Origin of the sequence: Oceanitalea stevensii (genome assembly GCF_014837105.1) — a bacterium.
Taxonomy (GTDB): domain Bacteria; phylum Actinomycetota; class Actinomycetes; order Actinomycetales; family Actinomycetaceae; genus Oceanitalea; species Oceanitalea stevensii.
Window position 1 is genome coordinate 1 of the sequence record NZ_JACSPO010000010.1, and the last position, 105,374, is coordinate 105,374.

Annotated in this window: 101 protein-coding genes; 48 read left to right on the top strand and 53 right to left on the bottom strand. The window is 72.1% G+C overall.

Annotated features, from left to right (window positions below; genetic code table 11):
* Positions 1 to 191 precede the first annotated feature (191 nt).
* Entirely contained in the window at positions 192 to 2,654 is a 2,463-nt protein-coding gene (locus H9624_RS13525) for an alpha/beta hydrolase-fold protein (RefSeq protein WP_251840424.1), read from the top strand.
* Between the two features lie 98 nt (positions 2,655 to 2,752).
* On the opposite strand, the gene H9624_RS13530 is transcribed toward H9624_RS13525, so the two are convergent.
* The 4 genes from H9624_RS13530 to H9624_RS13545 form a co-directional block, all read right to left on the bottom strand.
* On the bottom strand, positions 2,753 to 3,352 hold the full coding sequence (locus H9624_RS13530; protein WP_251840425.1) for a transcriptional regulator: 600 nt from the start codon (positions 3,350 to 3,352) through the stop codon (positions 2,753 to 2,755).
* Positions 3,349 to 4,413 carry a PEP/pyruvate-binding domain-containing protein gene (locus H9624_RS13535; protein WP_251840426.1) on the bottom strand — a complete coding sequence of 355 codons (1,065 nt, stop codon included), beginning with the start codon at positions 4,411 to 4,413 and terminating at the stop codon, positions 3,349 to 3,351. The genes H9624_RS13530 and H9624_RS13535 overlap by 4 nt, the downstream gene beginning before the upstream one ends.
* Positions 4,410 to 4,781 (bottom strand): hypothetical protein, encoded by a 372-nt coding sequence (locus H9624_RS13540; RefSeq protein ID WP_251840427.1) that lies wholly within the window; start codon positions 4,779 to 4,781, stop codon positions 4,410 to 4,412. Before H9624_RS13540 ends, H9624_RS13535 begins: the two co-directional genes overlap by 4 nt.
* A 563-nt stretch (positions 4,782 to 5,344) precedes the next feature.
* Complete coding sequence (locus tag H9624_RS13545) at positions 5,345 to 6,790, bottom strand: MFS transporter (protein WP_372435152.1); 1,446 nt, start codon at positions 6,788 to 6,790, stop codon at positions 5,345 to 5,347.
* A 175-nt stretch (positions 6,791 to 6,965) separates the two neighbouring features.
* Here H9624_RS13545 and H9624_RS13550 point away from each other — a divergent pair, with 175 nt between their 5' ends.
* The gene (locus tag H9624_RS13550; protein WP_251840428.1) at positions 6,966 to 7,514 is read left to right on the top strand and encodes a TetR/AcrR family transcriptional regulator; all 549 of its coding nucleotides are present in this window, start codon (positions 6,966 to 6,968) and stop codon (positions 7,512 to 7,514) included.
* Positions 7,515 to 7,669: 155 nt separating this feature from the next.
* On the opposite strand, the gene H9624_RS13555 is transcribed toward H9624_RS13550, so the two are convergent.
* Together H9624_RS13555 and H9624_RS13560 are read right to left on the bottom strand one after the other, a co-directional pair.
* Positions 7,670 to 8,332: a hypothetical protein gene (locus tag H9624_RS13555; protein ID WP_251840429.1), complete on the bottom strand. Its 663-nt coding sequence runs from the start codon at positions 8,330 to 8,332 to the stop codon at positions 7,670 to 7,672.
* 7 nt (positions 8,333 to 8,339) lie between these two features.
* Positions 8,340 to 9,080, bottom strand: coding sequence for a MerR family transcriptional regulator (locus H9624_RS13560; protein ID WP_251840430.1), 741 nt, complete (start codon positions 9,078 to 9,080; stop codon positions 8,340 to 8,342).
* A 47-nt stretch (positions 9,081 to 9,127) separates the two neighbouring features.
* Between H9624_RS13560 and H9624_RS13565 the strand changes: the two genes are divergently transcribed.
* Positions 9,128 to 9,586, top strand: a complete 459-nt coding sequence (locus H9624_RS13565) for a DUF6194 family protein (protein WP_504740262.1) — start codon at positions 9,128 to 9,130, stop codon at positions 9,584 to 9,586.
* Positions 9,587 to 9,605: 19 nt separating this feature from the next.
* Here the strand turns inward: H9624_RS13565 and H9624_RS13570 are convergent, their stop codons facing one another.
* Together H9624_RS13570 and H9624_RS13575 are read right to left on the bottom strand one after the other, a co-directional pair.
* On the bottom strand, positions 9,606 to 9,986 hold the full coding sequence (locus H9624_RS13570) for a YybH family protein (protein ID WP_251840432.1): 381 nt from the start codon (positions 9,984 to 9,986) through the stop codon (positions 9,606 to 9,608).
* A 183-nt stretch (positions 9,987 to 10,169) separates the two neighbouring features.
* Entirely contained in the window at positions 10,170 to 11,450 is a 1,281-nt protein-coding gene (locus H9624_RS13575) for a glutamyl-tRNA reductase (protein WP_251840433.1), read from the bottom strand.
* A 49-nt stretch (positions 11,451 to 11,499) separates the two neighbouring features.
* On the opposite strand from H9624_RS13575, the gene hemE reads away from it, so the two are divergent.
* The 6 genes from hemE (at position 11,500) to hemL (ending at position 18,449) form a co-directional block, all read left to right on the top strand.
* Complete coding sequence (gene hemE, locus H9624_RS13580) at positions 11,500 to 12,552, top strand: uroporphyrinogen decarboxylase (RefSeq protein WP_372435151.1); 1,053 nt, start codon at positions 11,500 to 11,502, stop codon at positions 12,550 to 12,552.
* The gene (locus tag H9624_RS13585) at positions 12,552 to 13,967 is read left to right on the top strand and encodes a protoporphyrinogen/coproporphyrinogen oxidase (protein ID WP_251840435.1); all 1,416 of its coding nucleotides are present in this window, start codon (positions 12,552 to 12,554) and stop codon (positions 13,965 to 13,967) included. Before hemE ends, H9624_RS13585 begins: the two co-directional genes overlap by 1 nt.
* A 334-nt stretch (positions 13,968 to 14,301) precedes the next feature.
* Complete coding sequence (hemC, locus tag H9624_RS13590) at positions 14,302 to 15,258, top strand: hydroxymethylbilane synthase (RefSeq protein WP_251840436.1); 957 nt, start codon at positions 14,302 to 14,304, stop codon at positions 15,256 to 15,258.
* An 82-nt stretch (positions 15,259 to 15,340) separates the two neighbouring features.
* Positions 15,341 to 16,102 carry a uroporphyrinogen-III synthase gene (locus H9624_RS13595; RefSeq protein WP_251840437.1) on the top strand — a complete coding sequence of 254 codons (762 nt, stop codon included), beginning with the start codon at positions 15,341 to 15,343 and terminating at the stop codon, positions 16,100 to 16,102.
* A complete protein-coding gene (gene hemB / locus H9624_RS13600; protein WP_251840438.1) occupies positions 16,099 to 17,079 on the top strand; it encodes a porphobilinogen synthase in 981 nt (326 codons plus the stop codon). The genes H9624_RS13595 and hemB overlap by 4 nt, the downstream gene beginning before the upstream one ends.
* Positions 17,080 to 17,105: 26 nt before the next feature.
* Entirely contained in the window at positions 17,106 to 18,449 is a 1,344-nt protein-coding gene (gene hemL, locus H9624_RS13605; protein ID WP_251840439.1) for a glutamate-1-semialdehyde 2,1-aminomutase, read from the top strand.
* A gap of 141 nt (positions 18,450 to 18,590) precedes the next feature.
* On the opposite strand, the gene H9624_RS13610 is transcribed toward hemL, so the two are convergent.
* From H9624_RS13610 to H9624_RS13635, 6 genes are all read right to left on the bottom strand, one after another.
* Complete coding sequence (locus tag H9624_RS13610) at positions 18,591 to 20,534, bottom strand: DUF4127 family protein (protein ID WP_251840440.1); 1,944 nt, start codon at positions 20,532 to 20,534, stop codon at positions 18,591 to 18,593.
* 163 nt (positions 20,535 to 20,697) lie between these two features.
* Entirely contained in the window at positions 20,698 to 21,492 is a 795-nt protein-coding gene (locus H9624_RS13615; protein WP_504740263.1) for a carbohydrate ABC transporter permease, read from the bottom strand.
* Between the two features lie 109 nt (positions 21,493 to 21,601).
* On the bottom strand, positions 21,602 to 22,522 hold the full coding sequence (locus H9624_RS13620; protein ID WP_251840442.1) for a carbohydrate ABC transporter permease: 921 nt from the start codon (positions 22,520 to 22,522) through the stop codon (positions 21,602 to 21,604).
* Positions 22,522 to 23,811, bottom strand: a complete 1,290-nt coding sequence (locus H9624_RS13625; protein ID WP_251840443.1) for an ABC transporter substrate-binding protein — start codon at positions 23,809 to 23,811, stop codon at positions 22,522 to 22,524. Before H9624_RS13625 ends, H9624_RS13620 begins: the two co-directional genes overlap by 1 nt.
* Positions 23,812 to 23,878: 67 nt before the next feature.
* Entirely contained in the window at positions 23,879 to 25,495 is a 1,617-nt protein-coding gene (locus H9624_RS13630) for an FAD-dependent oxidoreductase (RefSeq protein ID WP_251840521.1), read from the bottom strand.
* A gap of 29 nt (positions 25,496 to 25,524) precedes the next feature.
* Positions 25,525 to 26,562, bottom strand: coding sequence for a LacI family DNA-binding transcriptional regulator (locus tag H9624_RS13635; RefSeq protein WP_251840444.1), 1,038 nt, complete (start codon positions 26,560 to 26,562; stop codon positions 25,525 to 25,527).
* Positions 26,563 to 26,789: 227 nt separating this feature from the next.
* Between H9624_RS13635 and H9624_RS13640 the strand changes: the two genes are divergently transcribed.
* Positions 26,790 to 29,117, top strand: a complete 2,328-nt coding sequence (locus H9624_RS13640) for a beta-xylosidase family glycoside hydrolase (RefSeq protein WP_251840445.1) — start codon at positions 26,790 to 26,792, stop codon at positions 29,115 to 29,117.
* Between the two features lie 125 nt (positions 29,118 to 29,242).
* On the opposite strand, the gene H9624_RS13645 is transcribed toward H9624_RS13640, so the two are convergent.
* Positions 29,243 to 30,505 carry an AGE family epimerase/isomerase gene (locus tag H9624_RS13645; protein ID WP_251840446.1) on the bottom strand — a complete coding sequence of 421 codons (1,263 nt, stop codon included), beginning with the start codon at positions 30,503 to 30,505 and terminating at the stop codon, positions 29,243 to 29,245.
* A 175-nt stretch (positions 30,506 to 30,680) separates the two neighbouring features.
* Between H9624_RS13645 and H9624_RS13650 the strand changes: the two genes are divergently transcribed.
* From H9624_RS13650 to H9624_RS13660, 3 genes are all read left to right on the top strand, one after another.
* The gene (locus H9624_RS13650) at positions 30,681 to 33,695 is read left to right on the top strand and encodes an amidase (RefSeq protein WP_251840447.1); all 3,015 of its coding nucleotides are present in this window, start codon (positions 30,681 to 30,683) and stop codon (positions 33,693 to 33,695) included.
* A 142-nt stretch (positions 33,696 to 33,837) separates the two neighbouring features.
* Positions 33,838 to 34,533: an Atu4866 domain-containing protein gene (locus tag H9624_RS13655; protein ID WP_251840448.1), complete on the top strand. Its 696-nt coding sequence runs from the start codon at positions 33,838 to 33,840 to the stop codon at positions 34,531 to 34,533.
* Positions 34,534 to 34,535: 2 nt separating this feature from the next.
* The gene (locus H9624_RS13660; RefSeq protein ID WP_251840449.1) at positions 34,536 to 35,378 is read left to right on the top strand and encodes a helix-turn-helix domain-containing protein; all 843 of its coding nucleotides are present in this window, start codon (positions 34,536 to 34,538) and stop codon (positions 35,376 to 35,378) included.
* An 83-nt stretch (positions 35,379 to 35,461) separates the two neighbouring features.
* Here H9624_RS13660 and H9624_RS13665 read toward each other — a convergent pair whose 3' ends face one another.
* From H9624_RS13665 to H9624_RS13685, 5 genes are all read right to left on the bottom strand, one after another.
* A complete protein-coding gene (locus tag H9624_RS13665) occupies positions 35,462 to 36,595 on the bottom strand; it encodes a DUF916 domain-containing protein (protein WP_251840450.1) in 1,134 nt (377 codons plus the stop codon).
* A 75-nt stretch (positions 36,596 to 36,670) separates the two neighbouring features.
* A complete protein-coding gene (locus H9624_RS13670) occupies positions 36,671 to 38,569 on the bottom strand; it encodes an alkaline phosphatase (RefSeq protein WP_251840451.1) in 1,899 nt (632 codons plus the stop codon).
* Positions 38,570 to 38,927: 358 nt separating this feature from the next.
* Positions 38,928 to 40,454 (bottom strand): glutamate--tRNA ligase, encoded by a 1,527-nt coding sequence (gene gltX / locus H9624_RS13675; protein ID WP_251840452.1) that lies wholly within the window; start codon positions 40,452 to 40,454, stop codon positions 38,928 to 38,930.
* A 12-nt stretch (positions 40,455 to 40,466) separates the two neighbouring features.
* The gene (locus tag H9624_RS13680) at positions 40,467 to 41,039 is read right to left on the bottom strand and encodes a DinB family protein (RefSeq protein WP_251840453.1); all 573 of its coding nucleotides are present in this window, start codon (positions 41,037 to 41,039) and stop codon (positions 40,467 to 40,469) included.
* On the bottom strand, positions 41,036 to 41,413 hold the full coding sequence (locus H9624_RS13685; RefSeq protein ID WP_251840454.1) for a VOC family protein: 378 nt from the start codon (positions 41,411 to 41,413) through the stop codon (positions 41,036 to 41,038). Before H9624_RS13685 ends, H9624_RS13680 begins: the two co-directional genes overlap by 4 nt.
* A gap of 108 nt (positions 41,414 to 41,521) precedes the next feature.
* On the opposite strand from H9624_RS13685, the gene H9624_RS13690 reads away from it, so the two are divergent.
* From H9624_RS13690 to H9624_RS16660, 4 genes are all read left to right on the top strand, one after another.
* On the top strand, positions 41,522 to 42,892 hold the full coding sequence (locus H9624_RS13690) for a TrkH family potassium uptake protein (protein ID WP_251840455.1): 1,371 nt from the start codon (positions 41,522 to 41,524) through the stop codon (positions 42,890 to 42,892).
* Positions 42,885 to 43,583 (top strand): potassium channel family protein, encoded by a 699-nt coding sequence (locus H9624_RS13695; RefSeq protein WP_251840456.1) that lies wholly within the window; start codon positions 42,885 to 42,887, stop codon positions 43,581 to 43,583. The genes H9624_RS13690 and H9624_RS13695 overlap by 8 nt, the downstream gene beginning before the upstream one ends.
* A 232-nt stretch (positions 43,584 to 43,815) precedes the next feature.
* Positions 43,816 to 44,616 (top strand): carbon-nitrogen hydrolase family protein, encoded by an 801-nt coding sequence (locus H9624_RS13700; RefSeq protein ID WP_251840457.1) that lies wholly within the window; start codon positions 43,816 to 43,818, stop codon positions 44,614 to 44,616.
* 104 nt (positions 44,617 to 44,720) lie between these two features.
* Positions 44,721 to 45,548 carry an early set domain-containing protein gene (locus H9624_RS16660; RefSeq protein WP_286011241.1) on the top strand — a complete coding sequence of 276 codons (828 nt, stop codon included), beginning with the start codon at positions 44,721 to 44,723 and terminating at the stop codon, positions 45,546 to 45,548.
* A gap of 150 nt (positions 45,549 to 45,698) precedes the next feature.
* Here H9624_RS16660 and H9624_RS13710 read toward each other — a convergent pair whose 3' ends face one another.
* Positions 45,699 to 46,118, bottom strand: coding sequence for a MarR family winged helix-turn-helix transcriptional regulator (locus H9624_RS13710; protein WP_251840458.1), 420 nt, complete (start codon positions 46,116 to 46,118; stop codon positions 45,699 to 45,701).
* 72 nt (positions 46,119 to 46,190) lie between these two features.
* Between H9624_RS13710 and H9624_RS13715 the strand changes: the two genes are divergently transcribed.
* A complete protein-coding gene (locus H9624_RS13715) occupies positions 46,191 to 47,282 on the top strand; it encodes a methyltransferase (RefSeq protein ID WP_251840459.1) in 1,092 nt (363 codons plus the stop codon).
* On the top strand, positions 47,279 to 47,677 hold the full coding sequence (locus H9624_RS13720; protein ID WP_251840460.1) for a DUF1304 family protein: 399 nt from the start codon (positions 47,279 to 47,281) through the stop codon (positions 47,675 to 47,677). Before H9624_RS13715 ends, H9624_RS13720 begins: the two co-directional genes overlap by 4 nt.
* A 131-nt stretch (positions 47,678 to 47,808) precedes the next feature.
* On the opposite strand, the gene H9624_RS13725 is transcribed toward H9624_RS13720, so the two are convergent.
* From H9624_RS13725 to H9624_RS13735, 3 genes are read right to left on the bottom strand one after another with little or no spacing between them, the layout of a single operon-like run.
* On the bottom strand, positions 47,809 to 48,618 hold the full coding sequence (locus H9624_RS13725) for a MetQ/NlpA family ABC transporter substrate-binding protein (RefSeq protein WP_251840461.1): 810 nt from the start codon (positions 48,616 to 48,618) through the stop codon (positions 47,809 to 47,811).
* 11 nt (positions 48,619 to 48,629) lie between these two features.
* Positions 48,630 to 49,331 carry a methionine ABC transporter permease gene (locus H9624_RS13730; protein ID WP_251840462.1) on the bottom strand — a complete coding sequence of 234 codons (702 nt, stop codon included), beginning with the start codon at positions 49,329 to 49,331 and terminating at the stop codon, positions 48,630 to 48,632.
* On the bottom strand, positions 49,328 to 50,317 hold the full coding sequence (locus tag H9624_RS13735; RefSeq protein WP_251840463.1) for a methionine ABC transporter ATP-binding protein: 990 nt from the start codon (positions 50,315 to 50,317) through the stop codon (positions 49,328 to 49,330). The genes H9624_RS13730 and H9624_RS13735 overlap by 4 nt, the downstream gene beginning before the upstream one ends.
* A gap of 249 nt (positions 50,318 to 50,566) precedes the next feature.
* Here H9624_RS13735 and H9624_RS13740 point away from each other — a divergent pair, with 249 nt between their 5' ends.
* Positions 50,567 to 51,160 carry a GNAT family N-acetyltransferase gene (locus tag H9624_RS13740; RefSeq protein ID WP_251840464.1) on the top strand — a complete coding sequence of 198 codons (594 nt, stop codon included), beginning with the start codon at positions 50,567 to 50,569 and terminating at the stop codon, positions 51,158 to 51,160.
* A gap of 7 nt (positions 51,161 to 51,167) precedes the next feature.
* Here the strand turns inward: H9624_RS13740 and H9624_RS13745 are convergent, their stop codons facing one another.
* The 3 genes from H9624_RS13745 to H9624_RS13755 all read right to left on the bottom strand — a co-directional run bounded on the left by H9624_RS13745 (position 51,168) and on the right by H9624_RS13755 (position 53,792).
* Entirely contained in the window at positions 51,168 to 51,896 is a 729-nt protein-coding gene (locus tag H9624_RS13745) for an ABC transporter ATP-binding protein (protein WP_251840465.1), read from the bottom strand.
* Complete coding sequence (locus H9624_RS13750; protein WP_251840466.1) at positions 51,893 to 53,053, bottom strand: ABC transporter permease; 1,161 nt, start codon at positions 53,051 to 53,053, stop codon at positions 51,893 to 51,895. Before H9624_RS13750 ends, H9624_RS13745 begins: the two co-directional genes overlap by 4 nt.
* Before the next feature lie 142 nt (positions 53,054 to 53,195).
* Positions 53,196 to 53,792: a TetR/AcrR family transcriptional regulator gene (locus tag H9624_RS13755; protein ID WP_251840467.1), complete on the bottom strand. Its 597-nt coding sequence runs from the start codon at positions 53,790 to 53,792 to the stop codon at positions 53,196 to 53,198.
* 167 nt (positions 53,793 to 53,959) lie between these two features.
* On the opposite strand from H9624_RS13755, the gene H9624_RS13760 reads away from it, so the two are divergent.
* Positions 53,960 to 56,314 (top strand): hypothetical protein, encoded by a 2,355-nt coding sequence (locus H9624_RS13760; RefSeq protein ID WP_251840468.1) that lies wholly within the window; start codon positions 53,960 to 53,962, stop codon positions 56,312 to 56,314.
* Between the two features lie 103 nt (positions 56,315 to 56,417).
* Here the strand turns inward: H9624_RS13760 and H9624_RS13765 are convergent, their stop codons facing one another.
* Positions 56,418 to 57,638 (bottom strand): aminotransferase class I/II-fold pyridoxal phosphate-dependent enzyme, encoded by a 1,221-nt coding sequence (locus tag H9624_RS13765; protein WP_251840469.1) that lies wholly within the window; start codon positions 57,636 to 57,638, stop codon positions 56,418 to 56,420.
* 198 nt (positions 57,639 to 57,836) lie between these two features.
* Here H9624_RS13765 and H9624_RS13770 point away from each other — a divergent pair, with 198 nt between their 5' ends.
* Positions 57,837 to 59,102, top strand: a complete 1,266-nt coding sequence (locus tag H9624_RS13770) for an MFS transporter (protein ID WP_251840470.1) — start codon at positions 57,837 to 57,839, stop codon at positions 59,100 to 59,102.
* Between the two features lie 399 nt (positions 59,103 to 59,501).
* On the top strand, positions 59,502 to 60,257 hold the full coding sequence (locus H9624_RS13775; protein ID WP_251840471.1) for a ZIP family metal transporter: 756 nt from the start codon (positions 59,502 to 59,504) through the stop codon (positions 60,255 to 60,257).
* A 31-nt stretch (positions 60,258 to 60,288) separates the two neighbouring features.
* On the opposite strand, the gene H9624_RS13780 is transcribed toward H9624_RS13775, so the two are convergent.
* The 3 genes from H9624_RS13780 to H9624_RS13790 form a co-directional block, all read right to left on the bottom strand.
* Positions 60,289 to 60,435 carry a hypothetical protein gene (locus tag H9624_RS13780; protein WP_251840472.1) on the bottom strand — a complete coding sequence of 49 codons (147 nt, stop codon included), beginning with the start codon at positions 60,433 to 60,435 and terminating at the stop codon, positions 60,289 to 60,291.
* A gap of 140 nt (positions 60,436 to 60,575) precedes the next feature.
* A complete protein-coding gene (locus tag H9624_RS13785) occupies positions 60,576 to 60,935 on the bottom strand; it encodes a VOC family protein (protein WP_251840473.1) in 360 nt (119 codons plus the stop codon).
* 201 nt (positions 60,936 to 61,136) lie between these two features.
* Positions 61,137 to 62,153: a zinc-dependent alcohol dehydrogenase family protein gene (locus H9624_RS13790; RefSeq protein ID WP_251840474.1), complete on the bottom strand. Its 1,017-nt coding sequence runs from the start codon at positions 62,151 to 62,153 to the stop codon at positions 61,137 to 61,139.
* Positions 62,154 to 62,362: 209 nt separating this feature from the next.
* Here H9624_RS13790 and H9624_RS13795 point away from each other — a divergent pair, with 209 nt between their 5' ends.
* Positions 62,363 to 62,947: a DUF8817 family protein gene (locus H9624_RS13795; RefSeq protein WP_251840475.1), complete on the top strand. Its 585-nt coding sequence runs from the start codon at positions 62,363 to 62,365 to the stop codon at positions 62,945 to 62,947.
* 97 nt (positions 62,948 to 63,044) lie between these two features.
* Here H9624_RS13795 and H9624_RS13800 read toward each other — a convergent pair whose 3' ends face one another.
* Positions 63,045 to 63,398, bottom strand: coding sequence for a VOC family protein (locus H9624_RS13800; protein WP_251840476.1), 354 nt, complete (start codon positions 63,396 to 63,398; stop codon positions 63,045 to 63,047).
* Between the two features lie 10 nt (positions 63,399 to 63,408).
* On the bottom strand, positions 63,409 to 63,543 hold the full coding sequence (locus H9624_RS16665; RefSeq protein WP_286011242.1) for a hypothetical protein: 135 nt from the start codon (positions 63,541 to 63,543) through the stop codon (positions 63,409 to 63,411).
* A 212-nt stretch (positions 63,544 to 63,755) separates the two neighbouring features.
* On the opposite strand from H9624_RS16665, the gene H9624_RS13805 reads away from it, so the two are divergent.
* Both H9624_RS13805 and H9624_RS13810 read left to right on the top strand, forming a co-directional pair.
* The gene (locus tag H9624_RS13805; RefSeq protein WP_251840477.1) at positions 63,756 to 64,286 is read left to right on the top strand and encodes a DUF4854 domain-containing protein; all 531 of its coding nucleotides are present in this window, start codon (positions 63,756 to 63,758) and stop codon (positions 64,284 to 64,286) included.
* Positions 64,287 to 64,448: 162 nt separating this feature from the next.
* A complete protein-coding gene (locus tag H9624_RS13810) occupies positions 64,449 to 65,330 on the top strand; it encodes an HAD family hydrolase (protein ID WP_251840478.1) in 882 nt (293 codons plus the stop codon).
* A gap of 41 nt (positions 65,331 to 65,371) precedes the next feature.
* Here H9624_RS13810 and H9624_RS13815 read toward each other — a convergent pair whose 3' ends face one another.
* From H9624_RS13815 to H9624_RS13830, 4 genes are all read right to left on the bottom strand, one after another.
* Positions 65,372 to 66,733, bottom strand: a complete 1,362-nt coding sequence (locus tag H9624_RS13815; protein WP_251840479.1) for a GntP family permease — start codon at positions 66,731 to 66,733, stop codon at positions 65,372 to 65,374.
* 27 nt (positions 66,734 to 66,760) lie between these two features.
* A complete protein-coding gene (locus H9624_RS13820) occupies positions 66,761 to 67,918 on the bottom strand; it encodes a glycerate kinase (protein ID WP_251840480.1) in 1,158 nt (385 codons plus the stop codon).
* Between the two features lie 71 nt (positions 67,919 to 67,989).
* Positions 67,990 to 68,136 (bottom strand): hypothetical protein, encoded by a 147-nt coding sequence (locus H9624_RS13825; protein WP_251840481.1) that lies wholly within the window; start codon positions 68,134 to 68,136, stop codon positions 67,990 to 67,992.
* Positions 68,137 to 68,227: 91 nt separating this feature from the next.
* A complete protein-coding gene (locus H9624_RS13830) occupies positions 68,228 to 68,845 on the bottom strand; it encodes a dihydrofolate reductase family protein (protein ID WP_251840482.1) in 618 nt (205 codons plus the stop codon).
* Positions 68,846 to 68,912: 67 nt separating this feature from the next.
* Between H9624_RS13830 and H9624_RS13835 the strand changes: the two genes are divergently transcribed.
* Positions 68,913 to 69,194: a hypothetical protein gene (locus H9624_RS13835; protein WP_251840483.1), complete on the top strand. Its 282-nt coding sequence runs from the start codon at positions 68,913 to 68,915 to the stop codon at positions 69,192 to 69,194.
* A gap of 30 nt (positions 69,195 to 69,224) precedes the next feature.
* Here the strand turns inward: H9624_RS13835 and H9624_RS13840 are convergent, their stop codons facing one another.
* Entirely contained in the window at positions 69,225 to 69,368 is a 144-nt protein-coding gene (locus tag H9624_RS13840; RefSeq protein WP_251840484.1) for a hypothetical protein, read from the bottom strand.
* Positions 69,369 to 69,561: 193 nt separating this feature from the next.
* Here H9624_RS13840 and H9624_RS13845 point away from each other — a divergent pair, with 193 nt between their 5' ends.
* The 13 genes from H9624_RS13845 (at position 69,562) to H9624_RS13905 (ending at position 84,879) form a co-directional block, all read left to right on the top strand.
* Positions 69,562 to 70,722 carry a MalY/PatB family protein gene (locus H9624_RS13845; protein ID WP_251840485.1) on the top strand — a complete coding sequence of 387 codons (1,161 nt, stop codon included), beginning with the start codon at positions 69,562 to 69,564 and terminating at the stop codon, positions 70,720 to 70,722.
* Between the two features lie 288 nt (positions 70,723 to 71,010).
* Positions 71,011 to 72,744 carry a polysaccharide biosynthesis protein gene (locus tag H9624_RS13850; protein ID WP_251840486.1) on the top strand — a complete coding sequence of 578 codons (1,734 nt, stop codon included), beginning with the start codon at positions 71,011 to 71,013 and terminating at the stop codon, positions 72,742 to 72,744.
* Positions 72,741 to 73,958 carry a DegT/DnrJ/EryC1/StrS family aminotransferase gene (locus H9624_RS13855; protein WP_251840487.1) on the top strand — a complete coding sequence of 406 codons (1,218 nt, stop codon included), beginning with the start codon at positions 72,741 to 72,743 and terminating at the stop codon, positions 73,956 to 73,958. Before H9624_RS13850 ends, H9624_RS13855 begins: the two co-directional genes overlap by 4 nt.
* Positions 73,955 to 74,947, top strand: a complete 993-nt coding sequence (locus H9624_RS13860; protein ID WP_251840488.1) for an ATP-grasp domain-containing protein — start codon at positions 73,955 to 73,957, stop codon at positions 74,945 to 74,947. The genes H9624_RS13855 and H9624_RS13860 overlap by 4 nt, the downstream gene beginning before the upstream one ends.
* A complete protein-coding gene (locus H9624_RS13865) occupies positions 74,944 to 75,645 on the top strand; it encodes an HAD family hydrolase (protein WP_251840489.1) in 702 nt (233 codons plus the stop codon). Before H9624_RS13860 ends, H9624_RS13865 begins: the two co-directional genes overlap by 4 nt.
* The gene (locus H9624_RS13870; protein ID WP_251840490.1) at positions 75,642 to 76,871 is read left to right on the top strand and encodes a polysaccharide pyruvyl transferase family protein; all 1,230 of its coding nucleotides are present in this window, start codon (positions 75,642 to 75,644) and stop codon (positions 76,869 to 76,871) included. Before H9624_RS13865 ends, H9624_RS13870 begins: the two co-directional genes overlap by 4 nt.
* 3 nt (positions 76,872 to 76,874) lie before the next feature.
* On the top strand, positions 76,875 to 77,510 hold the full coding sequence (locus tag H9624_RS13875; RefSeq protein WP_251840491.1) for a sugar transferase: 636 nt from the start codon (positions 76,875 to 76,877) through the stop codon (positions 77,508 to 77,510).
* Positions 77,507 to 78,742, top strand: coding sequence for a glycosyltransferase (locus tag H9624_RS13880; RefSeq protein WP_251840492.1), 1,236 nt, complete (start codon positions 77,507 to 77,509; stop codon positions 78,740 to 78,742). The genes H9624_RS13875 and H9624_RS13880 overlap by 4 nt, the downstream gene beginning before the upstream one ends.
* Before the next feature lie 53 nt (positions 78,743 to 78,795).
* A complete protein-coding gene (locus H9624_RS13885; protein ID WP_251840493.1) occupies positions 78,796 to 79,851 on the top strand; it encodes a polysaccharide pyruvyl transferase family protein in 1,056 nt (351 codons plus the stop codon).
* A gap of 1 nt (position 79,852) precedes the next feature.
* On the top strand, positions 79,853 to 80,656 hold the full coding sequence (locus H9624_RS13890) for a glycosyltransferase family 2 protein (RefSeq protein WP_251840494.1): 804 nt from the start codon (positions 79,853 to 79,855) through the stop codon (positions 80,654 to 80,656).
* Positions 80,657 to 80,841: 185 nt separating this feature from the next.
* On the top strand, positions 80,842 to 81,867 hold the full coding sequence (locus H9624_RS13895; protein WP_251840495.1) for a lipopolysaccharide biosynthesis protein: 1,026 nt from the start codon (positions 80,842 to 80,844) through the stop codon (positions 81,865 to 81,867).
* A gap of 105 nt (positions 81,868 to 81,972) precedes the next feature.
* On the top strand, positions 81,973 to 83,049 hold the full coding sequence (locus H9624_RS13900; RefSeq protein WP_251840496.1) for an EpsG family protein: 1,077 nt from the start codon (positions 81,973 to 81,975) through the stop codon (positions 83,047 to 83,049).
* 357 nt (positions 83,050 to 83,406) lie between these two features.
* Positions 83,407 to 84,879: a tyrosine-protein kinase domain-containing protein gene (locus H9624_RS13905; protein ID WP_251840497.1), complete on the top strand. Its 1,473-nt coding sequence runs from the start codon at positions 83,407 to 83,409 to the stop codon at positions 84,877 to 84,879.
* Between the two features lie 211 nt (positions 84,880 to 85,090).
* Here the strand turns inward: H9624_RS13905 and H9624_RS13910 are convergent, their stop codons facing one another.
* From H9624_RS13910 to H9624_RS13930, 5 genes are all read right to left on the bottom strand, one after another.
* Positions 85,091 to 86,014: a hypothetical protein gene (locus tag H9624_RS13910; RefSeq protein WP_251840498.1), complete on the bottom strand. Its 924-nt coding sequence runs from the start codon at positions 86,012 to 86,014 to the stop codon at positions 85,091 to 85,093.
* A 67-nt stretch (positions 86,015 to 86,081) separates the two neighbouring features.
* Positions 86,082 to 86,597 carry a CAP domain-containing protein gene (locus H9624_RS13915; protein WP_251840499.1) on the bottom strand — a complete coding sequence of 172 codons (516 nt, stop codon included), beginning with the start codon at positions 86,595 to 86,597 and terminating at the stop codon, positions 86,082 to 86,084.
* Between the two features lie 81 nt (positions 86,598 to 86,678).
* Positions 86,679 to 87,212 (bottom strand): LPXTG cell wall anchor domain-containing protein, encoded by a 534-nt coding sequence (locus H9624_RS13920; RefSeq protein WP_251840500.1) that lies wholly within the window; start codon positions 87,210 to 87,212, stop codon positions 86,679 to 86,681.
* A 62-nt stretch (positions 87,213 to 87,274) separates the two neighbouring features.
* Positions 87,275 to 89,215 carry a DUF4012 domain-containing protein gene (locus tag H9624_RS16985; protein WP_251840501.1) on the bottom strand — a complete coding sequence of 647 codons (1,941 nt, stop codon included), beginning with the start codon at positions 89,213 to 89,215 and terminating at the stop codon, positions 87,275 to 87,277.
* Positions 89,216 to 89,263: 48 nt separating this feature from the next.
* Positions 89,264 to 89,740 carry a DUF6098 family protein gene (locus tag H9624_RS13930; protein ID WP_251840502.1) on the bottom strand — a complete coding sequence of 159 codons (477 nt, stop codon included), beginning with the start codon at positions 89,738 to 89,740 and terminating at the stop codon, positions 89,264 to 89,266.
* Positions 89,741 to 89,888: 148 nt separating this feature from the next.
* On the opposite strand from H9624_RS13930, the gene H9624_RS13935 reads away from it, so the two are divergent.
* Complete coding sequence (locus tag H9624_RS13935) at positions 89,889 to 90,491, top strand: arsenate reductase/protein-tyrosine-phosphatase family protein (protein WP_251840503.1); 603 nt, start codon at positions 89,889 to 89,891, stop codon at positions 90,489 to 90,491.
* Positions 90,492 to 90,525: 34 nt separating this feature from the next.
* Here H9624_RS13935 and H9624_RS13940 read toward each other — a convergent pair whose 3' ends face one another.
* Complete coding sequence (locus tag H9624_RS13940; RefSeq protein WP_251840504.1) at positions 90,526 to 91,239, bottom strand: TetR/AcrR family transcriptional regulator C-terminal domain-containing protein; 714 nt, start codon at positions 91,237 to 91,239, stop codon at positions 90,526 to 90,528.
* Positions 91,240 to 91,484: 245 nt separating this feature from the next.
* Here H9624_RS13940 and H9624_RS13945 point away from each other — a divergent pair, with 245 nt between their 5' ends.
* Positions 91,485 to 91,886: an STAS domain-containing protein gene (locus H9624_RS13945; protein WP_251840505.1), complete on the top strand. Its 402-nt coding sequence runs from the start codon at positions 91,485 to 91,487 to the stop codon at positions 91,884 to 91,886.
* 77 nt (positions 91,887 to 91,963) lie between these two features.
* Here H9624_RS13945 and H9624_RS13950 read toward each other — a convergent pair whose 3' ends face one another.
* Positions 91,964 to 92,302: an ArsR/SmtB family transcription factor gene (locus H9624_RS13950; RefSeq protein WP_251840506.1), complete on the bottom strand. Its 339-nt coding sequence runs from the start codon at positions 92,300 to 92,302 to the stop codon at positions 91,964 to 91,966.
* An 85-nt stretch (positions 92,303 to 92,387) separates the two neighbouring features.
* On the opposite strand from H9624_RS13950, the gene arsM reads away from it, so the two are divergent.
* Positions 92,388 to 93,167 carry an arsenite methyltransferase gene (arsM, locus tag H9624_RS13955; RefSeq protein WP_251840507.1) on the top strand — a complete coding sequence of 260 codons (780 nt, stop codon included), beginning with the start codon at positions 92,388 to 92,390 and terminating at the stop codon, positions 93,165 to 93,167.
* 15 nt (positions 93,168 to 93,182) lie between these two features.
* Positions 93,183 to 93,590 (top strand): arsenate reductase ArsC, encoded by a 408-nt coding sequence (locus H9624_RS13960; RefSeq protein WP_251840508.1) that lies wholly within the window; start codon positions 93,183 to 93,185, stop codon positions 93,588 to 93,590.
* Between the two features lie 4 nt (positions 93,591 to 93,594).
* On the opposite strand, the gene H9624_RS13965 is transcribed toward H9624_RS13960, so the two are convergent.
* The 5 genes from H9624_RS13965 to H9624_RS13985 all read right to left on the bottom strand — a co-directional run bounded on the left by H9624_RS13965 (position 93,595) and on the right by H9624_RS13985 (position 99,099).
* Positions 93,595 to 95,421 (bottom strand): right-handed parallel beta-helix repeat-containing protein, encoded by a 1,827-nt coding sequence (locus tag H9624_RS13965; protein WP_251840509.1) that lies wholly within the window; start codon positions 95,419 to 95,421, stop codon positions 93,595 to 93,597.
* Positions 95,422 to 95,598: 177 nt separating this feature from the next.
* A complete protein-coding gene (locus tag H9624_RS13970) occupies positions 95,599 to 96,609 on the bottom strand; it encodes a right-handed parallel beta-helix repeat-containing protein (protein ID WP_251840510.1) in 1,011 nt (336 codons plus the stop codon).
* A gap of 126 nt (positions 96,610 to 96,735) precedes the next feature.
* Complete coding sequence (locus H9624_RS13975; RefSeq protein WP_251840511.1) at positions 96,736 to 97,857, bottom strand: hypothetical protein; 1,122 nt, start codon at positions 97,855 to 97,857, stop codon at positions 96,736 to 96,738.
* Positions 97,858 to 97,944: 87 nt separating this feature from the next.
* Complete coding sequence (locus H9624_RS13980) at positions 97,945 to 98,586, bottom strand: dihydrofolate reductase family protein (protein WP_251840512.1); 642 nt, start codon at positions 98,584 to 98,586, stop codon at positions 97,945 to 97,947.
* Positions 98,587 to 98,649: 63 nt separating this feature from the next.
* Positions 98,650 to 99,099: a DUF6069 family protein gene (locus H9624_RS13985; protein WP_251840513.1), complete on the bottom strand. Its 450-nt coding sequence runs from the start codon at positions 99,097 to 99,099 to the stop codon at positions 98,650 to 98,652.
* Positions 99,100 to 99,245: 146 nt separating this feature from the next.
* Here H9624_RS13985 and H9624_RS13990 point away from each other — a divergent pair, with 146 nt between their 5' ends.
* The 3 genes from H9624_RS13990 (at position 99,246) to H9624_RS14000 (ending at position 101,710) form a co-directional block, all read left to right on the top strand.
* Positions 99,246 to 100,403 (top strand): sensor histidine kinase, encoded by a 1,158-nt coding sequence (locus H9624_RS13990; protein ID WP_251840514.1) that lies wholly within the window; start codon positions 99,246 to 99,248, stop codon positions 100,401 to 100,403.
* Positions 100,391 to 101,047 carry a response regulator transcription factor gene (locus H9624_RS13995; protein ID WP_251840522.1) on the top strand — a complete coding sequence of 219 codons (657 nt, stop codon included), beginning with the start codon at positions 100,391 to 100,393 and terminating at the stop codon, positions 101,045 to 101,047. The genes H9624_RS13990 and H9624_RS13995 overlap by 13 nt, the downstream gene beginning before the upstream one ends.
* Before the next feature lie 114 nt (positions 101,048 to 101,161).
* Positions 101,162 to 101,710 carry a hypothetical protein gene (locus tag H9624_RS14000; RefSeq protein WP_251840515.1) on the top strand — a complete coding sequence of 183 codons (549 nt, stop codon included), beginning with the start codon at positions 101,162 to 101,164 and terminating at the stop codon, positions 101,708 to 101,710.
* A 68-nt stretch (positions 101,711 to 101,778) separates the two neighbouring features.
* On the opposite strand, the gene H9624_RS14005 is transcribed toward H9624_RS14000, so the two are convergent.
* The 3 genes from H9624_RS14005 to H9624_RS14015 all read right to left on the bottom strand — a co-directional run bounded on the left by H9624_RS14005 (position 101,779) and on the right by H9624_RS14015 (position 104,176).
* A complete protein-coding gene (locus H9624_RS14005) occupies positions 101,779 to 102,558 on the bottom strand; it encodes an SDR family NAD(P)-dependent oxidoreductase (protein ID WP_251840516.1) in 780 nt (259 codons plus the stop codon).
* Between the two features lie 344 nt (positions 102,559 to 102,902).
* Complete coding sequence (locus H9624_RS14010; RefSeq protein ID WP_251840517.1) at positions 102,903 to 103,478, bottom strand: hemerythrin domain-containing protein; 576 nt, start codon at positions 103,476 to 103,478, stop codon at positions 102,903 to 102,905.
* An 80-nt stretch (positions 103,479 to 103,558) separates the two neighbouring features.
* Positions 103,559 to 104,176 carry a dihydrofolate reductase family protein gene (locus tag H9624_RS14015; RefSeq protein ID WP_251840518.1) on the bottom strand — a complete coding sequence of 206 codons (618 nt, stop codon included), beginning with the start codon at positions 104,174 to 104,176 and terminating at the stop codon, positions 103,559 to 103,561.
* 297 nt (positions 104,177 to 104,473) lie between these two features.
* Here H9624_RS14015 and H9624_RS14020 point away from each other — a divergent pair, with 297 nt between their 5' ends.
* Positions 104,474 to 105,136 carry a hypothetical protein gene (locus H9624_RS14020; RefSeq protein WP_251840519.1) on the top strand — a complete coding sequence of 221 codons (663 nt, stop codon included), beginning with the start codon at positions 104,474 to 104,476 and terminating at the stop codon, positions 105,134 to 105,136.
* Positions 105,137 to 105,374: the final 238 nt, after the last annotated feature.

A 105,374-nucleotide genomic window follows, 5' to 3' on the forward strand; every position in this document is an offset into this window, starting at 1 on the left:
GCGCACCACCCCTCCCGCCGACAGCCGGATTCCGCCCGACCGCCGTCCAGCACCCCCCTCCCGCCCACAGCCGGCCCCGTCCCGACACCGCCGTCCCCCGCACCACCCCGCCGCCGCACCGCCGCCGCGGCCCACCGACCACTCACCCCCAGCCCGGGGGCGAGTCCCTCCCTCCCCCGAAGGAGCCCCTCATGACCTCAGCCCGCCTCACGCGGCGCCTGGCGGTGACGGCAGCCGTCGCCGTCGTCGCCGGTGCGTCGCTCACCCTCCCCGCGCTCGCCGCCGAGCAGGGGACGCTCGTGTCCGCCGAGGCCACCGGCACCGCCGCCGGCACGGTCGACTACACCGTCTACCTCCCGCCCGGCTACGACGACAGCACCGAGCGCTACCCCACCGTCTACCTCCTCCACGGCCGCGGGGACACGCAGGCCGCCTGGCAGCGGGTCGCCACCGACCTCGACGAGCTCATCACCTCCGGCGAGCTCCAGCCGGTCGTCGCCGTCATGCCCGACGCTCCCTGGAACGACCGCGGCAGCTGGTACACCGACTCCCTCTACACCGGCGACGCCGCCTCCGGACCGGGCCTGCCCGTGGAGACCGCCCTCGCCGAGGACCTCGTCGAGCACGTCGACGCCACCTACCGCACCGTCGCGCACCGCGAGGCCCGCGCCGTCGGCGGCTACTCCATGGGTGGTGCCGGCGCGCTGCGCCTGGCCCTCGCCCACCAGGAGGACTTCTCCGCCGGGATCGTCCTCAGCCCCGCCGCGTACGTGCCCCAGCCCCCGGCCGACTCCTCGGTCCGGGACTACGGCGCCTACGGCGTCGGCGACGCGCTCTTCGACGCCGACCGCTACACCGAGCTCTCCTACCCGACGGCGCTCGAGTCCCTCGACCCCGCACTGCCGGTCCACCTGTTCGTCGCCGTCGGCGACGACGAGTGGCCCAACCCCGACCCGGCCGACGCGCAGCACGACATCGACTTCGAGTCCGCCCAGCTCTACAACACCGCACGGCGCGTGCCGGGCGTGACGGCCGAGCTGCGCATCCTCGACGGCGGGCACGACTGGGACGTGTGGCAGCCGGCCTTCCGCGAGGCGATCGTCGACGTCGGCCAGCGGCTGCGCACCGAGCCGGCCGCGACCTGGGACGCCGAGCTCCTCGGCTCGGCTGCCGACGACCGCGCGGGCGGCGTCGTCGAGACGGCCGACGGCGGGAGCGTCGTCGCGCTCAACCTCGCGGGTGCGTGGGACGGCTACGAGCCGGCCGGCGGGATGGACACCCTCCTCGTGCGCCGCGCGGCGGACGGCACGGAGACCTGGCGCCACGCGATCGCGACGGGCGCGAACGACCGCGTCTACGGGGTCGTCAACGGGGCCGACGACGGCGTGGTCGTGGGCGGCTACACGCGCGGCACCCTCGCCACGGGCGAGGCGGACACGCAGGACGACGCCGTCGTCGCGGCGGTCGACGCCGACGGCGAGCGCACGTGGACCCTCGAGCTCGGTGACCCGGCCGCGGCCGACCGCTTCTACGCGGTGGCCCCCGACGGCGACGGCGGCGCGTACGTTGCCGGGTACACGAGCGGCAGCTTCGCCGGCACCCCGAGCGCCGGCGACAAGGACGCCGTGCTCGCGCGCGTCTCGGCCTCCGGCGAGCTCCTGTGGAGCGCCCAGCTGGGCGGCTCCGGTGAGGACAAGGCCATGGCCGTCGCGCTGACGAGCGACGGGGACGTCGTCGTCGGTGGCGTGAGCGGCGCCGGGCTGCCCGGTGCCGCGCACCTCGGCTCCGGCGACGGCTGGGTCGCGCGGTACGACGCCGGCGGCGAGCAGCAGTGGGTCAGCCCCGTCGCCACCGCGGAGAACGACATGGTGAGCGGCCTCGTGCCGCTGGCCGACGGCGCGGTGCTGGCCGTCGGGCAGACCAAGGGCGTGCTCGGCGAGGCGGCGCTCGGCGACAACGACATCGTCGTCCGGGCGCTGACGGTCGACGGCGAGGAGTCGTGGACGCTGCAGACCGGCACGTCGACCGACGACCGCGGCGTCACCGGTGTCGCGACCGCCGACGGCGGGGCGCTCGTCCTCGCGACGACCTACGGCGCGATGGGTGAGCCGCTGGGCGGGGTCGACGTCGTCGCGCTGCCCGTGTCGGCCGACGGTGTGGCCGGCGAGCCGCTGCAGCTCGGCTCGCGCGAGCGTGACGGCGCGGACGAGTGGGACGAGGCGAACCTCTACGCGGCTGCCGGCACCGACGGCACGTGGCTGAGCGGTCTCACCTTCGGGGCGCCGGACGGCGCGGTCAACGCCGGGGCGGGCGACGTCTTCGTCATGCAGCTGGCCGACGTGCCCGGGGAGGAGCCGACCGAGGAGCCGACGACGGCGGAGCCCACCGAGCCCGAGCCGACCGTGACGCCCGGGGAGCCGACCAGTCCGGAGCCGACCGTCGCACCGACGGACGGCCCCGCCCCCACGGACGGGCCCGGCAGCGAGTCACCCGAGCCGAGCGCCACCCCGGTCCCGCCGGTGGCGGACTCCGGTTCCGGCGCGGGCGGCCTGCCCTCCACCGGTGCCGCCGTGCTCGGTGCGGCCGTGCTCGCGCTGCTGCTCGCTGCGGCCGGCGCGGTACTCGTCGCCCGCCGCCGCGCAGCCGCCGCCTGATCAGCTCCACCGCACTGTGCGCCCTGTGTGCCACTGTGCGCCCGGTAGGCCGGGGCGCACAGTGGACGCACGGGGCGGACAGCTGTTCTGCAGGTGCTTCAGCGCGGTCGGCCGAGGGTGGCGAGCAGGTCCTCGTGGAGCTCGAACCACACCCGGTGGGCCGAGTCGCGGTCGGTGCCACTGATCCAGGACGGCTCGTGGCGTGCCTCGTCCACGGCGTCCGTGAAGCGCGCGTGGTAGCCGGTGAACCGGGCGAGTCCCGCCGTCAGCCGCGACTCGATCCCCGCCAGGCCGACGGCGGCGCGCACGAGGTCGGCGAGCACGGACTCCAGCGAGGCGGGTGGTCGGGCGATGCCCAGCTCGGTGAGCTGCCACCGGGTGCACGCGCCGGCCACCAGGTCGTTCAGCGGTCCGAACCCGTCCAGCTCCTGCTGCACCCGGGCACGGGCGCCCGAGCGGTCCAGCTCGTCCGCCAGCAGCCGCTCACCGTGGGCTTTGCCTGCCTCGGTGAGCGACCAGCCGCCCTCGTCGGCGAATCGGCTCCACGTGACCCACCCGGCAGCCTGCGCATCCAGGAGCAGCTCCTCGGCCACGGCCTCCTCGAGCCCGGCGCGGGAGCCGACGTTCGCGGTGGTCGCGTATCCGAGCACGCGCACCGCGTGCAGCGCGAGCAGGTCGGGCGGGCTGGTAGCGCTCATGACTCCTCCAGGAGGGTGATCGTCCCGGCGGTGCCGTCCACCGTGACGAGCGCGCCGTCGGGCAGCCTCGTCGCCGCGGGAACGTCGGTGACGGCGGGGATCCCGAGCTCACGGGCGACGATCGCCGCGTGCGCGAGGATCCCGCCGACCTCCGTGACCACCGCGGCAGCGCGCGACAGTACCGGGACCCAGGCGGGGGCGGTGCTGCGGCAGACCAGCACGTCGCCGGCGCGGAAGCGGGCGAAGTCGTCCAGGCCTGCAAGCCCCCGGAGCGGCCCCGTGGCCGTGCCTGGGCCGGCCGCCGTCCCCGAGACCAGGGGGCGAGCGGAACGGGCGGCGGTCTCGTCGAGCGCAGGCGCGTCGGTGGTGACGGGACGGGCCTGCAGCACCCACACGACGCCGTCGGCGTCCAGCGCCCACTCGACGTCCTGCGCTCCCCCGAGCATCTTCTCGACCTGCTCGGCGCGCTCGACGACCGCCTCCGCGTGCGCCTCGGTGAGCACGTCGGGGGTCCCCGAGGCCACCAGGCCACCCGTGGATCCGCGCTGCCACCGCTGCGGGGCCGCCCTGCCGGACACGAGCGGCTCGCCGAGCCCGCGGACGGCCTCGACCACGGTGGCTCGCGCACCGGTGACCGGGTGGCGGGTGAAGGCCACTCCCGCCGCCACCGGCCTCAGCATGGGCTGGACCAGCACGGCGACGTCCTCGCCGAGGCTCCGCCCGGTGGCCTCCGTGTAGGCGGCTGCGCCCGCAACACTGGCGGCCACGTCCCGCACGGCCTCGGCGACGCGCGTCGTGGGCACGTCGAGACGCGTGAGGAGCTGGCCCGCGAACGACGCCTGCGCCGCGTCCTCCCCCAGGGCGGAGGACCGCACGGCGAACCGGTCCCCGCCCAGCTCCCTCAGCGCGGAGCGCAGCTCCGGCTCCCACCCGTCGGCCGCCGCCTCGCGCACCACGATGCCGCCCGGCACGGCGACCCCGGCGCGAGCCAGCCGGCTCAGCGTCGCGGCCTTCGTCCCGCTGGACGCCTCGGCGTCCTCGAGCGGAACCACCCGCCTCATGCCCGCTCCGTGCGGGAGAGCACCCGGGCCAGGCGCTGCTGGGCGGCCTGCCCCGACCCCAGACCGAGCGCGCCGGCGATCTGCTGGAAGGTCATCCCGGCGCCTCGGGCTGCGAAGAGGAGCCCCGCCTCGACCTGGTCGAGCTCGGCCCGAGCCGATGCCAGCAGCCCCAGCCCCGCCGCCACCACCTCCTCCTCGACCTGGGGGTCCGCGGCCCTCCACGCGGCCAGCCGCACGAGGTCACCGTCAGCGGGCGGCTGACCGGCGTGCTGCCACGGTCTGGCGGCCAGCGCCGCACCGCCGGCCCGTGCGAGCACCCGGCGGTGGGAGTCGAGGACGGCGGCTCGGGCCTGGTCGTCAGCGGTCATGCTCGCCAGTCGACATCATCAACATGCCGTTGTCAACATATTGTTGACGTCTCCCGTGCACCCCTTGCGCGACGTGCGCCCGGTCAACCGAGCGCACCGTGAACGCGAGGGCCGTCGCCATCATCATGTGCACCCCGCGGGGCACCTAGGGTCACGACGCCCGCCCGCTCCTCCCCGGCCGCACGCAGCCCTCCCCGCTGTCGGCCGGGCGCGACGCGACGGGCGGGAGGGGACTTGTCCGGAGACGTTAGATTGCTCCACCAGGCGGAGCAATCTAACGTCCCGCGCAGACGTCATTCCCTGGCCTGTCCGGTCCGCCCGATGCATGGCACCGGGTGCGCCAGACTGGTGCCATCCGCAGCGTGAGCAGGTCACCGACATCGCCACTGACCACGGCAGGGACCGGTGCGGTCCGCCGAGTGGGACGGGCTGCGCTTCGTCGACATGGTCGCCGGCGGCGTCCTCACCCTGCGGGCTGACGGCATGGAGGACCGGTTCGACGTCGGCCCGTCGCCGCGATGGACTGCCCACGCGCCAGCACAGTCGCCGGAGGAGCCGCCGGGCTACTCCGCACTGCGCAGCGCGCGCAGCGCGATGACCGCGGCCACGACCATGAGGACGACACCGATCGCCGAGGTGATGACCACCCCGGAGTCGAAGGCGTGCCGCGCGGACTCGAGGAGCGTCTGCGCCACGGAGTCCGGCAGCCCGCTCGCCACCTCGGTCGCACCGCCGAGGGTCTCCCCCGCCGCCCGCGCGTCGTCGCCCGTCACTGCGTCCGGGACGACGACGTTCGTCCGGTACACCGCGGTGAGGATGCTGCCGAGCACCGCCGTGCCGAGGACCGCGCCGAGCTCGTACGCCGTCTCCGACACCGCCGACGCGGCGCCGGCCTTGGCCGCGGGGACGCTGGAGAGGATGAGGTCGTTGGAGATCGTCTCCGCCGCCCCCACCCCCGCGCCGAGGATCATGAAGGCGACGAGGAGCCCGACGTCGGAGCCCGCCGAGCCGCTCACCAGCACCAGGCCGTAGCCGACGGCGTTGAGGAGCAGTCCGCCCGCGACGACTCGTGCGGGGCGCACGTGCTGGACGACGCGCACGACGGCGAGGCCCGCGACCACGGTGACGACGAGTCCCGGCACGAGGACGAGACCCGCCTCCATGGGCGTGCGCCCGCTGACGAGCTGGAGGTGCTGGGAGACGAAGAAGAGGAAGCCGACCATCGAGAAGACGCTGAGGAGGTTCGCCGCGACCGAGCCGCTGAACACCGGGTTGGCGAAGAGACGCACGTCGAGCAGCGGCACGGGCCGGCGCAGCTGGCGACGCACGAAGCCGTAGCCGAGAGCGAGCCCGAGGACGATCGCGAGCAGCGCCGTCGTCGTCGGCCCGTCCTCCGCGATGCGCTTGATGCCGTAGACGAGCGGGACCATGGCGCCGAGCGAGAGGGCGATGCTCACGGGGTCGACCGGCCCGGGCTCGGGGTCGCGCGACTCGGGCACGAGGACCGGGCCGAGGACGAGGAGCGGCACGAGGACGGGGACGGCGAGGAGGAAGACCGAGCCCCACCAGTAGTGCTCGAGCAGGAAGCCGCCGAGGATCGGCCCGAGCGCCGCGCCGCCGGAGAAGCCGGCCGCCCAGATCGCGATCGCCTTCCGCCGCTGGACGGGGTCGGTGAAGATGTTGCGGATGAGCGAGAGCGTCGCGGGCATGAGCATGGCGCCGAAGAAGCCGAGGGCGGCGCGTGCGGCGATGAGGAGCGAGGCGCTCGGCGCGAAGGCCGCGACGGCGGAGACGACGGCGAAGCCCGTGGCGCCGATGAGGAGGAGCCGGCGGCGGCCCACCCGGTCCCCGAGGCTCCCCATCGGCACGAGCAGGCCGGCGAGCACGAGCGGGTAGGCGTCGACGATCCAGAGCAGCTCGGTGCCGCCGGGGCGCAGCGACTCGGAGATCGACGGGACCGCGAAGGCGAGGACGGTGTTGTCGACCGCGACGAGGAGCACGGGCAGCATGAGCACGACCAGCGCCGCCCAGGGGCGGGCGGCCGGCGAGCTCGGCGTGACGGGTCGCGAGGAGGTGGTCGAGGCCAAGGTGGTGCTCCGGTGACGGCGGTGACGGGCGCGGACTGCGCCGTCGAGAACTGTACCGTCTGGACGGTTTACCGTCACTGTGGGTAGCGTCTCCCCCATGTCGGCACGAGACAAGGTCCTGGACGCCTTCGAGGAGCTCCTCGTCGTCGAGGGCGCGCGGGCGACGACGCTCGACGCCGTCGCCGCGCGGGCGGAGGTGTCCAAGGGCGGGCTGCTCTACCACTTCCGGAGCAAGGAGGCGCTGGTCGAGGGCCTCCTCGAGCGCCTCACCGCCCTCGCCGCCGCCGACACGGAGGCGATGGCGGCCGACCCCCGCGGCCCGTCCGCCTACTACGTCGACACCTCGGTCGCCGACGGGTCCCCTCTCGACCGCACGCTCGTCGCCGCCGCCGGTCTCGCCCAGGACGCGAACGTGCGGGCACGCGAGACGCTGCACGAGGTCCACCGCGGCTGGTTCCGGCTCATCCTCGAGGAGGTGGGAGACCGCGCCGTCGCGCGCGCGATCGTCCTGCTCGGCGACGGGCTCTACTACAACGCCGTCCTCGCCGGGTCCATCGCCTCCGACGACGTCGCCGGCACCGAGCCGCAGGACCGCGCCGAGCTCCTCGAGGTGGTCGCGCTCCTCAAGCAGCAGGCCCGCCGCTGAGGCGTCCCAGCGCCTCGGTCAGCACTCCACGGCGCCCGTCGGGCATCTCACCAACCGCGGTCCGCCCGAAACCGCGGTCAGGCGGGCTGCCCAGAACACAGCGTGGCTCTCGGGTTTCCAGAGAGCTCTAATGCCACACGATCGTGAAGCCAGGCTCAGCGCGGGTGGAGGACCTCGACCTCACCGGTGACCGGGTCGCTCAGCGTGACACGCGCGTCACTGCCCAGGTCGATCGCCACCGGCTCGCCCCACACGAGCACGTGGATCGTCGACCCCGGCGCGGCCTCGGCGAGGCGGCGGCGCAGCAGCACGACGTCGAGGTCCGTGCCCTCACGCACCTCCCACGAGTGCGAGCCGACGGCGAGGACCCAGCGCCGCGCCGTCGTCGTCTCCCGGGGCGTGGTGCCGGGCAGATGGATCCCGAAGATCGTCGTGGGCGGCGCGGCGAGCTCGTCGGCGGGCGGCTCCCCGACCGGCTCCCCCTCCCCGACCCACATCCGCCGCTGCCCGCCGAGCTCGACGACCGAGCCCGGCGCCACGAGCGTCCCCTTCCCGGCGGCTGCGAGCTGATCGCGCAGCGGGGCGGCGCGGTCGGGCGGCACGAAGCCGACGATGACGTTGCGCCACACGACGACGACGCGCCCCTCGGCCCCCGGGGAGAGCTCGAGTCGGGCAGGCACGGCGCCGGAGCGGGCGCGCTCGGCGCCGGCGAGGGCGGTGACGATCGCGCGCTGCATGGCGGCGGCCTCGGCCGCCCAGAAGCCGGCACCGACGTCGGCGGGCACCTCGGCGGAGCGCCAGCGGTCGAAGAGTCTCACGGGGCCATCATTCCCGACGGCGAGCACGGGGCTGGTCACCGATGACCTCGGCGAGCACGGCACCCGCTCGCAGCAGCGCGAGCCCCCGCCGTCCGATCGACTCGACACGCGCGTCGAGGGCCTCGAGGGGCCGCTCGACCTCGCGGTAGCGGCGCAGCGCCTCGATCGCCTCCCGCACCTCGGGCACGCGGTAGCCGGCAGCGCGCAGCGCCGCGGTGATGCGGGCCTCGCGGACCGCCGGGGCCGGGTAGAGCCGGGCGCTGCCGGAGGGCGTCGGCACCCGCTCGGGCGCGACCAGCCCGCAGCTCTCCCAGAAGCGGAGGGTCGAGGCACGCACCGCGAGCGCCTTGGCGAGCTCGCGGATCGTCATCGCGTCCTCCGGAGTGGTCCCCTCGCCCCGCCCCTCCGCCTCGATGACCCGCAGGGCGCGGCGAGCGGCGAGCGCCTCAGCACGCTCCCGCTCGAGACGGACGTGGAGGGCGCCGACGAGGGCGACGGCCTCGCTCACCGTGCCGGCCCGCACCTCCCGCATGACCCGGCGGGCCTCGACCGGCCCGACGGCCGTGGCGAGGTCGCGGTAGGCCGCGAGCTCGACGACGTGCCGCTGGGTGAAGTGCCGGTACCCCGCCGGCGAGCGCAGCGCCTGGCTGATGACGCCGCTCGACTCGAGGTCGCGCACCTGCTGGGAGGAGTAGCCCGACGCCGCCGCCACGGCGGAGGTAGCGAGCCCGGAACGGTCCAGGTCCATGGCACAACTCCCCACTAGCACTTCAACCTCACACTTGACCCATGAGTATGGACGACCTCCTCTCGACGGTGCGCGCCTTCGACGGCGTGCTGGAGCTGGCCCCCACCGCCGGCGGGGACGCCCCTCCCCTGGCGTGGGGCGACCACTTCTTCTACTACGCCCCCGACGGCGTCCTCCCACCCGGGCAGCCCTACGCCACGGTCGTGACGAAGGACTACCCCGGCGACGTGTCCTCCCGGCTCGACGCTCCCGGACGGTGGCGCGTCAACGTCCACGTCGGGCGCGGGCGCTTCACCGACCTGCTCGGCTACGAGCCCCGCGCCGTTCCCGAGGGCCCCGACCACGCGCAGCCCGACGTCCTCCTCCCCCATCCCGTCTACGCCGGGCTCGGCTGGGTCGCCGTCGTCACCCCGGGGGCGGCCACGCTGCCGACCGTGCTCGGGCTGCTCCGGGAGGCGCACGAGCAGGCGCGGGCCAGGTGGAGCCGCAGGGTCGAGCCGCACTGACCCCTGCGGCGGACGTCGCCTACCCGGCTGCCCGCGGGGTCAAGGTCGTCACGACGCACCGCCAGCCGCCGTCGGCGTCCCGGGTGAAGACGTCGGTCGTGTACTCGTCCTCGTGGAAGGGCCGGCCCTCCCAGTGGCCGGAGTTCGTGCCGTGCGCGACGACGACGACGGCGTCGCCCCGGTCGCGCACGTCGAGCACCTCGAAGCCCATCTCCTCGTGCGTCAGCCGCCCGGTGCGGACGAGGTCGAGGAACCGTTCGCGAGCGACGATGCCGCCCGTCCCGACGAGCACCCAGTCCTCCGCGGCGAAGGCCCCGATCCGGTCGGCGTCGTTGGCGACGATCGCCTGCGCCCAGGCGTCGAGGAGGGCGCGCATCTCGTCCCGCAGGTCCCTGCCCATCCTCCGATGGTCCTCCGCCAGGCGTCCACCGTCGAGGGGCAGCTGCGCGGCGAGGGCAGGCGGGCGGGATCCAGCTGTCGGCGAAGGAGGGGCAGGATCCAGCTGTCGACGGAAGGGGGGGCCGGTGCCGGCGGGCTGGGCGGGATCCGACTGTCGGCGGAAGGGGCGGCGAGCAGGCGGGGGTCAGTTGACCGTGACGGCGGGGACGGTGAGGCCGAGGACCTGCTCGAGGGCGCGCACGTGCTCCTCGGCGCGGCCGTCGCGGGCGGCCGTGCGGGCGTGCACCGTGGGCGTGTGGAGCAGACGCGCGGCGAGGCGGCGCAGCGCGCGGGCGGCGTCGTCGGAGGACACCTGACCGCCGGCGGGCAGGCGCGAGAGCTCGTCGGCCACCGCGTCCTCCACCCGGCGGCGCAGCGCGACGACGGCCTCGTCCACGGCGCGGCTGGCGAGGTCGTCCCCCAGCCGCTCGACGCCCCGCGCGACGAGCTCGCGCGCACGGTCGACCTCGAGGGCCGTCGTCGTCGGCAGCTGGTTGCGCACCGTCTCGAGGTCGACGAGCCGCACGCCCGGCAGCTCCCCCACCGCGGGGTCCACGTCGCGGCCCAGCGCGAGGTCGACGACGACGAGCTCGTCTATGCCCGCCCGCGAGCGCAGCGCCGCGGTGACGGTGGTGACGTCGAGCACCACCGTGCCGGTCCCCCGGCAGGTGACGACGACGTCGGCCCGGGCGAGGGCCGCGGCGAGGTCGGTGACGGCGAGGACGTCGTGGCTCTCCGCGAAGCTCGCGGCACGCCCGGAGGCGGACCACACCGCGACGTCCTCCACGCCGCGGGAGCGCAGCGCCGCGAGCGCCACCCCGGCGTACGCGCCGGTGCCGACGAGCAGCGCCCGGTCCCCGGCCAGCGAGCGGCCGGCGAGGTCGAGCGCGACGGACGCGACCGACGCGCCGGCACGGGCGAGGTCGGTCGTCACGGCCACCTCGCGGGAGGTGCGGGACGCGTGCTGGAAGGTCCGCTCGAGGAGCGGCGTCGTCAGCCCCACCTCGCGTGCCGCGTCCAGGGACCGGCGCACCTGCCCGACGATCTCCCGCTCTCCGACGACCATGGAGTCCAGCCCGCTCGCCACCTCGAACAGGTGCCGGGTGGCGGCGTCGCCGGAGAGGGCGATGGTGTGCTCGGACACCTCCGAGGGGCACAGCCCGCTCGCGCGCGCGACGGCGTGGCGGGCGTGCTCGGCGGCGGCCACCGGGTCGTCGGCGTCGAGGTAGACCTCGAGGCGGTTGCACGTGGACAGGACGACGGCACCGCCGATCCCGCAGTCCGCGGCGGGGTCGAGGGACCCGGCACCGGGCGCGGCGTGGTCGGCCAGGACGGCGAGGAGCCGGTCGGCTCCGGCCGCGCTGAGCCGGTCGACGTGCGCCAGCCCCGCGTGGCGGTGGTTGGCCGAGATCACTGCAAGGGTCACGAGTCTCCCCCTGGGAACCGCTGGTCGGCGAGGCAGGCACAATGGCTTCATGACTGCTCCAGGCCCACACGTTAATACATCAGACGAAGTGCGCGGCCCCCTGCTGACCGCGTACTCCGGCCGGCGGCCCGAGCGCCTGCCCGTCTGGTTCATGCGCCAGGCCGGGCGTTCCCTGCCCGAGTACCACGAGGTGCGTCGCGGCGTCGGCATGCTCGAGGCCTGCCTCAGGCCCGAGCTCGCGACGGAGATCACCCTCCAGCCGGTGCGCCGGCACGGCGTGGACGCGGCGATCTTCTTCTCCGACATCGTCGTGCCGCTGCGGCTGGCCGGGGTGGACGTCGAGATCGTCTCCGGGGTCGGCCCCGTCATCGGCGAGCCGGTGCGCAGCGTCGCCGACGCCGAGCGCCTGGCCGCCCACGCACCCGGGGACCACAGCGCCGTCCAGGAGGCCGTCCGCCTCACCGTCGCCGAGCTCGGCGAGACCCCGCTCATCGGCTTCGGCGGTGCCCCCTTCACCCTCGCGGCCTACCTCGTCGAGGGCCGCCCCTCGCGCGACCACCTCGCCGCCCGCGGGCTCATGCACTCCGACCCCGCCACCTGGGACCGGGTGATGACGTGGGCCGCGGACCTCACCGGCGCCTTCCTACGCGCGCAGGTCGAGGCCGGCGCCCGCGCCGTCCAGCTCTTCGACTCCTGGGCCGGCGGCCTCTCGCTGGCGGACTACACCGCGTACGCCGCCCCCTACAGCGCCCGCGCCCTGTCCCACGTCAAGGACCTGGGCGTCCCGATCGTCCACTTCGGCACCGGGACGAGCGAGCTGCTCGGCGCGATGAAGGACGCCGGCGCGGACGTCGTCGGCGTCGACTACCGCCTGCCTTTGGACGAGGCGAGCCGCCGCCTCGGCGGGACCACGCCGCTCCAGGGCAACATCGACCCGGCCCTCCTCACCGCCCCGTGGGAGGTCCTCGAGGCGCACGTGCGCGACGTCGTCGACCGCGGCCGCCAGGCCCCCGCCCACGTGCTCAACCTCGGCCACGGCGTCCCGCCCACCACCGACCCCGGCGTGCTCACCCGGATCGTCGAGCTCGCCCACAGCCTGTGATGCGTGACGCCGTCGTCGTCGGCGCGGGCATGGGGGGCCTCACCGCCGCCCACGCCCTCGCCGCCGCCGGCCTGCGCCCCCTCGTCCTCGAGGCGGGCGACCGGGTGGGCGGCCTGGTCCAGCACGCGCGCGTGGGCGGGATCGACGTCGACGCCGGGGCGGAGTCCTTCGCGCTGCGGCGGCCCGAGGTGGCCGACCTCGTCGCGCGGCTGGGTCTTGCGGACGCGACCCCGGCGACGGCGTCGACCATCTGGACGGGCGACCGGGCGCTGACGACCCCCGCCCGCTCCCTCCTCGGGATCCCGGCCGACCCGCTCGCCGACGACGTCGTCGCCGTCGTCGGTCCGGAGGCCGCCACCCGCGCGGCCGCCGACCTCTCCCTCGATCCCGCTGCCGGCGGCGACGCCACCACCCTCGCCGAGCTCGTCACCGTCCGCATGGGCGCCGGCCTGCTCGAGCGGCTCGTCCGACCGGTGGCGCGCGGCATCCACGGCGCCGACCCGGAGAACCTCGCCGTCGACGCCGTCGCACCCGGGCTGCGGGCCGCGCTCGTCACCCACGGCTCGCTGGCCGCCGCCGTGGCCGCCACGGTGCCGGACGGGCCGGCCGTGGGCTGCGTCGTCGGCGGGATGTGGCGGCTGCCCGAAGCCCTGGCCGCGAGCGCCGAGGTCCGCACGGGCACGCGCGTGACGGCGGTGACCCGCGAGGCGGACGGCACGTGGCTCGTCCACGCCGACGACGGCGCACCCCCGGTCCGCACGCGCCGGCTCGTCCTCGCCGTCCCCGGCCCCGGCCCCGAGACGGTGGAGCTGCTCTCCGGCGTGGTGCCCGGCGAGCTGCCGGAGCTGCGCCCCGGGCACCCGATCGTCCAGGTGACGCTCGTCCTCGACGCGTCGGAGCTGGACGCCGCGCCGCTCGGCTCGGGGGTGCTCGTCGGCCCGGATGCGGGCGTGCGGACCAAGGCCCTCACCCACGCCACCGCGAAGTGGGGGTGGCTGCGGAGCACTGTGCCGCAGGGCGTCCACGTCCTGCGGCTGTCCTACGGGCGCGCCGGCGACGACCCCGCCGCGATCGACGCCGTCGACGCCGAGGTCGCCCTGGCCGATGCGCAGGCGCTGCTCGGTGTGCCGCTCGACCGCGCGCAGGTGCTCGACAGCCTCCGGGTCCGCCGCCCGCTCGGCCTGCCGCCGTCGGCGGCCGCGGACCCTGCCCTGCGTCCGCTGCTCGAGCGGGTGCACGCGACGTCGGGGCTCGGGGTGTGCGGGGCGTGGGTGGCCGGGACGGGCGTGGCCGCCGTCGTCGCCCAGGCCGAGCAGGAGGCTCGCCGCCTGCTCGAGGGCCCCGCCGCCGGTGACGGATCGCTGCTCGGTGACACCTCGCCGCTCTCAGCCGTCCACCCGCCCATCCTCGACTGACCGCCGACTCAGGCGTCCCGCCCCTTTCGCCGAGCGCTGAGTTGTTACCGACGTCCCGTAACAACTCAGCGCTCGACGACATGGGGGCCGCTTGCCCCATGGGGGCCACCTCCCATGGGGGCCGCTTGCCCCATGGGGGCCACCTCCCATGGGGGCCGCTTGCCCCATGGGGGCCACCTCCCCATGGGGGCCGCTTCCCCCTTGGGGCCGCTCGCCCTTCGCCGCGGCCGCTCGCCCTTCGCCGCGGCCGCCTCCCCTTCGCCGAGCGCTGAGTTGTTACTGCGCGACGGAGGTCACCTCGACTTCGATTCCCCGGGGTGTGCACACTTGAGGGGTGACCCCACCTCCTCTTCGGCTCGGCACGCGCGCCTCGACGCTGGCGCTCACGCAGTCCACCACCGTGGCCAAGGCGCTGGAGGCCGTGACCGGCCGGGAGGTCGAGCTCGTCCGGATCCGCACCGAGGGCGACCGCAACCGCGCCTCCCTCGCCAGCCTCGGCGGCACCGGTGTCTTCGCCGCCGCGCTGCGCGAGGCGCTGCTCGCCGGGGAGTGCGACCTCGCCGTCCACTCGCTCAAGGACCTGCCCACCGCGCCGACGCCCGGCCTGTCGATCGGCGCGCTGCCCGAGCGCGCCGACTCCCGCGACGTCCTGTGCGCCCGCGAGGGCTGGACCCTGCAGACCCTCCCCGAGGGCGCCAGGGTCGGCACCGGCTCACCGCGCCGGGCCGCCCAGCTGCTCGCCGCGCGTCCCGACCTCGTCGTCATCGACATCCGCGGCAACGTCGAGACCCGCCTCGGGCGGGTGCAGCCCGGTGACCTCGACGCCGTCGTCCTCGCCCGCGCCGGGCTCGCCCGCGTCGGGCGGCTCGAGGCGGTCACCGAGACCCTCGACGCGGAGGTCGTCGTCCCCGCCCCGGGGCAGGGCGCGCTGGCCGTCGAGTGCCGCAGCGAGGACCTCGCCGACCCCGACCACCCGCTCGCCGCCGGCCTGCGCGCGCTCGACGACCACGCCACCCGCCTCGCGGTCACGGCCGAGCGCGTCGTCCTGCGTGTCCTCGAGGCCGGCTGCGCGGCGCCGCTCGGCGCGCTCGCCCACCTCGAGGACGGGGCGCTGCACCTGCACGCGACCGTCGTCGAGCACGACGGCAGCCGCCGCCTCAGCCACCGCGCCGAGGTCGCCCTCCCGGCCGACGCCGCCGCCTCCCTCGCGGCCGCGGAGTCCCTCGGCACCGAGGTCGCGACCGCACTCCTCGAGGCGGGCGCCGCGAGCATCACCGGACGGCCCGCGTGACCCTGGCCACCGTCGCCCGCGCCGTGCTCCGCCGGGCCGGATCGCCGTGGCGCGGGGCCGCGAGCGCCACCGGACGGACGGCATGAGCCTCGCCGGCCGCACCCTCCTGCTCCCCCGCACCGACGCCGCGGACCGCCTCGCCCGCGCGGCCGAGGAGCTCGGTGCGCGGACGGTGACCGCGGACCTCATCCGCCACGAGACCGTGACGCCCACCGACGAGCTCGACGCCGCCCTCCGCGCGGCCGCGAGCGTCGACTGGGTCGCCCTCACCAGCGCCACGACGGTCGCGGCCGTCGCCGAGCGCGCGACCGCCCTCGGCACGACGCTCCCCCAGCTCCTCACCGGCCCGCGCGTCGCCGTCGTCGGCCAGGCGACCGGCGCTGCCCTCGCCGCGCACGGCGTCGCGGCCGACCTCGTCCCGCCGGAGCGCTCGAGCGCCACCGAGCTCCTCGCGGTGTGGCCCGCGGGCAGCGGCACCGTCCTCGTCCCGCGCTCGGAGATCGCCGCCCCCACGCTCGTCGACGGGCTGCGCGAGCGCGGCTGGGACGTGCGCGACGTCGTCGCCTACCGGACCGTCCCCGCGACGGTCGCCGACCCCGCGGTCGCGGACTTGCTCGACGGCGGAGGGGTCGACGTCGTCGTCCTCACCTCGGGCAGCACGGCGAGCGCCTTCGCCGCCCTCTACGGCACCACCGCCCCCGTGCGCGTGTGCGCGATCGGGGAGAGCACCGCCGACGCCGCCCGGCGCGCGGGGCTGCCGGTGCACGCCGTCGCCGACCACCAGTCCACCGCCGGCCTGCTCGAGGCGGCCGGCCGCGCCCTCACCACCGGAGCCCGCCCATGACGCACCCGTTCCCCACCGCCCGCCCGCGCCGGCTGCGCCGCAGCCCGGCGATGCGGCGGCTCGTCGCCGAGACCCGCCTGCACGCCGCGGACCTCGTGCTGCCGATGTTCGTCAAGGAGGGCCTGGACGAGCCGGCGCCGATCGCGTCGATGCCGGGCGTCGTCCAGCACTCGATGGACTCCCTGCGCCGCGCGGCCGTCGAGGCTGCCGAGGCGGGGGTCGGCGGGCTCATGCTCTTCGGCGTCCCGGCCGTGCGCGACGCGGTCGGGTCCTGCGCGACGGACCCGGACGGCATCCTCAACGCGGGCCTGCGCGCGCTCGTCGAGGAGGTGGGTGACGCCGTCGTCGTCATGTCCGACCTGTGCCTGGACGAGTTCACCGACCACGGCCACTGCGGCGTCCTCACGGCGGACGGCACCGTCGACAACGACGCCACCCTCACCCGCTACGCCGACATGGCGCTCGCGCAGGCGGAGACCGGCGCCCACCTGCTCGGCCTGTCCGGGATGATGGACGGCCAGACGGCCGCCGTCCGGGCCACGCTCGACGGCGCCGGGCACACCGACGTCGCGATCCTCGCCTACTCCGCGAAGTACGCGTCCAGCTTCTACGGCCCCTTCCGCGACGCCGTCGACTCCGCCCTCCAGGGCGACCGCCGCACCTACCAGATGGACGCGGGCAACCGCCGCGAGGGGCTGCGGGAGGCGACGCTCGACCTCGCCGAGGGTGCCGACGTCGTCATGGTCAAGCCCGCGATGAGCTACCTCGACGTCCTGTCCGACGTCGCCGCGGACTCCCCCGTGCCCGTCGCCGCCTACCAGGTGTCCGGGGAGCTCGCGATGATCGAGGCCGCGGCCGCGCAGGGCTGGATCGACCGGCGCCGCGCGATCGAGGAGTCCCTGCTCGGCATCCGGCGTGCGGGCGCGGACATCACCCTCACGTACTGGGCGACCGAGGTCGCCGGCTGGCTCCGCTGACCACCCCACCCACCCGAGAGGCACCGATGAGCGACCTGCCCACCGACCCGATGGACGAGATCTTCAGCTCCGCGCGCGCGGTGATCCCCGGCGGCGTGAGCTCGCCGGTGCGCGCCTACGGCTCGGTGGGCGGGGTGCCGCGCTTCGTCGCGTCCGCGCGCGGGCCGCACATCACCGACGTCGCGGGGCGGGAGTACGTCGACCTCGTCATGTCGTGGGGGCCGGGGCTGCTCGGCCACGCCCACCCGGAGGTCGTCGACGCCGTCCAGCAGGCCGCGTCCCGCGGGCTCTCCTTCGGGGCGCCGACGGTGGCCGAGGTGGAGCTGGCCGAGGCGATCCGCGAGCGCGTGTCCCCGGCGCAGCGGGTGCGCTTCGTCTCGACCGGCACCGAGGCGACGATGACGGCGATCCGTCTCGCGCGTGGGGCGACCGGTCGCGACCTCATCGTGAAGTTCGCCGGGCACTACCACGGGCACGTCGACGCCCTGCTCGCCGCCGCCGGCTCCGGGGTGGCGACCTTCGCCATGCCGGGCTCCGCCGGCGTGACCGCGGCGACGACGGCGCAGACCATCGTGCTGCCCTACAACGACGCCCCCGCCCTCACCGAGCTCTTCGCCGCGCGTGGGCACGAGATCGCCGCGGTCATCACCGAGGCGGCGCCCGCGAACATGGGTGTCGTCCCGCCCGAGCCGGGCTTCAACGGGCTGCTGCGCCAGATGACCGAGGCCCACGGGGCGCTGCTCATCCTCGACGAGGTGCTCACCGGCTTCCGCGTCCACCGCTCCGGCTGGTGGGGGCTCGAGCAGGCTGCCGACGGCGGGACGCGGGCCTGGGAGCCGGACCTCGTGACCTTCGGCAAGGTCGTCGGCGGCGGGATGCCGCTCGCCGCCGTCGGCGGACGGGCCGAGCTCATGGACCTCCTCAGCCCCCTCGGCCCGGTCTACCAGGCGGGCACGCTCTCGGGGAACCCGCTGGCGACGGCGGCCGGCCTGGCCACGCTGCGCCTCGCCGACGACGCGGTGTACGCGCGGGTGGACGAGGCCGCCGGGGTCGTCGCCGACGCGGTGGGTGCCGCGCTCGACGCCGAGGGTGTCCCGCACCGGGTCCAGCGGGCGGGGAGCCTGTTCTCCGTCTTCTTCGGCGAGGCCGCCGCTGCTGCGCCGGTGCGGAGCTACGCCCAGGTCCAGGCGCAGGACGCCTTCCGCTTCCCGCCCTTCTTCCACGCGATGCTTGACGCCGGCGTGGCCCTGCCGCCCTCGGTCTTCGAGGCGTGGTTCCTCTCCGCCGCGCACGACGACGCCGCCGTCAGCCGCGTCCTCGACGCCCTGCCGGCCGCCGCCCGCGCCGCAGCCGCCGCCCACCCGGCGTAGGCGGGCGGCCAGCCCGGCCGCCCGGCCTCCGGCCGCGCCGCCCCCTCGTCCACGCTGCTGAAAGCGCTCTGGGCTGCTGAGATATCAGCAGCCCAGAGCGCTTTCGGCAGCGGGGTTCGCCCGGCACACCCCCCGCGGGGCTCAGGGAGCGGTTCTCCGGCGGGCGACGAGCAGGGCGGCACCGCCGAGGAGGAGCGCGCCGACGAGCCCGGCCGCTCCGAGCGTCGCGGCACCGGTCGCCGGCAGCCGGTCAGGTCCGGACGGCGACGACGCCGGCGCAGCGGGAGCGGTCGCCGCGCCGCCGCCTGCCCCGGGCTCGGCCGGGGAGGGGGTCGTCGGCGCCGCGGTGGGCTCCTCCGTCGGCGCGACCGTCGGCTCCTCCGTCGGCGCGACCGTCGGCTCCTCCGTCGGCTCCGGCTCCGGCTCGGGCGCGACCACCTGCACGTGCGGCTCGAGCTCCGTCTCGAAGAGCCGCGGCCACGGCAGGGCCACGTGCGTGGAGGAGAGCTCCCCGACCGTCGCCGGCGCCGTCCCGCGCGCGAGCTCGACCTCCTGCCCGGCGAAGTGCTCGGCGTGGAAGTCCTCGGTCAGCGGCACGAGCCGCTCGACGACGAAGGCCTCCATCACCTCGGTCTGCTCCTCGGTGAGCCCGAAGACGTTCCAGCCGCGTCCCTGCGCCTCGGCGTAGGCGGCGATCTGCACGTCGTTCTTCCACCTGTCGTCCAGGACGAAGCGGTGGAGCAGGTAGCTGATGTGCGCCTCGGCCTGCTCGACCAGCTCCTCCACCGGGTCACCGGCGGAGCCGGCCTCCAGGTAGGACCAGCGCGCGAAGCCGTGCCCGGTCGCGATGCCCAGCGCGTTGCCCGCGGTGTTCCACGCCGAGTACGCGAGCAGGGACGCGACCTCCACCGACTCCTCGAGCCGGTCGGTCAGCGCCCGCTCGGCGCGGTTGACCTCGAGCGCGTCCAGGACGATGACGTCCTCCCCCGCCTCCTCGAGCTCGGCCACCCGCGCGACGAAGGCGTCGAGGTCGGCCGCCCGGTCGCCGTCGTCGTCGGACGGGGTGTTGACCATGAGCCAGATGTCCGGGTCCTGCGCCACGACCGTCCCGCCGGCCGCGACGACGTGCCGCTCGACGTTCTCCGCGTAGGTCGTGTCCTCGAAGGGCGCGACCCACTCCGAGCCGTCGATGCCTGAGTACTCGACCGCCACCGCAGGGCTGGTCCCGTTGAGCTGCTGGACGAAGCGGCTCACGAGCGTCGCGTCGACCTCGTCGGCGCCCGGGAAGATCTGCACCGTGTCCTGCACGCCGAGCTCCTCGACGAGCGCCCGGAGCTGCTCCCGCTCCGCCCGGTGGAGGCCGTGGGGCGCGGCGTCGTCCTGCGCGAGGACCAGGTGGTCGACGACGCCGTCGGCGGCCCACTCGACGAGCATCCGGTTGACCTCGTGGTTGCGCTCGCGCGCGGCCACGTAGTCGGCGAGGACGTCGTCGGGGATCTGCGCACGGATGGCCTCGAGGTCGTCGCGCAGCTCCTCCTCCCCGAGGTTCTCCACCCGGTCGGTGAGGATCGCCCACTGCTGGATGAGCGTGTAGTACAGCTCCGCGTTCTCCCCCAGGGCCGACAGCGCGAGCCGCTGGATCGTGTCGTAGACGTAGATCGGCGTGCCCGGGTTCTGCTCGCGCAGCTCCTGGAGCACCGAGACCCGCTCGCGGGCCTCCTCCGCCGTCGCCGCGACGCCGGTGCGCGAGGCGATGAGCCCGCCGTAGGCGAGCATGCTCACCGACACGACGTAGCCGTCTGCGTCGTCCTGCTCGAGCAGCCACTGCCCGACGGAGTCACCGTCACCGGGCGTGGTGAAGGTGCCGACGAGCTCCTCGGGCGGCAGGACGACGTCGACGTCGGCGGTGGCCGCCGTCATCGTCGGGAAGTAGACGTTGGCGGGCCGGTCGTCGAGCGGGACGACGACGAGCTGGGGGTCGTCGTCGGCCACGTCGGCGGCGGCAGGGCTGGCGAGCGCGCCCGTCGCGAGAGCAGCGGCGGCGAGCACGGCGACGGCGGAGCGTCGGGTGGGTCGGTCAGTCATGGGTCCTCACAGCGTCGTGACGTGAACATGGGCGGGGGTGGGAGCCCGGCTCCCGGCGCCTGCCGCTCGTCCGCGCTGCTGATACTGCGCCGGGAGGCTGATGCTTCAGCCGCGGGAAGCAGTATCAGCAGCGGGGGTGCGGGGCCGAGGCGAGGGCCGCGCCTCAGCCCTTGAGGCCGGTCTGGGCCAGGCCCTGGATGAACTGGCGCTGGGCGAAGATGAACACGACGAGCACAGGCACGACCGTGAGGGTCGTCGCCGCGAGCTGGACGTTCCAGATCGGCCCGCCGTACGCGTCGACGTACTGCGTCAGCGCCTGCGGCAGCGTGAAGTTCTCCCGGCTGGAGAGGAAGACGATCGGCTCGAGGTACATGTTCCAGGACTTGAGGAACATGAAGATCGCGACCGAGGCGACCGCCGGGCGGGCGAGCGGGAAGGCGATCCGCCAGAAGATCCCGAAGCGGCTCAGCCCGTCCATGCGGCCGGCCTCCTCCAGCTCCCCCGGCAGCGCGAGGAAGAACTGCCGCATGATGAAGGTCGCGAGCACGCTCGGCGCCCCGAGGATCGGGATGAGCACGAGCGGCCAGTGCGTGTCGATGAGCCCGACGGAGTTGACCATCCGGAACAGCGGCACGATCGTCACCTCGATCGGCACGAGCAGCCCCACGAGCACGAGGACGAACAGCACGTTCGCCCCCGGGAACTTCACCCGCGCGAAGGCGTAGCCCGCCATCGAGGAGAACAGGATCGTCCCCAGGGTGACGAGCACCGCGATGTACAGGCTGTTCCAGTACTGCTGCGCGAAGGGCTGCAGCTCGAAGACCTGCCGGTAGGGCTCGAGCGAGGGGCTGGCGGGCCACAGGGTGGGCGGCACGCGCAGGATCTCGCTCGTCGTCTTCATGCTCGACGTCGCCATCCACCACGTGGGGAAGAGGAAGGGGACGCACGCGAGCGCCATGACGACGACGAGCACCCAGCGCCAGGGGCGGCGTCGGGCCTGCCGAGGTCGCGGCGTCGTGTCGGGCGGGGGCGTGAAGGTCGTCTCCCCGACGGCCTTGTCGACCAGGTCAGACTTCATGGAACACCCACCGCTTTCTCGTCTGCCACTGCACGAGCGTGAGGGCGAGGACGATGACGAACAGGAGGACGGCGACGGCGCTCGCGTAGCCGAACTGGTTGAACTCGAAGGCCTGGCGGTAGAGGTAGTAGACGAGCACCGTCGTCGTGTTCCCCGGCCCACCCTTGGTGAGGACGTCGATGAGCGCGAAGGTCTCCAGCGAGCCGACGATCGTGAGGATCGAGACGAGCAGCAGCGTCGGGGAGATCATCGGCAGGACGATCGAGCGGAAGCGCCGCCACGGGCCCGCGCCGTCGAGCGTCGCGGCCTCCTGGATCTCCTCCGGCACGCCCTGGAGGGCGGCGAGGAACAGGATCATGTTGAGGCCGACGTTCTTGAAGACCTGGACGACGACGACGGCGACCATCGCCGTCACGCTGCCCCGCAGCCAGTTCGGACCGTCGATCCCCAGGCCGTCGAGGAAGGAGTTGATCCCGCCGTCGGCCTGGAGGAGGAAGCCCCACACGATCGTCCACGCGACGAGCGAGACGACGACCGGGGAGAAGAACGCGACCCGGAAGAAGGTCGTCCCCGGCAGCTTCTGGTTGAGGAGCACCGCGAGCCCCAGCGCCAGGCTGATGTTGAGGACGACGACGCCGACGGAGAACCACAGGCTCGCGACGAGCGAGTCGTGCAGGGCGGAGTCCTGCAGCATCCGCTCGTAGTTGGCGGCACCGGCAAAGGTGAAGGTGTTCGCCAGGACGTTCCACTCGTGCAGCGAGTACCAGATCACGGCGATGAGCGGCCCGACGACGAACAGGAGACTGCCCGCGATGACGGGGGCGGTGAAGGCGTAGCCCCAGGCGGCGTCACGCCGCCGCCAGGCGGACCGGCGCTGCCGGCCCGCCTGGGTGCTGGTGAGTGCGGCCATCAGTTCTCGAGGAGCGGTTCGATGGCCGAGCAGACGTTGCCGAGCACGGCCTCGACGTCGGCCCCCGGGTTCCACATCTCGTCGAGGGCGCCGCGGACGGCGGTGTCGAGCTGGGCGAAGTTCCGGTGGGCCGGCTTCACCTGGGCGTCGACGATGCTGCTGATGACGGCGGTCTCGAGCTGCTCGGGCGACAGGAGCGGGTTGGCGTCGCCGAGGACCTCGGTGGTGAGGAGGGACTCGCGCGGCGGCGGGAAGTAGGCGGCGAGCTTCTCGGCGCTCTCCGGGCTGGTGAAGTAGGCGAGGAAGTCCGCGGCGATCTCGGGGTTGTCCGCGTTGGCGAGGACGCCGATCCCGGCCTGGCCGATGACGTTCTGCTGACCGGCGGGGCCGGCGGGCAGCGGGACGACGTCCCACTCGAAGGAGCCGTCGAGGGAGGCGGCCCGGGAGATCTGGGTGATCGTCATCGTCACGTCACCGGCGAAGAAGTCGCTGCTCGTGCCGGGGCCGGGCATGGCGCCCTGCGCGAAGGCGGCGTCGTGGAACCACGTCATCGCCTCGACCATCTCGGGGTCGGTGAAGGTGCACTGGGTGCCGTCCTCGGACCACGGCGCGGCGTCCCAGCCGCCCCAGACCGTCGCGAGGTTGCCCCAGCCGGCGTAGTCGAAGTCGCGCACGACCATCCCGGCGCCGCCGAGCTCCTCGGCGCTCGCCGCGGAGATGTCGCGGGCGGCGTCGTAGCTCCACTCCCCCGCGGCGAGCAGGTCGGCCGGGTCGTCCTGGCCGGACTCCGCGATGCGGTCGGTGTTGACGAACATGACGAACGGGGAGTTGGAGAAGGGGTAGGCGTAGAGGCCCTCGCCGTCGGACCACAGGCCGGTCGCGGACTCGAGGAGGTCGTCGTACGCGTAGCCCTCCGTGCCCTCGAGGGTGGGCCGGATGTCGGTGAGCGCGCCGCTCTCGACGAACTCGGGCGCCGAGCTCTCGAAGATCCAGGCGAGGTCGGGGGCGTTGCCGCCGGCCAGCTGGGTGGTGAGCGTCGTCGTGTAGTCCTCGAAGGGCAGCGCCTCGAAGGTCACGCTCGCGACGGTGTCGGGGTTCGCCTCGACGTAGTCGGCGGCGATCTCGTCGAAGAGCGCCAGCTGGCTCTCGTCGGCGGTCCACACGGTCATGCGCAGGTCGACGGGCGAGTCCGGGGTGGCGGCCTCGCCGTCGTCGGCGCTGCCGCAGGCAGCGAGGGAGCCGACGACGAGGACGGCGAGAGCAGGGACCAGAGTTCGACGGTGAACCATCTTCTCTCCTTCTTTCGGGGTGGTGCCGAGCGCCGAGCGGCGCGTGGACAGGTGGAGGGGGGCCGGGTCAGTAGCCATAGACGCCGTCCGGCCAGTGGAGCTCGACGCCGTCGGCGAGGAGGCGCGAGCGCAGCTGGTCCACGAGGGCGGGGTCGCCGTGGACCTGGTGCGGGGTGGTGCGGTCGGTGATCGACGTCGCCGCGAGCACGCCCGCGACCTCGCCGATGTTCCACTCGACCGGGTGCAGCCGGTAGCAGCCGTTGGTGATGTGGGTGGTGCCGATGTTCTTCGCCGCCGCGAGCAGGTTGGTCATCCGCTGCGGGACGAGCGCGCCGAGGGGGATCTCGAAGGGCGCGGAGCCGACGTCGATGTAGTTGTCGCCGCCGGTGGAGGGGTGCAGGTCGATGCGGTACATGCCCACGCCGACGCTGTCGGCGTAGCGGCGCGAGCCGGCGTCGCCGCGGACGGCGAGGGAGACGTCCTGCTCGCGGATCGTCTCGAGCGCACGGATGCGGCGCCCCTCGCGGTGGTAGGGCGCCATCGCCAGGCCGTCCTCGGTGCCCATGACGTCCGGGCGCAGGCGCAGGCCGGGCCAGCCGGCCCCGCCGTCGGGGCGCGGGGCCTCGGTCTGCATCCAGTAGACCATCGAGAGGCTGAGCTGGCGGGCGTCCTCGAGGCGGGCGGCGGCGACGTCCTCGGGAACGTCGATGACCGGTCCCTCGAAGTAGTCGATGCTCGGCCAGTTCACGAGCGTGATGTCGCTGGGGTAGGTGCCCGGCTCGAAGAGGTCCTTCGCCGCGATGCGGCGGAAGGTCCACAGGTTGCCGTCGCCGGGGTTGAGGCTCTGGTCGGCGAAGACGGACAGCGGCTCGTCGCCCGGGTTGGGCTCGAAGTGCCGCTCGGTGATCTCCAGCGTCCGCGGGTGCGGCGCCGTCCAGCTGAGGAGGTTCCCGCCCCAGAAGTCGGGACGGACCGAGCGCCAGTGGTCGTACTGGGCGGGGCGCTCGATCGTGTGGTCCTCCCCCGCGATGTGGTCGACGGCGAAGCAGACCGAGACGGCCTGGATGTTCTCCGGCTGCGCCTCGACCGGGGCGCTGGGCTCCCCGGTCTCGGCGGAGGACTCGAAGCCGGTGACGTACTCGGTGCCGGACAGCGGCAGGAGGTCACCGGTCTCGGTCGCGTCCAGGACGTAGTCGGCACCGACGGTCGTGCGCTCACCCGTGCGGAGGTCCTCGAGGGTGACGGAGCGGATCGTGTCCCCGTCGGTCTCGCAGGCGACGGGACGGCGGTGCATGAGAACGCGCAGCCGGCCGCTGGAGACGTAGGGGGCGAGCATCTCGTCGATGACGGCGACGGCGACGCGGGGCTCGTGGCACAGCTTGCTCACCCAGCCGGCGCCCGGGTTGAGGTCGCTCTTGCGGCGCGCGGCCTCCTTGAGCGGGTAGCTGCGGCGGTAGTAGTCACGGATGCCGTCGCGGAAGCGGCGGTAGGACGCGGTGCAGCCGAAGTCCTCGATCCACGGGTGCTCGTCCGGCGGGACGGCCTGCGAGGTCGACTGGCCACCGAGCCAGCCGAACTCCTCGGTGAGGACGACGGTTGCGCCGTGGCGCAGCGCGCCGAGCGCGCCCGCCACCCCGCCGAGTCCTCCGCCGACGACGAGGACCTGGGTGCGTAGTTCCACCAGTTGTGCCTTTCTTCTGGCCGGGTGACCGGCTACTGACGCGGGGCGACGGTCGCCCCGGGGACGAGGGTGCAGGGGATGCTCACCTGGAGGTCGCCGCCCGCGGCCGCGTCGGCCGTGAGCTGGCGCAGGACGATGCGCAGGGCGTGGGCGCCCATCTCCCAGCGCGGGATGAGGAAGCCGCTCCAGTCGACGTCCTCGCCGTTGGGTCGCTCCGGGTCCCCCAGCCGGGCGATCGACAGGTCGCGGGGGACGTCCAGGCCGCGGGCCATGGCGGCGCGGCGCAGCGGGGCGGCGAGGTCGGAGGTGACGAGCGCGGCGGTGACGCCCGCGCCCTGGAGGGTGTCGAGGAAGGCACCGGACTCGAGGTCCGGGGCGTCGAAGGTGACCGGCTGGAGCCCGGTGGCGGTCATCGCCTCGCGGTAGCCGCGGGAGCGGTCCTCGATCGACTCGTGGCCGGTGAACTCGTTGACGAGGACGATGCGCTCGTGGCCGAGGTCCACGAGGCGCTCGACGACGGCGCGGGTGGCCTCGCCGTAGGCGGCGGCCGCGTAGGGCGCCTGGCCCTCGGGAGCCTCGCGGCGACCGACGAACGCAAAGGGGAAGTCCTGGCGCAAGAGCTCGGCGAGGTCCTCGGGGTAGCTGCGGCGCCCGAGGAGGACGCAGCCGTCGGCCACCCGCAGCCGGCCGACGCGGCCGGTGGAGAGGAGGCTCTTGCCGGAGCGGCCGGACATCGAGGTGAACATGAGGAGGTCGACGCCGGAGCGCTCGGCCTCGTCCTCGATCCCCTCGAGGAAGGGGTAGTAGAAGTCGCCGCCCGAGTGCGGGAAGACGGGCTCGTAGGTGTAGACGCCGATGATCGAGCTGCGGCCGCCCGCGAGCAGCTGCGCGCTGGGGTTGGCGGAGTAGCCGGTGACGGCGATCGCCTCGAGGACGCGCTCGCGCACCTCGGCGCTGACCCGGCGCTGGGCCGCGCCGGTGCCGTTGAGCACCATCGACACGGTCGTCTGACTGACGCCCGCGAGGCGTGCGACGTCTGCCTGCGTCGCGCGCCGTCCCTTGACCACCATCGTTGTCCCCTTCGACCGAGTGGGCCTAGAGAAGCGGGTTTTGCGTAAAACTACAACCACCGGCATTTACGTCAAGTCATGCGCATAACTGGGCGGCACATGGTGCGGCAAGGCCTAACTGGGCGCCCAACCCTTGTCGTTTTGCGTATGACGCTGTTCGATGCCGAGCACACGCCCCCACCGACGACGGTGCCGGGCACTGCTTCAGCGACGAAGGAGGAGAACGGATGAGAGCACGAGCACCACGGCTCGCCACGGCCGCCGCCCTGGCGTTCACCGTGCTGGCGGGGGCGATGGCCCCCGCGACGGCGGCGGGACCACGGGAGGACGCCGCCGCCACCACGCAGGCGGCCACCGCCGTCGTGCAGGACGGACCGAGCCAGGAGGACCTGCCGGTCTTCGAGTACCAGGGCGTCATCACCGACAAGGAGACGATGTCCTACAACCCGACCAACGAGTACATCTTCCCCGCCGTCTTCCACGCGGGCGCCCACCTCGAGGACCCGCTGGCCGAGTGGTACCTCTACCTCGGCCCGCACGACGCCCCGGGCGGCATCGTCCTCATGTACTCCGACTCCCTCGCGGGACCGTGGACGGAGTACGAGGGCAGCCCCGTCATCGCCAACGAGTGGGGCGAGCACTACTCCGTCTCGCACGTCGCGACCCCCGAGCCCTTCTGGCACCCGGAGGAGGACGAGCTCTACCTGTACTTCCACGGTGAGAACACGACGACGAGGTACGCGACGTCGTCGGACGGGATCCACTTCGAGTACGGCGGCGAGGCCGTGACGACGGCGCAGGGCGGGCCGGGGATCACCGAGACCTCCTACGCACGCGTCTTCGAGCACCCCGACGCCGACTCCCCGTACGCCTACGCGATGTTCTACATGGACAACACCCCGCAGAACATCCGCCGCATCCGCGTCGCGGAGTCCCACGACGGGCGCGAGTGGGACGTGCGGCCCGACCCGCTCGTCGTCCCCGGCGCCGCCGAGGGGCAGAACGTCTCGAGCGCCAACCTGTGGGAGTGGGAGGGGCAGCTGTACGTCATCTACCACGCGTCGTCGGGCAAGATCCACGCGCGCACGGTGAACGACGCCCTCACCGAGACCGGCCCGACCTGGACCCTCCACGAGGCCAGCGGCGTGGGCGACGACACCGGACGCGTCGCCGCGCCGGACATCGTCACCGACGAGACCGGCACCTACCTCTTCTACGAGTCCGGTGACCGCCTGGGCGCGACGATCAAGTACGCCAAGCTGAACCCCGACGCGGTGCGCGAGCCGGCTCCGGGCACCGACCCGGACCCGCTGCGCCAGCAGTGCAGCGGCGCGGCCTCCGACGAGTTCGACGGCGCCGCCCTGGACGCCGACCTGTGGTCCGCGGGGGTCCGCACCGACGCGAGCGCGCACGAGCTGCGCGACGGCTCGCTCGTCCTGCCCACCTACCGGGCGGGCGTGGGCGGCGCGCCGCTGCTCCTCCAGGACCTGCCCGACGGCGCGTGGGAGGTGACCACCGAGCTGAGTATCAGCCCCGACCAGAGCTTCCAGCAGGCCGGCCTGCTCCTCTACGCCGACGACGCGAACTACGCCAAGCTCGACCTCGTCCACGGCTCCCAGGGGCTGCGCCTGGAGTACATCCTGCGGCGGGGCGGCAGCGACCGGAACACCGGCTTCGACTCCGTGGTCCCCGGTGCCGGGCTGGGCGAGACCTTCTGGCTGCGGCTGACGAGCGACGGCGACACCGCGGTGGCGTCGGTGTCCTTCGACGGCGAGACCTTCGAGCCGTGGGGCCGGCCGGTGGACCTCGGGGCGCTGTCCCCCACCGCCGTCGGGCCCTTCGCCATGCGCGGCGCGACGGACGCGGCCGAGATCGAGGCCTCCTTCGCCTGGTTGCGCTGGACGCCGACGGCGGCCGAGCAGGAGGCCTGCGAGGGCGGTCTCGTCATCCCCGAGATCCCCGACGACGACGAGACGTCCGCGCCGGGCAAGGCCTCGCTGCGCACGACGAGCGGCTGGGCCACCGGTCTGCACGACGGCAGCTTCGAGGTCCTCGTCGACCTGTGGTGGGGCACCAACGGCAGCGTCCTCGCGCTGTACGAGAACGGTGAGCTCATCGCCGTCGAGAACCTCGAGCTCGCCACCCCGCGGGCGCAGTCGCTGCGGGTCCCGGTGAGCGGCCGGCCGAACGGGACGTACACGTACACCGCGACGCTCATCAACTCCCAGGGTGGGACGCAGACGCAGCCGGTGACCGTCGTCGTCGACGACGCCGAGCCCGGGCGTGCGCAGCTGAGCCACGACAACTGGGACGGCGACGGCGCCTTCACTGTGACCGCGAACCTGTGGTGGGGCACGAACGCGACGTCCTACCGGATCCTCGAGGACGGCGTCGTCGTCGCCGAGGGCCCGCTCGTCGCGGCCACGCCCGGCGCCCAGCGCGCCACGGCCACCGTGAGCGGCCGTGCGCCCGGGACGTACACCTACGTCGCCGAGCTCACCAACGCCGCCGGCACGACGGCGAGCGCCCCGGTGAAGGTGACCGTCCGCCGGTAGGAGCGGGCGGGCGGCGGCGCCGCCCCCTCCCCGTCCGCGCTGCTGATCCTGCTCCGGGAGGCTGATATCTCAGCCTCCCGGAGCAGTTTCAGCAGCGGGGTGCCTTCAGGCGGGAGGCCGGGCGCTCAGGCCGGGTGGAGGGCGCCGGCGCGGAGGGCCGAGGCGAAGGACGGGGTGAGGGGGACGTCGGCCATGAGGGCCGCCTGGTAGGCGTGGTAGACGTCCGGCTTGCCCTCCCACGTGCCCGACGCCGGCCGGTTCGCGGGGTCGAGCTCGTGGTGCCAGGAGCCGCCCTCACGGTCGACGAGGTAGGTGTCGGCGTAGCCCCACCAGCGCTCGAGGTCGGCACCGTGTGCGGGGTCGCCCGTCACCCGCTCGAGCACGGTGGACGTGGCGATGGCCTCGGTGACGACCCAGTGCATCCGCGCCCGGACGACGGGCTCCCCGGACCAGTCGGTCGTGTAGACGAAGCCCTCCGCGCCGTCGGCGTCCCAGCCGTCCTCGACGGCCTGGGCGGCAAGCGCCACGGCGGCCTCGCGCAGGCCGGCGGGGGCGTCCGCGCCGAGCGTCGCGTCGACCGCGAGGAGGAGACGCGCCCACTCCAGGCCGTGGCCGACGGTGGCGCCGTAGGGCTTGAAGGGGTCGGCCGGGCGGTCGCGGTTGTGCTCGAGCAGCGGGGTCCAGTCGGTGGCGAAGTGCTCGGGGATGCGCCAGTCGTTGTCCCGCGCCCAGGTGGCGACGTGCGCGGAGATGCGCCCGGCGCGACGGTGCCAGCGCGGGTCCCCGGTGACGTCGCCGGCGGCGAGGTAGGCCTCGACGCTGTGCATGTTGGCGTTGATGCCCCGGTAGGGGTCGAGCGCGGTCCACGCGCGGTCCCACTCGTCGACGACGAGCCCGGCCTCCTCGTCCCAGAAGTGCTCCTCCTGCGCCGCGAGGGCGAGGTCGAGCAGCTCCTGCGCCCCCTCGGCCCCCGCGGCGACCGCGGAGCTCGCCGCGAGGACGACGAAGGCGTGGCCGTATGCCTGCTTCGTCGCGTTCGACGGGCCGTCGGCGGTGACGGCGGCGAACCAGCCGCCGTGCTCGTCGTCGTGGAGCGGGCCGCGCAGGGAGCGCACGCCGTGGGCCGCGAGCGCCGCCAGCTCCTCGCGGGACGGACCGCCGGGCGCCGGCTCCTCACCGGCGAGGACGCCGAGGCTGAACACGTGCGTCATGCGGCACGTGATCCACAGCTCGACGGTCGTCGGGTCCACCGCGCCCCGCTCGTCGAGGTAGCCGAAGCCGAGCTCGCAACGGGCGCCCGCGGCGAAGCGCAGGAGCTCGGCCCGCTGGGCGCGGCGGTAGTCGTCGCTGCCGGGGTGGGCGTCGGCGGTGGGGGTGGGGTGCGTCATCTCGGTTCCTTCCGAATCGCGGCCGTCCATACCGTAGTGCCCCGGCCGGCCCGTCCCGCGCACCCCTGCCGCGCCCTGTTACGCCAGCGAAACGTCCGCGACGCGGCGCGGCAACGCGTGTCCGCTGGGATGGCGACGCCGGCCCACCGGGGGCCGGCCTAGCGGAAGGACCTTCATGCCGACCTCGACACGCCACGCCGCCGCGGGACTGGCCGCCGCACTGGCCCTGCTCGCCGTCACCGCGCCCGCGGCCACCGCCGTCACGGACGTCACCACCTCGGGCGGCGCCACCTTCACCATCCACGACGCCTACCGTCCCGGCCTGGACACCGGCTCGATCCGGTCCCTGCCCGGCTCGCGGCTCGAGGGCTTCGGCAACGTGTTCCTCAGCGTCGACGGCGGCGAGGGCCGGATGAACGGCCAGATGCTCCGCGGCTTCGGGATCACGGCCGACGACGGCGGTTTCGAGTCCGCCCGCTCCGTCCTGCTCGACGGCGTGCAGGTCGCCCGGACGCTCGACGTCGCGGGCGAGAGCCTCCGCTTCCTCGACACCTTCACGAACACGACGGGTGCGCCGCTCACCGTCGACGTCTCCTTCGGCGGGTCCCTCGGCTCCGGCACCGGCAGGAACGCCGGGACGATCGCGGGCACGTCCGACGGCGACACCGCCCTCGAGGTCGAGGACGTGTGGCTGACGTCCGCGCCGGCAGGTGACGGCGTCCGCCCGGTGGGCATCGTCGTCGGGCACGGGGTGGACGCCCTCGGTGACCAGCAGGCCGGCCCGTTCACCGCGCCCTACGAGCCGACCGGCTCCCGCGCCAACCACCCCGGGTTCGTCCACTCGCTGACGATCGCGCCCGGGGAGAGCCAGTCCCTCCTCAGCTACGTCGTCGCCGGTTCTGACGAGGCCGGCGCGCTCGACGCGCTCACCGCGACCACCCGCACGCTCGCGGAGGAGCCGGACGTGGACGGGCTCGACCAGCCGGCGCTGTGCAGCGTCGTCAACTTCGACCTGTCCGACGACGCCGCGTGCGCCGCCGCCGGACTGCTCGCCCAGCCCACCGCCGAGCTCACCACCCTCGCGTCCGAGGCCGCGTCGACGACGGCGGGCTACGACGCCACCGGGGCGACCATCGCCCAGCTGCAGGCCGACCTGCGCGCGGGCCGGACGACGAGCGTCGAGCTCACCCGCGCCTACCTCGACCGCATCGAGGCGTACGACGACGGCGCACTCGGCTTCCGCAGCTTCATCACCGTGGCGGACGACGCGCTCGAGCAGGCCGCCGTCGCTGACGCGGCGCGCGCGGCGGGCGCGGACAGCGACCTCCTCGGCATCCCGGTGGCCCTCAAGGACCTCTACGACACGGCCGACATGCCGACGACGGGCGGCACCCTGGCCCTCGAGGGCTACCGTCCCGCCGCGGACGCCTGGCAGGTCGCGCGGCTGCGCGAGGCCGGCGCGGTCATGATCGGCAAGACGAACCTCTCCGAGTTCGCGAACTCCGGGTCGATGTCGGAGTCCGGCTTCATGCAGACGTGGAACGCGCTGTACCCCTCGAAGACGTCGCACGGCTCCTCCGGGGGCTCGGGGACCGCCGTCGCCGCGGACCTCGCCGCCGCGGCGATGGGCTCCCAGACGGGCGTGTCCCTGTACGCGCCGTCGACCTCGGCCGGGCTCGCGACCTTCCGCGGCACCGACGGGCTGTCCTCCACCTCGGGCGTCATGCCACTCACCTGGGCCCAGGACTACGCCGGTCCGATGGCGAAGACCGTCACCGACCTCGCGTTCCTGCTCGACGCCACCTCGACGCGGAGCACCGGCAACAACCCTGACGACCTGCTCACCGCGCGGGTGGACAACACGCTGCGACCGGAGTCCTTCACCGCGGGACTGGACGACGGCGCCCTCGACGGAGCGGTCCTCGGTGTCATCCCCGGATCCTTCGTCTCCACCGCCATCTCCGGCGACCCGACCGGACCGGCGGCCCGCGAGTCGCTCGAGCTCCTGGCCGCGCAGGCCGGCGCGACCGTCGTCGAGATCCCGGAGCCCCCGAGCTTCGAGCGCGCCCCGGGAGGCAACCGCGGCGCCGAGGGCTGGGAGCGGTACATCGCCGAGCAGACCGCGTTCCCCTACGCGGACGGTGACGAGCTGCTCTCCTCCCCGCTCGTCCTGCCGTACAACCAGCGCGAGCGGGACACCGAGCCGATGACGGACGAGGAGGTCGAGGCCTACCTCGACTGGCGGGACCGCTACAAGGAGCACATCGCCGAGTGGATGGACGAGGCGGGCGTCGACGCCGTCGTGTACCCCGGCTTCCTCTCGGCCATCGGGAACAACGATGTCGCCTCCGCCGTCCACACCTCCGACCGCGCCACCGGCGTGCTCACCTCGAGCGTGGGTCTGCCGACGGTCGTCGTGCCGGTGGGTGCCAGCCCGCTGGGCGAGTCGATGAGCCTGCAGGTGCTCGGGCGGGCCTGGTCGGACGCCGAGGTGCTCGCCATGGGCTTCGCGCTCGAGCAGCAGGTGAGCGACCGCGTCACCACCGACTTCGCGCCGGCGCTGCCCGTGAGCGCCGGCGAGGTCCCGACCGAGGTCGAGGTGACCGTGCCCGACAGTCTGGAGACCGGGACACCGGCGACCGCGGTCGTCGACGTCGTCGCCGCCGGCGGTGTGCAGCCGGGCGGCGTGGTCGTCCTCGAGGTCGCCGGGCGCACCTTCACCGGGACGGCCGGCGCGGCCGGCACCACCTTCGCGCTCCCGGACCTCCCCGTGGGCGAGTACGACATCACCGCCTCCTACACCGGTGACCCGGCCACGGCGCCGTCGTCGGGGAGCGCGGTGCTCGCCGTCGTCGAGCCCGTCGAGGAGCCGACCGACGAGCCGACCGAGGAGCCCACCGAGGACCCGTCCGAGGAGCCCACCGAGGAGCCGACCGACGAGCCCACCGAGGAGCCGAGCGAGAACCCGTCCGAGGAGCCGGGCGCGGGCGCACCGACCGACGAGCCGGGCACCGACACCCCCGACGACGGAGAGCTTCCGGCGACCGGCGGAGACGGAGCAGCGCCTCCCGCACCGGGTGGTGGCCTGGCCATCACCGGTGCCGCCGTCACCGTCGCCGCCCTCGCCACGGTCGTCCTCCTCGCCGCGGGAGGCACGATCCTCCTCGCCCGCCGCCGGGCCTCCGCCTAGCCCGACAGCCGCTCCGCCGACAGCCGGACTCCTCACCCGAGGAGTTCGGCTGTCGGCGCGAGGCGGACCCGCAGCCGGGGTGTGCCACTCACTGGTGCACCCCGGCCTTCTCCCGCAGCTGCGCCCGCGCGAGGCTGGAGCCATGCCCACACCACCCTCCCCGTCCTTCGTCCTCACCGGTGCCCACGTCATGCCGGTCCCGGGGGCCACGACTCCCGCGGACCTCACCGTCGTCGGGGACCGCGTCGCCGCTGGCTCACCGTCCCCCACCACCGAGCGCGTCCGCGCCGACGGCGCGTACGCGGTCCCGCTGCTCGTCGAGTCCGCCGTCGCTCAGCTGCCTCCCGCCGAGCGGGACAGGTTCGACCTCGTCCCCGGCAACGCGGCCACCTTCGCCGTCGTCCGCCGGCCGGTCGACGAGTCGCAGGTGCGCCGCATGCTCGTCGTCGACCCGCGCGACCTCCTCGCCGTGTACGTCGCCGGCCACCTCGAGGCCTGGGACGGCGAGCCGACGCGACCCGCGGGCGAGGACCTCACCGACCCCACCGTCCGTGCCACGTGGGCCGGCACCTGGCACGACACCGGTCGCGCCCTCCAGCAGCACCTGCGGCCCGACGGGCGCTACTCCGAGACCAGGAGCGGCCGCGCCGACGCGTTCACCGGCCGCTACTGGGTCCACGAGGACCGCATCACCTACCTCGACGACTCCGGCTTCTGGGCCTTCGGCCAGCTCGTGGACGGCGTCCTCCACCACGCCGGCTTCGTCATGACCCGACGGCGGAGCCTGCCAGGGAGCGCCAGGTCCTGGTTGGGCGCGGGCGCGGCCCGTACCGTCTGAGGGTGACCACCTCCGAGCTCGGCTCCTTCCTCAAGGCGCGGCGCGGCCACGTGCGGCCCGCGGACGTCGGCGTCACCGCGCACACCCCGCGCCGGGTGCCCGGGCTGCGCCGGGAGGAGGTCGCCGTGCTCGCGGGCGTGAGCGTGGACTACTACGCGCGCCTGGAGCAGGGCCGCGAGCGCAACCCCTCGCCGTCGGTGCTGGGCGCGATCGCCAGCGCCCTGTGCCTCGACCTCGACCAGCGCGAGCACCTCTTCCGCCTCGCCGGTCTCGCGCCCACGGCGCTGGCGCCCGCCACCGAGCCGCCCCCGCAGGCTTTGCGTGAGCTGCTCGAGGCGTGGCCGCACACACCCGCCGTCGTCATCGACCGCCGGCTCGACGTCCTCGCGCACAACGCCCTGGCGGCCGCCCTGTACGCCGACTTCGCCCGCCTCGACAACCTCGCCCGCATGACGTTCCTCGACCCGGTCGGGGCGCGGTTCTACGTCCGCTGGGACCGGGCGGCGGAGTCGTGCGTCGCCAACCTGCGTCTCGCGCTGGGGCACGTGGACGCGGCCGACGGCGTGCGCGCGCTCGTCGCCGAGCTCGCCTCGGCCAGCGCTGCCTTCCGTCACCTGTGGGCGCGGCACGACGTGCGCGGCAAGACGCACGAGTCCAAGGAGCTCCACCACGGCGAGGTCGGCGAGCTCTCCCTCGACTACCACGCCTTCGACGTCAGGGGACTGCCCGGGCACCAGCTCGTCGTCTACGGTGCGGCGCCCGGCTCGCCCAGCGCCGAGAAGCTCCAGCTGCTGGCCTCCCTCCACGCGGCGCCCGCCACCGCGGCCGCCCCGCCCGAGGTGTAGGCACTTCCCCGACCCGACGCCCAGGACGGCGCCCCCTCCCGGCACGGACGACGGCGGGAGGTGCACTGTCGGCGGCCGTGGCGTTACTGCGTGGTCGCCGTCGCCAGCTCGCGGGCCTCCGCACGGGCGGCGGCGACCGCCGCCTCCAGCCGTGCCGCGGCACGACGACGGCGGGCCACCGCGAGCACCACGAGCCCGGCCACCAGCGCGAGGAGCGCGAGCTGCGCCCACGGCACCGCCCACACCGAGACCGTCCCGACGGCGGCCGGCAGCTCACCGGGCACCTCGTCGCTCCCCACGACCACCGGCGTCAGGCCGACCTCGACGCCGAGCCGGAAGGTCGGCCACGCCTCGACCGACGCCGTCTGCGTCGCGGACTGGCCCGGCAGCACCTCACGCGGCCCGTCGACGACCACGTCGCCGCCCCCGGTCCCGAGCAGCCCCGTCACGCTCGCGACCTGCGCCGCCCCGAGCCGCACGTTGCCCTCGTTCTCCACGGTCCACGACAGGTCCACCGTCCCGGGCGCGAAGGGGTTCCACGACGGCCGGTACTCGGCCTGCAGGTCCGCGACGCCGAGCGCGGGCAGGAGGTCCCCGGCCACCCGCAGGTGCAGCCGCGCACCGGCGCGTGAGTCGAGGGAGACCGAGCTGCCCTCCACGTCGGTCCCCACGGACCGCAGCGAGGCGACGATCCCCGCGGGCTGGTCCCCCGGCGTCGCGTCGTCGGGCACGGTGACCGTGAAGGGCACGACGGCGCTGCCCATGGGCTCGAGGTCGACCTCCTCCTCGATCTCCACCCACGAGCCGGCCGCCTCGGGCGCGACGTCGCTGGGCAGCACGTCGAAGTTCCCACCCGCCGTCACGGTCCCGTCCGAGGCGAGGAGCGCGAGCGTGATCGGCTCCTCGGAGTAGTTCGCCACCTCGACGTGGTCGGTGTGGCTCGCCCCCGGCTCCAGCTCGAGCCGGAAGGACACCCGCCCGTCGGCGCCGTCGGCCCCCGCCGGCGCGATCCCGAAGGTGACCTGGTCGGCGGGGCGCGACGGCGCGTCACCGGTCGCGTCCTGCGGCTCCCCCTCCGTCGGCGGTGCCCCGCCATCGGGCACGGACTTCTCCCCGAAGTGCGGGTCGGCGACGTCCGCGTGCACCGCGGCGGGGACGACGACGGCGAGGGGCAGGGCGAGCAGCAGGCTCGCCACCGTGGTGCGCAGGTGACGCATGGGTGGGTCCTTCACGGGGTCGAGCCGTGCCCGCCGGCGGGTCGCACCGGCGGGCATGGCAAGGGGGTGGTGTGGTCAGTCGACCGGGAAGAGGGTCACGGTCAGCGACCCGGTGTAGGCGCCGTCGCGCGTGTCGACGGGCACCTCAAGCTCGAGGTCGGCGTCGAGCACGGCGGTGCCGATACGGCCCTCGGCGTCCGCGTACGCGAGGGTCTGCGCGGCGGCGAGGCCCTCGCCGCCGGACATCACCGAGCGCACGCGCTCGCCGGGGGTGACGCCGTCCTGCTCCTCGACGAGGCCCGGGGTCCAGCCGAGGTGGCCGGCGCGGATGACGCGCTCGTCCGCGGAGACGAGCGAGGAGGCCTGGCCGGAGACGGCCCAGCCGGCGGCCTCGGCGCGCGAGTCGGTCACCGAGACGGTGGGCAGCTCGCCGTCGAGACGAAGGCGGTCACCGGCGTGGCGCAGGTCGCCGAGCGCGACCTTGCCGTCGGCCACGGAGAGCACGAGCGTGCCGGGCAGGCCGGGGCCCTCGCCGTCACCGAGCTCGGGGATCACGGCCTCGACCTCGATGCCGTCCTCGGAGGGCTGGGTGGCCCACAGCTCGTCGAGGAGGACGTTGGCGAGGTCGGTGTTGTCGAGGTACTCGCCACGGACCGGGTCGGTGCCCGTCGCGCGGGCGAGGAGCGTGTCGACGCCGACGCCCTTGGCGAAGACGGGGACGAGCTGGTTGGTGTGGCTGCCGGAGTACCAGTCCAGCGTGGGCAGCTGCTCGGCGTCACCGTGCATGGGGGTCCAGCCCGGGTCGGAGCCGGCGCCGGCGAGGTAGCCGGTCTCGTGGTCCGCCGTGACGATGATGAGGGTGTTGTCCCAGGTCGCGTCGGTGTCCTCGGACTCGACCCACTCGACGGCTGCCTCGACGGAGGCGTTGAAGTCCTGGGTCTCCTCGATGTTGCGGACCGTGTCGTTGGCGTGGCCGGTCCAGTCGATGGCGCCGCCCTCGACCATGAGGAAGAGGCCGTCCTCGTCCTGCTCGAGGACGTTGAGCGCACCGGCGGTCATCGTCTCCAGGGAGGGGACGTTGTCGTTGAGGGGCGTCTGGTACGGCGCGGTCTCCTCGCCGTCGGACGCGCGGCCCTGCTGGAGGGTGGAGGCGACCTGCGCGAGACCGAAGACGCGCTCGGGCACGTCCTCGCCGGCGGCGAGCGCCTCGAAGTCGGCTTTCTCCTCGACGTAGCTGAAGCCGGTCTGCCCGTCCTGGAGGCGGGCGAAGTCCCCCTCGCTGATGTAGTCGTACGACGGCGTCTCGCGCGCCTCGCCGGAGTCGGTGAAGCCGGGGTGGCCGGCGCCCATGACGACGTCGAGGTCGGTGCCGAGCATCTCCGTCGCCATGCCGACGTAGTCGTTGCGGTCGCCGTTGTGGGCGACGTACCCGGCGGGGGTGGCGTGGTTGAAGGGCACGGAGGTGACGACGCCGGCGGCGCGGCCGGTGGCCTTGGCGCGCTCGGTGAGGTTCTCGACGCGGTTGCCCTCGTGGTCCAGGCCGATGACGCCGTTGTTCGTCTTGGCGCCCGTCCCCATCGCGGTGCCGGCCGCGCCGGAGTCGGTGCTGTTGCCGGCGATGTAGGCGAAGTCGGTCCAGGCCCGCTCGGGGTCGTAGGAGTTGCCGTGCTGGAAGGTCGTCATGTTCGTCAGCGCCCAGTCCTCGTAGACCTGGACGGCGTTGCCCGGCAGCGTCTTCACGCCCCCCTGGGCGTCGGAGAAGACCTGGTAGCGGCTCTGGCCGGTCTCGTAGAGGTTGGTGCTGGCGATGTGGTTGTAGCCCATGCCGTCACCGATGAAGACGATGACGTTCTCGGGGATGGCCGGCGTGTCCTCGGGGGCGGCGCTCGCTGCGCCGGCCGTGCCGACGAGGGCAGCGACGACTCCGGTGGCGATCAGACCGCGGCGGGTCAGGCCGCAAGGTCGGTGATCCATGGGGATGCTCACTCTCGACTCGATTCGTACCCGCGGTGTGCGGGCGCCTCGGACGGTAGGGAGCAGTGGTGAATGGCCGGACGGACCTCAGCGAACGCTCGGTGAACGCGGGGCGGCCGGGAGTCGAGACGATGCGGGGTCTGCTACCGACGCAGGAGCAGCTCTGCCCCTTCGACGGAGCCGCCCGGCGCGGTCGGCGGTGCCGGGAACGGGGCCGGAAGGTGACGTAGGACGGGACCGTGAGACTGATCCACCTGGTGAATCAGTCTCACGGTCCCGGACACGTCCTCCCCCGGGCCGGCTCCCCTGCCCCGACGGCGACAGGTGCACCGTCGGCGGGGCGGGCCGAGCTGGAGAGCTACAGGCTCGCGCGGAGGGCGCGCAGGCGCGTGAGGGAGGCGTCCTTGCCGAGGATCTCCATCGACTCGAACAGCGGCGGGGAGACGCGGCGGCCGGTGATCGCCACGCGCAGCGGCGCGTAGGCGAAGCGCGGCTTGATGCCCATCTCCTCGACGAGCACCGCCTTGAGCGCCTCCTGCTGGGCCTCCGGGGAGAAGTCCGCCAGCCCCTCGAGGACGGCGATCGAGCGGTCGAGCACGTCGGCGGCCTCGGGACGCAGTGCCCCCCGCGCGTCCTCCTCCACCACGACGGCGTCGTCGGCCACGAAGAGGAAGCCGAGCATCCCCGGCGCCTCGCCGAGCAGGGTCATGCGCTCCTGCACGAGCGGCGCGGCGGCGGTGAGCAGCGCCTGCTGCTCCGCCGGCAGCTCCTCGAAGGTGCCGGCCCCCACCACGCCGGCGTCGCGCAGGTACGGCACGAGACGCCCACGGAAGTCCTCCGGCGCCAGCAGGCGCAGGTGGGTGGCGTTGATGGCCTCGGCCTTCTTGAGGTCGAAGCGCGCCGGGTTGGGGTTGACGTCGGCGACGTCGAAGGCGGCAACCATCTCCTCGCGGGTGAAGATGTCGTTGTCCGGGGAGATCGCCCAGCCGAGCAGCGCGAGGTAGTTGAGCAGACCCTCGGGGGTGAAGCCGCGCTCGCGGTGGAGGAAGAGGTTGGACTCCGGGTCGCGCTTGGACAGCTTCTTGTTGCCCTCCCCCATGACGTAGGGCAGGTGCCCGAACTGCGGCATGACCGAGGCGACGCCGATGTCGAGCAGCGCGCGGTAGAGCACCACCTGGCGCGGGGTGGAGGACAGGAGGTCCTCACCGCGCAGCACGTGGGTGATGTTCATCAGGGCGTCGTCGACGGGGTTGACGAGCGTGTACAGCGGCTGGCCGTTGGCACGGACGATGACGAAGTCCGGTACCGAGCCGGCCTTGAAGCTGATCTCGCCGCGGACGAGGTCGGTGAAGGCGACGTCCTCCTCAGGCATGCGGATGCGCAGCACCGGCTCGCGGCCCTCGGCGCGGTAGGCGGCCTTCTGCTCCTCGGTGAGGTCGCGGTCGTGGCCGTCGTAGCCCAGCTTGGGGTCGCGCCCGGCGGCGCGGTGCCGGGCCTCGATCTCCTCGGGGGTGGAGAAGGACTCGTAGGCGTGCCCCGCCTCGAGCAGCTTCGCGGCGACGTCCGAGTACAGGTCCATGCGCTGGGACTGGCGGTAGGGCTCGTGCGGCCCGCCCACCTCGACGCCCTCGTCCCAGTCGAGCCCGAGCCAGCGCATCGCGTCGAGGAGCTGCTGGTAACTCTCCTCGGAGTCGCGGGCGGCGTCGGTGTCCTCGATCCGGAACACGAAGGTCCCGCCCACGTGGCGCGCGTAGGCCCAGTTGAACAGCGCCGTGCGGATGAGCCCGACGTGCGGGGTCCCCGTCGGCGAGGGGCAGAAACGGACGCGGACGGCGCCGGAGCGGGCGCCGTCGTCGGCAAGGGCGGGAGCGGGGTTCTCGGTCATGGTGCCCCCAGCCTATCGAGCGCCGTCGGCGACCTCCTTCAGCCGCTCGACGTACTCGGCCCACCACCGCTCTCCCCGGCCGGGCAGGTTGGTCGCGCCCGTGCGCAGGCCGGCGGCGCCGTCGATCTGCTCGCGCACGATATCGGCGTGGCCCGCGTGCCGGGAGGTCTCGGCGATGACGTGGACGAGGATGTGGTGGAGCGTGACGTCACCGGCCCGCCACCACGGCACGCGGCCGGGTGAGTCGAGGTCGAGCTCGGCGATGGTCGCGTCCGAGAGCGCCCACGCCCGGCGGTACAGGCCGACGACGTCCTCGACCGACTCCTCCGCCGTCGCCCACATGTCCGCGTTGTCCTCGGCGTCCTCGCTCATCCACGGCAGCGCGACGGGGCTCGGCCGGCCGAAGGTCTCCCCGAAGTAGCCGAGCTCGACGCCGGCGAGGTGCTTGACCAGGCCGAGCAGGTTGGTGCCGGTGGGCGTGTGCGGCCAGCGCAGCTCCCGCTCGGGCAGGCCCTCGAGCTTCCACAGCATCACGTCGCGGCTCCGCTGCAGGTACTCGTGGAGCATCTCCTTGGGGTCCCTCATGACGCCGCCCGGGAGAAGCACAGGCAGAAGGGGTGGCCGGCCGGGCTCGCGTACACCTGGAAGTCCTCGTCCTCGTCCGGGTACTGGGCCTCCTGGAGCAGCTCGGCCCCCACCGACATCACGTGCTCGTGGGCCGCGGCGACGTCCTCGACCCACAGGTCCACGTGCACCTGCTGGGGGTTGCCGTCGGGCCACTGCGGCGGGACGTGGTCGGGGGCGAGCTGGACCGAGACCGGGTTCGCGCCGTCGACCAGCACCTTGTGCCAGTCCTCGGCGGTGACGGTGACGGTGCCGCCCAGGACGCCCGCCCAGAAGCGGCTCTCGGCCTCGATGTCGGCGGCGTCGAAGACGGTGGTCAGACGCGTGATCCTCATGGTGGGTCCCTCCCTCGGGTGCGGGCCACGCTAGCGGGCACCGCGGCCGAGGGGAACGGCCCCTCGCGGGTGTGGGCGTGAGGGCCCCGGTGGGTCTACAGTCCTCGCGTGCCACACACGGGTCACACGCGACCTTCCCTCCGCCGGCGATCCCCGGCCCACCCCGCACAGGTCATCGTGGCGAGCTACGCCGCCGCGCTCGCCGCCGGCACCGGGCTCCTCATGCTCCCCGTCTCGGTGACCCCGGAGGCGGGCGGCAGCGCCGGCCTCGTCGACGCGCTCTTCACGGCGGGCTCGGCCGTCTCGGTGACCGGCCTGATCGTCGTCGACACCGCCACCTACTGGAGCGGCTTCGGGCACGTCGTCATCCTCGCGCTCATCGAGCTCGGGGGTCTGGGGCTCATGACCTTCGCGTCGCTGCTCGGCCTCCTGCTCGTCCACCGCCTGGGCCTGCGCTCGCGCATGGCCACGAGCGCCTCCCTCGGCACCCCGACCACCGGGGACCTGCGCGAGCTCGTCGTCGGGATCGCCAAGGTGGCCCTCACCGTCCAGGCCGCCACCGCCGTCGTCCTGGCGGCACGCTTCGCGCTCACCTACGACTACCCGCCCGGGCAGGCGCTGTGGCACGGCGTCTTCCACGCCGGCTCGGCCTTCAACAACGCCGGTTTCGCGCTGTACTCCGACAACGTCATGGGCTTCGTCGCAGACCCCTGGGTGTGCCTGCCCCTCGCCGTCGCCGTCATCCTCGGTGGCGTCGGCTTCCCGGTCTTCATCGAGCTGCGCCGCCACGTGCGCGTGCCGCGGCTGTGGAGCATGAACACCCGCATCGTGCTCGCGGGCACCGCCGTCCTGCTCGTCGGGGGCACCGTGACGATCACCGCCCTCGAGTGGGACAACCCGGGGACCCTCGGCCCGCTCGACGTGCCGGCGAAGCTGCTCGCGGGCTTCTTCGCCGCCACCGTCGCGCGCACCGCAGGCTTCAACTCGGTGGACACCGCGGAGATGAACACCCAGACGTGGTTCGCCCAGGACGTCCTCATGTTCATCGGCGCCGGCCCGGCGGGCACCGCCGGCGGCATCAAGATCACGACGGCGGCCGTCCTGCTCGCCATCGTCCTCACCGAGATCCGCGGCGAGGGCGCCGTCAACGTCTTCGGCAAACGGCTCTCCCGCTCCGTGCACCGCCAGGCCATCACGGTGCTCACGCTCTCCGTCGCCGTCGTCATGGGGAGCACGTGGGCGCTGCTCATCACCACCCAGTTCACCCTGGACCAGCTCGTCTTCGAGGTGATCTCGGCCTTCGCCACGGTGGGTCTGTCCACCGGGATCACCCACCTCCTGCCCGACGGCGGGCAGCTGCTGCTCGTCGTCGTCATGTTCGCGGGCCGGGTGGGTCCCGTCACGCTCGCGACGGCACTGGCGCTGCGTTCCCGCAAGCGCCTGTACGAACTCCCGAAGGAGAGACCCCTCATTGGCTGAGCACCTTCGCCCCCGCCGCCGCGGCATCACCTCCCTGGGGCGCGACGACTCCGTCGTCGTCATCGGCCTGGGCCGCTTCGGCCAGGCACTGGCCCTGGAGCTCGCCGCGTCCGGCGTCGACGTCCTCGGCATCGACACGGACGAGACGATCGTCCAGGACCTCAACGGCCGCCTCACCCAGGTGGTCCGCGCGGATGCCACCCGCGAGGAGGTGCTCCGCCAGCTCGGTGTCGCCGACCTCAGCCACGCCGTCGTCGCGATCGGCTCGAGCATGGAGGCCTCGATCCTCACGAGCTCGTGGCTGCTGCGCCTGGCCGTGCCGCACGTGTGGGCCAAGGCCATCACGGCGGCCCACGGGCAGATCCTCACCCAGCTGGGCGTCCACCACGTCGTCTACCCGGAGAGCGACATGGGCCGGCGGGTGGCGCACCTGCTGCGGGGCACCATCGCCGAGTACCTCGACCTCGGGGGCGGCTTCGCGATGGTGACCGCGGCGGCACCGGAGGCGATGACCGGCCGGCCCCTGGACAAGGTCGGCTTCCGCAAGAAGCACAACCTCAACGTCGTCGCGGTGCGCCAGCCCGACGGCAGCTGGGGGCACGCCACCGGTGAGACCGTGCTCGCCAAGGGCGACACGATCATCGTCGTCGGCCCGGCCGCCGTCGCCGAGCGCTTCATGGAGATGACCTGACGCGCCACCCCCCACGTCGTCACGAGACGACAAACGCGCCCCCGCGAGCGCCGTCGACCGCTAGTGTGGGCACACGCACAGACCTCGAGCCGGTTCGCACGTGCCGGTGGGGGGCCGACGACGGCGCTACTTCTCGGGCGGGGAGTGGCGCCGCCGTCGTGCGGACGCCGACGGCAGGGCCTCCCGGCGGGAGCGGTACCCTCGGCCGGAGGTCGTCGGAGGGAGAAGCACCATGGCGCTGACCGTGGCGGTGGCGCAGTTCGCGCCCGGGCAGGACAAGGCCGCGAACCTGCGGACCATCGAGGAGCACCTGCGCACGGCGGCCGGCCGCGGCGCGCGGCTCGCGGTGCTGCCCGAGTTCTCCGTCTTCACCGCGCCGGCCATGGATGAGCGCTTCGTCGCGAGTGCCGAGCCGCTGGACGGGCCGAGCGTCGGGCGGCTGCGGGAGCTGTCGGCCGAGCTGGGCCTCACCGTCGTCGCCGGCGTCAACGAGGCCGCCGACGGCGAGCGGATCCGCAACGCGCTCGTCGGCCTCCAGGACGGGGAGCTGCGCGCGGTCTACCGCAAGGTCCACCTCTACGACGCCTTCGGCTACCGGGAGTCCGACCGCGTCATGGCGGCCGACCCGCAGGAGGCCGCGCTGCTCGAGGTCGACGGCTTCACCGTGGGCCTGCAGACCTGCTACGACGTTCGCTTCCCCGAGGTCTCCCGCACGCTCGTCGACGCCGGCGCAGACGTCCTCGCCGTCCCCGCCGCCTGGGCGCCGGGGCCGCTCAAGGAGTACCACTGGGGCACGCTGCTGCGGGCGCGGGCGATCGAGAACACCGTCTACGTGCTTGGCGCGGACCAGACGGGGCCGACGAGCGTCGGCAGCAGCGTCGTCCTCGACCCCATGGGCGTCGCGCTGGCCGCGGCCGGAGAGGCGCCCGGCGTGGCCGTGGCCCAGCTGGACCGCGCCCGCCTGGAGCAGGTGCGCGGGACCAACCCGGCGCTGGTCCTGCGCCGCTACCGGGTGTCCCCCAAGGAGAGCTGAGCAGCCCCGGACGGTTGCGTCCGATTTGGCGCACATGCCTATACAATTTCGCGGGCGGCAACGGGTGCCGCCGGACGGAGGCAACGATGCGCTCGAACATCCGGATGGCAACTGTCGTCCTCAGCCTGGGCCTTGTCGTGGCCGCGTGCTCCGACGCGGAGGAGGCGCCGGCGGACGCCACGCCCAGCTCCACCGCTGAGTCACCGGCACCGACGACCGAGAGCACCGAGGCCGCGGACCACGGCGCCCACGGGGCGCACGGCGCCGAGGACCACGACGCCGCAGCCGCAGCGGCCACCGGCCCGGTCGCCGCCTCCGTGCTCGGCACCTCGACCGGCACCTACGGCCCCCTCGACGAGGGCCTGGGCAGCGGGACGAACACGCTGGTCGTCGAGGGCACCGTGACGCTCGTCAAGGACGAGTACGGCACCCAGATGTCCACCAACGTCACCGGCCTCACCTCCGGTGCGCCCCACCCCGCCCACCTGCACGACGGCTCGTGCACCGAGTTCGGCGGGCACTACATGCACGACCACGCCGGCCCGCCCGAGCCGCCGAACGAGATCTGGCTGTCCTCGTCCAACGACCCGGCCGGCCCGCTCGAGCCGAGCCAGACCGGCAGCGCGCTCGGCTCCGGCGGGGCCGACTGGGTCCCGCGCGAGACGCCGCTGTCGATGATGATCCACGACTCCGAGTTCCCCGGTCTGCCCATCGCCTGCGCGGACTTCGCCGCCTACGACGGTGCGGTCACCCTCGTGCTCGAGCCTGCCGAGGACGGCGTCGAGGCGATCGAGTACTCCCTCGACGGCGGCGAGTGGCTGGCCTACGAGGGCCCGGTCGAGATCGCCGACGCCGGCGAGCACACCGTGGCGTACGCGCCCGCGGGCGAGCACGACGACGCCCCGGAGATCTCCTTCACCCTCGCCGGCTGAGGCAGCGGCAGCAGCGGCAGCCGGCAGCCGGGCCAGCCTGCCGGCCCGGTCCGATCCCCGCTGCTGAGACCGAGCTGCGCGGCTGACATATCAGCAGCGCAGCTCGGTCTCAGCAGCGAGGTCCGGGGCTGCTGCTCCAGGACCACCAGGTCACCCGGAGGGGTCGGTGACCTCCCGCAGCCGGATCAGCGCCTCCCGCAGGCACTCGGCCAGCTGGGCGCCGAGGTGCTCCTCCCACTCGCGTTCCACCGCGGCCACCACCTGCAGCGCCTGCTCGGCGGCCACACGGCCCTGCGGTGTGAAGCGGATGAGGCGGGCCCGCCCGTCGGCCGGGTCCGGGACCCGCTCGACGAGCCCCTTCTCCTCGAGCGCGACGACCAGCAGGCTCGCCGTCTGCTTCGTCACCTGCGCCTGCCGCGCGAGGTCGGTGAGCCGCGACCCGCCGTCAGCGATCCGCTGCGCGAGCCGGGCCTGGGCCGGCGTCACGTCGAAGCCGGCCGCCCGCATCGCGCCGACCACCCGCTCGTCCATGGCCCGGTAGGAGACGAACATCATCGTCGCGAGATCCATCGGCACACCCCCTTGACAGCGGTCAGGTACGGAGGAAACTAGTCAGCAACACTGACCATCATAGGGGTCATCATGAGCAGGGTTCCTCCCACCCGGCTCGTCCGGGCCGCGACCACGGTCCGGACGACGGTCCAGAAGCTCGCCGCGCGCATGGTGCCGCCCGAGGTCGGCGTGCTCGAGCTGGCCTCCGGCTTCATGGCGACGCACGCGGTCTACGCCGCGACGCGCCTCCGCATCCCGGACACGCTCGTCGCCGGCCCGCTGTCCCCCGCCGACGTCGCCGCGCGGGTCGGCACGCACGAGGACGCGACGCACCGCCTGCTGCGGGCGTGCGCCATGTGGGGCGTCTTCAGCGAGGAGCCCGACGGCCGCTTCGCGCTGACACCGCTGGCGGACCGGCTGCGCACGGGAACGCGTGACTCCATGCGCGCCGTCGTCCTCATGCTCGGCGACCCGAGCTACCAACGGGTCTGGGCGGAGCTCGCCACGACCGTCCGGACGGGCGAACCGGGCGCCGAGCGGGCCCTCGGCCGGTCGATATGGGAGCACCTGGAGCACGACGCCGAGTTCGGCGACGTCTTCCACGCGGCCATGACCCGTCTCTCCGCCCTGGACTGGCCCGCGGTCTCCGCCGTGTACGACTTCACCCGCTTCTCCCGGGTCGTCGACCTCGGTGGCGGGCACGGGCAGCTCCTCGCCCTCGTGCTCGGGGCCGCCCCCGCCGCCGAGGGGGTGCTCGTCGAGCGCTCGTCCATGGCCGACGGCGCTGCCCGCCTGCTCGGGGAGGCCGGCCTCGGCGACCGCTACCGGTTCGAGGCCGGGTCGTTCTTCGACACGGTTCCTCCCGACGGCGACCTCTACCTCCTGCGCCGCGTGCTCCACGACTACGACGACGCCCAGGCCGCCGCGATCCTCACCACCCTGCGCGAGCACGTGCGCGAACGCGCGACCCTCCTCGTGCTCGACGGCGTCGTCCCACCGGGGAACACGCCGGACTTCTCCAAGGCGCTCGACCTCGACATGATGCTGTTCGTCGGTGGCCGCGAGCGCACCGAGCCCCAGTGGCGCGCCCTGCTGGCCGACACCGGGTTCCGGACCACGCGGATCGTCCCCACGGTCTCGCCCGTCTCCCTCATCGAAGCCGTCCCGGGCAGGAAGCCATGAGCACGTTCGCCCAGATCTGCGCCGCTCTGGCGGCGGTCATCGTCATCGCCGTCTCCCCCTTGGAGGCCTTCTACATCCACCGCCCCCGGGTCCAGCGCTTCCTCGGCATCGAGCCGGACGGCCTTTCGAACGTCCACCTGTGGTCCTTCTGCATCGGGGCACGCAACGCCCTGGTCGGCGTCGGCACGCTCGTGGGGCTGGGCATGGTGAACCTCGGCGACCCCGCCGCCGGCACCGTCCTCGTCGTCGCCTGCCTGGTGTACCTGCTGCTCTCCTCGCTGTCCATGGGCCTGGCCGACGCGCTCGGCTACTGGCGGCCGCGCGGGAAGAGCGTCAAGGGCACCGTCGCGTCGTCCGTGCTGCCGGCCGCCGCGCTCGTCGCCGTCGCGCTCTGAGACGGCGGCCGGCGCCCCCTCCCCTGTCCTCGCTGCAGAAACGGAACTGCGCTGCTGATATGTCAGCCGCGCAGTTCCGTTTCTGCAGCGTGGTCCGCGACGTCCAACGCCCGGAGCTCAGTTGTCCCGGATCACTCCACCGGGATGATGACGCCCTGGTACTCCTCCTCGATGAACTGGTCCATCTCGTCGGAGGTGAGCAGCTCGTAGAGGGTGGCGATGCGCGGGTCGTCGGCGAGCTCCGGCGTCGTCGACAGGACGTTGTAGTAGTCGCTGTCGCTCTCCTCGGCGAGGATCATCTTGTCCTCGCCCAGGCCGGCGGGCAGCGCGAAGGCGGCGGTGACGATCGCGGCGTCCTGGTCCTCGACGGCCTGCGGCAGGGTGGCGTTCTCGATCTCGACGAACTCGATGTTGCGCGGGTTCGCGGTGATGTCGGCGATCGTGATGGGCTCCTCGGTGACCTCGATGAGGCCGTGCGCGGCGAGGAGCTTGAGGGCGCGGCCCTCGTTGGTCGGGTCGTTCGGGATCGCGACCGAGGCGCCGTCGGGCAGCTCCTCGAGCGAGCCGAAGTCGTTGGAGTACAGGCCCATCCGCGGCAGGTAGACCTCGCCGACGGAGACGAGGTCCTCGCCCATGGCCTCGTTGAAGGTCTCCATGAACGTCGTGTTCTGGAAGAGGTTGGCGTCGGCGTCGCCGTCGACCACGGCCGGGTTGGGCGTGTTGTAGTCGCTGAACTCGACGAACTCCACGGTCAGCCCCTCGGCGGGGGCGAGCTCCTCGGCGACGAAGCGGAGCATGTCGCCGGCGGGGACGGCGAGGGCCGCCACGCGGATGGTGTCGGACTCGGCGTCGGAGGCTGCGCCGTCGTCGTCCCCTCCGCCACAGGCGGTGAGGGCGAGGGCGGCGACGACGGCGACGGGCAGGGTGCGGGTGAGGCGCATGGATCTACTTTCTAGCGGTGGGACGCACGTCGGGCGACGTAGTTGCCGGCCGACTGGAGGATCTGGACGAGGACGACGAGGAGCACGACGACGACGAGCATGTACTCGAGGCTGTAGCGCTGGTACCCGTAGCGGAAGGCCACGTCCCCGAGCCCGCCGCCACCGACGGCCCCGACCATCGCGGAGTAGCCGATGAGGCCGACGACGGTCGTCGACAGTCCCAGCGTGAGGGCGGGGACCGCCTCGGCGAGGAGGACCTTGAACATGATCGTGCGCCTGGTGGCGCCGAGGGAGACGGCGGCGTCGATGACCCCGCGGGGCACCTCGCGGACCGCGATCTCCACGAGCCGGGCGAAGAACGGGATGCCGGCGATGGTGAGCGGGACGATCGAGGCCGTCGGGCCGATGAAGGTGCCGACGACCAGCCGGGTGAAGGGGATGAGCAGGATCATGAGGATGATGAACGGGATCGAGCGGCCGATGTTGACGACGACGTCGAGAGTCCGGTTCACCACCTTGCCCAGCGCACGGGAGCCGAAGGGCTTGGCGTAGAGGCCGTCCTTCTCGGTGGTGACGAGGAGGACGCCGACGGCGGTCCCGACGACCACGGTGAACAGCAGCGCGACAAAGACCATGTAGAGCGTCTGCCACGTGCCGCGGGAGACGATCTCGACGAGGTCGGACCAGAAGTCCGGGTCGTTGCGGTCGATCATCGGACCACCTCCACGAACAGGCCCTGGGAGCGCAGGTAGGACAGGGCGGCCTCCACCTGGTCGCCGGTGGCGGCGGGGATCTCGAGCCGGGTGCGGCCGGTCTGGGTGCCGTCGTGGATGGTCTCCATCGCGGCGCCGAGGATGGCGACGTCCAGGCCCTGGTCGCGGGCGAGGCGCGCGATGACGGGCTCGGAGGAGGTCTGCTTGGTGAAGGTGACGTCGATGATCGTCGTGCCGCGCTCGGGCGGCAGCTCCCCGAGCTGGAAGAGCTCGGCGGCCAGCCGCGAGCCGGGGGTGGTGAGCAGCTGGTCCATGGGGCCGTGCTCGAGGATGCGGCCGTGCTCCATGAGCGCGGCGGAGTCGCAGATGCGCTTGATGACGTCCATCTCGTGGGTGATGAGGAGGACGGTGAGGCCGAGCTCGCGGGACAGGCGGCGGATGAGGTCGAGGACCGAGCGGGTGGTCTCCGGGTCGAGGGCCGAGGTGGCCTCGTCGGAGAGGAGGACGCTCGGGTTGTCGGCGAGGGCGCGGGCGATGCCCACGCGCTGCTTCTGGCCCCCAGAGAGCTGGGCGGGGTAGGCGCCGGCGCGGTCGGACAGGCCGACGAGCTCGAGGATCTCAGTGGCGCGATGGCGGCGGTCCGCGCGGGAGGTGCCGGCGATCTCGAGGGCGAGCTCGACGTTGGCCTGCGCGGTGCGGGAGGACAGCAGGTTGAAGTGCTGGAAGATCATCCCGGCGCGACGGCGGGCCTCGCGCAGCTCCTTGCCCTTGAGCTCGGAGATGACGGCGCCGTCGACCGTGACCGTCCCGGAGTCCGGCTTCTCCAGGGCGTTGACGGTGCGGATGAGGGTCGACTTGCCGGCGCCGGACTGGCCGACGATCCCGAAGATCTCCCCCGGCTCGACGCGCAGGGAGACGTGGTCGAGCGCGTGGACCTCACCGCCGGGTGTGCGGAAGGTCTTGGACACATCCACTAGGTCGATCAAGCGGTCCTCCTGGTCCGATGGGCGCGGGCGGGCACCGTCCGCCCCCGATCAGCCCGCGCTCAGCCTGTCGTGCCGGGCGCTGACACGTCCAGCAGCAGAGACGAGTATCTCATGCTTCGGACGTGAGCTTCTCGTGGGAAATGGGGAGGACCGGGCGGAGCGCCGCTCGGTAGGCTCGCCGTCCCAGCCCACGGGCGGCGCTGCGGCCCGCAGTGAGGCCTTGGGCACACACGAGTCGGAGGTGGTGTCGTGCCGTTCCCTGCCGGGCTGCTCGCCCCGGACGGTCTGACGGTCCCGGGGCTCTCCCTGCGGCCGATCACCGCGGCGGACGCGGAGCTAGACCACGCGGCCGTGATGGAGAGCAGGGAGCTCCTGCGCCCCTGGGAGCAGACGGGCTGGCCCGCCGACGACTTCACCGTCGCGGAGAACCGGGCCGACCTCGAGGGCCTGGAGAGGCGCCACGCCGAGGGGCGGGCCTTCACCTACACCGTGCTGGACCCGGCGGACACGACATGCCTCGGATGCGTCTACCTCATGCCGCCCGACGCGCGGATGTACGACGGCGCCCACATCGTCCCTGCGGCCGCGGAGGACCGGTGGGAGGACGTGGACGCCGCCGTCTACTTCTGGGTGCGTGCCTCGCGCCTGGGGGCGGGCACCGACCGTGTGCTGCTGGAAGTACTGCGGGACTGGCTCCGGGACGAGTGGGGACTCGAGCACGCCGCCGTCGTCGTCCCCGAGGACGTCGCGCCGCAGGTCGCGGCGGTGGAGAGCACGGGCCTGCGGCTGCGCTTCACCGTCACCGAGCAGGGCAAGCCCGGCCGCTACCTCGCCTACGGCTGAGCGGGCGCTACTGCACGTCCGGGACCTGCGCCAGCCGCCCGTCGATCATCTCGACGACGCGGTCGCAGTGGGTGAGGACGTCGTGGTCGTGGGTGACCATGACGACGGCGATCCCCCGCTCGTGGCACCGTGCCGCGAGCAGCTCGACGACCTCGTGGCTGCGCGCCCGGTCGAGGGCCGCGGTGGGCTCGTCGACGAGGAGCAGCCCGGGGTCGTTGACGAGGGCGCGTGCGATGCCCACCCGCTGCCGCTCACCGCCGGAGAGCTCACCGGGACGGTGGTCGGCCCGGTGGCTCATCCCCACGGCGTCGAGCAGCGGGAGCGGGTCGAAGGACCGCGCGCCGGGGCGCCCGGCGATCCGGTAGGCGAGGCGCAGCTGGTCGGCCGCCGTGAGGGCCGGCACGAGGTTGCCGGACTGGAAGACGAAGCCGAGCCGGCTGCGCCGGAACTCCGCGAGGGCGCCCTGCCCGCGACGGCGCATCGCGCCGAGGTCCTCACCGAGGACCTGCACGTCGCCGGAGGTGGGCGTCGCCAGCGCGCCGGCCACGGCGAGGAGCGAGGACTTGCCGGCGCCCGAGGGGCCGACGACGGCGACGAGCTCGCCCGGGGCGACGTCGAGGTCGACGGCGTCCATCGCGCGGACCTTGCCCGCGCCGTCGCCGACCTCGAGGGTGACGTCGCGCAGCCGCAGGCCGAGCGTCGTGCCGTCCATGCCGGCAGTGTCGAAGGTGCTCATCGGGCGCCTCCCAGCGCGGTGATCGGGTCGATGCAGGTAACCCGCAGGACGGCGACGGCGGCGCCGAGCAGTCCGAGCAGGATGGTGACGGCGGAGGCGACGGCGATGGCCGGGGCCTCCAGGGCGAAGGGCATGCCGTCCGGCATGAGGGCACCGAGGCCCACCCCGACAGCGACACCGACGGCGGTGAAGACGAGCAGGAGGATGGCCGCCTGCGCGAGACCGTCACGGAGCAGGTAGCGGGCGGAGGCACCCATGGCGCGGAGCACGGCGAGCTCGTGGCTGCGCTGGATGGTCCACACGGTGAAGAAGGCGCCGACGACGAGCGCGCCGATCGCGTAGAGGAACCACTGGATCATGCTGAGCGTCAGCGTCTCGGCCTCGTAGCCCGGGGAGGCGTTGAAGGACTCCTCGAGCGTCATCGTCGTCGTGTCGGCGGCGGCGTCACCGGCGGCGAGCGCGTCGGCGTCACCGGCGGCGAGGGCGGAGCCCTCGGTGCCGAGGAGCCCGATGACGGAGTACTGGTCGAAGTCGAGGGCCGCGACCTGCTCCGCGGTGGGCGCAGAGCCGGCGGGGGCCTCCCCGGCGGCGATGAGCTGCCAGGTCCCGAGCGGGAGGTAGGCGATGTCGACGTGGCCGAAGGTGGCCTGCTCGTCGGTGAAGCCGACGACCTCGAGCTGGGTGTCGAGGCGGTCGAGGGTGACGACGGTCCCGATCTCGAGACCGTCCGCGGTGCCGGAGACGACGATCCCCGCGGGGTCGTCGAGGCCGGTGCCGTCGGCGACGTCGGGGGCGAGGAACGAGCCGGGCTCGACGCCGAAGAGGGTGAGGTCGACCTGCTCGCCGGTGTCGGTCACGGCGTTGACGATGGACGCCCCCATCGGGGACGCCTCGGCGACGTCGGACTGGTCGCGCCAGGTGGCGAGCTGGGCGTCGTCGACGACGGAGCGGGAGAACGCGTTGTCCGCCTTGGTACCGGCGTCGAACGCGAAGGAGGTCGAGGTGGGCAGGGACTTGAGGCCGGAGACGCCGTCGTTGACCAGCCCGGCGGAGAGGCCGGAGAGCAGGACCATGAGAACGGCGATGAGAGCGATAACGACGCCCATGAGACTGAAACGGCCCCGGGCGAACGACAGCTCGCGCAGTGCGAGGAACATGAGTGTCCTTTGATGAGGTTGCCGGCGCCCGCGACCGCACCGAGCCCGAGGCCCGCCAGTTGCCGACACCGTGTCGGGAAGATGCCGACAGCGTGTCACAAAGCGGGCCGGCGGTGCACCCGGGACGCGTGTGGTCTTGCGCTCAGTGCGCCCGGCCGGTCCCACCCAGCTCGCGGACCATCGGCCCGAGGACGGCGACGAGTCGCGCGACGGCGGCGTCGCGCCCCTGCCCCGTCTCGAGCAGCAGGGTGGCCCCGTGGACGACGGCGTTGATCAGGCCCGCGACGTCGTCGGGCGCGTCCACGCCCAGGGCGTCGAGGGCCGAAATGAGCGGTTCCTGGATCTCGCGGTGCATCCGCGCGGCCTGCTCGTCCAGTGCCTCGCCAGGATCGAGCGCCGCCAGGGCGCTGCCCACCGCGTGGGCGCCCTCGACGACGAGGTCGATGTTGGCGACGGCGTAGGCGAGGATGCGGTCGGCGTCCGTCGGGGCGGCGGCCATGGCCTCGCGGATCCGCTCGGTCCACCGCGGATAGATGTCCTTCACCATGGCGTGGAGGAGCTCGCGCTTGGAGCCGAAGTACTGGTACGCGCTGGTCCGCGCAAGGCCGGCCCGGGTGGCGACGTCGGACAGGCTGGGCGGCTCACCGGTCTCCAGGAGGATCGTGTGCGCGGCGTCGAGCAGCGCTCGCTCCCGCGCCGCGCGGTGCTCGGCGACGGTCGCCTCGGTGATCCTGGGCATGGCACCTGACGATACGCCGCGCCGGTCGAGGCGGTCGCCGCGGCGTGGCGGTCACCCCCGCCGACAGCCGCGACCGCCGGAGCATCACCCGCTCCGCCCCTCCACCGTCGGGCCTCCCGGTGGAACGGTGGAGCCAGCAGGTTCGACGTCGGCGTCGGGAGCACACGATGAACCGCACGAGCGCAGGCGGTCCGGTGGGCGCGCCGGCGCGCGCGCTCGCCGCCCTGGTGACGGGGCTCCTCGTGGTCCTCGCCCTGCTGGCGGCGCCCGGCGCACAGGCACAGACGGAGGAGCCGACCCAAGACCCGACCGACCGGGCCTGTGCGCTCGCGCGGAGTCTCAACGCGCAGGCTCGGCCTCAGGACGCCCGCGCCCTCGTCGACGAGCATCGCGCCGCAGCGGCAGCGCATCGCCGCGACTGCGCCCCGGAGTACTTCGAGGCACAGGCTCGGACCTCGCTTGCCACGATCGTCACGACGCTGGCGGACGATGACGCCCTCGCGCCACTACGGGCCCAGCTGGCCGACGTCTGCGGCACATCGGCGGACACACGGAGCGAGGTTCTCGCGGCCTGCGACGTCGCCGTCTCCGCCGAACAGCCGATGACCTGGAGCGAGGACGTCGCCTCCTCCCTCGCGGGGTTCGTCGAGCGGTGGGCGGAACCACTCCGGGACCTTGCGCTCGCCGTCGTCGGCTTCCTTGCCGCCGTCTACGTGCTCGCCCGTGTCCAGACCCGTCGTCTCTCGCCGACGCGGTACGCCGCGCTGGCCAGGATCGGCGCCAGCCGTGGTGGCGCGAAGGTCGCCGCCGGGGCCGTGGTGCTCGCCGCGACGGCCGCGTTCGTCTTCCTCATCGTCTGGGCACCCCGCACGAGCGGGGACGCACCGGTGATCGCTGCTGTCGCCGTCGTGGTCCTCGCCCTCACGGCGTGGGCGGTGGACCGCGTCGCCCGGCTCCTGGCGAGCTCGCTGCGGATCGCGGTGACCGTGCGAGGCGCGGACGGCAAGGAGTCGACGAGTGCCACCGCGCACGTCATCGGCATCCTCAACGAGCTCGGGGCCCAGGGCCCGCGAGGGGCGCAGTTCCCCCGCGGTACGGACGTCTCCGCGCTCGACACCGCTGTCATCAGCGCGCTCCCCGCGGGCGCCGTCGCAAAGCTCCTGCTCGCCGTCCTCCACGTGCTCGTCCCGCGCGCCCCGTGGGAGGTGTCCATCGACGAGGAGTCCGTGGACCGCGAGACGGTGGAGGTCACCCACAACGGCCGTTCCGCCCTCGTGGCGGTCGTGGACCGAGACGCGCTCGGCCTCCGGACGCCGGTGCTCACCGCGAGCGCATCTCCATCCGCAGAAGTGGCGGTCCTGCCCGACCTGCACCGCATGAGCGCCGCCCTGGTGCTGGCCAAGCTGCACGAGGTGCATCGGTTCCCCGGGTTGGGTGGCGCGACCAACGGCCTGTCCGTCGGGTTCCAGACCGTGGCGACCAGCGACTTCGCACGCGACTACGACGCGGCCGCGCCGCTCCTGGCCCGGGCCGTGGGCCTGGACAGCGGGAACCTCGCCGCGACGCTGGGCCTGCTCCACTGCCGGTTCCGCAGCGCCAGCAACGCGCCCGACCTCAGCCTCTACGTCGACGAGCTCACCGCTCTTCTCGACAGGCTCGAGGGCCTCAGCGAGGACGACCCCGCGGGCGCGATGCTCCTCACCTGCCGGGCGCGGCTCAACCGGCTCGTCGCCCGGATCAACCTCGCCTTCGCAGACGGCAGTGGCACCGCCGCAGGGCTGGGGTGCGCCCGGGAGCTGGCGAAGGCGCTGGTGACGGACGTCGACGCGCTCGTCGCGGCCCCCGAAGTCCCCGCCGAGAACGTCACCCTGCTCCGGGCGATCGCGCGCAACGCCCGGATCCTCATGGTGGTCGGGACGAACGGCGCCCCCGAGCCGCCGCTCACCCCCCTCGAGCACCACCAGGCCGCCTGCCACTACGCCACGGCCCCCACGCCTGCCCTCGAGCGGGCGGTCCACCACCTGCGTCTCGCGGCCGCCGAGCCGCAGCTAGCCGCGTGGCGCGCACTGGACCCCCAGCTCGAGCAGTTCCGCCGTACCGACACCTACCGTGCTGCGTTCCCGCCCGAGAAGGACGAGTTCTTCTCCTTGCCCGGGATCGCTCGACTGAAGGACGGCCTCACGCGCCTGGGCATCACGGGTGAACGCGACCTCCTGGCGCACTCACCCGCCGAGGTCGCGCAGCTGCTCGGCACGACCTCGGCCGTGACGGGCCGCCTGCTCGCGCTCGTCCGCCTGGTCTCCCAGGTGCCCAGCGACCTCCATCCCTGGCGCTACACGATCGGCTCCTGGGTCGCGCGGACGGCGCGTCCGGGGCTCACGCGAGCCGAGTTGGCGGAAGCCGTCGCCGAGGAGCTCGCGGAGGAGCTCAGCGCCGGTGAGATCGCGGCACTTCAGGCGTGGGTTCGCGCGGGCTCCTGCCGCCGGTCCGACCTCGCGGACTATCTGCGCGCCATCACCTGAGTCCGAGCGTGTCTGTTTCCGGTGCTTGCGTCGCACTCTCGCGCCTTCGGTCGCCCCTCGGAACGGACGCGGGAGTTGTGAGGGTGCGACGCAAGCGAGCGGCTCAGGCGCGGAGGCGCGCCAGCCCCTCGGCCGCACGCTCCAGCACGCTCTCCTGCTTGACGTAGGTGAAGCGCACCCACGAACCCAGCGCATCCGCCGTCGTTGACCCGGCGGCGCAGAACGCACTGACCGGGATCCCGACGACGTCGGCCAGCTCGGGCAGCCGGCGGCACAGGTCGACGGCGTCGGTGAAGCCGAGCGGTGCGGCGTCGGCGACGACGAAGTACGTGCCGGCCGCCCGGACCGTGGCGAAACCTGCGGCGTCGAGCGCTCCGGTGAGGAGGTCGCGGCGGGACTGCAGGGAGGCCCGGAGCCCGGCGACGTACTCCCCCGTCCGCCCGTCCTCGTCGGCCAGCCCGGCCGCGACGGCGTGCTGGAACGGCCCGGAGGCGACGTAGGTGAGGAACTGCTTGACGGTGCGCACGGCGGTGACGAGCTCCGCCGGGCCGTGGATCCACCCGACCTTCCACCCGGTGAAGGACAGCGACTTCCCCGAGGAGGAGATCGTCAGCGTGCGCCCTGCCGCGGCGGGGAGCGTGGCGAGCGGGACGTGCCGCACGCCGTCGTAGGTGAGGTGCTCGTAGACCTCGTCGGTGACGATGACGGCGTCCCGTGCCGCGGCCTGCTCCGCCAGGAGCGTCAACTCGTCGATCGTGAGGACGGTGCCGGTGGGGTTGTGCGGGGTGTTGACCAGGACGATACGCGTGCGGTCGGTGAACGCCGCGCGCACGTCGTCGGGGTCGAGGTGGAAGCCGTCCGGGCCGGGGCGCAGCGCGATGGTGCGGTGGGTGGCGCCGGCCATCGCGATGGAGGCGGCGTAGGAGTCGTAGTACGGCTCGAGGGTGAGGACCTCGTCCCCCGGCCCGGCGAGCGCGAGGATCGTCGCGGCGATCGCCTCGGTCGCGCCGGCGGTGACGAGCACCTCGGTGTCCGGGTCGACGCTCAAGCCGTAGTGGCGGGCCTGGTGCGCGGCGACCGCCTCGCGCAGCTGCGGGATGCCGGGGCCCGGCGGGTACTGGTTATGGCCGTCCCGGATGGCCGCGATTGCGGCCTCCTTGAGGTGCTCGGGCCCGTCGACGTCCGGGAAGCCCTGACCGAGGTTGACCGCGCCCGTGCGGGCGGCGAGCTCGGACATCTCGGCAAAGATCGTCGGGGCGACGACGCCCGACGGCGAGAGCAGGCCGGCCCCCCGGGCCACGTCGATCCAGCGGTCACTACGCATGGCGCGATCCTCGCATCCGTCCGCGGGTCCAGACCATGGCGTCCACGTCGAGCGCTGGCCCGCGAGCTCCTGGTCAACACGCACATCGCACTGCGACAGACGGCAGCAACGGCAGAGGCCCAGAGCGTCGCGACCATAGGTGTCCGCTGCCCAGGCGGCGTCAGTCCTAGACTCAGCCCGGTCGGCGAGAGGACGACGATGCCGCAACACGAACCCACGCGACGCCGCGCCGTTGCACTCCTCGCCCTGAGCAACGTCCTGGGCGGGATCGGGGTGGCGTCGGGGATCGCCGTCGGCGCCCTGCTCGCCGAGCGCCTCGGGGGCACGGCCGTGGCCGGCCTGGCGCAGGCCACGGGCGTCCTCGGCGCCGCGGTCGCCGCCGTCCCGCTCGCCACCCTGGCCACCCGGCGGGGCCGGCGGTGGTCGCTCACGCTCGGGTACACGGTCGCCCTGCTCGGCGCCGGCCTCGTCGTCACGGCCGCCGTCATCGGCTCCTTCCTCGTCCTGCTGCTGGGGCTGGGGACCTTCGGGGTGGCGCAGGCAGCGAACCTCCAGTCCCGGTACGCCGCCGCCGACGGAGCGAGCGCCGCCACCCGCGCCCGGTCGATCTCGGTCGTCCTGTGGGCGACGACGGTCGGCTCGGTGGCCGGGCCCAACCTCACGGCGGTGGGCGAGCGGGCGGCCTCGGAAGTCGGCATCCCTGGCCTCGCCGGGCCCTACCTGTTCTCCGCCCTCGCCTTCGCCCTCGCCGCCACCGTCCTCGGCGTCTTCTTCCGCCCCGTCGACGGCGCGGCGGACGGCTCGGCCGGACAGCCGCCACCGGCGGGTACCGCGTCCGCGCCGCGGGCGGTCGGTGCCACGGCCGCGCTGCGGTGGGCTGCCGGGCACCCGGTGGCCAGGTTCGCCGTCGGGCTCATCGCCGTGGCCCACGCCGTCATGGTCATGGTCATGGTGATGACGCCGGTGCACATGCAGCACAGCGGGATGAGCCTGGAGCTCGTCGGCATCGTCATCAGCGTCCACGTCCTGGGGATGTACGCGCTCAGCCCGGTGTTCGGGTGGCTGGTCGACCGGCGTGGCGGTGTGGCCGTGGCGGTCGGCGGCATCCTCGTCCTCCTCGCCGCGACCGTCCTGGGCTTCGTCGCGGCCGCCTCGGGCGAGAGCCCGGGCCTCACCGCCCTCGCGCTCACGGTCCTGGGCCTCGGCTGGTCGGCGTCGCTCATCTCCGCCTCCGCGCTGCTCACCGAGGTCGCGCCCGACCACGTGCGGGTCCCGCTGCAGGGGGCCACGGACGCCGCCATGAGCTACGCCGGCGCGGCGGCCGCCGCCCTGGCCGGCCCGATCCTCGCGGCGGGCTGGTTCCGCGCGGTCAACGTCGCGGCGGCGCTGCTCCTGGTCCCTGCGGCGCTCCTCGCCGTGGGCGCCGCTCGCCGTCCCGCCGCCACGCCTGCCGATGGCCGCTGACCACGGCAACTCCGCCGCCCGCGTCAGAAGAACTCCTCGACGTCCCCGAGGTCACCGCTCGTCACCACAATCCCTGGGTGCTGGGTCTCGTACGCAACCGCCTCGCGCTGCGACTCCGTACGCTCGGTCGTGATCTCGGTCAGATGAGTTCGTCGCGTGCCCACAGGGCTGCCTTCCGGTCCGGGGGTTTCCACCGCCCGGTGTCGGACGATTGATATCACGGCGCCATCCGACGGACATCACATTCCTCGCACGATTTCAGAATGCGGTCGCGGGGAGCCCGGGCGTCGCGACCTCTCGCTCGAGGAACTCCTTGCGGACGACGCCAGGGTCGCGCGCCGTTCTCCCCAGGTGTAGTGATGAGGGGCCGGACGGCACCGGAGGAGGATCGAGGAGCCCGTGACCCAGGTTCTCGAAGCAGGCGCGTGGGGCGCGCTCGGGGGCGTCGCGCTCGTGATCGGCGCGGCCGTCGCATGGTTCGTCCGGGTGCCGGCGGCCGTTGTCGCGGCGGTCATGGCCTTCGGCTCCGGAGTGCTCATCTCCGCGCTCGCCTTCGAGCTCGTCCAGGAGGCGGCCGACGTCGGCGGGGTGGGCCCCACCGTGCTCGGCTTCCTCGGCGGGGCGATCGCCTACATGCTCGCCAACGCGCAGCTCGCCCGCCGCGGCGCACGGCACCGCAAGCGCTCCCAGGGGCAGCAGCCCCGCGAGGAGGAGACCAGCGGAAGCGGAGCCGCGATCGCCGTCGGTGCGCTGCTCGACGGCGTCCCGGAGTCGGTCGTTCTCGGTGCCAGCCTGCTCGGAGGCGGCGGGGTGAGCACCGCCGTCGTCGCCGCGGTCTTCATCTCCAACCTGCCCGAGGGCTTGTCGAGTGCCGCCGGGATGAAGCGGTCCGGGCGCAGTGCGCGGTACGTCTTCGGGGTGTGGGGCGGGATTGCCGTCGCGAGCGCTGTCGCGGCCGCGCTCGGCTACCTGCTCCTCGGCTCCGCGTCGCCCCAGGTCGTCGCCGCCATCACAGCGGTGGCCGCCGGCGCCATCCTCACGATGCTCGCCGACACGATGATCCCCGAGGCGTTCGAGCGCACGCGCACGCTCACCGGGCTGATCGCGGCCGTCGGTTTCGTCTGCGCGTTCGCGATCAGCGAGGCAGGCGGCTGATCCGACGACGACGTCGCCGTCCCCTCCCGCGTCAGAGGAACTCTTCGGAGTCCCCGAACTCGCCGATGATGAAACGGAGCGCTGCCTGCTGGATCTCGTACTCCGCCGCTACGGTGTCGCGCCACGACGTCGCGCGCTCCACCGATGTCTCGATCAGGTGATCCTGTCGGGTGCCCATGAGGTTGCCCTCCCGTCCGGGGTGTCGACACCGCCCGATGCCGACAGGGCCATTGATACCACGGCGCGTGTCGACCGACCCATTCCCGTGGAGGCTGGTCCCTATTCTCGGAACGTCCCATTGACGTCCTCAAGAAGCGCTCACCAGCACAAGCAGAACGGATGCCCCGCCGGATCGGCATAGACCCGGAACGTGTCCGTCGCGTTCCCGTTCTGGGACCCCTTGAGCAGCCGCGCGCCGTGCGCGATGACGTGCTCGTGCGCCTCCTCGATGTCGTCGATCCACAGGTCGAGGTGGATCTGCTGCGGGTTCCCGTCGGGCCACTGGGGCGGCACGTGGTCGGGCGCCAGCTGCACCGCGACGAACGGCTTCCCGTCGACCACCACCTCGTGCCAGTCGTCGTCGGCCTCGACGGTCCCTCCCAGCACCCCCGCCCAGAAGCGGCTCTCCACGTCCAGGTCGGCGGCGTCGAACACGACGAGGTGATGCTTGATCTGCATGGCGGCCTCCTTGCTCGCGAGGGCAAGGCTAGTAGCCGCCACCCCGCCAGCGCGAGGGGCTGATCGCCCCGATCTCCCACGTCCTCTGGAACGCACATCCGGTACGTCCCAGCGTGGCGCCAGGTGCGTCCAGACGACCGGGGGTGCGTCCCAGGCGGACGGAGGGGGCGGCGGAAGGCGAGCCGTCGACGGCCGCCGCGCTCAGACCCGCAGCAGCGCCTTGATCGCACGCCGCTCATCCATCGCGCGGTACGCCTCGGCGGCGTCCTCGAGCGGCACCTCGAGGTCGAACACGCGGCCCGGGTCGATGCGCCGGTTCCAGATGAGGTCGATGAGCTCGGGCAGGTACTCGCGGACCGGCGCCGGCCCGCCGTGGAGGTGGACGTGGGAGCCGAAGAGCAGCTTGCCGGGGATCTCCACGCCGTGGGAGACACCCACGAACCCGACGTGACCGCCGGGCCGGGTCGCCTTGATCGCCTGGAGCATCGACTCCTGGGTGCCGACGGCCTCGATGACCGAGTGCGCGCCCAGCCCGTCGGTGAGCTCCTTGACGGCGTCCGCGCCCTCGTCGCCGCGCGAGGTGACGACGTCGATCGCGCCGAACTCCTTCGCGAGCGCCTGCCGGTCGGCGTGCCGGCTGAAGATGACGATCCGCTCGGCGCCCATCTCGCGGGCCGCCAGCACGCCGAGCAGCCCCACCGCGCCGTCGCCCACCACCGCGACCGTCTTGCCCGGCCCCGCCTGCGCCGCGGCCGCCGCGAACCAGCCGGTGCCGAGGACGTCGGAGGCGGCGAGCAGGCTGGGGACCAGGTCCGGCGAGGGCTCACCGGGGGTGGCGACGAGCGTGCCGTCGGCGAGCGGCACCCGCAGGTACTCGGCCTGCGAACCGCCCATCCCCACGCGCTGGACGCAGGACGTCTGGTACCCGGCCCGGCAGATCTCGCACGTGTTGTCCGAGGCGACGAAGGACCCGACGACGAAGTCGCCCACCTTCACGTTGGTCACCGCGGAGCCGACCTCCTCGACGACGCCCACGTACTCGTGCCCCATGGGCCGCGGCTCCCGGATCTCGTCGGCACCGCGGTAGGGCCACAGGTCCGAGCCGCACACGCACGCCGCAGCGAGCCGGATGACCGCGTCGGTCGGCTCCTGGACCGTCGGCATCGGAAGGTCCTCGACGCGGACATCCCCCGCTCCGTGCATGACAACTCCGCGCATGGTGCTCCTTCTCGGTCGCCGGTCGGCCCGACGGTCGTCTGGTGGTGGGACACCAGGGTCACCTCCCCCACGTGTCCTCACAACCGCTGCCCGGCCGCGACGTGCCCACCCGCGGCGTCGTGTGGTCACGACCCCATGGACACACCCGAGGAGTGAGCACCGACGGTGCGGACGTTTACGCGGGCGGCCGCTGGTGGCACGCTCGAGGCATGACTGTGCAAGTCATCCCCATGCTCCCGTGCGCCGACATCGACGAGATCGCCGACTTCTTCACCGCCCTGGGCTTCCGCGTCACCTACCGGCAGGTGAGGCCCAACCCGTACGTCGCCGTCGAGGGCCACGGTTTCCCGTTGCACTACTACGAGCTGGACGGTCACCGCCCGGAGGCGTCGCACAGCACCTGCGGGGTGGTCGTCGACGACACGGCTCCACTGTTCGACGCCCTCGCGGCCGGCCTGCGAGCCCGGTACGGCAAGCTTCCCGTCGCGGGCTTCCCGCGGATCACGCGGCCCCGGCCCCGGAAGAACGCCGGCGGCCTGTCCGGGTTCAGCCTCATCGACCCCGCCGGCAACTGGATCCGGGTCATGAGCCGCGCGGGCACCGCCGAGCCGCCGGTGGAGTCCTCACCGCTGCGGGAGAGTCTGCTCAACGCGATCGTGATCGCCGACAGCAAGGGTGACCCTGCACAGGCCGCGAAGATCCTCACCGGGGCGGTCCGGCGGGCGGACGCCTCGGACCCCGCGCTCGAGGACGCCCAGGAGTTCCTCGCCGAGCTCGCGGAGCGTCTCGCATAGGTTGAAGGTGCGGCAAGCACGCAGCGGGCAGGGACGCCGCCTGAGCGACTCGCCGGCGTCCTGGTCGAGGAGCCGCCGAGCTCGCGCAGAGGGAGCGCTACTCGCGGTGCTGGACGATGTTCACCACGGTGCCGTCGGGAGCCCGGAGGAAGAACCGCCTCACGCCCCACGCCTCCACGGTGAGTGGATGGACGATCTCGTACCCGCGCCGCTGAGCGTCCGCGAACGCCGCCTCGACATCGTCGACCATGACGGAGATCGTGGGACTCTCCGAGGCGGTCATGTCGTCGGTGACCAGCTGGACGCTCGCCCCCGTCTCCGGTGACGTGTACCGGGCCACCCAGCCGAGGTCGAACTCCTCGTCGCTCAGCCCGAGGTAGTCCGCGTAGAAGGCCTTGGCGGCCCCGATGTCACGGACGCAGATGTCGGCAATCACTCGGATCACGCGCATGCGGACCTCCTCAGCCCTCGTCCGAGGTGACGGGGTCATGCACCAGGTGCGTCGCCGTCGACGTCGGGCCGTTGTCCGGCGCGACGCCCAGGCCCGTGACGACGCCGTCCAGGGAGACGGTGACGTCGGTGATGACTCGACTCATGCAGGGACAGACCGGGCTCGGCCGTGATTCTCATCGCCGGGTCGGACCGACACGATGGCCTCGTGACGAAGCCGTCGACAGCTCCCCGACGTGCGCGGTGCACCGAGCCCGTGTAGATCCATCACTCGGGACGTAGGCCTCCCGCATGTGCGGACGGTCCACGCCCCTCCGGGCCCAGGACGGGCCGGATCCCACGACGAAGGCAGAGGTTCGTGTTCACCAAGACCATCCGCGCAGGGGCAACCTCCCTGACCGCGCTCGCGCTCGCCCTCTCGCTCACCGCATGCAGCTCAGACGAGCCGGAGCCCGAGGCGAGCACCGAGCCGGCCACCCAGGAGGCGACCACCGAGGCCACCCCGGAGGCCGAGCCGAGCGCCACCGAGGAGGAGGCCCCCGAGGAGACGACGGCCGCGGACTCGGAGGCAGCCCTGGACGAGTACGTCGCCATGGAGCGGGAACAGCTGGAGGCGGCAGGCGACTCGCTGGCCGAGGTCTACTCCGAGGTCACGGTCGAGGCGCAGTACCCGGACACGGCCGTGTTCACCTACACCTACGCGCAGGAGGTGCCCGCCGAGGAGGCCGCGACGCAGCTCGAGAGCATGGCCGGGGACCTCAAGGAGCTCTGCGAGACCGGCGTCTTCCCGGCGATGGAGTCCATGGGCGTCGGCCCGAGCCAGAAGGTCACCTACGTCTACAACAACGCCGACGGCTCCGAGATCTGGAGCCAGACCTTCGAGTCGTAGGACTGCGGCGGTGACGTCCACGAGTCGGCGTCGTGGACGTCACCGCCCGCTCCTCCCGGCACGGCCGGGGACGACGACGGCGGTTCTCGTCTGCCGCCACCACGCCGGCTCCCGGCCACGTAGCGTGGAGGGCAGAACCGTCGTCCCGAGCTGAGGAGCTACGTGAAGGCCTGGCCTGAGTTCGTCCCCCGTCTGGTCGCCACCGACATCGACGGCACGATCGTGCCGCACGGTGGCACGGTGAGCGCCCGCACCCGCGCGGCGCTGCAGAGCTACGTCGAGCGCGGGATCGACGTGGTGCTGGTGACGGGGAGGCCACCCCGCTGGCTCCCACCCGTCGTCGAGGCGACCGGCCTCACCGGGCCGGTCATCGCCGCCAACGGCGCGATCGTCGTCGACGCCCAGAGCCTGGAGCCGATCGAGGTCAGCGCCCTCTCCCCCGGCCACGTCACCGAGGCCGTCGAGCGCTTCAGCGCGGCACTGCCGGACGCAATCTTCGCTGTCGAGACGCCCGGTGAGCTGCGCGTGGGCCCGGGCTTCGAGCGGGTCCGCACGGCCGGACGCCGCGAGGGCCTCACCCCGGACGAGCCGCCGGTGACGCTGGCCCGCTCCACCGAGGAGCTCCTCGACGTCGAGGACATCATCAAGATCATGGTCCTCAGCCCCGCGTCGGACCCGGACGAGATGCTCGCAACGGGACGCGCCGAGGCCGGGCACGTCGTCAGCGTCACCAGGTCGAGCATCGCCCGGCCGCTCCTCGAGCTCGGCCCGCAGGGGGTCACCAAGGCCTCGACGCTGACGGAGTACGCGCGACGCCGCGACATCGACCAGGCCGACGTCGTCGCCTTCGGGGACATGCCCAACGACGTCGAGATGCTGCGCTGGGCCGGCCACGGCTTCGCCATGCACGACGGCCACCACGAGGCCCGCGCCGCGGCGCAGCACGTCGCCCCGCCCGTCGGCGAGGACGGCGTGGCCCAGGTGCTCGAGACCTTCCTCGCTCCGCGCGACACCCTCACCCCCACTCCCTCCGCCGAGAGCTGACGGGCGGGATCCAGCTGTCGGCGAGAAGGGGGGGGGGAGCCTCAGAGCACGATGAGGCTCATCACCCAGGTGGCGAGCATCGCGGCCACGCCCTCGATCGCCGTCGCCGGGGTGAGGGTGCGGTAGGCGGTGGCCACCGGGATCCGGCTCAGCTGGGAGACGACCCAGAAGTAGGAGTCGTTGGCGTGGGAGACCACCATCGCCCCGGCGCCGATCGCGAAGACCGTCAGCACGGCGCCCATCGTCTCCCCCAGCCCGAGGCTCTCGAGCATCGGCGCGACCAGCGCCGCCGTCGTGATGATCGCGACCGTCGAGGAGCCCTGCGCCGTCTTGAGCGCCGCCGCGATGATGAACGGCACGAAGATGCCCAGGCCCAGCGTGCTGAGGTTGTCGGCGATGAACCCGGTGAGCTCGCTCGCGCCGAGAACCCCGCCGAAGGCCGCCCCAGCGGCGGTGATGAGGAGGATCGGCGCGGCGACGCCGATCGAGCCGGTGACGATGTCGTTGAACTGCTCGAGGCGGCCCTTGCCCTTGAGGAGCAGGACACCGAGCGCGAAGCCGATGATGAGCGCGATCGACGGGGACCCGACGAACTGCAGCGCGGTGAGGAGCGTCCCCTCGCCGAACGGGGCGCTGGGCAGGTTCCCGAACGAGGCGAGGCAGATGAGGATGATCGGCACGAGGATCGGCAGGAACGCGAGCGACGCCGGGGGCAGCGTGCCGTAGCTGGCCCGCAGCTCCTCGTAGGACTGGTCGAGCTCCGGCTCCCCCGAGCTCTTGGGGAGCAGCTCGAAGGTCTTCCTTCGCAGCGTGCTGGCGAAGAGGAGCGCCGCCCCGGCCGCCACCGCCGCGATCGGCAGCCCGAGCCCGATGACGAGCCCGAGGTCCTCGATGACGCCCAGCTCACCGGCCGCCGCGAGCGGCCCCGGCGTGGGCGGGACCATCGTGTGCGTCGCGTACAGGCCGGTCATGAGCGCCACGGCCATGCCCACCGGCGAGACCTTCGCCCGCACGGCGATCGCCTTGCGCAGCGAGTTGAGGATGATGAACCCGGAGTCGCAGAACACCGGGATCGCGACGATGTACCCGATGACGCTCATCGTGAGGTTCGGGAACCGGGTGCCGAGCACCTTGATGAGGGCGTCCGCCATCGAGATGGCCCCACCGGACCGCTCGAGCACCAGGCCGATCATCGTCCCGAAGAGGATGACGAGCCCGATGTTGCCCAACGTGTTGCCGAAGCTCGTGAGGATCGTCGGCACGATGTCCGCGGTGGGCAGGCGGAAGGCGAAGCCGCCGATGATCGCGGCCCCGATGAGCGCGATGAACGGGGAGATCTTGAGCTTCGCCGTCGTGAGGACGATGGCCGCGACGAGCGCGACGAGGATGAGGACGTCGATCATGAGGTGCTCCCTTGCACGTGGTGGTCGTCAGTGGCGGCTGTGGGCGAGGAGGCGGCAGACGGCTTCGGCGGCCTCGGCGACGAGCGCGGTGGCGTCGTCGCGCAGCGCGTCCTCGGTGGCCGGCCCGCGGGCGATGGACACGGCGGCGGCCAGTCCCGCCGCGGCCACCTCCGTCGCCGACAGCTCGACACGCCCCGCGACGACGACGACCGCCGCGCCGTCGGGCGCGCAGGCCCGGACGCCGTCAACGACCTTCCCGTGCAGGGACTGCGCGTCGAAGCTTCCCTCGCCGGTGAGCACGACGTCCGCGTCGGCGAGCAGGGCGGGGAGCCCGACGGCGTCCGCCACCAGCCGGGAGCCCGGCACGATCTCGGCGCCCAGGACCGCGGACAGCGACGCGGGCAGGCCACCGGCGGCGCCCATACCCGGCGTGTGGAGCAGCGCGGCCTCGTCGGTGCGCGTGGCGTCGGCGAGCCGCGCGGCGAGGTGCGCGAGGCCGGCGTCGAGGACGGCGACGTCCGACGGCGTCGCCCCCTTCTGCGGGCCGAAGACGGCGGCCGCGCCGAGCTCGCCGACGAGCGGGTTGTCGACGTCGACGGCGATGCGCCAGCGGGCCTGACGGGCGAGCGGGTGGAGGTCGTCGAGGTCGATGCGGTCGACGGCGGCGAGCCCTCCCCCGCCGGGCTCGGTGGGCCGGCCGTCACGGTCAAGGAGCCGCGCGCCGAGCGCCCGCAGGACGCCGGTGCCGCCGTCCGTCGTCGCGGAGCCGCCGATGCAGAGCAGGATCTCCCGCGCCCCGGCCTCGAGGGCGGCGCGCGCGAGCTCCCCGACGCCGGCGGAGTCGGCCCGCAGCGGCTGGAGGGCGACGTCGCGCACGTGCGGGAGCCCGTTGGCCTCGGCCGCCTCGATGACCGCCGTCGTCCCGTCCGCGGAGAGCCCGTACCTGGCGGTCCGCGGCCGGCCGAGGGCATCGGTGACCTCGTGGCGCCGCTCGTGGCCGTGCCAGGCGTCGAGCAGCGCGTCGAGGGTGCCCTCACCGCCGTCGGCCATCGGCACCGCGGAGATGGTCGCCTCCGGGCCGAGTGCGCGACGCGCGCCGTCGGCCATGGCACGCGCGACCTGCAACGCGCTGAGGCTCCCCTTGAAGGAGTCCGGCGCGGCGACGACGTTGCGCACCGTCCGCATGGACGAAGGCTACGACCGGGGCACGGGCCGCGCGTCGCCGACGCGACCGCTACGGCGCCGGCGAGCCGAGCTCAGAGCGACTCGCCGCGGTGCTCGTCGGCCGCGAGGACCTCACCGAGCCGGCCGTGCAGCGCCGCGCGCTGCGCCATGAGGCTGACCATCCACAGTGGGGCGGCCCCGCTCGCAGCAGTGCTCTCGTCGTCGTGCTCGCGTCCCACGGGTACACCTCCGCCCACGTCGGCGCCCCCCTGGTGCCGACGGTTCAGAGGGTAGGGGACGAGGCGCCCCGGTACCGAACTGACACGCGCGTCAGGTGACGACGTCGTAGACGAGGTGTGTCGCCGTCGAGGAGGGGGTGACGGAGCGCTGCACGAGGGTGTGCGACTGCCCGCCCGGGAAGAGCGGTGTCCCGGCACCCAGGAGCAGGGGCGCCAGGTGCACCGAGAGCACGTCGACGAGCCCGGCCGCGAGCGCCGACGCGATCGTCGCCCCACCACCCATGACGACGACGTCGAGCTCCTCGTCGCGTTCCGCCGACGCCGCCTCCGCCCGCTCCCGCGCGACCTCGACGGCGGCGGCCAGGCCCGTCGTGACGAAGGTCCAGTCGAGGGTCGTCAGGCGTACGGAGGGCGGCGGTGAGCTCGTGACGACGACGAACGGCGGCGTCCCCGCCTCCGCAGCCCCGTACCCGGTCCGCTCGTCCCACCCGTGCGGCCCGTCGACGATGTCGAAGAGCCGCCGTCCCATGACGACGGCGCCCGAACGGGCCGTCCCCTCGCGCAGGATCCGCTGATCGGCGGGATCGTTGGAGAAGGCCCACCGGTGCAGGGGCTCGCCACCGGTGCCCAGACCGTTGTCGGGCCCGGCGCCCGGGCCAGTGACGAAGCCGTCCAGGGAGATGGTGATGTCGGCGATGACTCGGCTCATGCAGGGACAGACCGGGCGCGGCCATGCTTCTCATCGCGGCGTCAGACCTCACCGACACGATGAGCTCGTGACTCAGGAGCTGCTCGCGTGGGACGCCCACGCCGCGACGTGGCAGCCCGTCCTCAACGAGCGGCCCATCCCCCACCGCCGCGCCCAGGTCAGCTGCGGCATCCCCATCCCCGTGACGGCGCGCGTCGTGTGGGAGCGCGACGGCGTCGAGGAGATCGACACCGTCGTCTGGGCGTGGACGTCGCGGTCCGTGCTCGTGGAGATGCATGACGTCCGCCGCCAGACGATCGGCGTGTGGCTGCCGGCGCAGGACGTCCGACGGCGTCAGCAGCCAGGCTGAAATGACCACGTCGGCTCGCGCCGACCGTTGTCACACGGCTTCGTCGCACTCCTCGTCGGCCTCGATGGCCTTCCTCAGCCGTGCCTGCACCGCCGCGTGCTCGGCCGCCAGGGCCTCGTGCCACAACGGCACCGCCCGCATCGTCGCAGTGTGATCGTCAAAGCCGTCTCCCACGGTCGCCCCTCCGCCCGTGTCGACACCCCCCATGGCACCGACATGTTCGACACTAGCCGACGACTCGGCCTCTCACACAACGGGCATTCGTCTCGACGCGTGGGCACGACCCACCGCTAGCCGGTCGCGCGCCAGCCCGCCGCTAGCCTCGTGAGGACGCCGCAGACCCGACCGCCGCCACCCTGGAGGATCAGTGCACCCCTTCGACGAGATCACCGTCGACCAGCTCCGCGCCGCGGGCAGCACCAAGTGGACGATGTTCCCCGACGCGATCGGCGCCTTCGTCGCGGAGATGGACTTCGGCGTCCCGCCTGCCGTGGCCGAGGTGGTCCGGACGGCTGCGGACAGCCAGGCCATGGGCTACCTCCCCATGGCGGACCGCGCCGCCGCCAAGCGCGCCACGGCCGACTGGCTGGCCCGCAGCTTCGACTGGCAGATCCCGGCGGACAACGTCCACCTCCTGCCCGACGTCCTGTCCGTCATGCGCATCGCCATCCAGCGCTTCACCCCGCCCGGCTCCCCCGTCATCGTGCCGACGCCGGCCTACATGCCCTTCCTCACCGTCGTGCCGGCTCTGGACCGCGAGGTCATCGAGGTGCCCTCGCTCCTCGACGACGACGGCCGCTACCACCTCGACCTCGTCGCCATCGACGCCGCCTTCGCCGCCGGCGCCGGGCTCCTCGTCCTGTGCAATCCGTGGAACCCGGTCGGCCGCGTCCTCACCCGCGACGAGCTCGAGGCCGTCGCCGAGGTCGTCGACCGCCGCGGCGGCCGCGTGTTCTCCGACGAGATCCACGCCCCGCTCGTCCTCGACGACCTGCCCCACCTCCCGTACGCCTCCCTCGACGAGCGCACCGCCGGCCACACCATCACGGCCGTGGCTGCCTCCAAGGGCTGGAACATCCCCGGCCTCAAGTGCGGGCAGATGCTCCTCTCCAACGACGACGACGTCGCCACCTTCGCCCCGTACGCCGCCGACGCCGGGGACACGGTCGGGCTCCTGGGCGGACGCGCGGTCGTCGCGGCCTACGACGAGAGCCAGGACTGGCTCGACGACGTCGTCTCCTACCTCCGCGGGAACAGGGACCTTCTCGTGACGATGGTCGAGGACATCCCGGGCCTGCGGATCAGCCCGGTCGAGGGCACCTACATCGCCTGGCTCGACTGCCGCGAGCTCGACCTCCCCGGCGGGCCGGCCCAGTTCTTCCGCCGCGAGGCCGGCGTCGCCCTGACGGACGGCACGATGTGCGGCGAGGCAGGCGACGGCTTCGCCCGCTTCATCTTCGCCATGCCACGGCCCATCCTCCGGGACGCGCTGGAGAGGATGCGCGAGGCGGTCCTGGCCCGCCGATGACGTTGCAGGGCTTCCTCATGCGGGCACCCAGCTCATTCCCGACCCCGGAGGGGAGCTGCTCAGGCCGGCGGTGGACGGGCTGCACCGACCGTGCCTTGTGTCACCCGGAGCGCGGTGCGCTACGCCTGTCCCGTATGCTCTCAATGGCTCAGGGCCGTCCAGGCCTGCCATTCATGCCGCTCGAATCGGCGATTTGGCCACGCCAGTAGGAGGATCACTTTGTCCGGGGGGACGCTGGCTCGACGAAGCCTGGTCGGACTGTGGGACTGCGCCGCGTGGTGCGTCGCCGTGGCGCTCATCGTCGGTACCCGTTACGAGTTCTACCTCAATGACGCCCAGTGGAGCACCGTCTTTCTCTACGCCGGGCTCGCGAGCATCGCTCAGCTCGTCGTCGGTGCCCTGCTCAAGCTCTACCGCGGGAAGTACCGGCTCGGCAGCTTCGAGGAGAGCCTCGGCCTCCTCCTGTCCGTCGTCGTCGTCGCTCTCGTCCTCATCGTCACCTTCGTCCTCATCCGGGACCTCGAGGACTTCCCGCGCGGAATCGCGTTCCTGGCGCCGCCCTTCGCCTTGATCTTCATGGCCGCCGGCCGTTGGGCGTACCGAGCGTGGACGACTCCGAAGCGACCCTCGACCGAGGAGAACGAGAACGTCCTCATCTACGGCGCGGGTGACGCGGGCTACCAGCTCCTGCGCCTCGTCGAGATGGACTCGTCGTCGCCGTACCGGGTGGTCGGCTTCATCGACGACGACCCTGCCAAGCGGCACCTCAGTCTCCTCAACGCCCCGGTGCTCGGGAGCCGCGACGACATCGTGCGGCAGGCACAGGAGCGTGACGTCACCACCGTCATCCTCGCGATCTCCGCCGCGAGCAAGACGATGATCGCCGAGGTCGCCGACATCGTCGAGGGCGCCGGTATGAAGTTCCTCCTGCTGCCGCCCCTCAGCCAGATCCTCGGAGGGAGGGTGAAGCTGAGCGACGTCAAGGAGGTCGACATCGCCGACATCCTCGGTCGCCGTCAGATCCGGACCGACATCGGCTCCATCGCCAACTACCTCACCGACAAGCGTGTGCTCGTCACGGGAGCCGGTGGGTCGATCGGTTCCGAGCTGGCCCGGCAGGTGCACAAGTTCGGCCCCGCCGATCTCATCCTCCTCGACCGTGACGAGTCCGCGCTCCACGGCGTGCAGCTCTCCATCTACGGCAAGGCACTCCTCGACACCCCGGACATGGCTCTCGCGAGCATCCGCGACAAGGATGCGCTGCGAGAGATCTTCGAGGCCCACCGCCCGGAGGTCGTCTTCCACGCCGCCGCTCTCAAGCACCTACCCATGCTCGAGCAGTACCCGGACGAGGCGTGGAAGACCAACGTCATCGGCACGCAGAACCTCCTCGAGCTCTCCGCCGAGTTCGGCGTCGACAAGTTCGTCAACATCTCGACCGACAAGGCCGCGAACCCGACGAGCGTCCTGGGCAAGACCAAGCGCCTCGCCGAGCAGCTCACGGCCTGGTACGGCCAGCAGGCGAGCGGCACCTACCTCTCAGTCCGCTTCGGCAACGTCCTCGGGTCGCGCGGCTCGATGCTCCACACCTTCCGACAGCAGATCGAGCGGGGTGGGCCCATCACGGTCACACACCCCGACGTCACGCGGTACTTCATGACGATCCCGGAGGCCAGCGAGCTCGTCATCCAGGCCGGCGCCATCGGCAGCGACGGCGAGGTACTCGTTCTCGACATGGGTGAGCCTGTCCGGATCCTTGATGTCGCGCGACGACTGGTCACCCACTCCGGCCAGGACATCGAGATCGTCTTCACCGGACTACGCCCGAACGAGAAGCTCCACGAGGACCTCTTCAGCGAGAACGAGACCGGGGTGCGGCCTCAGCACCCCCTCATCTCGCACGTCGCCGTACCACCCATCGCACCGTCCCAGCTCGACCGGCTGCACGACCACGGGAGCCCGCCCGTCGGAGATGCTGGTCAGTCGGCTGAACCGGACAACCTGAAGGAGCACCAGTCATGAACGATCGGATCCTGCTCTCCCCGCCCGACACCGGGCCGGCCGAGGAGGAAGCCGTTCTGCGTGCGCTCCGAGGTGGGTGGGTGGCACCCCTCGGCCCCGAGGTGGACGCCTTCGAGGAGGAGATCGCGGCCTACACCGGCAGGAAGCACGCGGTTGCGCTGTCGTCGGGCACCGCCGCACTTCACCTCGGGCTGCTCAACTTCGGCGTCGGTCCGGGGGACGTCGTGGTCACCGCCACGATGACCTTCGCTGCGACAGCGAACGCGATCATTTACACCGGTGCGGAGCCTGTCTTCGTCGACTGCGACGAGACGGGCAACATCGACGTCGATCTCCTCGACGAGGCAGTCTCAGATCTTCAAGCACAGGGCCGGCGGATCGCGGCGATCGTCCCTGTCGACCTGCTCGGCAAGGTCGCCAACTACGAGCGGATCACCGAGATCGCGGGCCGTGCGGGCGCACCGGTGCTGTCCGATGCCGCCGAGTCGCTCGGCGCCTGGCGGAACGGCCGCCCTGCTGGAAGCTTCGGCGACGCGTCGATCCTGTCGTTCAACGGCAACAAGGTCATGACGACCTCCGGTGGCGGCATGCTCCTCACCGACGACGCAGACGTCGCGACGAGGACGCGATACCTCGCGACCCAGGCGCGCCAGCCAGTGCTGCACTACGAGCACACCGAGGTCGGCTACAACTACAGGCTTTCGAACATCCTTGCCGCGATCGGCCGCGCACAGCTGGGTCGCCTGGACGACATGATCGAGCGTCGACGACACACCCGTCTCAGATACCGCGAGATGGTCGCTGCGCTCCCGGGAGTCCAGATGTTTGGTGCTCCGGACGGCTCGGACGGAGGTCCGACGCGCGACAACTACTGGCTCACGTCGGTACTGATCGACCCCGATGCTGCTGGCTGGAGTGCCTCGACGCTCGCTGCGCGCCTCAATGAAGGCGGCATCGAGGCCCGTCCGCTGTGGAAGCCCATGCACCTCCAGCCCGTCTACGAGGGCAGGCGCTCCTACAGCAACGGCACCTCGGAACGACTGCACTCATCGGGACTGTCCCTTCCTTCAGGGTCGGTCATGACTGCGGCACAGCTCGACCACGTCATTCAAACGATCCAGGAGGTGACCGAGGCACTACACCGAGCAACTCCAGACGTCTCGGCGCCACTGTCAGCAACCGCGCCGCCCACGTCCAGCCCGGACACCCGATGACCACCACCGTCAATGTCCTGATCCTCAGCGCAGGGCGCCGAGTCGAGCTCGTGCGGGCGTTCCAAAGGCAACACCCCGGACTCGACGTCACTCCACGGGTTGTCGCTGCCGATGCCAGCCCCCTCGCTCCGGCGCTGTACTTCGCGGACGCGCACGAGATTCTTCCCCGGTGCACCGAGAGCAACTACATCCAGGCTCTCCTGGCCCTCTGTAGGAAGCACGCGATTGATCTGGTCATACCGACCATCGACACCGAGCTCGCAGTGATGGCGGCGAATCGCGAGCTGATCGAGGAGACAACCGGCGCGCTGGTCGCGATCTCCGATACCTACAGCATCGCCATATGCCGAGACAAGGTGAAGACCCACGCCTACCTCCGAAGCAAGGGCCTCGTCACCCCACACCTCTACACCGAGGACGAGGTGACAGGGCTGCGCGTCACGTTCCCCGCGTTCGCGAAGCCACGCGGCGGGAGTTCGTCGGTGGGCGCACAACGCCTGGACACCCTCGACGATCTTGAGGTCGCTCGGCGCACCACGCCGGACCTCATGGTCCAGAGCTACGCAGCGGGAGACGAGTACACCGTTGACTGCTTCATCGCTCCCGACGGACGACCGCTCTCGATCACGCCCAGACTCCGTCTCGCAACACGGTCGGGCGAGATTTCTAAGGGGAGGATCCACCACGCGCCGGAGGTGATCGAGGCGACTGAGCGGCTCCTTGCAGCGCTCCCGCTCCGGTACCACGTCACTGTGCAGTGCATCGTCGAGAACGGCACGGTGTCCTTCATCGAGATCAACCCTCGCTTCGGAGGGGGCGCCCCTATGTCGATCCACGCGGGGGCAGATTCATGTCTCAACCTGTACCGGATACGCCTCAACATCCCCACCACGCCAACCCCAGCCATGGACGGCGCAACGTTCCTGCGCTTTGACAGGACGCTGCAGCTCGGCACAACCACGGAGCCCCAAGCGGTACTCTTTGAATGAGCCCGATCAATTTCGTCGTATTCGATCTCGACGACACGCTGACGCCCGAGAAGACCTACGTGCGGAGCGGCTTCGCCGCCGTGGCCGACTACCTCGCGCCGGTTGTTGCGACGAGCGCTCGGGATATCGCCGACGCACTCATGTCGTTCCAAGCCGAAACTCCTGGACGCGCTTTCGACCGCGTCTTGGAACTCCTACGGGTAGACCACGTCACATCGAAGGAACTGGTCACCCTGTATCGCGAGCACACGCCGCAGATTGATTTCTACGGCGATGTCATGCCCACCCTCTCTGCTCTCCGCGAGATCGGCGTCCGGATTGGCATAGTCACTGACGGTTACGCCGTAGCGCAACGCAGCAAGTTGAACGCGCTCGGCGCCTCCGAACTCGTCGACGAGATCATAATCACCGACGAGTACGGCCCTGACTTCTGGAAGCCCGATCCCAGGAGTTTCGAAATGCTCGCCCGCAATGCTGGCTCCGACGTCGCCCATATGGCCTACGTCGGCGACAACCCAGCGAAGGACTTCGCCGTGGCTAGCACGCTTCCGCTGACGACCGTCCGTGTCATGCGGGACGGCGTCCACAGCCACCGCGCATACCTGAACGACCTACGCGAGCACATCAGAATTTCCGCTCTGACCGACATCCCGCACGTTCTTTCGCTACGACCACATTCGGAAGGGAGGAAGGCATGAGCCAGCGCATCGGCTTTACGGGCCCTTTCTCGGACGTCAACTTTGGCGACTACGCGATGCTCGTCAACAACTACCTCGACATCGCGCCTGACGAAGCCGTCCTCTACGCGGCCGATTCCGCATTCCTGCACAAGGTCGTCGACCACTACCTGAGCGACTCGAGTCCTGAGGTACGTCCAGTAGACCTGCGTACGGGTGCCACAGAGGGCCTCGATCTCACCGACGCGAGCCTCACGCCCGCGGACGCACTCCCCATGTTCACCGACCCGCAAGCTCTGCTCGACTCCGTTGCAGCCCTCGACGTTCTCGTGGTGAACGGAGGCGGCTACATCAACGGCCTGTGGGCCTCACCTCACCGCGCGCCTCAGCTCATGCAGATCCTCGGCCCCGTGTATGCGGCGAGAAGAGTGGGCACCCCAATCGTGTTCACCGCGAACGGTTACGGCCCCTTCGGGGCTTACGAGGACTTCTTCTTCGCCTTGCTGAACGACTTGCCGGGAGTCGCTCTGCACACACGTGACGACGTGTACTCGCCCGCTCACCTCCGCCGCCTCGGCGTCGCGAGTGAGCGTATACAGCAGGTGCCCGACGATCTGTACTTCCTCAGTCCAGGAGTGCCGCAGGCTCGTGAAACGGACCTCCCTTCCGAGTACGTCGTCATTGAGTCCTACGCGCCCGTCGAGGAACTCGCGGCCAACCTCGACACGATCACGCGCTTCGTCCAGACCATGCGGGACGTGCATGGTCACGCAGTCGTCTTCCTGCCTCTCAACCTCGGCCGCGGCGGCACAGACCAAGCCGCGTTCCTGGCTGAACGGGTGCCCGATCTCCACGTTGTCGACATCGAGACCCATGGGTTCCTTCCGATCGAGACCGCCGCTGCGGTGATCGGTGGGGCGTCCCTTGTTGTCAGCATGAGGTATCACGCTGCCGTCCTGGCGATCCAGTTGGAAGTGCCCGTCGTCAGCGCCCTGCGCCCCGTTCTGGGGAGCCGCCAGTACTACCACAGCAAGACCTACGGTCTGCTGGCGAAGGCTCTCGGTCCGGACATCGACCAGTCGTTGTTCCTCCAGAACGGCATGTACGAGGCGCTCGACGAGGTGTCCTCAAGCTTCGGCGCCCTCACTAGCTCCCAAGGTCGCGTCATCCGCTCGCGGAAGACGGGGCACGACGTGACCCTCAAGCTCGAACGCGACGCACTGATCAGGCAGATTAGGGGAGTTTGACCGATGGCCCTTTACGAGAAGTTCGGCAAGAGAGTCTTCGACATCGTCGCGACGACGGGTGCCCTCGTCGCTTTCGCACCGGTCTCCGCGGTGATCGCGATCGCCATCCGCGCCGAGTCTCCCGGCGGCGTGCTCTACACCCAGACACGGATCGGGAGAAATGGGAACCCGTTCAAGATCTACAAGTTTCGAACGATGCTCCCGCTCGAGCAGAGCTTCCGTCCAGACGGGAGCCCCCTCGACAATGCCGAGCGAGTGACCCGCGTGGGCTCAGTTCTCCGGCGACTGAGCATCGACGAGGTCCCCCAGCTCATCAACGTCGTCAAGGGCGACATGTCGCTCGTCGGCCCCCGCCCAACTCTGCCGTACCAGGTCACTCGGTATACAGATGAGCAGCGGCGGCGGCTAGGTGTTCGCCCCGGCCTTACCGGCCTGGCGCAGGTGAGCGGGCGCAATTCCCTTACATGGACTGAAAAAATCGAGTACGACGTCAAGTACGTCGACAACATCACTTTCCTAGGCGACCTCAAGATCGTGGTTCGCACACTAAACACGGTTCTACGCAAGGAAGACACTGCGTTCAGTCGCCATGACGACCTGAGTGTCCATGAGCGTGACTACAGGGACGACATCACATGATTCCGGGTCGAATTTCGCAGTGGTGGCGGCGCCGTCCCCAAAGTACGCCGGCTCCGGCAGGACGCCCTGACGCTCGTCGCGGCGCCCGAAGGGCCATCCTCCTTCTTGTCACCGCCGACCAGTCCGCAAAGCTCCTCTACCCCCATTGCCGGGTCCTCCGCGACAGGGGATGGACTGTGCACGTTGCGTCCTCACCAGGTCCCAACCTCGAGAGCCTGCGCGCCGACGGCTTCGAGACACATCCGATCGCCATGAGGCGCGACATCTCCCCCGCTCGTGATGTGGCCGCCCTCGTCAAGCTGACCTCTCTGCTCTGGCAGTTGAAGCCCGACGTCGTGAGCGCCGGTACGCCGAAGGCAGGTCTGCTCGGTACGTTGGCGGCAGCGGTGATCCCCAAGGCCAAGTCGGTCTATCTCGTGAGGGGCCTGCCCCTCGAGACCGCGGTCGGCCTCAAGCGGAACATTCTCGTGGCCACGGAGCGACTGGCCTGCAGATCAGCGGACTCCGTCCTGACGATCAGCAGATCACTCGAGACGCGGTTGAAGGACCTCCGGATTTGCGATGCGAGGAAGCTGCGCACTTTGGGTCCCGGCTCGTCCAAGGGTGTAGACATCGACCGGTTTGTGCCAGACGGGGCGACACTGCAGCATGCCCAGGCGACTCGGAGAACGTTGACGGCACCGATTCTGGGATACATCGGGCGCATCGCACCCGACAAGGGCCTGGACATCCTGGCGGAGTCACTGTCGATCCTTGCGGCACGGAACGTTCGGGGAACTCTCCTCGTCGTCGGGAATGACGATTCACCCTCGAGCGCAGCGATACGAGCACGACTGGAAACGTCGGACTGGACTGTCGTTCAGCGTCCCTACGAGCCAGCTGTTGAACGGGTGTATCCCGTTCTTGACATCTTGTGTGTCCCGAGTCGTCGTGAAGGTTTCGGCAACGTCGTGCTGGAGGCCGCACTCGCCGGTGTCCCATCCGTGGGGATGTCGGTCACCGGTGTCGTCGACGCCATCGTCGACGGAGTTACCGGCCTGATTGCTCAGGACTCGGGAGCGGCTCCGTACGCAGCGTGCGTCGAAAAGTTGGCGACCGACGAACGCTTGCGGACACGGCTCGGGACCGCAGCCCGTGACCGCGTCGTTGAACAGTTCGGCGAAGAGGCCGTGTGCACCCGCTATGCGCAACATTACGAGTCGTTGGCTCCAGCCCCATCGGCTGAACGATAGAGACGAGGCTATTGGTGAGTACACGCCGAGTCACCGCGGTTGGCTATTACGGTATGTCGAACTTCGGTGACGACCTGTTCCGCGCGACCATCGTCGCGCGCGGCTCCGACCTGTGGCCATCCGCTCGAGTGCGCACTTCGGCTCCTCGCGACAGGTCCACCATTTCCGGTCGGGTCTACCAGTCCGCTTCGAAGGTCGGAGCGGTGCTTCGACTGGCGTACGCAGTGCGGGATTTCCGCTGGGCGGACGACATCGTCTTGGGAGGTGGGTCGGTCTTCCAGTCCGTCAAGGGCAGGCACGTCATGGAGGCTTGGCTCGCGCGCCACAGGCTCCGTCGCCTGTCGGCGCTCGGAGTCTCCTTCGGTCCCTTCTCGACCGCCACGGACGAGCGTGAAGTATCCGACTTCGCGCGGGCGTTCGAACGCATCGTCGTCAGGGACCGGCCCTCAATGGAGTTCGCAGAGCTGTGGGGCATCGAGAACAAAGTCAAATTCGGGGGCGACCTCGCCGCGCTCTACCCCTTCGAGACCGAACTGTCGACGCAGTCGGACGGCCTCATCAGAATCGGGATCATGCCGTGCGAGTACAAGGGATTGGACCGTGGGGCGTACCTCGACGGGATCTCGGCATTTCTGGCCGCCCTCAAGGATATCCATGGAGCACGGCTCCGAGTGACATCGATCGCGCTCAACTACCACCCGACCAACGGTGACCTCGACCTCGCGAAGGAAGTCGCTCGCACTGCCCGAACCCACACGGACGAAGTGCAGCTTCACTCCTACAGCGGTGACTTGGCCGAGACACTTGGTGTGATCCGCCGCCAGTCGTTCAACGTGGCTACCCGCCTGCACGGAGGCGTCGTCTCGTACCTGACGGAAACACCTTTCGCCCAGGTGAACTATCACCCCAAGTGCGCCGACTTCATGGACGACATCGGCGCACCCGAGGCGGCCGCAGTCTCCGCTGATGCAGACGTCTCGCGGTGGCGCGCGCTGGCTCAGTACTCGCGTACATACAGTCGGCCCCAGAAGAGCGTCGACGACTACCGGCAGCGGGCTGAGTCGACGTACGTCTATGGCGCAACGCGGAATGATGGAAGAGGGAAGTAGCTTGGACGTTTCGGTCATCATCCCGCACTATGGCGACACCTCGACGCTCAAGCGTGCGATCGAGTCGGCTCTCAACCAGACCCTGGCCCCTCGAGAGATCATCGTCGTCGACGATGCGAGCCCGACTCGGGATCGGGAGGCGCTTGCTCTCCTCGTGGAAGAGCTTCCACCGAGCGTCCGCGTTCTTCAACTACACAAGAACTCGGGCCCCGGGGGCGCACGAAATGCCGGCTGGGATGCTGCAGGCGGCGATGTCGTCGCCTTCCTCGATTCAGACGATTCCTGGCTTCCGACGAAGTTGGAGTGGCAGTGCCGCGCGCTGGAGGACCAGCGGCTGGACCTGGTAGGAGGGCCCAACGTCTGGGTGGCCCTCGGAGACACCGCGGCCAGCCATGGTTCTCGCGATGCAGCTGTCGTGACTCGTCGGGCTCTTGTCTTCAAGAACCGCTTCGCTACCTCAAGCGTCATGGTGCGGCGGGGCGTCGGACTGCGGTTCAACGCGGAGCGCCGGTACGCGGAGGACTATGAGCTCTGGCTGCGGCTCCACCTCAGCGGAAAGCGGCTTGGGCGTATCCCGACGCCCCTCAGCGTGAGCTACAAGCGCCCATTCGGGGACTCTGGTCTCAGCGCGAATCTCCTAGCTATGGCCCGCAACCAGCTCCACGTCTACTACCGAGCTCGAGCGGACCGCCTGCTCGGCTTCGGCGAATGGCTCTTGGCGAGCGCATGGTCAGTTGCCCGCAGCGGACGCCGGTTCGCGAAGTATCTCGCCTTTCGCGCCATCGAGAATCGTCGGCCGCGGTGAGTAGACGGCTCAGCTTCCGGGGATGGGGTTCGTCGCTAGGCCTCACAACCGGCTACCTCGCACGCGCCGCGACTCAGTGGTTCCTGCTCTGGTTCTTCGCGGCTACCGCTGGGCCGCAGGGCGCGGGCCAGTTCTCACTAGCCATGGCGCTATCCGCCCCCGTCTTCATCTTCTCGCAGCTCGGCATGCGCAACATCTACATGTCGATGCGGGACCGTCCGGGCCTTTCCACATTCTTCAGCCTCCGCACCGTTCTCTCCGTGGTGGCGAGTGGAGTGGTGCTTGCCATCGCTGCGATCAGGTCGGACATCGGGGTCAGCATCGTCGGCCCCGTCATAGCAATCAAATTCTTCGACTCGTTGACCGATATCTGCATCGGAGCCCTCCACGTCAACGGTCGAACCAGTCGGGTGACGGCTTCGATGTACGCGAATGCGGTGGGCACAGCCGCCGGCGCTGGCGTGGTGTTCTACCTTTCGGGGGACCCCATCGCGTCGCTCTGGGCATCTGCCGTCGCGTCGGCACTCGTCTTCGCATACTTTGGAATCCCCGTACTACGCGCATATCGAAAGCCGACACCGGGCGGAGTGCGCGCAGGCCTGACAGAGAGCGGAGTCATCGCGAGGTCGGGCCTGCCCCTCGCGGTGGCTGAGTCGATCTCCACGCTACTGGCGTACCTGCCCGTCCTGTATCTCGCCGAGACAGCTACGCAGGATGACATCGGCCTGTTCTCGACTGCGATGTACGTGATCACGTTCGCCAACCTGTTCTACAGCTCCACTCAGCAGGTCTGGCTTGCACGTCTCGCGCAGGAGCATCGGGCGGGCCGTCTCCGGACGGCAGCCTTACCGCCGTTGGCTGCAATGACGGCACTCGGACTGCTAGGTGCCAGCGCAACATTCGTGTTCTTGCCGCCGCTGCTCCCCGTGATCTATGGGCCGGAGTTCGGGCTCACTCGCTCACAGGTCGCCCCGCTTGCCGTCGCGGTCCTCATGCTCGCCTTCTCGTACGCCGCGAACCTTCTCCTACTGGTGCTGAACAGGTACAGGAGGCAGTTGTACGTCGCGGCTTCCGCGCTCGGCGTCTCTCTGCTGACAGCGTTCGTACTGTGGGACCACGGTTCAATCTGGGCGGCCGGTGTCCTCGTCGCGACCGCTGCCTGCATGAGGGCGGTCGGCGCGATAGCTGCACTCCTTCGGGCGGAGAAATGACCACTGGCCCGAGGTGCCCTCGCCGCGATCGAGGAGCAGGGATCGAACTCAATCGTCGTAGGACGGAAGCAGACCGCCACATCTGCGTGGAGGGGAGGGCGCGGCGTGGTTGAAGCCATTTTGATAGGTGCCATCTTGGCGACCGCCGTTGCATGGTCGCTCGCGCTTGCGCTCGTTCCGTCGGGTCGGAAGATCCCCGGAGCGTTGGCACTCCCCCCGCTCGTTGTATATACGTCGCTCGCCGGCTACGCGGCCCTCGTCGTCGGCCGCGGCATCAGCGACCGGCAGAACTACCTGCGGGATCTCGAAGAGGTCGCCCGTGGCGGTGGTATCGACTCGATCGAGCGCGAGCCCTTGTTCTGGGCGTTCCTCAAAGGCGTGTCCCTCTTCGGCGCCACTGATGTCCACCTCTACGCAGGGGTGGCATTGGTGTGCGCGGTCGTTTATATCGCGGCCCTAAGGCTGCTGATGCCATGGGCGTCCGTCCCCGTGACGTTCCTGGGCGTACTCGCACTCGGCTTCTTCGTCACATACTCGTCGGTTGCCATCCGCCAGGGGCTCGCGCTGGCCTGCATCGTGCTGGCGATCTCACTGATTCTCACCGGCGCCCGGAAGTCCGCTCTCGTCTCACTCATCGTGGCGAGCCTCTTCCACTGGTCAGCAATCACAGCCGCCGCAGTCGTCCTCGTGGTCCTCGTGTCCAAGATCAGTTACGCCACGCTCGTGAAGATCTGGCTCGTGGCGTCTGCAGCGGCATTCACAGGCGTCTTTCGATTCCTCTTGAGCCCCCTCAACCAATCGATCGACAGGCTGGGCGCATATGCCGATCCGGACCTCGCACGAAGCTACAGCGGGGGCACTCTCCGAGTTGAGTTCTGGCTTTTCTCGCTGGGAATGCTTGTCGCTATCCATTTCTTTGCGGTACGCGCTCCAGGAGAGCGCGGCGCGACGGATCTCGCCCGGTACTTCGTCGCACTCAACTGCATGTACCTGCTCTTGGCCCACGTGTACTTTTCGGACCGCATCGCCGTGTACTCATGGACCCTCGCGCCGATCGCTCTCATCCCCGCACTCATCAAGGGAGGTCGCACACTCGGCGACCACTTGAGAGTTTTCTCGACCCTGATCGCCATCCTCGCCGTCGGCTTCCTGTTCGGCCCGTTCGGGGAGATCCTCTCCTGAACCACACAGGGGATGGCGACACGCCTCCGCGGAGGTGGACGGCGTCGCATACGACTCGGTAACCGATCGTCCGCACCGGCCCAGCTCGCTTAGGGCGATCAGGTGGTCACTTCGCCAGGCCGTACCGGCGGTCGTCTCGCCTGTGACGCTAGTCGCTCCTCACCGCAGCCTCCCCTCCCGCCCGGAGGAATCCTCCATCCTCTCCACGCGGAATCCCCTCCGAGCCGCGGGTTCAACGGGTGAACGCGCATCAGCACGACGACGATGGCACAACTCGCGTCGCTACCGCCCGAAGCCGCTCCGGGCCAAGGTGTGGGAGGATGTTTCGGCACGATGACTGGGCTACCGGGGGACCGAATGGATCTGCGCGACTACTTGCACGTGCTGCGCACACGATGGCTGACTGTCGTCACCGTTGGGCTCCTGACGTTAGCCGCAACGGCAGCAGGCACGCTCCTCACCACGCCGGAGTACACCTCCTCGACGCGGATGTTCTTTGCCGTGCAGGGAGGCGAGTCGGTGTCGGACCTCGCGCAGGGCTCGACGTTCACCGAGAAGCAGATGGCTTCTTATGCCGAGGTCGCCAAGTCCCCGATCGTGCTCGGCCCCGTGGCGGAGCGCTTCGGACTGGGCGAGGACCCTTCCAATCTCGCCGCTGCCTTGGACGTCTCTGTCGCCGCGGACACGACGATCCTCGTGATCGCCGCAACCGATGAGGATCCGGTCCTGGCGCGCGACGTTGCAAACGCGGTCGCAGATCAGCTTGCGTCGACGGTCGGCGGCCTCTCCCCTGAGCGCCCCGACGGTACTGAGACCGTCCGCGCGACCATGCTCAGCGAGGCGCAGGTGGCAGACTCGCCGTCCTCGCCGAGGACCGCTCGGAATCTTGCGATGGGGCTCGTGCTCGGTGCGCTCCTGGGCGTGGGCGTGGCCCTACTCCGTCAGCTGCTCGACACGAAGGTCCGCGACGACAACGACATCGCCGCCGTCACCGACGTGACACCGCTCGCCACCGTGCCCGTCGACCCCACGGCTACCGACCACCCGGTCTTCATGCACGACGACTCCATGGGTGCCAGGGCCGAGGCGATCCGACGCCTGAGGACGAACCTCCAGTTCGTCGACTTCGGAGACCGTCCCAGCTCGATCGTCGTCACGTCCTCCGTTCCTGGTGAGGGCAAGACGACCACGGCCATCAACCTCGCTGCCTCCCTCGCTGACGCCGGTGCGCGCGTCATCCTCATCGACGCGGATCTCCGCCGTCCCTCCGTCGCCAAGTACATGGGCTTCGAGGGCCGTGTGGGGCTGACGACCGTCCTTATCGGGCGCGCCAACGTCGAGGACGTCGTCCAGCCCTGGCAGGGCACTTCGCTGGACATCCTGCCCTCGGGCCAGATCCCCCCGAACCCGAGCGAGCTGCTCGGCTCGCGTGCCATGAGCCGCCTGCTCGGTGATCTCGCGGGGACCTACGATGTCGTCCTCATAGACAGCCCGCCGCTGCTACCCGTCACCGACGCGGCCATCCTCAGCAAGCTCGTCGGAGGGACACTGGTCGTCGCCGGCGCGGACCGTCTCCAGAAGCCTCAGCTGCGCACCTCGTTGGAGGCACTCGCCAAGGTGGACGCCCACGTCCTCGGGATCGTGCTCAACAAGGCACAGCGCAAGGAGCGCGACCGCTACGCATACGAGTACTATAGCAGCGAGGACCCCACGCTCACCGGGTCGCGAGTGTCCGCCGCGCGCTCCAGCCGTCGGACGGCCGCGCCGCAGCCCACCCACGCCAAGCGCTCGACCTGGCCCGGTGAGAGGCTCTCAGCCTCGCGCCGCTGAGCTCGTAGCATGCAGCGCCCGGCAGCGGACGTGGCGCTCCCGTACTCGCGTACCTGAAGAGCCACACGTCTCCGTGTCAGGCACCCCGGCGGACGGGACGCACAGCGACGAGCCTCTAACGCGTCGCGCAGGACGTCTTGAGACGATGCGGTGTCCCCTGACTGACTCGACCACCAGTCCTTCTGCGAGGTTCCAGCGACGCCCCTCTGACCTACCAGCTCCGGCCACCGTCGGTGGAGACAAAGGTGTCGTCGCCCGCCCACAGCCACAGGGCATCGGGGCCTCCGGACACAGCGAGGGAGCCCGCGTCGGCGGCCACGCACGACGGCTCGTCCAACGCGGCGCCGTCGGCGGCGGTGAGCACGACGGCGACGTCCTCGTCGCACCTCTCGTGGGTCCCTGCTAGGGCGAAGCCGTCCTGCCGCACGCCAATCGCGAAGGCGGCGATCGGTGCCTCTGCCTCCTCCCAGGACACGCCTCCGTCGGACGTGAGCGCGAGGTCGCCGTCCTGGCAGAGGATTGCGGCGTCGGAGGCGTCGAGCGCGGCGAGGTCGACCGCCTTGCACGGGACTCCGACCGTACCGGCCGGTGTCGCGATCGTGGTGCTGTCCGAGGGGACCAGGTACCAGGAGCCATCGAGGTACTGGTCGTTGCTGAGCCAGTTGGAGCCCGCCGTGGACGAGGAGAGGTATGTCGGCTCGCAGTCGGCCGCTCCCCCGATGACGAAGAGCGTCTGCGGCCCCAGGACGCGCACCCTGCTCACGGGCGCAAGGTCGAGCGGCACCTCCTCCCAGGTCTCTCCACCGTCGGTCGTGCGCTCGAACGTCGCTGCGTCCTCGCAGGTGCCCACCTCGGCCCGCCACGCCGTCGTGGCGTCGGTACCGACGATGATCCGCTCGGCCGGCTCCGGGTGGTCGGGGCGCGCTCTCGTCGTGGGGAGCTCCGCTGGCTCCCGCTTCGCCGGCGGCTCCCCCTCCGCGACGCCCGTCGGGGTAGCCGGCGGCGCCGCATCTGGGGCCTCGCCGTCGACACCGGGCGCCGGACGAACGAGGAGGAGGCCGATGAGGACGATGTTGAGGACGACGAGTGCCCCCAGTCCGAGGGCGGACCACGGGCGACTGGAGCGGGATAGCATGAGCTTCACCTCAGGGACGACGGAACCGAGCAGAGCCCGCGAGACGATCCGCGCAGCATCTGGATGGTCAGGGACCGAGGAACACCTGCGAGCACAGCAGCTTGACGCCGTCGGGCACGCAGCCGATCCCGATCTCGGTGAGGTCGGGATCGATGATGTTGGCGCGGTGACCGGGCGACCCGAGCCACGCCTTCACCACATCAATCGGCTGAGCGGTGCTGTTGACGAGGTTTTCCGCGGCGGTCGTCGCCGGGGCGCACTGGTCGATGACCGGTGTCATCGGGGCGTGGACGAGCTCCCCCTGCCCGACGAGAGCGTGTGCACGCTCGAGAGCGGCGGTCTCGGCACAGTCCGAGCGCTTGAGGCCGGGCAGGCCCTCCTCCTCGCGCGTCTCGTTGGTGAGCTCGATCAGATCGGCCGCGTAGGCGGCCGGGTCGGACGTTCTCGTCGGCCCGGCGGTGGCCGAGGGCTCCCCGGTCGGGACCCCGGCACCGTCCTGCGGTCCGCCACAGGCGGGAAGTAGTAACAGGGGCAGTAGCGACGCTACGAGGCAATGCCGCCAGCGCATGTGCGGGTCGGGCACCGGGATCCCTCCTGGAAAGCCCAGAGGGCCCCTGCGATCGCTCGCAGGGGCCCTCCGAAGACGGTCGTGACGTTTGGGGCGTCAGGCAGTGACCTTGCCGCGACGGGCGAGGAACAGAGCCGCAGCGCCGACCAGCAGCAGCACAGCGCCGCCGATGAGGAGCGGGGTGGCCGTCGCACCGGTCTCGGGGAGGGACGGGCCGGCAGCGCCGTCCGTGTCCTCGCCAGCGCCGGGAGCCGGGGTGGCCCCGCCGTCGCCGACAACGACCTGGAAGGTCTCGATGACGTTGCCCTCGTTGTCCGTGGCGACGATCTCGTAGACCGCCTCCTCGGTGAGGGTGACGCTGAAGACGGCGGCGCCGTCGACGGCGGTCTTAGTCAGAGACTTGGTGCCGGCGATCTGGATGTCGTCGTCGTTCACGGCGTCCGAGGAGATCGTCAGGGTCACGTCGGTGCCGGAAGGCGCCTCGACGGTGACGGTGAAGGCCTCGCCCGGGGCCGGGTTGGTCGTGGAAATCGCGGCGTCGAAGTCGTCCTCGGAGTAACCGAAGGCGGCGGACGGAGCGAGAACGAGCAGTGCGGCCGCGAGCAGGCCAGCGAAAGCGCGTCGGATCATGGTCTATCCCCCAATGGGTCGTCAGGACCGTGTCGGTAGATCGGTCCGGTCCAGGTTATCGGCTAGTGTCGACATGTCAACGCGGACGAGATGTACCTCTCACCCCCAGGTCCCGGAGTCATCCGCAGGACCGCGTCACTAGTGAAACCTGGTCCCGTGGTGATGTCGAACTGAGTCGTGACCGAATCTCCCGGGCTGAGATTGACTCGGCGGCCGACGACCACCTGCTGGTTGTGCACCTGCGGGAAGGCACCGACGTCGTCGGTATCAGGGTCGCGCACGTCGGTGATGCGACCGCCCGTAGGCGCGTAGACAAGAAGGTTCGAGCGCATATCGCCCTTGTCGACGACGCTCCCGTTGCCAGCAAGGGAATTCGGAAGCTCGGCAGCGCCGTCCGGCACGTCGGAGGTCAGCGTGACGGACACGGTGACGTCCTGGTTGCCATTGGCGTGGCACTGCTTGGCCTCGACCTCGACCTCCATCCGCTGGTAAAAGGCGATCTTCGCCGCGCTCAGGTCGTTGACATAGACCCCGACGACGGGCGCACCGTGACCAGTGTCACCACGGAGCTCGCCGCTAAGAACGGTGCCAGCGAGCAGGTCCTGCTCTTCTTCATGTGCCGACCACACAATCAGCCGGCCTTCGTCGGCTGCCTGCACGAGCGAGGCCACCGTTGCTGCGGGAGCGGCCTCACCGGTCATGACGGCGGAGAAGATCGTCGCTGCCGCGACCTCGAAGAACTCGTCCTGGGCGGAGGTGTCGTCGATGTACCGGTAGACACCGTTGAGCATGATGTCGGCGGCGTTGTCGGCAGTCAGCCGAGCATCACCGCCGAACATCTCCGACGGGACGCCGAGCGCCCCGAGCTCTCCGTCGTCGAGGCCGATCGGTCCGGTCGCCTCGAGCAGGGAGCCGAGCGCCACCGGGTCGAGCGAGAGCACACCATCGACCTCGCCGCCGACCCCCTCGCTCCACATCGCGCTGATGATCTCGGCGCTGCGGGGGAAGTCGGGCGTCGCTGTGACGTTGCCGGGGTACCGGGCGAGCTGCGTGCCGAAGAGGGCGATCTCGGTGTCGGTCAGCTCGACCGCGCCGTCGCCGAAGTACCCGACCTCCCCTGCCGAGCGCTGCTCGACGAGCTCGACCGCGCCGTCCTCGGCGCGAAGGAGGAGGAAGGCACCGGTGAGGCCGCCCGTGGCGCGGGGCTCAGCGTTGTTCTGCACCATGAGGATGTACTCGCGCGACTCCTCGGCGCCGAGCATCGGCGGGATGAGCTGGACCGCCCGCGAGGCGGTGGCAGTAAGGCCGGCGAGCTCGTCGACCTGGCCCTTGAGCTTGTCGATCTGGTCGCCGAGCAGTCCGACCAGCTCATCGGAATCGACTGAGTCGAGACGGTCACGGCCCGCCACGACGGCGTCGTTCGCGGCGACGACGCGGGGCGCGACCTCGGTGAAGGGCGCGAGGTCGATCCGGCCGTCCTGCGGGGCGAGGCGCGCGGGGTCGACGATGTCCGTGGCCGCGACCAGGTCGGGAAGCGCGTCCGCCGCGAGGTCGTCCACCACGGCCGTGGTGGTGCGGACGGCCGCGACGTTGGCGCCGATCCACGGCAGCTTCGCCGCGACGGCCCAGTGCGGGCCGTCAACGGCGTCCCGGGCGGCGCTCGTGTGCTCGCGCAGCTCATCGGCGGTGGCGCCGGCAGCGTCCGTCTCTCCGCCGAGCGCCTCCTGGCGCAGCTCGGAGACCAGCGGCATCGCCGCCCGCATCTCCGTCACCGCAGTTCGCCCCTGGAGGGCGAAGATGACGAGGAGGGCGACGAGCCCGAGGAGGACGGCAAGGATCACGAGCGCGAGCACCGTGCGGTTGCGGCGCTTCTTCTTGCGCCGACGACGCGACGTGGTCCCGCCGTCGTCGCCGCTGCCGCCACCCGCGCGGGTCGGAGGGCGTGCGTCAGGAGTGGCGGAACCGCCGTCGTCGTCCAGCCAGCTGGGGAAGTTGTCCGTCACTGGACCATCACATCACGGCCCGACAGGTGACGACCTCCTCCCCTAGTGCTATCCGGTGAGCGAGCGGAAGGCGCGCGTCTGCCAGGCGGCATAGGACTCGTCAGCCTCGACCAGTGCCTTGTGCCCCACCCGTGCGATGGGGGTCAGGTGGGCGATGAGCGGCTCGCAGTCGGGCCCGCGGCCGCGCACCTGTCCCATGACGAGCCACGGCTCGATGCCGCTGTGTGCGAGGTGGGAGTGGCGGGTGAGCTGGCGGGCGATCCACGTGCGCGAACCGGCGCCCCACCACGGCTCGGGGCACAGCGGCCACGCCGGCACCCCGAGGAGCAGGTAGCCGCTCTCCCGCTCACGGCGGGTGCTGGTGTCCGAGTCGCCCGGGCTGTAGCTGAACCGGAGGTAGACGTCGTCGTGCGTTGCACAGACGCCGACGACGTCGCTGAGCGTGTCGAGAACCGGCAGCTCGTGGCCACCTGGCAGAACCTCGGCGAAGTCGGTGTCGCCGCCCGACGGGTTGAACAGAGTCATCACTGCCCCCTAAGCACCGTTGCATCGGCTCGCCGGGGATGTGGCAGCCGGTGAGGAAAATTCTGCTCCTGCCCGAATGGACGCGCCATCGGGCACAGGGAGGATGTCGGTAGGCTTCGTCCCACTGGCGACGGGGAAAGGGATGACCATGGCGGCATACCGATCGGGTGAGGACTTCACGGTTCTCATCGTCTGCACGGGCAACATCTGCCGCTCCCCCGCCATCGAGCGGCTCTTCCGTTCCGCGTTCGCGCCGGGGAGCGGGATCTCGGTGCACAGCGCGGGGACCGGCGCCCTCGTCGGCGAGCCGATCCAGCCGCCGATGGTGGCGCTCCTCGAGCAGGCCGGCGTCTCCGCCGACAGCTTCTCCGCCCGGCGGATCACCGAGCCGATGGTCGCCGGGGCGGACCTCGTGCTCACCGCGACGCGCCAGCACCGCGCCGACGTCGTCGAGCACGTGCCGGCCGCGGTGCGGCGGGCCTTCACGCTCCGTGAGTTCGCGCGGCTCGCGGCGGCCGTGGACCCTGCCGCGCTGGACGACGCCGCTGGGCCGGGCGCCCGGCCGGCCGAGCGGCTGGCGGCGCTCGTGCCGCTCGCTGCTCGCGAGCGGGCGCAGGTGCCGGCAGAGCTGGACGACGTCGTCGACCCGTACCGCCGCTCCGACGAGGTGTACCAGGAGTCCTTCGACCAGCTGATCGAGGCCGTGCGCGTCGTGGCGCGGGTGGTGCTCGGGGTGGGAGCCACCGCCTGACCAGGCGGGTCAGACTGCGGCGACGCGCCTGACCTCAGTCCCCGTGCCGGAGCTGGCGCTGCAGCCCGGTGAGGAGCATGTCGAGGCCCTTGTCGAGCTCGGCGACGCCGTCGTAGGTCGCGAGCTCGTTGGCGAGCTCACGCACGTGGGGGAACTCGCGCGGCGGGAGACGGTGGAGGCCCAGCCGGAGCAGCGCGTCGCTCTCCTCGGGATCGGCGACCACCTCCTGCAGCTCGGTGAGGACGTGGCCGTAGAGGAGTCCGAAGAAGGCCCGGTAGACGTGGAGCGCGTCGGCCGGCGAGAAGCCGGCACTGGTGAGCAGGCCGAGGAGCATCTCCAGCGGCCGCAGCGTGCCGGGCGGGCGCAGACCGAGCGGCGTGGCCAGCGGACGCGTCACCAGCAGTGGCACCATCCGGGGGTGGGCGATCGCGAGCTCACGGAAGTTGTGGGCCACGCACCGCAGCTCGGCGGCCCAGTCGTCCGTGGTCGGCGTGCAGACCATCGTGGACATGACGCTCTCGACGAGGCAGTCGAGGAGTGCGTCCCGACTCTCCGCGTAGCGGTAGAGGGCCATCGCGGTGCAGCCGAGCTCGCGCGCCAGCCCTCGCATCGTCAGCGCGTCGACGCCCTCGGTATCGACGATGTCGAGCGCTGTGACGAGGACGCGCTCGAGGCTCAACGGCTCGCGCCGGCCGCCCCGAGTGTCCTTGGGGGCCTTGCCGGCCGTGGGCCGTACTGACGTAGGCACTGAGTTCCTTCCGGCGCAGCGGGCACCAGACTCGTGTCGACGCACCGCTTGCGGTGGTCTACATCGTAGACTTACGCTGTCTACGTACGCAAGACGGCGTACCACGAGGAACGACCTATCCCGGCACGGCGCTTCGCGGTACGCTCACTTTTCCTGTGCGGCTGTGACCTTCTCCCTGTGCGGGTTTCCAGATCTAGACCCACCGATGACGGCAGATCTGTCCAATCGGCAGAGAAGAGGCCACCGTGGCTACCCACTCCCACACCCCCGGACCCGCAGCGGGCACCGTGGCGTTCCATGCGACACCGGACCGTGCCCGTCTCATCCTCCGCGGCGAGCTCGACATGGTCATGAAGGCCGAGCTGCTCGACGCGGTGCACGAGGCCGTGCTCCACGACGTGCCGGTCGAGGTCGACGTCCGCGACGTCACGTTCATGGACTCCTCGGTGCTCGCGGCCCTGAGCCGCCTCATCCAGGCGTCCACCCACCGACCGACGTTCATCAGCCCGCCCCCCGTGGTGCGCTTCCTCCTCGACGTCACCCGGATCGGCGAGCTCGTCGACATCGTGGGCCCCGACGACGGGACGCTCGAGCCGGCGTCGGCCGAGCAGGGCTCGCAGCCGCGCGAGCACGCGCTCGGCGACTGACTCCCGGGACCACGCGGTCCCACCAGCACGGAGGCGAACGGCAGTCTGCCGTTCGCCTCTGACGTTCCCTCGGACGCCTACCCGGCAGGTGTGATCGCGCGGGCGACGGCGCCCAGCGCGTCGGGAAGCACGCGGTAGTAGGCCCACCGGCCCCGCTGCTCGCGCTCGACCAGCCCGGCGTCGGCCAGCCTCCTCATGTGGTGGGAGACGGTCGGCTGGCTCAGCCCCACCGGCGCCGTGAGGTCACAGATGCACGCCTCGCCGTCGGGAGCCGCGGCGATGAGGGAGAGCAGGCGAACCCGCGTGGGGTCGGCGAGCGCCTTGAACACCTCGGCCAGGCTCTGCGCCTCCCGCTCGTCGAGCGCAGCGCTCAGCACCGGGCTGCAGCAGGCCACGGGCGTCGGCGAAGTCGGCATGTGGTCGATCCTCCCACACGTATTGACATCAGTCGATGCGTGCGCCATCGTCATCCCATCGAACACCGTCGATGGGAGCAGGACCATGGCCGAGAACGAGCTGCGTGAGCAGGTGCGCCGCCGGTACGCCGCGGCCGCCACCCAGGTGCAGACGGGAGCGAGCAACGAGCAGGTCCTCGACGGGACGACCGACTCCAGCTGCTGCGGCGCCTCGGACACCACCGTGGACGTCACCTTCGGCGCGGGCCTGTACGACGCCCGCGACGCCGTCGACCTCCCCGTCGCGGCCGTGGCGGCCAGCCTCGGCTGCGGCAACCCCACCGCCGTCGCCGCCCTCTCCCCCGGCGAGCGCGTCCTCGACCTCGGGTCCGGCGGCGGCATCGACGTGCTCCTCTCCGCGCGACGCGTCGGCCCCACGGGCTTCGCCTACGGCGTCGACATGACCGAGGAGATGCTCGCGCTCGCCCGCGCGAACGCCGCTGCGGCGGGCGTGAGCAACGTCGAGTTCCTCCGCGGCACCATCGAGGAGGTGCCGCTCCCGGACGACGCCGTCGACGTCGTCATCTCCAACTGCGTCATCAACCTCTCCACCGACAAGCCCGCGGTGCTCACGGAGATGTTCCGCGTCCTGTCGCCCGGCGGCCGGGTGGGCGTCTCCGACGTCGTCGCGGAGGACCACCTCACGCCCGAGGAGCGCGCCGAGCGGGGCTCCCACGCGGGCTGCATCGCCGGTGCGCTGAGCCGCGCCGAGTACCTCGAGGGGATGACGGCGGCCGGGTTCACCGACGTCGCCGTCGAGTACACCCACGAGGTGGCACCGCAGATGCACGGCGCGATCATCCGCGCGACCAAGCCCCGCGCCTGAACCCACGGAGACCCGATGACCTCCCCCACCGTCCTGTTCGTCTGCGTCCACAACGCCGGCCGCTCGCAGATGGCGGCGGGCTACCTCACCGCCCTCGCCGGGGACCGTGTCACCGTCACCTCCGCCGGCTCGATGCCCGCCGACCGGATCAACCCGGTGGCCGTCGAGGCGATGGCCGAGGAGGGCATCGACATCACCGCGAACCAGCCCACCCGGCTGAGCGACACCGCCGTCCGCGAGGCCGACGTCGTCATCACCATGGGCTGCGGCGACGCGTGCCCGTACTACCCGGGGAAGCGCTACGAGGACTGGGTGCTGGACGACCCCGCAGGCCAGGGCCTCGACGCTGTGCGGCCCATCCGCGACGAGATCCGCGCGCGCGTCGAGGCGCTCGTCGCGGAGCTCGTCCCGCCCGGCGCCTGACCGGTCAGCGGTCCCGCCGCAGCCCCAGGGTGTCGGTCCGGTCCCCGTCCCAGTCCCCGACGAGCACCTCGTCGGAGGGACGCCCGTAGGACTGGACGATGTCCGCGTCCCCGCCGGACATCGCGTTCTTCACGTGGTAGATCCGGCCACGGCGCACCGCGAACGTGTCGGCACGGTCGCCGTCCCAGTCGCCGACCAGCACGACGTCCGCCGGCCGGCCGTAGGTGACGACGACGTCGGCAGGTCCGCCCGTCATCGAGTTCCGCACGTGGTAGTCGCGGCCCCGCCGCACGGCGAGGGTGTCGGCACGGTCGCCGTCCCAGTCGCCGACGAGCACGACGTCACCACGCCCGCCGTAGGTGACCACCGTAGTCGCCGGGCCCGGGGTCATCGAGTTGCGGATGTGGAACTCGCGTCCGCGCCGGACGGCCAGCGTGTCGGTGCCGTCGCCGTCCCAGTCACCCACGAGGACGACGTCGTTCGGCCGGCCGTAGCGGACGACGCGCTCCGCGGCGCCCCCGAGGCGGTTGCTCACGTGGTACTCCGCGCCGCGGCGGATCGTCACGCTGTCCCTGCCGTCACCGTCCCAGTCCCCGATGAGGACCTCGTCGGTGGTGCGGCCGTAGCTGAAGACGGTGTCCGCCCACGGTGACCACGAGTCGGCGAGGTAGAAGGTGGCCGCGCGACCGGTGAGCGGGCTGGGCGGACGCGCGGATGTCGGCTCGGGGCTGGGCGACGGCGTCGGCGTGGGCGACGGACTCGGCGTCGGCGACGGCGTCGGCGTCGGCGTCGGCGTCGGCGTGGGCGACGGCGTCGGGCTGGGCTCCGGCCCGTCGCCGTCGGGCGTGCACGGGAGGTCCGACACGCGGCCGCTGCCGACCACGACGTTGTCGCACGCCACCTCCACCCCGGCCAGGCCGCGCGTGTAGAAGGCGTAACCCGCGCCGTCGTGGTGGGCGGTGTTCCCGACGAATCGGTTGTCCTCACCGCCCCGGAGAACCGCGCCGTCGGTCCTGATCTTGTGCGACTCGAAGCCGTGGAGCGGTGCGTTGAAGCCGACGTTGCCCTCGACGAGGTACCGCTGCCCCTTCACCGTCACCCACGAGTCGGCCTGACCGACGATGCCTGCGCCGTCGAGGACGTTGCCGCGGATGACACCATCCTTCGTGCCCTCCTTGATGTCGACGGACTCGGCAGTCGTGTCGTAGATCGTGTTCCCGATGACCTGGTTGCGGTTCGAGTAGTCGACCCCGTTGGTCCCCCAGTTGTCCCGCGCCGTCCCGATGTAGACGCCCTCGCCGAACATCTCGTTCATCAGACCGGTGTCGTGGATCTCGCTGTCGCGCACGACATTGTCCGTGGAGCCGCTCAGCAGGTGGATCGCCTCGTTGCCGATGTGGTGCACGCGGAGGTCCGAGAGGACGGAGCTGTTCACCGCGCTGACGGTGATCCCCTTGAGGCCGTTGGTGACGGTGAACCCGACGAGGCGCCAGTGGTCGGCGTCGGCGAGGCGGACGACGCGGCCGGACCTCACCGTCCCGCCGTCGAGGACGGCGTCGCGCGGGCCGCAGAGCCAGATCGGGTTCGCCTTCGCCCCGGACCGCTCGATCGTGAGGTTCCCGTCGTAGCGCCCGGGCTCCATGACGACGACGTCGCCCGGCCCGGCCTCGTCGACGGCGGCCTGGAGCTCCGGCATCGTCGAGACGGTCACCGTGGGTGCGGGGCACTGCGTCGCCGTCTCCGCCGCCGTTGCAGGCGCGGCGGGTGTCGGCGCCGCGAGGATGAGGGCGGCCAGCGCCGCTACTACTGCCGTGTTCACTCGGATGTCCATATCCCTCGCTCGTAGGAGGCGCTCTCCTACGAAGGTTGCACATTCCAGTGATCGGCCCGGGCGCAGTCGTTGTAAGTGAGTGCCGCCCACGTCACTCCGTGCCGACGCCCCGCCTCATCGTGGGGACGACGGCGGGGTCCGTGGTCCGGACCCGCCACCCGGTCGTCCGAGGGAAAGTCAGCGACCGTCCCCGGGCGCGGGCTGCGCGTCGCCGTCGGGCACACACGGGACGTCCCACTCCCGGCCGGCGCTCAGCGCGAGGTTGTCGCACGTGACCTCCACCCCCGCCAGGCCGCGCGTGTAGAACGCGTAGCCCTCGCCGTCGTGAAGCGCGATGTTCCCGACGAACCGGTTGTCCTGCCCACCCCTGCGGACGGCGCCGTCGGTGTCGATCTCCTGGGACTCGAAGCCGTGCTCGGGTGAGCGGTAGCCGACGTTGCCCTCGACGACGTAGCCCTGCCCCTTGACCGTCACCCACGAGTCCGCCTGGTCGGCGTTGCCGCCACCGTCGAAGACGTTGCCGCGGATGACGCCGTCCTTGGTGCCCTCCTTGACGTCGACCGCCTCGGCGGTGGTGTCGTAGAAGGTGGTGCCGATGACCTGGTTGCGGTTGGAGTAGTCGACGCCGTTGTCGCGCCAGTTGCTCCTGGCCGTCCCGATGTAGACGCCCTCTCCGAACATCGCGTTCGTGAGGCCCGTGTCGTGGATGACGCTGTTGCGCACGACGTTGTCCGCGGACCCGCGCAGCAGGTGGACGGCCTCGTGCCCGATGTGGTGGACGTGGAGGTCGGCGAGGACGGTGTTGTTCACGCCGCTGAGGATGATGCCCTTCTCGCCGTTGGTGACGGTGAAGCCGACGAGCCGCCAGCTGTCGGCGTCGTCGAGCCGGACGACCCGCCCGTCCTCGAGGGTCCCACCGTCGATGACGGCGTCGCGCGGGCCGCAGAGCCAGATCGGGTTCGCCTCCGCCCCGGACCGCTCGATCGTGAGGTTCCCGTCGTAGCGCCCGGGCTCCATGACGACGACGTCGCCCGGCCCGGCCTCGTCGACGGCGTCCTGGAGCTCGGTCATCGTCGACACCGTGATGGTGGGAGCCGGGCACTCGGCCGCCGTCGTCATCTCATCGGTATCGGGGGCGTAGGCCGCGAGGAGGAGGGCGGCGATGGCCGCGACGAGTGCCGTGTTCACACCGGATGCCCGCCCCTCACCCGTAGAGTCCGTCGCCTGCCACGGTAGGCGATCGGTGGACCGGAGTCGCTGCGAGCGCCGGACCGCCGCTGCGCGGGTGCCCGCGACCGCGTCCGGCCCGGGCGGCTACGACGCTCCCGGCGTCGAGGTGTCCGACGACGCCGCTCCCCCGGTCCCGGCGGGTTCGGTCGTCGATGCCGCCAGCTCCGACGCGGACTCCGCCCTCGTCGGGAGCGCGACGTCGTCGCCACGAACCCACTCGCTGAGTCGCCGCTGCCGGGACTCGGCGAGGCCGACGTCGCCCCACGCCTCGATCTCGGCCTGGACGTCCGCACTCCCGAGCCAGTGGTCCGCCAGCTCGGGGTCGTCGGGGTCGTGGAGCAGGCGCAGGGTCCACGCAGCAGAGCACTTGACCAGCTCGTGCGGGTCGTCGCGCAGGGCGAGGTAGAGGGTGACGAGCACCCATCCCCAGCCTCCGCCCTCGCGCGTCCACCACGAGCGCGGCCTGGACGTGAGGAGGTCGGCCAGGGCGAGCACCAGCACCGCCCCGGTGTTCTCGTCCAGGTCGGTGGGCCAGCTGCCGTCGAGGGACGGGGGCCAGTCGAAGGCCCCCGCGAAGTCGTCACTGGGGAACTGCGCCGCGTGCAGCATGAGGAGGCGAGCGGCATACCCGCGCACGGGGTCTGCGAGGTGCGGCGCCGTGAGGCCCTGGTCGATGACCCAGGCCGCCGTGCCGGCGTCGACGTCACCCTGCTCGAGCGCGGGGCCGAGCATGCGGAGGGCCACCTCCGGCTCACCGAGTCTCACGACCATGGCGAACGCGCCCGCCGCCATGATCCTGTTGTCCGGCCCTGCCTCGAGGATCTTGATCCCCTGGATCGTCGAGTCCAGTCGCTGCTGTGTCGCGGTGGCCTTCCTCTCGTCGGCCAGCCGCGCGGTCTCCAGCTCGTGGTTGCGTGCTGCGTCCGCATCGGCCGCTGCCTGGCGCGCCTCGCGGTCACGCTCCAGCTGGCGCGCCTGCTGCTCGGAGCCGGCGGCAAGGAGTGCGCCGATGAGCGTGGCGACGGTGGCGATGAGGGACGCGAGAAGGACCCACAGCGCGCCGAGCCGGTCGTCGGTGAGCGTCGGCCCCCACGGCAGGAGGAAGGCGATGCTCAGGACGACGGCGAGCGCGAGCAGGACAGCCGGGATCGCCGTCAGTCTCCAGAGGAGCCTGAGGGACGGGCCTGTCGCCGTCGGGTCCGACATGGCGATCACGGTCCTCCCCCGGCCGCCGTCGCACAAGGGCCTGCCGCCGGATCACCGGCCACGGTGCCCGGGAACGAGGCGGCTGCCTCAGGGCTCGACGACGACCTCCCGCCCGTCCTCGACGGCGTACGTCGCCGACGCGAAGGCGGTGGGTCGCAGGACGCGGTAGACCGCCCCGCCGTCGAGCACCTCGGTGTCGACGACCTCGAAGCCGCTCGGGGCCGCGCCGTCGTGGAAGAGCCGCTTGCCCTTCCCGACGACGACGGGGAACTCGATCACGCGGTACTCGTCGACCAGGCCCTCGTTGTGGAGCGTCTGGATGAGCTGCCACGAGCCGTGGACCTGCAGCTCCTCCCCCGGACGCTCCTTGAGGGCGCGGACCGAGGCGGCGACGTCGTCGGCGATGATGCTCGCCGTGTTGTCCCACACGGGCGTGGTGAGCGTCGTGGAGACGACGTGCTTGGGGCAGCCGTTGAGCTTGGCGGCGACGGGGTCCGCGGGGTCGGTGACCTGCGGCCAGAACCCGGCCATGATCTCGTAGGTGACGCGGCCGAAGAGGAGCTCGCTGGTCTGTTGGAACCAGCCGTCGACGACGGCGCCGAAGCCCTCGCCGGCCACGGGGACCATCCAGCCGCCGCGGTCGAAGCCGCCGCTGGTGTCCTCCTCGGGGCCGCCGGGGCCCTGCATGATGCCGTCGAGGGAGACGAAGGTGTTGACGGTGAGCCTCATGCCTGGGGTCCTTCCGGGTGCGGGTGTGCTGTCCCAGGTGTGGACCCCAGCCACGCGGCTAACTCATCGGGCGGCCTGCGGGTGAAGGGCGGCGGACCGCTCGCTCGAGGGCACGCTGCGGGCGGTGCGGCCCATGGAGGCGATGATCACCGCCCCGACGGCGACGTGCATCGCCACCAGGACGGCCCCGGCGGCCACCGTGGTCGCCTGGAGCATCGGCGGGACGAGCGAGGCAACGAGCACGGAGAGGGCGACCCTCGTCCACACCGTGCGCGCCCGGGCACCGGCCCGCTCGAGCAGGGCCAGCAGGCCCCAGCCCGCGAGGGCGGCGACGACTCCGGCGAAGGCGACCGCCGGTGCACCTATGACCATCTCCCCCTCCCCGGCGCGGGCGGTCACCTCGACGCCGAGGACGGGGACGGCGACGGTCCAGACGGCCAGCCCGGCCGCGGCGGCGCCGACGACGGTCGCTCCGCGCCGTGCCCGTGCCTGCGTGGGTGATGACGAGCTCATGGTTCCTCCTCGGTTCGGGTACCCCCACGCTTCCGCCGCCGCGCGCCGCGGTCATCGGCCGCCCGGCCACGGCCGGTGGCCACTCGGACCTGTCCGGTCGACCTTCGGCGGTTCCGCGGTGCCGGAGGGCTCCGTACGCTCGGTGGATGGCGGCCGACCCGTGCACCGTGCCCCCGCGGGGGTGGCGTCCGTCCGGGCGGACGGTCGGCGTCGCCACCGCGGCGATGGGCCTGCTGAGCGCGTGGACGCTGGTCGGCGAGCGCAGCTCCCCGGGCAGCCCGGCGGCCCCGCTCGTCCTCGACGTCACGGTCGGCCTGGTTGCGGTGGCGCTCGTCCCCGTCCTGTTCCGGCGCCCCGTGCCCGCCGCCGTCGCGCTCGCCGTGCTGGCGGCGCTCGCCCCGACGGCCACGCCGCCGTCGACGGCCGCCACCTACGTCGTCGGCCGCTACCGACGGCTCACCACCGGCGCCGTCGTCGCCGTCGCCGGGGTCGCGGGGCACGCGGTGAGCGGGCTGTGGCGGCCGGTGCACGGGCTGGCGTTCGGGTGGTGGCTGGTGCTCGTGGTCGCGACCCACGCCGCGCTGCTCGCTGCGGGAGCCCTGGCACAGGCCCGCAGCGCGCTGCTCGCCGGGCTCACCGAGCGGGCCAGGAGTGCGGAGGCGGACCGCGACCGCCTCGTCGCCGAGGCGGTCGCCGCGGAGCGGACCCGGATCGCGCGAGAGATGCACGACGTCCTCGCGCACCGGCTCTCCCTCCTCGCCACCTACGCCGGCGCGCTGGAGTACCGGCCGGACTCCTCGCCGGAGCGGCTGGCCCAGGCCGCGGGGGTGGTGCGGGCCGGCGTCCACCAGGCGCTGGAGGAGGTGCGCGACGTCGTCGGCGTCCTGCGGGACGACCCCACCGTGGACGGGGTGCCGCCGCCGTCCCCCGACCTCGACCGGCTGGACGCCCTGGTCCGCGAGGCGCGGGCGGCCGGCGGCGAGGTCGACGTCGTCGTCGCGCTCGACGGCGTCCCACCCGGGATGGCCGGACGGACGGTCTACCGCCTCGTGCAGGAGGGGCTGACCAACGCCCGCAAGCACGCCCCGGCCGAGCCCGTCCGGGTACGGGTGACCGGCGGCCCGGGCGCCGGCGTCGATGTCACCGTGACGAACCCGCTGCGGCCGGGGCGGGCCGACATCCCCGGGTCCGGCACCGGGCTGATCGGGCTCACCGAACGGGTACGGATCGTCGGCGGCAGGCTCGAGCACGGCCCCGACGGCGGGGAGTTCCGCCTGTCCGCGTGGCTACCATGGCCGCCGTGACGGTCCGGGTCCTCGTCGTCGACGACGACGCGCTCGTGCGCGCCGCGCTCGTCATGATGCTCGACGGCGCGCAGGGCATCGCCGTCGTTGCCGAGGCCGCCGACGGCGCGGAGGTGCCGGCGGCACTGGACCTCCACCCGGTCGACGTCGTCCTCATGGACCTGCGCATGCCGCGGGTCGACGGCGTCACGGCCACCGCCCGGCTGCGCGCCCGCTCCGGCGCGCCCGCGGTGCTCGTCCTCACGACCTTCGACACCGACGAGGAGATCCTCGGGGCGCTGCGCGCCGGTGCCTCGGGCTACCTGCTCAAGGACACGCCGCCGCCGCGCATCGCCGAGGCGGTGCGCCGGGCGGCGGCCGGGGAGGCGACGCTGTCCTCGGCCGTCACCCGGCGGCTGGTCGAGCAGGCCGTGGACCACGCCGACGTGGCCGACGACGCCCGCGCCCGGCTGGCCGCGCTGACCCACCGGGAACGCGAGGTCGTCGCCGCCGTCGGGCGGGGACTGACCAACGCGGAGATCGCCGCGGAGCTCCACGTCTCCGTCGCCACCGTCAAGGCGCAGGTCTCCCACGTCCTCGCCGCGCTCGACGTCGGGAACCGCACCCAGGTCGCGCTCCTCGCCCACGACGCGGGGCTGGTGTAGCCGCGGGGCGGAGGTGTGTCCGACCTCGCACGGCCGGGGACCTTCGACCCCTCATCCAGGCCCCGGGCGCCCGTATATATGAGGTGACACCCTCACTCCCCGGGAGCCTCCACCGTGACCGCAGCACCCGTCCTCCACGAGCCCCGGCTCGCATCCCACGAGCACGCCGAGCAACTCCTCTCGGCCCTGTACCGCGACGACGTCGCCCGGCACCTGCTCGGCGAGCAGCCCGCCCCCACGCCGCGCCAGGTCGCGAGCACGCTTCGTGCGCTCGCCGACTTCCCGCTGTGCCTCCGCATCCTCCCGCAGAGCGCCCGCAGGCAGCGCAGCGGCGACCCGGTCAGCGGGCTCGCGTCCTACCTGGAGGGCTTCGCCGACCACCTCGCCCACCACGAGCTGCGCACGCCCTACGACCCCCGCTACTGGATCCTCGGTGAGCCGGTCACCGTCCGGCTGCTGCGGCTCGTGTCGACCGGCGTCTCCCTCGACGGCGACCGTCCCACCCCGCAGCAGAGCGCCGCGACGCTCCTCGCGCTGGCCGACACGCAGGCCAGGGAGCTGCCGCGCCGGATGGTGGAGGTCGCCGGCGACGGTGACCTGCCGTGGAACGGGGCGACCGGCATCGGGCAGTACTTCCGGGAGCTCGCCGACCTCGTCTCCTGAGGTCGCGGGCGGGTTCCCGGCGACGACGACGACGGCGCGTGCGGCCCGCCGTCGTCGACGCCGCGATCTCAGCGGGTGGGGGAACCGCCGTCGACGGGGATGGTGTGCCCGTGGATGAAGGACGCGTCGTCGCTCGCGAGGAAGCACACGGCGCGCGCGATCTCGATGACCTCGCCGTAGCGGCCGGCGGGGGCCTGCATGGTGAGGTCGTAGAACGGGAAGTCCGGGGTGATCTCGGCGCCCTCGAAGGCGGCGGTCTTGATGACGCCCGGGCCGATCCCGACGGCGCGGATCCCCTGGTGGCCGTAGTCGTAGGAGATCTGCTTGGTGAGGCCGATGACGCCGTGCTTGGCGGTCGTGTACTCGGCCCCGACCTCGCTGGCCACGAGGCCGGACGCGGAGGAGACGTTGATGACGACGCCCTCACCGCGCTCGAGCATGGACGGCAGGACCGCCTTGGTCACGAGGAAGACGCCCTTGAGGTCGACGTCCATCACCGTCTCCCACTGGCTGGTCTCGATCTCCAGCAGCGGCACGTAGGCGCCGAAGACGCCGGCGTTGTTGACGAGCACGTCGATGCGTCCGAAGTGGGCGAGCGCGGCGTCGACCATCTCCTTGACGGAGGCCTCGTTCACGACGTCGACGGGCAGGGCGAGCGCCTCGCCCCCCTCGGCCCGCACCTCCTCGGCCGTGGCCTCGGCGCGGTCCTGGGTGAGGTCGGCGACGACGATCTTCGCGCCCTCCTTCGCCAGCTCCACGCACATCGCCTGGCCGAGGCTCGAGCCGGCCTGCTCACGGCCGTGACCGCCACCGGTCACGAGAACAACCTTGTCGCGCAGTCCGCGCATGTTTCAGCTCCTAGGAGTTTGGGTGAAGGGGTGTGCCCGGGCGGCTGTGGAGGTCGACCGGGCCACTTCGACGTTACGTCCGGTTCGCCGGGACGGCACGAGGGGACGTCGTCGTCGCCTGTGACGCTGATCTGCGCACAAGTCCGCGACACGCCCCGCGACACGCCGCTGCCGCAAGGTTGTAACCTTGACCGTCCCGACTTCAGCGCGGATCGGAGACGCCACAACCGTCCGAACCGGGCGGCGAGGTCAGGTGGCGCCAGCCGGCCGCCGTCGTCGTCTACCCGACGAGGACGCGCGACAGCGGCGCGGACCGGCAGGGGTGGTCCGCGCCGTCGCGAAGGTCAGGCGTCGGTGGTGCGGCCGGAGAGCTTGTCGCGCAGCCGGTCGATGAAGCCGACGCCGGGGCCGAGCGTCTTGTGGAACAGCTCGGAGTGCGGGGCGCTGGGGTGGGGGCGGGTGGGCGCGGCCTTCATCGCGGCCTCGACCTTCTCGCGCAGCTCGACGAGCTCCTCCCGGGGGATGTGCTGGCGGAGCTTGGGGAACTGGTCGGTCTCCTCGTCGTTCGCGTGGTGCTTGAGCATCCCGTGCATCTCGCGGATCTCCTGGAGGAAGCGGGGGTCCTCGGAGTCGAGGTCCTCGATCCGCTTCATGACGTCGACGAGCTCGTCGTGCTCCTTCTTGTCGTGCTCGACCTCCTCCTTGCCGTTCGGCACGTGCTTCTCCACCGCGGGGTAGACGTGCATCTCCTCGGCGACGGCGTGCCGCATCACCTCCGCGATGAGCGTGTCCGCGAGGTCGCGGCGCTCCTTCGGGTCGGCGGTCTCCTGGATCGTCTCGAGCAGCGCGACCATCAGCGCGTGGTCGTTGGTGAGGAAGTCGACGACGTCCTGCTCGGCGGTACCCGGCATCTGGCTCATGGAAGTGCCCTCCTGTGTGTGCGTCCTTGCCTCTTCGCAGGGTAGGTCGGGGCCGACGGGCAGGCACCTCGGGTGCGGGCTCAGGTGCGGTCGCGACGGCGGTAGCGGCTCACCACGACGCCGGACGACAGCGGCCAGGTCTCGGCGAGCATGAACGTCGACGGCGTGAACCCGGCCGTGAAGAGCCGCTTGCCCGTGCCGAGCACCAGGGGGTAGACCGCGAGGCGGTACTCGTCGACGAGGTCGCGCTCCCCGAGCGTGCGGACCAGCTCGGTGCTGCCCCACACGCGCACCTCCCGGCCGGGCTGCTCCCTGATGCGGCGGACGTCCGCGACGAGGTCCGGCCCGAGGAGGTGGGAGTTCACCCAGCTCAGCTCGGTGAGCGTGCGTGAGGCCACGTACTTGGGCACCCGGTTGTACCGCCGGGTGAGCTCCCCGGTGAAGCCGTCGGCGCCCTCGTCCCACACGCCCCACGAGCCGGCGAAGATCTCGTAGGTCCGGCGCCCGAGGAGCAGCGCGTCCGTCCTCGACTCCCACTCCGCCACGAGGTTGCCGTAGTCGTCACCGCCGTGCTCGGCGTCGTAGTCGGCCGCCCACCCACCGTGCGGGAACCCGCCGTCGTCGTCCTCGTGCGGTCCTCCACCACCCTGCACCACGCCGTCGAGGGTGACGTACGCCTGCACCACGATCTCGCTCATGCCGGTGCTGACCGGCGACGACGGCGGAACTCGTCGGGGCGTACCCGATCGGGTATCCGCCGCGGGCACCGTCTCCCGCCGCGGTGCTGCGACCCTGGGAGCACGCGTGGTCCGTCGCTGATCGGAGGGCGCATGGATACCGGACGTGCCGTCCTGGACAAGGCGGGCAGTGACGCCGTCGCACGCTCCGGACCTCGTCCGGCCGTGGGGCGCCCGATTCCAGGCACTACGCACGCCGCCCTCGCCCTCCAGCGGTCGGCAGGGAATCGGGCCACGGCGGCGCTGATCGGTCGGCCGGTGCCATTGCCCGCCGTCGTCGTCGTGTCCCGGCAGATCACCGACGGTGACCGCTCGGGCCCGCGGGACGGCTGCTTCGACCTCCTCTCGGAGATCATTCGCCTTGTGCAGGAGGTGGCCGACCGCTTCCGGCAGGCAGAGGAGGACCACCACCACCTGTTCGACCTCCACCGTCGCGTGCAGGACTCCCATCCGGAACACGGCTCGTGGGACGGCCACCGGGAGGCGTACGAGCGCCGTCGTCAGGAGCTGCGCCGCAAGCTCGAGCGGTGGGATGACGACGACGACTGCCGGAGGCGCCGCCTGTCCACGGCGGAGCAGGCGGAGCTCAGCGACGCGCGCGACTACGCGGGCCGAGAATTCCCGGCCCGGCCGGTGCCGTCGATGCGCGAGGCCCAGGAGTCGGACGCGGAGCTCGAGGAGGAGGTCCGGGGTGGCCTCATCGAGATCGGTGTGCCCGAGTTCGCGGTCGCCGCCCTCGTCGTCCTCGTCATCGCGGCCCTAGCGGACCCTGAACCCTTCTCGAAGCTCATCCTCGTCCTCGGGACGAGCGCGGCGGTCGCGCTGCTCATTCTCTTCGGGCGGGAGAGCGACGTGCCCGACGACGCGATGGCCGAGGGTGGAGCTGCCGCTCCCGCGGACGGTCCGACGGCGGTGGCGTAGGAGGCGAGGTAGGGCCAGCGGTCTTGCCCGCGTAGGCGACTGCGGAAGCACCGCACGTCCTGGGCGCGGCGGCTGATCGGAGCGGTGGCTGCCTGCAGCTGCAGCGGCGAGAGGGTCGTAGCCGTCGGCTACGACCCTCTCGGCGTCACGTGTCAGCTCGCCTTGGCGGCGGACCGCACCTCCTTGGCGACGGGCGCCGGGCCGACCGGGCGACGGACACCGAGGGTGTCGGTGCCGT

What these genes read in the sequence shown, in the direction of transcription:
- H9624_RS13525 (WP_251840424.1), top strand. Translation starts at nt 192, where the DNA reads ATGACCTCAGCCCGCCTCACGCGGCGCCTGGCGGTGACGGCAGCCGTC.
- H9624_RS13530 (WP_251840425.1), bottom strand. Translation starts at nt 3,352, where the DNA reads ATGAGCGCTACCAGCCCGCCCGACCTGCTCGCGCTGCACGCGGTGCGC.
- H9624_RS13535 (WP_251840426.1), bottom strand. Translation starts at nt 4,413, where the DNA reads ATGAGGCGGGTGGTTCCGCTCGAGGACGCCGAGGCGTCCAGCGGGACG.
- H9624_RS13540 (WP_251840427.1), bottom strand. Translation starts at nt 4,781, where the DNA reads ATGACCGCTGACGACCAGGCCCGAGCCGCCGTCCTCGACTCCCACCGC.
- H9624_RS13545 (WP_372435152.1), bottom strand. Translation starts at nt 6,790, where the DNA reads ATGCTGCCCGTGCTCCTCGTCGCGGTCGACAACACCGTCCTCGCCTTC.
- H9624_RS13550 (WP_251840428.1), top strand. Translation starts at nt 6,966, where the DNA reads ATGTCGGCACGAGACAAGGTCCTGGACGCCTTCGAGGAGCTCCTCGTC.
- H9624_RS13560 (WP_251840430.1), bottom strand. Translation starts at nt 9,080, where the DNA reads ATGGACCTGGACCGTTCCGGGCTCGCTACCTCCGCCGTGGCGGCGGCG.
- H9624_RS13565 (WP_504740262.1), top strand. Translation starts at nt 9,128, where the DNA reads ATGGACGACCTCCTCTCGACGGTGCGCGCCTTCGACGGCGTGCTGGAG.
- H9624_RS13570 (WP_251840432.1), bottom strand. Translation starts at nt 9,986, where the DNA reads ATGGGCAGGGACCTGCGGGACGAGATGCGCGCCCTCCTCGACGCCTGG.
- hemE (WP_372435151.1), top strand. Translation starts at nt 11,500, where the DNA reads ATGACTGCTCCAGGCCCACACGTTAATACATCAGACGAAGTGCGCGGC.
- H9624_RS13585 (WP_251840435.1), top strand. Translation starts at nt 12,552, where the DNA reads ATGCGTGACGCCGTCGTCGTCGGCGCGGGCATGGGGGGCCTCACCGCC.
- H9624_RS13595 (WP_251840437.1), top strand. Translation starts at nt 15,341, where the DNA reads ATGAGCCTCGCCGGCCGCACCCTCCTGCTCCCCCGCACCGACGCCGCG.
- hemB (WP_251840438.1), top strand. Translation starts at nt 16,099, where the DNA reads ATGACGCACCCGTTCCCCACCGCCCGCCCGCGCCGGCTGCGCCGCAGC.
- hemL (WP_251840439.1), top strand. Translation starts at nt 17,106, where the DNA reads ATGAGCGACCTGCCCACCGACCCGATGGACGAGATCTTCAGCTCCGCG.
- H9624_RS13610 (WP_251840440.1), bottom strand. Translation starts at nt 20,534, where the DNA reads ATGACTGACCGACCCACCCGACGCTCCGCCGTCGCCGTGCTCGCCGCC.
- H9624_RS13615 (WP_504740263.1), bottom strand. Translation starts at nt 21,492, where the DNA reads ATGGCGCTCGCGTGCGTCCCCTTCCTCTTCCCCACGTGGTGGATGGCG.
- H9624_RS13620 (WP_251840442.1), bottom strand. Translation starts at nt 22,522, where the DNA reads ATGGCCGCACTCACCAGCACCCAGGCGGGCCGGCAGCGCCGGTCCGCC.
- H9624_RS13625 (WP_251840443.1), bottom strand. Translation starts at nt 23,811, where the DNA reads ATGGTTCACCGTCGAACTCTGGTCCCTGCTCTCGCCGTCCTCGTCGTC.
- H9624_RS13635 (WP_251840444.1), bottom strand. Translation starts at nt 26,562, where the DNA reads ATGGTGGTCAAGGGACGGCGCGCGACGCAGGCAGACGTCGCACGCCTC.
- H9624_RS13640 (WP_251840445.1), top strand. Translation starts at nt 26,790, where the DNA reads ATGAGAGCACGAGCACCACGGCTCGCCACGGCCGCCGCCCTGGCGTTC.
- H9624_RS13645 (WP_251840446.1), bottom strand. Translation starts at nt 30,505, where the DNA reads ATGACGCACCCCACCCCCACCGCCGACGCCCACCCCGGCAGCGACGAC.
- H9624_RS13650 (WP_251840447.1), top strand. Translation starts at nt 30,681, where the DNA reads ATGCCGACCTCGACACGCCACGCCGCCGCGGGACTGGCCGCCGCACTG.
- H9624_RS13655 (WP_251840448.1), top strand. Translation starts at nt 33,838, where the DNA reads ATGCCCACACCACCCTCCCCGTCCTTCGTCCTCACCGGTGCCCACGTC.
- H9624_RS13665 (WP_251840450.1), bottom strand. Translation starts at nt 36,595, where the DNA reads ATGCGTCACCTGCGCACCACGGTGGCGAGCCTGCTGCTCGCCCTGCCC.
- H9624_RS13670 (WP_251840451.1), bottom strand. Translation starts at nt 38,569, where the DNA reads ATGGATCACCGACCTTGCGGCCTGACCCGCCGCGGTCTGATCGCCACC.
- gltX (WP_251840452.1), bottom strand. Translation starts at nt 40,454, where the DNA reads ATGACCGAGAACCCCGCTCCCGCCCTTGCCGACGACGGCGCCCGCTCC.
- H9624_RS13680 (WP_251840453.1), bottom strand. Translation starts at nt 41,039, where the DNA reads ATGAGGGACCCCAAGGAGATGCTCCACGAGTACCTGCAGCGGAGCCGC.
- H9624_RS13685 (WP_251840454.1), bottom strand. Translation starts at nt 41,413, where the DNA reads ATGAGGATCACGCGTCTGACCACCGTCTTCGACGCCGCCGACATCGAG.
- H9624_RS13700 (WP_251840457.1), top strand. Translation starts at nt 43,816, where the DNA reads ATGGCGCTGACCGTGGCGGTGGCGCAGTTCGCGCCCGGGCAGGACAAG.
- H9624_RS16660 (WP_286011241.1), top strand. Translation starts at nt 44,721, where the DNA reads ATGGCAACTGTCGTCCTCAGCCTGGGCCTTGTCGTGGCCGCGTGCTCC.
- H9624_RS13710 (WP_251840458.1), bottom strand. Translation starts at nt 46,118, where the DNA reads ATGGATCTCGCGACGATGATGTTCGTCTCCTACCGGGCCATGGACGAG.
- H9624_RS13715 (WP_251840459.1), top strand. Translation starts at nt 46,191, where the DNA reads ATGAGCAGGGTTCCTCCCACCCGGCTCGTCCGGGCCGCGACCACGGTC.
- H9624_RS13720 (WP_251840460.1), top strand. Translation starts at nt 47,279, where the DNA reads ATGAGCACGTTCGCCCAGATCTGCGCCGCTCTGGCGGCGGTCATCGTC.
- H9624_RS13725 (WP_251840461.1), bottom strand. Translation starts at nt 48,618, where the DNA reads ATGCGCCTCACCCGCACCCTGCCCGTCGCCGTCGTCGCCGCCCTCGCC.
- H9624_RS13730 (WP_251840462.1), bottom strand. Translation starts at nt 49,331, where the DNA reads ATGATCGACCGCAACGACCCGGACTTCTGGTCCGACCTCGTCGAGATC.
- H9624_RS13745 (WP_251840465.1), bottom strand. Translation starts at nt 51,896, where the DNA reads ATGAGCACCTTCGACACTGCCGGCATGGACGGCACGACGCTCGGCCTG.
- H9624_RS13750 (WP_251840466.1), bottom strand. Translation starts at nt 53,053, where the DNA reads ATGTTCCTCGCACTGCGCGAGCTGTCGTTCGCCCGGGGCCGTTTCAGT.
- H9624_RS13755 (WP_251840467.1), bottom strand. Translation starts at nt 53,792, where the DNA reads ATGCCCAGGATCACCGAGGCGACCGTCGCCGAGCACCGCGCGGCGCGG.
- H9624_RS13760 (WP_251840468.1), top strand. Translation starts at nt 53,960, where the DNA reads ATGAACCGCACGAGCGCAGGCGGTCCGGTGGGCGCGCCGGCGCGCGCG.
- H9624_RS13765 (WP_251840469.1), bottom strand. Translation starts at nt 57,638, where the DNA reads ATGCGTAGTGACCGCTGGATCGACGTGGCCCGGGGGGCCGGCCTGCTC.
- H9624_RS13770 (WP_251840470.1), top strand. Translation starts at nt 57,837, where the DNA reads ATGCCGCAACACGAACCCACGCGACGCCGCGCCGTTGCACTCCTCGCC.
- H9624_RS13780 (WP_251840472.1), bottom strand. Translation starts at nt 60,435, where the DNA reads ATGGGCACCCGACAGGATCACCTGATCGAGACATCGGTGGAGCGCGCG.
- H9624_RS13785 (WP_251840473.1), bottom strand. Translation starts at nt 60,935, where the DNA reads ATGCAGATCAAGCATCACCTCGTCGTGTTCGACGCCGCCGACCTGGAC.
- H9624_RS13790 (WP_251840474.1), bottom strand. Translation starts at nt 62,153, where the DNA reads ATGCGCGGAGTTGTCATGCACGGAGCGGGGGATGTCCGCGTCGAGGAC.
- H9624_RS13795 (WP_251840475.1), top strand. Translation starts at nt 62,363, where the DNA reads ATGACTGTGCAAGTCATCCCCATGCTCCCGTGCGCCGACATCGACGAG.
- H9624_RS13800 (WP_251840476.1), bottom strand. Translation starts at nt 63,398, where the DNA reads ATGCGCGTGATCCGAGTGATTGCCGACATCTGCGTCCGTGACATCGGG.
- H9624_RS16665 (WP_286011242.1), bottom strand. Translation starts at nt 63,543, where the DNA reads ATGAGTCGAGTCATCACCGACGTCACCGTCTCCCTGGACGGCGTCGTC.
- H9624_RS13815 (WP_251840479.1), bottom strand. Translation starts at nt 66,733, where the DNA reads ATGATCGACGTCCTCATCCTCGTCGCGCTCGTCGCGGCCATCGTCCTC.
- H9624_RS13820 (WP_251840480.1), bottom strand. Translation starts at nt 67,918, where the DNA reads ATGCGGACGGTGCGCAACGTCGTCGCCGCGCCGGACTCCTTCAAGGGG.
- H9624_RS13830 (WP_251840482.1), bottom strand. Translation starts at nt 68,845, where the DNA reads ATGAGCCGAGTCATCGCCGACATCACCATCTCCCTGGACGGCTTCGTC.
- H9624_RS13855 (WP_251840487.1), top strand. Translation starts at nt 72,741, where the DNA reads ATGAACGATCGGATCCTGCTCTCCCCGCCCGACACCGGGCCGGCCGAG.
- H9624_RS13860 (WP_251840488.1), top strand. Translation starts at nt 73,955, where the DNA reads ATGACCACCACCGTCAATGTCCTGATCCTCAGCGCAGGGCGCCGAGTC.
- H9624_RS13865 (WP_251840489.1), top strand. Translation starts at nt 74,944, where the DNA reads ATGAGCCCGATCAATTTCGTCGTATTCGATCTCGACGACACGCTGACG.
- H9624_RS13870 (WP_251840490.1), top strand. Translation starts at nt 75,642, where the DNA reads ATGAGCCAGCGCATCGGCTTTACGGGCCCTTTCTCGGACGTCAACTTT.
- H9624_RS13875 (WP_251840491.1), top strand. Translation starts at nt 76,875, where the DNA reads ATGGCCCTTTACGAGAAGTTCGGCAAGAGAGTCTTCGACATCGTCGCG.
- H9624_RS13880 (WP_251840492.1), top strand. Translation starts at nt 77,507, where the DNA reads ATGATTCCGGGTCGAATTTCGCAGTGGTGGCGGCGCCGTCCCCAAAGT.
- H9624_RS13885 (WP_251840493.1), top strand. Translation starts at nt 78,796, where the DNA reads ATGTCGAACTTCGGTGACGACCTGTTCCGCGCGACCATCGTCGCGCGC.
- H9624_RS13895 (WP_251840495.1), top strand. Translation starts at nt 80,842, where the DNA reads ATGCGCAACATCTACATGTCGATGCGGGACCGTCCGGGCCTTTCCACA.
- H9624_RS13905 (WP_251840497.1), top strand. Translation starts at nt 83,407, where the DNA reads ATGGATCTGCGCGACTACTTGCACGTGCTGCGCACACGATGGCTGACT.
- H9624_RS13910 (WP_251840498.1), bottom strand. Translation starts at nt 86,014, where the DNA reads ATGCTATCCCGCTCCAGTCGCCCGTGGTCCGCCCTCGGACTGGGGGCA.
- H9624_RS13920 (WP_251840500.1), bottom strand. Translation starts at nt 87,212, where the DNA reads ATGATCCGACGCGCTTTCGCTGGCCTGCTCGCGGCCGCACTGCTCGTT.
- H9624_RS13930 (WP_251840502.1), bottom strand. Translation starts at nt 89,740, where the DNA reads ATGACTCTGTTCAACCCGTCGGGCGGCGACACCGACTTCGCCGAGGTT.
- H9624_RS13935 (WP_251840503.1), top strand. Translation starts at nt 89,889, where the DNA reads ATGGCGGCATACCGATCGGGTGAGGACTTCACGGTTCTCATCGTCTGC.
- H9624_RS13950 (WP_251840506.1), bottom strand. Translation starts at nt 92,302, where the DNA reads ATGCCGACTTCGCCGACGCCCGTGGCCTGCTGCAGCCCGGTGCTGAGC.
- arsM (WP_251840507.1), top strand. Translation starts at nt 92,388, where the DNA reads ATGGCCGAGAACGAGCTGCGTGAGCAGGTGCGCCGCCGGTACGCCGCG.
- H9624_RS13960 (WP_251840508.1), top strand. Translation starts at nt 93,183, where the DNA reads ATGACCTCCCCCACCGTCCTGTTCGTCTGCGTCCACAACGCCGGCCGC.
- H9624_RS13965 (WP_251840509.1), bottom strand. Translation starts at nt 95,421, where the DNA reads ATGGACATCCGAGTGAACACGGCAGTAGTAGCGGCGCTGGCCGCCCTC.
- H9624_RS13975 (WP_251840511.1), bottom strand. Translation starts at nt 97,857, where the DNA reads ATGTCGGACCCGACGGCGACAGGCCCGTCCCTCAGGCTCCTCTGGAGA.
- H9624_RS13980 (WP_251840512.1), bottom strand. Translation starts at nt 98,586, where the DNA reads ATGAGGCTCACCGTCAACACCTTCGTCTCCCTCGACGGCATCATGCAG.
- H9624_RS13985 (WP_251840513.1), bottom strand. Translation starts at nt 99,099, where the DNA reads ATGAGCTCGTCATCACCCACGCAGGCACGGGCACGGCGCGGAGCGACC.
- H9624_RS13990 (WP_251840514.1), top strand. Translation starts at nt 99,246, where the DNA reads ATGGCGGCCGACCCGTGCACCGTGCCCCCGCGGGGGTGGCGTCCGTCC.
- H9624_RS13995 (WP_251840522.1), top strand. Translation starts at nt 100,391, where the DNA reads ATGGCCGCCGTGACGGTCCGGGTCCTCGTCGTCGACGACGACGCGCTC.
- H9624_RS14005 (WP_251840516.1), bottom strand. Translation starts at nt 102,558, where the DNA reads ATGCGCGGACTGCGCGACAAGGTTGTTCTCGTGACCGGTGGCGGTCAC.
- H9624_RS14010 (WP_251840517.1), bottom strand. Translation starts at nt 103,478, where the DNA reads ATGAGCCAGATGCCGGGTACCGCCGAGCAGGACGTCGTCGACTTCCTC.
- H9624_RS14015 (WP_251840518.1), bottom strand. Translation starts at nt 104,176, where the DNA reads ATGAGCGAGATCGTGGTGCAGGCGTACGTCACCCTCGACGGCGTGGTG.